The 115343-nt window shown below is 46.6% G+C and carries 92 protein-coding genes and 1 pseudogene (1 of these 93 running past the window's edge); 78 read left to right on the forward strand and 15 right to left on the reverse strand.

The genetic code is table 11. From position 1 onward, the window contains the following. The first annotated feature begins 343 nt into the window (after window positions 1-343). The 3 genes from NSB25_RS04530 to NSB25_RS04540 all read left to right on the forward strand — a co-directional run bounded on the left by NSB25_RS04530 (window position 344) and on the right by NSB25_RS04540 (window position 5227). Window positions 344-1552 carry an ArsR/SmtB family transcription factor gene (locus tag NSB25_RS04530; protein WP_103238259.1) on the forward strand — a complete coding sequence of 403 codons (1209 nt, stop codon included), beginning with the start codon at window positions 344-346 and terminating at the stop codon, window positions 1550-1552. Window positions 1553-1614: 62 nt separating this feature from the next. Further along, complete coding sequence (locus tag NSB25_RS04535) at window positions 1615-3456, forward strand: ABC transporter ATP-binding protein (protein WP_172454951.1); 1842 nt, start codon at window positions 1615-1617, stop codon at window positions 3454-3456. Continuing rightward, window positions 3449-5227, forward strand: a complete 1779-nt coding sequence (locus tag NSB25_RS04540; protein WP_103238261.1) for an ABC transporter ATP-binding protein — start codon at window positions 3449-3451, stop codon at window positions 5225-5227. Before NSB25_RS04535 ends, NSB25_RS04540 begins: the two co-directional genes overlap by 8 nt. 92 nt (window positions 5228-5319) lie before the next feature. On the opposite strand, the gene NSB25_RS04545 is transcribed toward NSB25_RS04540, so the two are convergent. After that, window positions 5320-7320 carry a helicase-related protein gene (locus NSB25_RS04545; RefSeq protein WP_103238262.1) on the reverse strand — a complete coding sequence of 667 codons (2001 nt, stop codon included), beginning with the start codon at window positions 7318-7320 and terminating at the stop codon, window positions 5320-5322. 293 nt (window positions 7321-7613) lie between these two features. Here NSB25_RS04545 and NSB25_RS04550 point away from each other — a divergent pair, with 293 nt between their 5' ends. Further along, window positions 7614-9884 (forward strand): extracellular solute-binding protein, encoded by a 2271-nt coding sequence (locus tag NSB25_RS04550; protein WP_103238263.1) that lies wholly within the window; start codon window positions 7614-7616, stop codon window positions 9882-9884. Between the two features lie 127 nt (window positions 9885-10011). Here the strand turns inward: NSB25_RS04550 and pepF are convergent, their stop codons facing one another. Then, window positions 10012-11808, reverse strand: coding sequence for an oligoendopeptidase F (gene pepF, locus NSB25_RS04555; RefSeq protein WP_103238264.1), 1797 nt, complete (start codon window positions 11806-11808; stop codon window positions 10012-10014). A 206-nt stretch (window positions 11809-12014) separates the two neighbouring features. On the opposite strand from pepF, the gene NSB25_RS04560 reads away from it, so the two are divergent. The 32 genes from NSB25_RS04560 to NSB25_RS04715 all read left to right on the forward strand — a co-directional run bounded on the left by NSB25_RS04560 (window position 12015) and on the right by NSB25_RS04715 (window position 44607). Further along, entirely contained in the window at window positions 12015-12386 is a 372-nt protein-coding gene (locus NSB25_RS04560; protein ID WP_103238265.1) for a hypothetical protein, read from the forward strand. After that, entirely contained in the window at window positions 12383-12952 is a 570-nt protein-coding gene (locus NSB25_RS04565; protein ID WP_103238266.1) for a DUF2087 domain-containing protein, read from the forward strand. Before NSB25_RS04560 ends, NSB25_RS04565 begins: the two co-directional genes overlap by 4 nt. A gap of 108 nt (window positions 12953-13060) precedes the next feature. Beyond that, window positions 13061-13678, forward strand: a complete 618-nt coding sequence (locus tag NSB25_RS04570; protein ID WP_103238267.1) for a helix-turn-helix domain-containing protein — start codon at window positions 13061-13063, stop codon at window positions 13676-13678. A 21-nt stretch (window positions 13679-13699) separates the two neighbouring features. After that, a complete protein-coding gene (locus NSB25_RS04575; protein ID WP_103238268.1) occupies window positions 13700-14260 on the forward strand; it encodes a Type 1 glutamine amidotransferase-like domain-containing protein in 561 nt (186 codons plus the stop codon). A gap of 517 nt (window positions 14261-14777) precedes the next feature. Next, a complete protein-coding gene (locus tag NSB25_RS04580; protein WP_103238269.1) occupies window positions 14778-15026 on the forward strand; it encodes a helix-turn-helix domain-containing protein in 249 nt (82 codons plus the stop codon). A 70-nt stretch (window positions 15027-15096) separates the two neighbouring features. After that, on the forward strand, window positions 15097-16179 hold the full coding sequence (locus NSB25_RS04585) for an LCP family protein (RefSeq protein ID WP_172454952.1): 1083 nt from the start codon (window positions 15097-15099) through the stop codon (window positions 16177-16179). 108 nt (window positions 16180-16287) lie between these two features. Next, a complete protein-coding gene (gene srtB / locus NSB25_RS04590; RefSeq protein ID WP_103238271.1) occupies window positions 16288-17202 on the forward strand; it encodes a class B sortase in 915 nt (304 codons plus the stop codon). 74 nt (window positions 17203-17276) lie between these two features. Beyond that, complete coding sequence (locus tag NSB25_RS04595) at window positions 17277-17861, forward strand: hypothetical protein (protein ID WP_103238272.1); 585 nt, start codon at window positions 17277-17279, stop codon at window positions 17859-17861. A 293-nt stretch (window positions 17862-18154) separates the two neighbouring features. Then, complete coding sequence (locus tag NSB25_RS04600) at window positions 18155-19657, forward strand: sugar transferase (protein WP_103238273.1); 1503 nt, start codon at window positions 18155-18157, stop codon at window positions 19655-19657. A 44-nt stretch (window positions 19658-19701) separates the two neighbouring features. Then, window positions 19702-20451: a hypothetical protein gene (locus tag NSB25_RS04605; RefSeq protein ID WP_103238274.1), complete on the forward strand. Its 750-nt coding sequence runs from the start codon at window positions 19702-19704 to the stop codon at window positions 20449-20451. Between the two features lie 26 nt (window positions 20452-20477). Further along, window positions 20478-21260 (forward strand): WecB/TagA/CpsF family glycosyltransferase, encoded by a 783-nt coding sequence (locus NSB25_RS04610; protein ID WP_242982293.1) that lies wholly within the window; start codon window positions 20478-20480, stop codon window positions 21258-21260. 41 nt (window positions 21261-21301) lie between these two features. After that, window positions 21302-22471 carry a hypothetical protein gene (locus NSB25_RS04615; RefSeq protein WP_146039975.1) on the forward strand — a complete coding sequence of 390 codons (1170 nt, stop codon included), beginning with the start codon at window positions 21302-21304 and terminating at the stop codon, window positions 22469-22471. Then, a complete protein-coding gene (rfaE2, locus tag NSB25_RS04620; protein ID WP_103238276.1) occupies window positions 22455-23888 on the forward strand; it encodes a D-glycero-beta-D-manno-heptose 1-phosphate adenylyltransferase in 1434 nt (477 codons plus the stop codon). Before NSB25_RS04615 ends, rfaE2 begins: the two co-directional genes overlap by 17 nt. A 15-nt stretch (window positions 23889-23903) precedes the next feature. Further along, window positions 23904-24482 (forward strand): D-sedoheptulose-7-phosphate isomerase, encoded by a 579-nt coding sequence (locus NSB25_RS04625; RefSeq protein ID WP_103238277.1) that lies wholly within the window; start codon window positions 23904-23906, stop codon window positions 24480-24482. Between the two features lie 19 nt (window positions 24483-24501). Next, window positions 24502-25095 carry a D-glycero-alpha-D-manno-heptose-1,7-bisphosphate 7-phosphatase gene (locus NSB25_RS04630; protein WP_103238467.1) on the forward strand — a complete coding sequence of 198 codons (594 nt, stop codon included), beginning with the start codon at window positions 24502-24504 and terminating at the stop codon, window positions 25093-25095. An 8-nt stretch (window positions 25096-25103) separates the two neighbouring features. Further along, a complete protein-coding gene (locus NSB25_RS04635; protein WP_103238278.1) occupies window positions 25104-26351 on the forward strand; it encodes a glycosyltransferase family 9 protein in 1248 nt (415 codons plus the stop codon). Then, complete coding sequence (locus NSB25_RS04640; protein WP_103238279.1) at window positions 26352-27314, forward strand: glycosyltransferase family protein; 963 nt, start codon at window positions 26352-26354, stop codon at window positions 27312-27314. A 58-nt stretch (window positions 27315-27372) separates the two neighbouring features. Next, complete coding sequence (locus tag NSB25_RS04645; RefSeq protein WP_103238280.1) at window positions 27373-28242, forward strand: alpha-1,2-fucosyltransferase; 870 nt, start codon at window positions 27373-27375, stop codon at window positions 28240-28242. A gap of 399 nt (window positions 28243-28641) precedes the next feature. Beyond that, window positions 28642-29751 (forward strand): DegT/DnrJ/EryC1/StrS family aminotransferase, encoded by a 1110-nt coding sequence (locus tag NSB25_RS04650; RefSeq protein WP_103238468.1) that lies wholly within the window; start codon window positions 28642-28644, stop codon window positions 29749-29751. A gap of 227 nt (window positions 29752-29978) precedes the next feature. Then, complete coding sequence (locus NSB25_RS04655) at window positions 29979-31247, forward strand: ATP-grasp domain-containing protein (RefSeq protein ID WP_103238281.1); 1269 nt, start codon at window positions 29979-29981, stop codon at window positions 31245-31247. Between the two features lie 6 nt (window positions 31248-31253). Further along, window positions 31254-31493 carry a hypothetical protein gene (locus NSB25_RS04660; protein WP_103238282.1) on the forward strand — a complete coding sequence of 80 codons (240 nt, stop codon included), beginning with the start codon at window positions 31254-31256 and terminating at the stop codon, window positions 31491-31493. Beyond that, window positions 31478-32605, forward strand: coding sequence for an MmgE/PrpD family protein (locus tag NSB25_RS04665; protein ID WP_103238283.1), 1128 nt, complete (start codon window positions 31478-31480; stop codon window positions 32603-32605). The genes NSB25_RS04660 and NSB25_RS04665 overlap by 16 nt, the downstream gene beginning before the upstream one ends. Window positions 32606-32719: 114 nt before the next feature. Next, window positions 32720-33709 (forward strand): aldo/keto reductase family protein, encoded by a 990-nt coding sequence (locus NSB25_RS04670; protein ID WP_207656133.1) that lies wholly within the window; start codon window positions 32720-32722, stop codon window positions 33707-33709. After that, window positions 33684-34835, forward strand: coding sequence for a phosphonopyruvate decarboxylase (gene aepY / locus NSB25_RS04675; protein WP_242982294.1), 1152 nt, complete (start codon window positions 33684-33686; stop codon window positions 34833-34835). Before NSB25_RS04670 ends, aepY begins: the two co-directional genes overlap by 26 nt. A 43-nt stretch (window positions 34836-34878) precedes the next feature. Beyond that, window positions 34879-35781, forward strand: a complete 903-nt coding sequence (locus NSB25_RS04680; RefSeq protein WP_103238284.1) for a peptidase — start codon at window positions 34879-34881, stop codon at window positions 35779-35781. 38 nt (window positions 35782-35819) lie between these two features. Continuing rightward, window positions 35820-36971 carry an HpcH/HpaI aldolase/citrate lyase family protein gene (locus tag NSB25_RS04685; RefSeq protein WP_103238285.1) on the forward strand — a complete coding sequence of 384 codons (1152 nt, stop codon included), beginning with the start codon at window positions 35820-35822 and terminating at the stop codon, window positions 36969-36971. A gap of 30 nt (window positions 36972-37001) precedes the next feature. Beyond that, window positions 37002-37511: a fumarate hydratase C-terminal domain-containing protein gene (locus tag NSB25_RS04690; protein WP_103238286.1), complete on the forward strand. Its 510-nt coding sequence runs from the start codon at window positions 37002-37004 to the stop codon at window positions 37509-37511. Further along, complete coding sequence (locus NSB25_RS04695) at window positions 37504-38358, forward strand: fumarate hydratase (RefSeq protein ID WP_103238287.1); 855 nt, start codon at window positions 37504-37506, stop codon at window positions 38356-38358. Before NSB25_RS04690 ends, NSB25_RS04695 begins: the two co-directional genes overlap by 8 nt. Before the next feature lie 145 nt (window positions 38359-38503). Further along, entirely contained in the window at window positions 38504-40330 is a 1827-nt protein-coding gene (gene asnB, locus NSB25_RS04700; RefSeq protein WP_103238288.1) for an asparagine synthase (glutamine-hydrolyzing), read from the forward strand. A 475-nt stretch (window positions 40331-40805) separates the two neighbouring features. Continuing rightward, window positions 40806-41858: a glycosyltransferase family 2 protein gene (locus NSB25_RS04705; RefSeq protein ID WP_103238289.1), complete on the forward strand. Its 1053-nt coding sequence runs from the start codon at window positions 40806-40808 to the stop codon at window positions 41856-41858. Between the two features lie 209 nt (window positions 41859-42067). Next, entirely contained in the window at window positions 42068-43612 is a 1545-nt protein-coding gene (locus NSB25_RS04710; protein ID WP_103238290.1) for a lipopolysaccharide biosynthesis protein, read from the forward strand. An 11-nt stretch (window positions 43613-43623) separates the two neighbouring features. Further along, window positions 43624-44607: an acyltransferase family protein gene (locus NSB25_RS04715; RefSeq protein ID WP_103238291.1), complete on the forward strand. Its 984-nt coding sequence runs from the start codon at window positions 43624-43626 to the stop codon at window positions 44605-44607. A gap of 210 nt (window positions 44608-44817) precedes the next feature. On the opposite strand, the gene NSB25_RS04720 is transcribed toward NSB25_RS04715, so the two are convergent. Then, window positions 44818-45192, reverse strand: a complete 375-nt coding sequence (locus tag NSB25_RS04720; protein ID WP_242982295.1) for a transposase — start codon at window positions 45190-45192, stop codon at window positions 44818-44820. After that, a complete protein-coding gene (locus tag NSB25_RS04725) occupies window positions 45149-45463 on the reverse strand; it encodes a transposase (protein WP_242982296.1) in 315 nt (104 codons plus the stop codon). Before NSB25_RS04725 ends, NSB25_RS04720 begins: the two co-directional genes overlap by 44 nt. A 109-nt stretch (window positions 45464-45572) precedes the next feature. Here NSB25_RS04725 and NSB25_RS04730 point away from each other — a divergent pair, with 109 nt between their 5' ends. From NSB25_RS04730 to NSB25_RS04760, 7 genes and pseudogenes are all read left to right on the forward strand, one after another. Further along, window positions 45573-47126 carry a glucosyltransferase domain-containing protein gene (locus NSB25_RS04730; protein WP_103238292.1) on the forward strand — a complete coding sequence of 518 codons (1554 nt, stop codon included), beginning with the start codon at window positions 45573-45575 and terminating at the stop codon, window positions 47124-47126. A gap of 92 nt (window positions 47127-47218) precedes the next feature. Next, window positions 47219-50212 (forward strand): fucose pyrophosphorylase domain-containing protein, encoded by a 2994-nt coding sequence (locus tag NSB25_RS04735; RefSeq protein ID WP_103238293.1) that lies wholly within the window; start codon window positions 47219-47221, stop codon window positions 50210-50212. A 546-nt stretch (window positions 50213-50758) separates the two neighbouring features. Continuing rightward, on the forward strand, window positions 50759-51493 hold the full coding sequence (locus NSB25_RS04740) for a radical SAM protein (protein ID WP_103238295.1): 735 nt from the start codon (window positions 50759-50761) through the stop codon (window positions 51491-51493). Then, entirely contained in the window at window positions 51483-52205 is a 723-nt protein-coding gene (locus NSB25_RS04745) for a queuosine precursor transporter (RefSeq protein WP_103238296.1), read from the forward strand. The genes NSB25_RS04740 and NSB25_RS04745 overlap by 11 nt, the downstream gene beginning before the upstream one ends. Window positions 52206-52595: 390 nt before the next feature. Then, complete coding sequence (locus tag NSB25_RS04750; protein WP_103238297.1) at window positions 52596-53363, forward strand: methyltransferase domain-containing protein; 768 nt, start codon at window positions 52596-52598, stop codon at window positions 53361-53363. A 30-nt stretch (window positions 53364-53393) separates the two neighbouring features. Further along, window positions 53394-53604, forward strand: a pseudogene (locus NSB25_RS29630) (hypothetical protein); the annotation flags it as partial. An 80-nt stretch (window positions 53605-53684) separates the two neighbouring features. Then, window positions 53685-54377 carry a DUF5714 domain-containing protein gene (locus NSB25_RS04760; RefSeq protein ID WP_103238298.1) on the forward strand — a complete coding sequence of 231 codons (693 nt, stop codon included), beginning with the start codon at window positions 53685-53687 and terminating at the stop codon, window positions 54375-54377. A 215-nt stretch (window positions 54378-54592) separates the two neighbouring features. Here NSB25_RS04760 and NSB25_RS04765 read toward each other — a convergent pair whose 3' ends face one another. The 3 genes from NSB25_RS04765 to NSB25_RS04775 form a co-directional block, all read right to left on the reverse strand. Further along, window positions 54593-55789: a serine hydrolase domain-containing protein gene (locus NSB25_RS04765; protein WP_103238471.1), complete on the reverse strand. Its 1197-nt coding sequence runs from the start codon at window positions 55787-55789 to the stop codon at window positions 54593-54595. 129 nt (window positions 55790-55918) lie between these two features. Further along, the gene (locus NSB25_RS04770) at window positions 55919-57079 is read right to left on the reverse strand and encodes a serine hydrolase domain-containing protein (protein WP_103238299.1); all 1161 of its coding nucleotides are present in this window, start codon (window positions 57077-57079) and stop codon (window positions 55919-55921) included. 396 nt (window positions 57080-57475) lie between these two features. Continuing rightward, window positions 57476-58954, reverse strand: coding sequence for an MATE family efflux transporter (locus tag NSB25_RS04775; RefSeq protein WP_103238300.1), 1479 nt, complete (start codon window positions 58952-58954; stop codon window positions 57476-57478). A 312-nt stretch (window positions 58955-59266) separates the two neighbouring features. Here NSB25_RS04775 and NSB25_RS04780 point away from each other — a divergent pair, with 312 nt between their 5' ends. The 14 genes from NSB25_RS04780 to NSB25_RS04845 all read left to right on the forward strand — a co-directional run bounded on the left by NSB25_RS04780 (window position 59267) and on the right by NSB25_RS04845 (window position 84758). Next, complete coding sequence (locus NSB25_RS04780) at window positions 59267-61072, forward strand: CE1 family esterase (protein WP_242982297.1); 1806 nt, start codon at window positions 59267-59269, stop codon at window positions 61070-61072. Window positions 61073-61225: 153 nt separating this feature from the next. Beyond that, window positions 61226-62140, forward strand: coding sequence for an ABC transporter permease subunit (locus tag NSB25_RS04785; protein WP_103238473.1), 915 nt, complete (start codon window positions 61226-61228; stop codon window positions 62138-62140). A 12-nt stretch (window positions 62141-62152) separates the two neighbouring features. Continuing rightward, window positions 62153-63076, forward strand: coding sequence for a carbohydrate ABC transporter permease (locus NSB25_RS04790; RefSeq protein WP_103238301.1), 924 nt, complete (start codon window positions 62153-62155; stop codon window positions 63074-63076). A gap of 54 nt (window positions 63077-63130) precedes the next feature. After that, on the forward strand, window positions 63131-64936 hold the full coding sequence (locus tag NSB25_RS04795) for a type 2 periplasmic-binding domain-containing protein (protein WP_103238302.1): 1806 nt from the start codon (window positions 63131-63133) through the stop codon (window positions 64934-64936). Window positions 64937-65118: 182 nt separating this feature from the next. After that, window positions 65119-66156 (forward strand): LacI family DNA-binding transcriptional regulator, encoded by a 1038-nt coding sequence (locus NSB25_RS04800; protein ID WP_103238303.1) that lies wholly within the window; start codon window positions 65119-65121, stop codon window positions 66154-66156. 265 nt (window positions 66157-66421) lie between these two features. Further along, complete coding sequence (locus NSB25_RS04805) at window positions 66422-67582, forward strand: serine hydrolase domain-containing protein (RefSeq protein ID WP_103238304.1); 1161 nt, start codon at window positions 66422-66424, stop codon at window positions 67580-67582. 272 nt (window positions 67583-67854) lie between these two features. Beyond that, complete coding sequence (locus NSB25_RS04810; protein ID WP_242982298.1) at window positions 67855-70872, forward strand: GH39 family glycosyl hydrolase; 3018 nt, start codon at window positions 67855-67857, stop codon at window positions 70870-70872. A gap of 260 nt (window positions 70873-71132) precedes the next feature. Then, window positions 71133-73457, forward strand: coding sequence for an alpha/beta hydrolase-fold protein (locus NSB25_RS04815; RefSeq protein WP_103238305.1), 2325 nt, complete (start codon window positions 71133-71135; stop codon window positions 73455-73457). A 99-nt stretch (window positions 73458-73556) separates the two neighbouring features. Further along, complete coding sequence (locus NSB25_RS04820) at window positions 73557-75158, forward strand: alpha-L-arabinofuranosidase C-terminal domain-containing protein (RefSeq protein ID WP_103238306.1); 1602 nt, start codon at window positions 73557-73559, stop codon at window positions 75156-75158. A 125-nt stretch (window positions 75159-75283) separates the two neighbouring features. Further along, window positions 75284-77296 (forward strand): right-handed parallel beta-helix repeat-containing protein, encoded by a 2013-nt coding sequence (locus tag NSB25_RS04825; RefSeq protein WP_242982299.1) that lies wholly within the window; start codon window positions 75284-75286, stop codon window positions 77294-77296. Window positions 77297-77690: 394 nt separating this feature from the next. Further along, window positions 77691-79217, forward strand: coding sequence for a carboxylesterase/lipase family protein (locus NSB25_RS04830; RefSeq protein ID WP_103238307.1), 1527 nt, complete (start codon window positions 77691-77693; stop codon window positions 79215-79217). Window positions 79218-79610: 393 nt separating this feature from the next. Continuing rightward, window positions 79611-80744 (forward strand): alpha/beta hydrolase-fold protein, encoded by a 1134-nt coding sequence (locus NSB25_RS04835; RefSeq protein ID WP_103238308.1) that lies wholly within the window; start codon window positions 79611-79613, stop codon window positions 80742-80744. Between the two features lie 138 nt (window positions 80745-80882). Continuing rightward, window positions 80883-82286 (forward strand): MATE family efflux transporter, encoded by a 1404-nt coding sequence (locus NSB25_RS04840; protein ID WP_103238476.1) that lies wholly within the window; start codon window positions 80883-80885, stop codon window positions 82284-82286. A 69-nt stretch (window positions 82287-82355) separates the two neighbouring features. Then, window positions 82356-84758, forward strand: coding sequence for a glycosyl hydrolase family 95 catalytic domain-containing protein (locus NSB25_RS04845; RefSeq protein ID WP_103238309.1), 2403 nt, complete (start codon window positions 82356-82358; stop codon window positions 84756-84758). A 330-nt stretch (window positions 84759-85088) separates the two neighbouring features. On the opposite strand, the gene NSB25_RS04850 is transcribed toward NSB25_RS04845, so the two are convergent. After that, window positions 85089-85445, reverse strand: coding sequence for a hypothetical protein (locus NSB25_RS04850; protein ID WP_103238310.1), 357 nt, complete (start codon window positions 85443-85445; stop codon window positions 85089-85091). 241 nt (window positions 85446-85686) lie between these two features. Here NSB25_RS04850 and NSB25_RS04855 point away from each other — a divergent pair, with 241 nt between their 5' ends. The 3 genes from NSB25_RS04855 to NSB25_RS04865 all read left to right on the forward strand — a co-directional run bounded on the left by NSB25_RS04855 (window position 85687) and on the right by NSB25_RS04865 (window position 87517). Continuing rightward, complete coding sequence (locus tag NSB25_RS04855; protein WP_103238477.1) at window positions 85687-86244, forward strand: RNA polymerase sigma factor; 558 nt, start codon at window positions 85687-85689, stop codon at window positions 86242-86244. Then, window positions 86241-87173, forward strand: a complete 933-nt coding sequence (locus NSB25_RS04860; protein WP_103238311.1) for a hypothetical protein — start codon at window positions 86241-86243, stop codon at window positions 87171-87173. Before NSB25_RS04855 ends, NSB25_RS04860 begins: the two co-directional genes overlap by 4 nt. A 92-nt stretch (window positions 87174-87265) precedes the next feature. Continuing rightward, a complete protein-coding gene (locus NSB25_RS04865) occupies window positions 87266-87517 on the forward strand; it encodes a hypothetical protein (RefSeq protein ID WP_146039977.1) in 252 nt (83 codons plus the stop codon). Here NSB25_RS04865 and NSB25_RS04870 read toward each other — a convergent pair. The 3 genes from NSB25_RS04870 to NSB25_RS04880 all read right to left on the reverse strand — a co-directional run bounded on the left by NSB25_RS04870 (window position 87507) and on the right by NSB25_RS04880 (window position 91245). Beyond that, entirely contained in the window at window positions 87507-89027 is a 1521-nt protein-coding gene (locus NSB25_RS04870) for an extracellular solute-binding protein (RefSeq protein ID WP_103238312.1), read from the reverse strand. The two genes, NSB25_RS04865 and NSB25_RS04870, sit on opposite strands and share 11 nt — an antisense overlap. Before the next feature lie 126 nt (window positions 89028-89153). Then, complete coding sequence (locus tag NSB25_RS04875) at window positions 89154-90182, reverse strand: helix-turn-helix domain-containing protein (RefSeq protein WP_172454954.1); 1029 nt, start codon at window positions 90180-90182, stop codon at window positions 89154-89156. Then, the gene (locus NSB25_RS04880) at window positions 90142-91245 is read right to left on the reverse strand and encodes a cache domain-containing protein (protein WP_103238314.1); all 1104 of its coding nucleotides are present in this window, start codon (window positions 91243-91245) and stop codon (window positions 90142-90144) included. The genes NSB25_RS04875 and NSB25_RS04880 overlap by 41 nt, the downstream gene beginning before the upstream one ends. Before the next feature lie 181 nt (window positions 91246-91426). Between NSB25_RS04880 and NSB25_RS04885 the strand changes: the two genes are divergently transcribed. The 6 genes from NSB25_RS04885 to NSB25_RS29635 all read left to right on the forward strand — a co-directional run bounded on the left by NSB25_RS04885 (window position 91427) and on the right by NSB25_RS29635 (window position 98904). Next, window positions 91427-92398 carry an ABC transporter permease gene (locus NSB25_RS04885; protein ID WP_242982300.1) on the forward strand — a complete coding sequence of 324 codons (972 nt, stop codon included), beginning with the start codon at window positions 91427-91429 and terminating at the stop codon, window positions 92396-92398. Window positions 92399-92454: 56 nt separating this feature from the next. Continuing rightward, window positions 92455-93372 (forward strand): carbohydrate ABC transporter permease, encoded by a 918-nt coding sequence (locus tag NSB25_RS04890; RefSeq protein ID WP_103238316.1) that lies wholly within the window; start codon window positions 92455-92457, stop codon window positions 93370-93372. 15 nt (window positions 93373-93387) lie between these two features. Next, window positions 93388-94221, forward strand: a complete 834-nt coding sequence (locus tag NSB25_RS04895; RefSeq protein WP_103238317.1) for an SGNH/GDSL hydrolase family protein — start codon at window positions 93388-93390, stop codon at window positions 94219-94221. A gap of 70 nt (window positions 94222-94291) precedes the next feature. Continuing rightward, a complete protein-coding gene (locus NSB25_RS04900; RefSeq protein ID WP_103238318.1) occupies window positions 94292-95296 on the forward strand; it encodes a glycoside hydrolase family 130 protein in 1005 nt (334 codons plus the stop codon). An 89-nt stretch (window positions 95297-95385) separates the two neighbouring features. Continuing rightward, window positions 95386-98439: a type 1 glutamine amidotransferase family protein gene (locus tag NSB25_RS04905; protein ID WP_242982301.1), complete on the forward strand. Its 3054-nt coding sequence runs from the start codon at window positions 95386-95388 to the stop codon at window positions 98437-98439. Between the two features lie 168 nt (window positions 98440-98607). Next, complete coding sequence (locus tag NSB25_RS29635) at window positions 98608-98904, forward strand: PadR family transcriptional regulator (protein ID WP_257479230.1); 297 nt, start codon at window positions 98608-98610, stop codon at window positions 98902-98904. On the opposite strand, the gene NSB25_RS04915 is transcribed toward NSB25_RS29635, so the two are convergent. Then, window positions 98849-99337: a hypothetical protein gene (locus tag NSB25_RS04915; protein ID WP_146039978.1), complete on the reverse strand. Its 489-nt coding sequence runs from the start codon at window positions 99335-99337 to the stop codon at window positions 98849-98851. The two genes, NSB25_RS29635 and NSB25_RS04915, sit on opposite strands and share 56 nt — an antisense overlap. Before the next feature lie 441 nt (window positions 99338-99778). Between NSB25_RS04915 and NSB25_RS04920 the strand changes: the two genes are divergently transcribed. Next, the gene (locus tag NSB25_RS04920; protein ID WP_103238322.1) at window positions 99779-100786 is read left to right on the forward strand and encodes an Rpn family recombination-promoting nuclease/putative transposase; all 1008 of its coding nucleotides are present in this window, start codon (window positions 99779-99781) and stop codon (window positions 100784-100786) included. Then, complete coding sequence (locus NSB25_RS04925) at window positions 100758-101531, forward strand: Rpn family recombination-promoting nuclease/putative transposase (protein WP_103238323.1); 774 nt, start codon at window positions 100758-100760, stop codon at window positions 101529-101531. Before NSB25_RS04920 ends, NSB25_RS04925 begins: the two co-directional genes overlap by 29 nt. A 31-nt stretch (window positions 101532-101562) precedes the next feature. Here NSB25_RS04925 and NSB25_RS04930 read toward each other — a convergent pair whose 3' ends face one another. The 3 genes from NSB25_RS04930 to NSB25_RS04940 form a co-directional block, all read right to left on the reverse strand. Beyond that, complete coding sequence (locus NSB25_RS04930; RefSeq protein WP_103238324.1) at window positions 101563-102033, reverse strand: MerR family transcriptional regulator; 471 nt, start codon at window positions 102031-102033, stop codon at window positions 101563-101565. A gap of 365 nt (window positions 102034-102398) precedes the next feature. Next, window positions 102399-104186 carry an ABC transporter ATP-binding protein gene (locus NSB25_RS04935; RefSeq protein WP_103238326.1) on the reverse strand — a complete coding sequence of 596 codons (1788 nt, stop codon included), beginning with the start codon at window positions 104184-104186 and terminating at the stop codon, window positions 102399-102401. Further along, complete coding sequence (locus tag NSB25_RS04940) at window positions 104183-105934, reverse strand: ABC transporter ATP-binding protein (RefSeq protein ID WP_257479231.1); 1752 nt, start codon at window positions 105932-105934, stop codon at window positions 104183-104185. Before NSB25_RS04940 ends, NSB25_RS04935 begins: the two co-directional genes overlap by 4 nt. A 330-nt stretch (window positions 105935-106264) precedes the next feature. On the opposite strand from NSB25_RS04940, the gene acpP reads away from it, so the two are divergent. From acpP to cls, 10 genes are all read left to right on the forward strand, one after another. Further along, a complete protein-coding gene (acpP, locus tag NSB25_RS04945; RefSeq protein ID WP_103238328.1) occupies window positions 106265-106498 on the forward strand; it encodes an acyl carrier protein in 234 nt (77 codons plus the stop codon). Between the two features lie 20 nt (window positions 106499-106518). After that, window positions 106519-107463, forward strand: coding sequence for an enoyl-[acyl-carrier-protein] reductase FabK (gene fabK / locus NSB25_RS04950; protein WP_103238329.1), 945 nt, complete (start codon window positions 106519-106521; stop codon window positions 107461-107463). A 30-nt stretch (window positions 107464-107493) separates the two neighbouring features. Continuing rightward, on the forward strand, window positions 107494-108408 hold the full coding sequence (gene fabD, locus NSB25_RS04955; RefSeq protein WP_103238330.1) for an ACP S-malonyltransferase: 915 nt from the start codon (window positions 107494-107496) through the stop codon (window positions 108406-108408). A gap of 140 nt (window positions 108409-108548) precedes the next feature. Then, window positions 108549-109304, forward strand: a complete 756-nt coding sequence (gene fabG / locus NSB25_RS04960) for a 3-oxoacyl-[acyl-carrier-protein] reductase (protein WP_103238478.1) — start codon at window positions 108549-108551, stop codon at window positions 109302-109304. A gap of 54 nt (window positions 109305-109358) precedes the next feature. Then, window positions 109359-110594, forward strand: coding sequence for a beta-ketoacyl-ACP synthase II (gene fabF / locus NSB25_RS04965; protein ID WP_103238479.1), 1236 nt, complete (start codon window positions 109359-109361; stop codon window positions 110592-110594). A 204-nt stretch (window positions 110595-110798) separates the two neighbouring features. Beyond that, entirely contained in the window at window positions 110799-111227 is a 429-nt protein-coding gene (gene fabZ / locus NSB25_RS04970; RefSeq protein ID WP_103238331.1) for a 3-hydroxyacyl-ACP dehydratase FabZ, read from the forward strand. A gap of 13 nt (window positions 111228-111240) precedes the next feature. After that, window positions 111241-113037 (forward strand): acetyl-CoA carboxylase carboxyltransferase subunit alpha, encoded by a 1797-nt coding sequence (locus tag NSB25_RS04975; protein WP_330406031.1) that lies wholly within the window; start codon window positions 111241-111243, stop codon window positions 113035-113037. 74 nt (window positions 113038-113111) lie between these two features. After that, window positions 113112-114077: a beta-ketoacyl-ACP synthase III gene (locus NSB25_RS04980; protein WP_103238332.1), complete on the forward strand. Its 966-nt coding sequence runs from the start codon at window positions 113112-113114 to the stop codon at window positions 114075-114077. Between the two features lie 168 nt (window positions 114078-114245). Then, complete coding sequence (locus tag NSB25_RS04985; protein WP_306817556.1) at window positions 114246-114593, forward strand: MarR family winged helix-turn-helix transcriptional regulator; 348 nt, start codon at window positions 114246-114248, stop codon at window positions 114591-114593. A 102-nt stretch (window positions 114594-114695) separates the two neighbouring features. Continuing rightward, window positions 114696-115343: the 5' portion of a cardiolipin synthase gene (gene cls / locus NSB25_RS04990; RefSeq protein ID WP_103238333.1), read on the forward strand. The gene runs 912 nt beyond the window's last position; only the first 648 of its 1560 coding nucleotides appear in the window; the start codon lies at window positions 114696-114698; the stop codon falls past the right edge of the window.

The following is a 115343-nucleotide window of genomic DNA, read 5'->3' on the forward strand; positions in this document are numbered from 1 at the left end:
TCATAGACTTACCTCCGTATAGCGGTATCAAAAGTTAAGGTTCAACTTTTAATACCTGTGATAGAAATATAGTCTATTGTCACATATTTTGCCTCCATAGTCGAGGTACGCACTATCTACCGTTTACGGGCTGCTGGTACGTCAGGAACAGTACCGGTAATGTAAAATATTATATTAGATAATTATAAAATATTATATAAATTACAAATATTTAAATAAGTGGAAAATACACTTGACTATAATAAAGTATTGTGATAAATATATTATATAGTGAAGGAGAGAAAATCAGTAGAAGTCAGGATGAAAGTAAAATGAAAAGTAAAATAAAACGAGGAGAACCCAAATGAGCGGACAATGGAATATGACGGTGCGGCCGGAACCGTTCTGGCTGGAGGAAGTATTTGCATGTATGAATTATGTGCATATGCTGGACAGCGAAGAATGGCTGAATGAGAACGGCAGCTGGAGCCGGAGACAGAAGGAAGAATTCCTGGTTCCTTATCGGAGCTACCGGGGAGCCATGCGAGCCAGGCTGCAGCCAATTCTGGAGCAGTATTCTCTGCTGGGGGGGTATGTGGATTCTGTGCCCAGGGAGAGGGAGAGTCTGCGGAGCTATGAGCCGCCGATGATGTCTTTTCTGAAACAGATGCAGTCCGTGCTGGAGGCGGAGGAGCACCCTTCAGAGGAGGAACTGGAGAAGACACTGAATGAAGCTTTTCAGCGGATGCTGGACAGTGATCTGCAGAAGTCTCCGGATGCGGGAGAGCCGGTGATCAGGGGACTGTCAGATGTGATGGCGGCGCTGGAAGGATGGGAAGGGTCGGATGCGGATAAGTTTAAGCTTCTGAGGCTGTATTCGGAGCGCCGGGAAGTGATGGAGCAGCTCTGGAGCCTGCAGGGACCTGCCGGGGAAATCGGGCGGGACTGCCTGAGATATGTGCAGGAACGGTATGATGCCTGTATGGAGAAATTGAGGAAACAGGAGGAAGTGGAGAGCCTGCTGAATGCAGTGGGGCTTAACTGCGGAGAGAACAGTATCGGCCAGATTACCCCTGCCGTCATGCTGTATGATCAGATTATGGTGCAGATAAGGGAATTTGATCGGAGTGCAGGAGCATTTCAGACGAATCTCCATCTGGGACTTGAGACGTTTTATCTGTATCAGTCCAGGCAGGAAGATTTATTCAACGATGAGCGTCTTCTGGCCGGACTGAAAGCATTAAGTGATCCAACCAGACTGAAAATCCTGCATCTGCTGGTGGAGCGTCCCTGTTATCTGCAGGAAATGGCAAAGGAACTGGAATTGACGCCTGCCACGGTTCTGCATCATCTGGGACTTCTGATGTCACAGGCTCTGATTGAGATACAGGTGACAACGGAAAAAAAGAAGGTCTATTATCGGGTAAACAGGCAGGGACTGGAAGAGGTGAGTCAGGGAATTCTGCAGCTTGAACTGACCCGGGAAGAGCGGGAGGAACAGGTGCAGGAAGAATTGCGGAAACAGTCTCGAAATGCCCATGCCGGGGAACATTTTCAGACCTGGACCATGTAGCTGAAAATGATTTCTCTGCAGAGGAAGGAGAATTTCGAGACGGAACAATAATGGAGGTTGAAATGGACCATTCAAAAGGAAAGACATCTTATCCGCTGAAGGCGACACTGAAGAGGATGCTGCGGAATGCAGCTGCGCAGAATCCGAAATTATTTCTGTTCTGCGGGATTTATACAGCGGCTGCGGCAGTTTACCCTTTTCTGGCCGTACTTCTGCCGAAGGCGGTTCTGGGAGAATTGCAGAAAGGAGCGCAGGCCAGGCCGGAAGTTGTGTTGCTGATTGCGGCAGGGTATTTTGTCCTGGCAGGAATCTTTGGATTTGTTCGCACTTTTTTACTGCGTATGCCTTATTCTCAGATTTCGCTGCTCAGGCTGGACTATGTAAAACTAACCTGTGTCAAAATCATGGAAATGGCGTATCCGCACTGTGAAGATGCCGCATTTAATGAAAAATATGAAAAGGCTTTTATCGCGACCCAAAGCAATGACAATGGAGTAGAGGGAATCTATCACAAGCTGTATGAAATGCCGGCGGTCATGCTGGTGATTCTGTGTCTGAGCGTTTTCATCGGCCGACTGAGCATACCGGTTCTGCTGGGGCTGGCCTTAAATCTTGCCGCCATTGTGTGGATTGGCCGCAGGAGCCATAATTTTCGGTATGGGAAAAAGGAGCAGGAAGCCAGGCAGAGACGCAGAGTGGGGTATTATAATCGGGTGACTGCCGATTTTTCCTATGGCAAGGACATTCGGATGTATGGAATGAAAGACAGGATTCTGGAGAATGCCTCCGAGGAAATCCGGGTATATCGTAAGCTGAACCGGCTGCTGGCGGGAAAGGAATATCATCTGGGATTTCTGGGGCTGGCTGTGGTGCTTTTGAGTGATATATTGACTTACGGCACATTGATCAACCGTACTGTAAACGGCATGTCGATTGCGGATTTCTCCATGTATCTCACGGCGGTACTCACACTGTCGGCCTACCTGAAGGAAGCAGCAGAGAAGCTGAGCTTTGTGGTGAACGAGGGACAGTATGTCCATGAGCTGTATCAGTTTCTGGATACGGATATGGGGGAGAAGGGCGGAAATCATCGGGCCATTCAGGGGGATACACTGGAAATTGTCTTTGATGATGTGAGCTTCCGTTATCCGGGGGCGGAGAAAGATATATTCCGGCATCTGAATCTGACCATTCATAAAGGAGAACGTCTGGCTGTGGTGGGCGTTAACGGCGCGGGCAAGACTACGCTGGTAAGCCTCATGATGGGGCTGTACGATGTGACGGAGGGAGAAATCCGTATCAACGGCATTCCCATAGCAGAATTTGACAAGAAGGAACTGTATTCCATGTTCTCCGCCGTGTTCCAGGATGTGAATATTCTGGCATTCACTCTGAGGGAAAATGTGGCGGGATGTCTGGAGGGCATTGACGACAATCGGGTGACTGCCGTACTGGAACAGGTGGGGCTGACGGAAGCGGTAAACGCCCTGCCGAAGAAGACGGAGCAGATGATGCTGAAGGTTATCGAAGAGGATGGCGTACTGCTGTCCGGCGGGCAGAACCAGAAGCTGTCCATAGCCAGGGCGCTTTATAAGGATGCGAACATGGTGATCATGGACGAGCCGACAGCTGCGCTGGACCCGCTGGCGGAGGCGGAAATTTATGAGAATTTCAGCGCGCTGGTAAAGGGGAAAACGGCGGTGTATATTTCCCACCGACTGGCCAGTACCCGATTCTGCGATCACATCGCCTTTTTTGACGGAGAGGGGTTGAAGGAATATGGAACCCACGAGGAACTGATGGCGCGCCGGGGCAGATATTACGAGATGTTTACCGTGCAGGGAAAGTATTATACCCAGGCGGCAGAGAGCGTATCCGAAGAGGAGGAAAGCAGTCATGAATAATGGAAAGAAACTGAAATTGTTTTTCCGCCTGTCCTGGAAGACGGCTCCTTCTTATATCCTGCTGCTGATTGTGCAGACGCTGATGAGCGGCGGACAGGTGGTAATGAATGTGGTACTGCCGAAGTTCCTTATCGACGAGCTGACGGGTGCCTGTGAAATGAAAAGGCTGGTCTTCTTCGGCGGTCTGGTAGTGGGGTCCAACCTGTTCTTTGCCTGGTTTGCAAAATTTATGAAGCGATATATGGATGTGCAGAATCCTTATGTGAGCCAGAAAATGGAGCTTCTGCTGGGAGAAAAGGTTATGAGTCTGCCCTATGCGAAGCTGGAAGACCCTTATTATCTGGATTTGAAAGAGAGGGCGGCATTTGCTTTTCTGAATCAGGAGGCTATGCTGAATATGATTACCGGCCTGGCAGATTTGCTGCAGAAGGGAAGTACTTTGCTGGGGCTGACGGTGATTATGGTGACTTTAAGTCCGGTGCTGGTGGGAATCCTGCTGGTTTTGATCGGGGTGATGCTTCTGCTGCAAAGGAGACTTTCTGTCCATATGCAGAAAATCCACCAGATGATTCTGCCCATAAACCGCCGGTACGGATATTATGTCAATACAGCCTTCGATGATAAGACGCAGAAGGATGTTCGACTGTACGATATGTCAAAAATGCTGGGGGACCGGGTGGCCTGGTACAACCGGGACATGACGGAGACTTTCGGCAGCTATCGCAGACAGGAAGGATTTTACATGGGGCTGTACAGTGTGATCAATGACCTGCAGGCGGCGATTTCCTATGGCTATGTGGGGCTGCGGGTGATTACGGACTGGTTCGGCGGACGCATCGGGCTGGGTTCCTTTACCATGTATGTCAATGCTGCCGTACAGTTTTCTTCCAATATTACCGGATTCGGTGAGGCGGTGATCAGGCTGAGTCAGCTGCTGGGGTATCTGGATCCGTTTATGGAACTGATGGAGCTGCCGGATGAGCAGGATTCCCTTCGGGGGATATCATTTTCAGGACCGGTGGAGAGTATTGCATTTGAGAATGTGGATTTCACCTATCCGGGCAGTGAGAAAAAGGTGTTGGATCAGGTGAGCTTTTCCGTGAAAAAGGGAGAGAAAATTGCCGTGGTGGGATTGAACGGCGCGGGCAAGACAACCCTCATTAAGCTGCTGTGTCGTCTGTATCAGCCCTGCGGCGGCAGGATTCTGGTAAACGGCCGGGAGATTCAGGAATACGATTATGCCTCCTATATGGCACAGATGGCAGCGGTATTTCAGGATTATCGCCTCTTTAATTTTACCCTGGAAGAAAATATCAGCTGTCGGGAAGCGGGACAGGACGGGAAAGTGGTGGAGAAGCTGGTGGAACAGGTGGGACTGTCAGAGAAAATAGAAGAACTGCCCAGGGGACTTCACACACTGCTGGGCAAGGCCTATGACGAGGAGGGCACGGAGCTGTCCGGCGGTCAGCAGCAGAAAATCGCCATTGCCAGAGCTCTGTATAAGGACGCCTCTCTGATTATTCTGGATGAACCTACCAGCGCACTGGACCCGCTGGCCGAAGCGGAAATCTATGAGAATTTCAATGAACTGGCGGGAGGAAAGACTGCTTTCTACATTTCTCACAGGATGTCGTCCAGCGTGTTCTGTGACAGGATTCTGGTGATTGACGGAGGACGGGTGGCGGAATTTGCGCCCCACGGGGAACTGATGAAAAAGGAGGGCAGCCTGTATCGAAAAATGTTCGAAGCACAGGCGGAGAATTATGTCTGAGGGCACAGGATATTCGGGAGCAGATGTTCTGCCGGGACGGAAGGACACCGGGGAATGGAATAGAATGTGGATTGAAATGCTTTGGAGGGCGGTTATCCCGCCCTCCGATTTGCCTTCTTTCTGATGCGGATGGGAGCATTGTCCTCCCCGCTCTGTCTCATCTGGCCATGACAGCTTTCACACACGCCGAAACTGGTCTCCAGAGGCAGAGGAATTCCGCAGTACTGACATTTTCGAATGTAGTTCTTCTTATCCTTTGTCAGGAAACGCATAATGGTATCTTCCGTTTTTTCCCGCTCTTTTTTCAGCTTTGCAAGATCTGTTTCCTTGCCGAGCCGGACGGAAAACTGATAATACAGATCCAGCAGCTTGTAAAAAGTCTCATAACGCATGAGACCTGAGTCAGAACACATCATCAGGGCCGGAAAATGAAGAGATACATCTGCCGTATAGGTTTTGCAGTAGTACAGCCAGAGGGCAACCACATCCCGGTTCCTGGTATCAATGGAGCAGGTCAGCATACGGTAAAGGATATGCTTGTCTTCAAATCCATCAATTTCTTTTCTGTCCCGATAAGCTCTTTCATAGAGAAACAATACATCCTCAATGCTGATTTTCTCAAAAGGCGGTTCGATCTCCACGGATTTCCAGATGGACATGACAGCATCCAGGGGCTCGTCCATATCCAGAAGTACCTGTGGGAAACCGAGGCTCACATGGTCCACCTCCGGCTCCTGCCCATGGAAATGTTCCCTGATAAAGCTTAAACCCTCCGGTCCCACGGCATTGACATATCCTGTATCGTAGAGTCCGAAGCGCCCTGCCCGTCCGGCAATCTGACGGATTTCCGAAGTGTTCAGGGGCCGGGTATGCTTCCCGTCAAATTTTTCAGTATGAACGAAGACAATCCGCCGTACAGGAAGGTTCAGGCCCATGCCGATAGCGTCTGTGGACACCACTATCTGGGTCTGACCCTCCGCGAAAATGCGTATCTGCCTGCGCCGGATCTCAGGGGGAAGACTTCCGTAGATGACGCTGACCTGAAGGCCGCGCCGTTCCAGGCGGGCTGCGATATCCAGCACCATTCGCTTCGTGAAGACGATCAGCGCATCGCCTTCCCGGACATCTTCCGGAAAGGAGAAAGGCTCTTCCTCGCAGATCAGCTGTGTCTTTCTCTCATATCTGTGCGTCTCGAAAGTGTCTCCGCACAGGGAGATCAGATGGGTGACGACCTTCTCGGCGGAGGGACTCATGCATACATGAATCTCGTGGGCCTGTGTGCCTAAAATGGCTCTGGTCCAGGAGTGACCTCTGTCGGAATCCGCAATCATCTGAGCTTCATCTATCACTGCCACGTCATATTTCTGATCCATGTCCAGCATTTCCACTGTGGAGGAAGTGATCCGGCTGTTCTCTTCATATATGCGCTCTTCGCCGGTGAGCATGGTACAGGGAATCCGGGCTTCTTTCATTCGCTCATACACCTCCAGCGCCAACAGCCGCAGGGGCCCCAGATAGACACCGTTCTTCGCCAGCTTCAGCCGCTCCAGGGCCTGATAGGTCTTCCCGCAGTTGGTGGGGCCGATATGAAGTATGAATCTCCGGGGCATTTCGAGAGCTTTGGGAAATTCTGTCTCGGGTCTGGTGGGAACCAGATCGATAATCTGATTCTTCAGCTCGCCGTTCATATATTGATTCAATGTGGAACGGAGGGTTTTCTGACAGATGTCGAAAGACTTCTCTTCCCGAAGAAATTCCAGAAATCTCGCGGTGACCAGTTCCTGCTCGTCTGATTTCAGACTGGCCACATCCAGCCGGACCAGCTCGTTGAGCATAAGATCTCTGATCTTCGCAATGGCAAACTGATTGTTCTCACGGAAAGCAAAATAGGACAGATTTCGAATCTGCCTGTGATATTCTTCCAGATGGGGCTGGGAGACATGACCGTTTTTCGTACGCCGCATTTCATCCAGCAGAATGTCGATTCTTTCCCTGTAAGTCTTTTTACCCGTATTGTTTTTCTTTTTTACCTTTTTGGCACAGTCTCTGTATTGATTAAAATAAAACTGCGATAATTTTTCCTTCTGTATCATCCGCAAACCTCGTGTCGGACAGACCGACTTTTCTCTGTCTATTGCACACACTTGTATCAGTATAGCATAAATTTTCCGTTTGCAAAAGCCTGTTTTCAATATTGGAGTTGAGAATTGTTTCCTGCATGTAACAGCTCAGACAGGAAGGATGACGATTTCACAGTTTGAACACAGATAAGACACAGTTCAAACACAGACTGTTGACATTTTTCTGTTAGGATTAAGGGCATACCGAAGGGGCTTCACCCTTTAGAGACATCGCGCAGGCGACTATATTTGGAGGTAACAGGAAAATGAAAAAGGGTAAATGGAAACGGGGAATGGCAGCCATGCTTGTGATAGCACTTTGCACAGGTGTGGCGGGAGGCTGCGGAAAGGAACAGCAGGAGAGCGGCAGTCAGGCGAAAACAGGAGACGTGGGAGCCGACAGGGGCAGATATGTGGAGCGGGAAGAGACATGGCCCGTGGAACTGGCGGACTGGACGGTTCTGCAGATTTTCACGTCGCAGGATAAACTGCATCTGCTGGCAGCGAAAGAGGAGGACGGGAAGACAGTTCTGCGGGAGTGGGAGAAGCAGGAGAGCGGCTATGCGGATGTGACACAGAACTGGCTGGCCTCCATGAAGCTGGGCAGCGGAGACTGGCTGGATGCGCGGCTGCTGGAGGCAGAGGACGGCACACAGTATCTCTATGCTCAATATATGGAAGAGGAGCAGGAGAATTTCCTGGGACATTTGTGGAGAGGAGAAGGGGATACCGCGGTGGAAATCACGCCGGAGAAATGGTCCGTTCCCAATGAAGAGTGGGGCGGCTATGAGATGATACAGGGGTTGGCGGCACTGAATAACGGGACATTGGCAGTTGTTTCCTATTCCTCCATGGATATCCTGTCAGGGGCGGACGGAAAGGTGCTGGAGAGTGAACAGGCTCCTGCAATCTATGAAGGTCGTATGGTGACAGAGGGAGAAAATGTATATCTGAGTACTTCAGACGGAAACGGCTACCAGATTGAAAAACGAAGAGAAGGCAAAAGCAGTGACGTGGAACAGATTTCGTTTATGCCGGATGGTGCCTCTGCCGCAGGCAGCGAAGAATCCGGTATGATATCGGTGGGCGGCGCGGGAGCTCTGGCCCTTTCTGTGCTAAAGGACGGTACACTGATTGCCGCGGGAGAAGAAGGGATTTTCCGGCTCACAGGCGGCAGCCCGGAAGGAGAATGGGAGAAACTGGCGGAGGGTGTGGATACAAATTTTGCCATGAAGGATTATGCCTGTCTTGACCTGGCGGCTCTGGAGGACGGCAGTATTTATGCATTGTTCCAGACAGAGGGGGAGGTAAAACTGTATCGCTATGAGTATGATCCCAATGCGGTTTCTCAGGTGACGCAGGTTTTAAAACTGTATACCGTTTACGAGAGCGATTTGCTCAAACAGGCGGCAGTGATGTATCATAAAGCGCATCCGGAGGTGATGATATCCATAGAAAATGAATATCCCATGTATCATTACGGCGATACGGACTATGATGCGGTCTATCAGAAGCTGAATACCATGTTGATGGGAGATGATGCGCCGGACATTCTGATGATGGATCATCTGAATGCGGACGACTATGCGCGGAAAGGACTGCTGGAAGATCTGGAGGATGTGGTGGGCCCCATGGAAGAGAGCGGAGAGCTGCTGTCTAATATTACAGGCAGCTATGTGCAGGAGGACGGGAAACGGTATGTGGTGCCTCTGCAGTTCGGGTTTACAATGACACTGGGCAGAGACCTTGCGCCGGAGAATATGGCGTCTATGGAAGCACTGGCGGAGTTCCTCTCCGGGACAGATTACAGTTACATGGGAAAACAGACCACGGCGAATCTGGTATATCAGTTTTACACCTTTTTCTGCAATGAAATCGTGGACGGAAAAGAGCTGAACAGAGAAAAGTTAAGTCAGTACATGAAGTATCTGAAGGCCATCGGAGACAACTGTGGAATCATTGATGCCTGGCCGGAAAATGAGAGGGCCGCCGATATGTGGAATCTGAGCGCAGAGGCGAAGCTGGCGTTTCAGAAGGCGAACGGATTTATGAACTGTATGACCCCCGTGGCCATGGCGGAGTATATCAAGGGAGATTTTACTGCCTTTGAGAACAGATTCATTCCGTCTCTGGAGGCCGGAATCTGTGCGAAGAGTCAGTATGTGGATACGGCGAAGGACTTTCTGCGTTTCGCGCTGTCAGCGGAATTCCAGAGCGCAGACGGCGACAGCGGCTTCCCGGTGAACAGGCAGGCGCTGAAGACACAGGCGGCGAAGGACCGTTCTGAATTCCAGATTTACACATCGATTCAGGCGGATGACGGAAGCTATGTGGGATTTGAAGCGAAAAGTTATTCTCAGGAGACGGCGGACCGACTGGCTGCCATGTGCGAAGGCCTGGATAAACCTGTAAAGGAAGATGCGAAAATCTGTCAGGTCCTGACAGAATGCCTGCCGGAATATCTGAAAGGCACACTGTCGGAAGAAGACACCATACATAAGATAGAGGAATCGCTGAAGATGTATCTGGCGGAATAAGGGGAAGAACCCGATTTTACTGTTGCATAAGGAGGTTGGATATGGCAGGATCAGCAGTCAGCCCCGTGAACGGGGCTGACTGCTTCCTTAAATACGAACAGAGTGATGACGGTTGTAGAAGCAATGTCTACACCAGTTTTTCCAGTTCGTCCAGCACCTGGCCGAAGACATCCAGTGCATCCTGAATAGGGCGGGGAGTTTCAAGATCGACACCGGCGATTTTCAACAGTTCCACAGGAGGCTGTGAGCAGCCGCCTGACAGGAATTCCTTATAACGTGCCACAGCGGGAGCGCCCTCCTGTAAAATATTCCGCGCAATGGCCACGGCTGCAGAGAAACCGGTAGCATACTGGTACACATAGAAATTATAGTAAAAATGTGGAATTCTGGCCCATTCTCTGGCGATTTCCGGATCGGAGACCATGTCCGGACCGAAATACCGGCTGTTCAGTTCATAATAGACATCATTTAACACCTGGGCTGTGAGGCTTTCACCGGCCTCTGCCATGGCATTGGTTTTCTTTTCAAATTCCGCGAACATCGTCTGACGGTATACCGTACCTTTAAAACTGTCGAGATAATGATTTAACAGATAGGCGCGTTCTTTGGTATCTGTGGTATTTTTCAGCAAATATTCCATCAGAAGGATTTCATTACAGGTGGAGGCTACCTCCGCCACAAAAATTTTATATCGTGAATAGAAATAGGGCTGCGCAGTATTGGAATAATGGGAATGCAGAGAATGTCCCATCTCATGTGCCAGAGTAAACATACTGTCAAGGCTGTCATCATAATTCATGAGAACATAGGGATGTCCGCCGTAAGCCCCGGCAGAATAGGCCCCGCTTCTTTTTCCCTCATTCTCGTAGACGTCGATCCAGCGATTGCTGAAGCCTTCCTCCAGCAGTCGGATATAATCTTCTCCCAGAGGTGCGAGCGCTTTCAGAATAGTCTTTTTCGCCTCCTCATAGGGAACTTTCCGGCTTGCATCGGGAATGATGGGTGTGTAGACATCGTACATATGTAACTCATCCACCTGGAGCAGACGTTTGCGAAGTCTGACATAGCGATACATTTTATCCAGATTGGCATTTACGGTGGCAACCAGATTGTCATATACCTCCGGAGAGACATTATTGCGATTGACTGCCGCCTGGAGCGTGGAAGGATATTTGCGGGCTTTGGCGTAAAACATCAGCTGCCTGATCTGACCGCTGTAGAGGCTGGCCAGAGTATTCTCAAACTGTTTATAGGTCTGGTACATTTTCTCAAAGGCTTCTCTGCGCACCCGCCGATCAGAGGACTCCATCAGGGGAAGATATCGGCCGTGGGTGATACGGATGGAGTCCCCATTCTCATCTGTCATTTCCGGAAGCTTCAGATCCGCATTATTGAATACCGCGAAGGTTTCCTCAGGAACATTGGACATTTCGCTGGCCATGGCCAGCAGTCGTTCCATTTCTGCGGGAAGATGGTGCGGCTTCAGGCGCTGAATTTCCTGGATATATTTCCGGTATCCCTCCAGCTTCGGCTGCTGTGTGAAATACTGCTCCAGAGTCTCCTGCTTCAGTTCCAGGATTTCCGGGTCGATAAAGGAAAGTCTGCTGGAAATGTCAGTATAAATGCTGCGAAGCTTTTGCGACATGGCCAGATGGGTCGTGTCGCCTGTATCCTGATCGCTCAGCCGTTCCGCATAGTTGAAAGCAGGATCCGTCTTCTTCCCCATTTCTTCCAGTTGGGAGAGCGTGGAATACAGGCTTTCCGCACTTTCCGTTACCTTTCCTTCCATTTGCTCCAACCGGGAGGCAATTTCCTGTATTTCCCGCACAGCGTTTTCCCAGGAGGGAATATCTGCGTAGAGGTCTTCCAGATTCCAGGTAAACTCTTTTTTTACCTCATTCCTTTTTAATAATTCCTTTGCCATAATATATTTCCTTTCTGCTGACTGGCCTGCATTCCGCATCAGCGGGATGATATGCCATATGCGCAATATTATTATAATATATTTTGGAAAATTTGGAAAGTTTTCAGGGAAAAATCATATGTTGACTTTTTGAAGAGGAATAGTAAAATCAATATAACATCAGGCCGGAGGGAAATACAAACAAAAAGAAAAACGGGGGTTAGCATATGATCGAACAGAAAATAACGAAGCTAAACAGCTATTTTGATAAACAGATTTCATTATGCGGGCAGTGTAATAAAAAAATGCTGGCAGAAGAGCGTGGGGACGAGGCTGACTTTGAAAAGGTAAAAGCAAACATCTATGATATTTTCCGCACAATATTTTCTGTTGCGGTTAAGGCAGGCAGAGGGGATGCTGAAGCAGTAAAACGCTTTTTCATACTTAAAATCGAGCAGATTCCTTCAAATTGGGTATCCGCTTACAATAAGGCCAGACAACATGACGATGCGGTCAAAATGCAGATTGAGCAGATCAAGCTTGACACTGCCCGTGAGATAAAGGAAACGTTTGAAATGATCTGGGAGGAAGAAGAATGACAGAGACAGAGGCAATACGCCTGTTCAAGTGCTTATCGGATAAGTCACGGCTGCAGATTTTGAAATCACTTGCAATCGAGGATATGTATGTAGAACGGCTGGCGGAAAGGTTGGGGATTACGGCACCGACGGTGTCTTTCCATCTCAAAAAGCTGGCAGATGCCGGTGCAGTTACTTCCTATAAAAGTCAGTATTATATGATGTACTCTCTCAAAAAGGAGATTTTTGATACAACCATATTGGAAATTCTGCAGGAGAAGTCCGACGAAGCAGAAGTTCAGGCCCGGCGGGATGAGGAATATCGCCAGAAGGTGATTAACACATTTTTTGAATATGGGAAACTGAAGTCCATTCCTGCCCAGCAGAAAAAGGAGCGCATCGTTCTGGAAGTCATTGCTCAGGCATTTGAATTCGACCGTATCTATTCCGAGCGGGAGGTAAATATCATGATTGCGGATTTTCATGATGATTTCTGTACGATCCGCAGGGATATGATCGGTGAACAGCTTTTGGCCCGGGATACAGATGGATACTGGCGTGTTAAGCCGGAGAATCAGGAGAGATAAATCTGGAAGTGCTGTTTGCAACCGGGGGTTGCCAAACAGCACTTTGACGTTGGTGGTAAATAGTATTGTCATCCTGTATAATACAGATGAATCAAAGGAGACACGACAATGAAATTATCGGAAAAAATTATAGAACTCAGAAAAGCAAACGGAATGACACAAGAAGAACTTGCATCCATATGTAATGTCAGCAGACAATCCATATCGAAATGGGAAGCAGACATTGCATTGCCGGAGACAGAAAAACTGTTGATGCTGGGAGAAACCTTTCAGGTATCCATGGATATCTTACTGAAGGATGAATTGACGTTAAGCGAGGTGAAAGAAGTTCATCTCTGCGGTAATAATGCCATTCAAAAAAAGAAACGAGAATTGTATGATGGAATATTAATCAAAGAAAGTATAGCGGATGACAGCATTATTGATTATCTTAACATTCATAAAGTCGAATTGTGGAATACCGGCGGGAAACCGAAATATTGGACCGCATTGTTTTTTACAAGTGACAGGAGAGATTTCCCGGAACTGATTTCAAAAGTCATGCTGTCTGAAACTGATACAAACAGGAATTGGTTTGTTGATTTTAAGGCAGGGAATGTAAAATACATTGTATTTAAGGACAGGATATTAAAATATCAAATTGGAAATCGGACGGAAAAAGAATATGTGTGCAATGAGTGCAGGAAATCAGGCATTTTAAATGAGCAGATGAACTGGCCGGAATGACTGGCCGGAATAGGAGGGAACATGAGAGTATTGTTGACGTCAGCGGGTTTGGAAACGGAAGAAATTAAAGGGTGCTTTGTGGATATGGCAGGGAAGGATATGTCTGATGTAAAAGCCTTATTCATCCCTACAGCGGCAATAGATCCGGACGCAATAGAAGTTTTGCCGAAATGTATGAACGATCTGTTAAAATGCGGTGTCTCAGGTGAAAATATTGACGTATTTGACCTGCATACCGGAATGGAGCCTGAGAAGCTGCAGCAATATGATGTGGTATATTTATGCGGCGGAAATACACGGTATTTGCTGGAAAGAATCAATGCCACAGGATTTCATGAATCTTTGATGGCGTATATCAATGACAATGGCCTGGTAATAGGGGTAAGTGCCGGAAGTATCATTTTTGCCAATAATTTAGAGAATAATCTGGGGCTGGCAGACACAAAATTAGACGTTCATTGTATCACGGGAGAAAGCAGAGGCAAAATGGCGTATCCGTTAAAAAAGAATGTTAAACTTACAAATACATGCGCGCTTGTCATACGGGATTTTCCGGATGGGGTGGAAATCATTGGAGAATAGGAAGAGGGCAATGAACAGCGCTACCCAATAAAAGCAAAATAAATCCCGGTTTTATGGAGGATTGAAAACAAGTGCAGTTGATTTGAAAAAAAGTTCGCCTTAGTGACATGTAAGGCGAACTTTTTTTCATAACTTTGTTTATTTTATACCTTTCAGCAGCACATTGCAAGCAAAATCTGATTTTTTTCTTTTTTTGGCAGTTTTTCTGTTTTTACAGAAGACGTATCATTTTTTACAGCATATCGCATAAACAGAGACTGTATACAATCATAAAGGCATCAGTAGTTCTGTCTGATGAATCTTTGAAATACATTTTTCGAGTATTTTATTCTGCTATATTCCAACCTCTTCGCAGGAATTCCAGGTTTTTTATAAGTTCAGATACTGTTTCCACAGCCAAATGTGCAGAAAAGTTCGCCTTACATGTCACTAAGGCGAACTCTTTGAACGCATAAAGAAGAAAAAAACTGCAAGTTTATGCAAGGCAGTTGTTGTACCATTTGAAAGGGGAAAGGCATTGATCGATTATCAGCCCTTCTGGGAGACACTGAAAAAATCAGAAGAATCTACATATACGCTGATAACCAGGCACAGAGTTTCCAGCGCCACAGTGGACAGGCTCAGGAAAAACAGGCCCATGAATACCACCACGCTGAACGATCTGTGCGGGATACTGAAGTGCGCTCTGGAGGATGTGGTGCGGTATGTGCCGGATGAAGAGGGAACGGAGAGAGGACTGACAGGAAAAAACGGAGGATACAGCTGACAGGGATACCAACCGATTCAGGAGGCAGGGAGTTACAGGCAGAATGACCGGGAAAAGGAGGCGAGTCCGGATGAGAGAAAAAGTAAAAAAAGAAAAACGGGTTCGGAACATCCTGGTGAAAGGAGCGCTGGGACTGGTAGTGTTTATCTTCACAGGAACAGTGCTGTTCCTGGCGTTGCAGATTTCCGGGAAAAACAGGCTCTACGGCAGTGCGGACAGCGGGGAGATGATTGCGGCCTTAAGTGTCATGGCAGAGGAGATGGGGGGCACGGCAGAGGAAGAAGGAGAAGCATGGCAGCAAGGAGACATCCGCTATAACGGAATTCATTACCGCTACAATGAAGACATCCTGACTTTTCTCTTTCTGGGAATTGACAAGATGGATGAGGTAAAGGAAGTAAAGAGCACATCGGACGGAGGACAGTCGGACGCCGTTTTTCTGTTGGTGCTTAATCCCCATAGCAGGGAGATTTCTGTGATCGGCATCCCACGGGATACCATGACGGAAGTAGAAATGTATGATGTAAACGGCGCATACTGGGGGACAGAGAAAGCCCAGCTGGCCATACAGCACGGCTATGGGGACGGAGCTCAGCTCAGCTGTGAGAGGAGTGTGAAGGCAGTGTCCCGCCTGTTCTATGGCCTGCCCATCCACGGGTACTGTGCCATAAACATGGGGGCAATTCCCCTGATCAACGACGCGGTGGGAGGAATCGAAGTGACTGCGTTGGAGCGCATGGATTTTAAGGGCTTCAGGGTCCGGGAAGGGGAGAAGATTCTTCTGATGGGAATGGATGCCTACTATTATTTACATAACAGAGATATAACCAGCTTCAACAGCGCGGGAAGGCGGCTGGAGCGGCAGAAGCAGTATCTGAAGGCTTACGCTTCGGCGGCCATAGATAGGGTGAAAGAGGACATTACCTTTCCGGTGACATTGTACAATACTCTGAGCAGATACATGGTAACGGACATTACGGTGGACGAGATCAGCTATCTGGCCATGCAGGCGTCAGGCTATGGATTTTCGGAAGAAAATCTGCATTCCCTGAGGGGAGCGACTGTGCAGGGAGAGGTGTATGAGGAGTTCTATCCGGACGAACAGGCATTGTATGAGCTGATCCTGGAGGTGTTTTACGAGGAAGTGGAATGAGAGATGCTGAGAAAAGCACCCGGGATAGACAGGGGATAAGAGAAATCCGGACTGTGCCTGCAGAGAAAAGGGCGGAAGCGGAAAGAAGAGACGGAGAATGTGAAGAATATGAAAATGAACAGGAAAGAGCTGATTATAAAGCTGATTTTAAGTCTGGCAGGCCTGGTGGCAGTGTTTTTGCTGGGGAAAGGAGTCAGCCGGCTGATGTACGGCAGCGCCGGGGAGTCCGGAGAAGTGCAGGGACAGACAGGCGAAGGTCTGCCGCCGGCGAAGGCGGCCCTGACAGAGGAGGAGCTGGAAGCGTTGTTCCGTTCCGCCAAAGAGAGCGCCACGGCATCCGCCGCAGAAGAAGGAAAAGAAGCAGAAGGCACAGGCAATAAGCCGGAGGAAGAAGGAGAAGGCGGAACGGATGCACAGAAGAAAGCGGAGGAAGATACTCCGGAGGGCGGGGAGATTGATTTTGATTACCTGAAGACACTGAATGAAGATATCTATGCCTGGATTACAGTTCCCGGTACCATTATTGATTATCCTGTATTGCAGCATCCCACAGATGATACCTATTACCTGCACCATAACCTGGACGGCTCCTACGGATATCCCGGCTGCATTTACACGGAAAGTCTGAATGCAAAGGATTTTACAGATCCGAACACGGTGATCTATGGGCATAACATGAAGGCGGGAACCATGTTTGCCCAGCTGCACGAATTTGAAGACAGGGACTTTTTTGATGCCAACAGGGAGGTGCTTGTTGTTCTGCCGGAAAAAACGCTGCGCTATAAGATTTTTGCGGCTTATGTGTATGACGACAGGCATCTTCTTTACAGCTTTGATTTTTCAGATAAGGAAGTTTACGCTTCTTATCTGAAGTCCATCTATGACATCCGGGACATGAGCGCAAATATTGATAAGGGCATTACAGTGACGGAGGAAAATAAGATCATCACCCTTGTGACCTGCATGGCAGGGGAGGCTAACGCGGAGAAGCGGCTGTTGGTGCAGGCAGTGCTGGAAGAATAAATGGTATTAATACCGGGAAACCGGTATCAATATATAGAAACCAAACAAAAACTTCAGAAGGAGGACAGTGTCCAATGAAAAAATTATATGCATTATTAGTGGCCGGCGTTATGACCGTGGCAATGGCCATGCCTGTGCTGGCCAGCGGCAGTGTGACAACGCCGTCGAAACCTGCAGGCCAGGTGCCGGTCAGCGAAAGCTATTCTTCCGACGCGAAGGGTGCCACGGATCTTGGCTCCACAATCGGATTGGGAGCGGCCAATACAAGCGCCAAAGCGATTGAGAACAAGGCTGTGGCAGAGGAAGTGGTGAATGTGACTTCCAACGCACAGGTTCTGAGAGATCTGGGTGTATCTGCAAACGCAAAGTTAAAGGCAATGATTGACGTAAGCTATTCCGGAACCATTCCGGCAGGCGGCGTACAGATTCCCTTTGACGTAAGCGGCATCGCAAAGAAAGGCGATCTGGTATATATTCTTCACAGAAAAGATTCCGTAGCCGGCAAGCCCTGGGAAGTAGTTGGCCAGGCTGTTCTGGGCGACAATCTGTCTGTAACCGGAACCTTTACTTCATTCTCCCCCGTGGCATTCATGGTGGTGGATTCTGCCCAGGCTGCTGCAGCAACCGGCGTAAAGGCTCCTAAGACCGGCGAGTTCTAAGAGCGGATAAAACCGGCAGAAAACGGATGCCGGTAAAAAAATTCAGTCATGCATGATCTGAAATCGTAATCTCCGTTTGGTTTCTATTTGAGGGGGATGCCAGTCATCCCCTTTCACAAAGGCTGTCTGTGGGGGAGTGTACAAAACAGAGGAAGTTGTGCATTGCCGCAGGGGCAGTGGGAAAGGCAGGCTGCAGGGGGCATTCGGAAAGCCGAAGCAGAGCAGAAGGATTCAGAGAGAAAAAGTGTCTGAAAGGTCAAAGCATGGGCAGAACAGACAAAGGGAGTTGAATTATGTACAGGAAGAGGGCGGGAGGATGGCTGAAACACTTTGATTTTATCCTGCTTGATGTGCTGTGCCTGCAGGCAGCCTTCATGCTGGCCTATGCGGTGCGGATGGGCCCGTCCAGTCCCTATGGGGACGGGGAATACAGAGGGATAGGGATTGTGCTTTTGCTGGCGGCGGTGGCAGCGGCCCTTTTATCAGGTACTTTCAGCGGGGTGCTGAGGAGGGGATTTTATGAGGAATTTACGATGACGCTGCGCCATGCCTGTCTGGTGGAAGTCATTGGGGTTCTGTACCTGTTTACGGCCCAGAAAAGCGTGGGCGGCGCCCGGTTTGTGATTTATCTCACAGGGATTCTCTATATATGCACGGGATACTTTTCCAGGCTTTTGTGGAAGGCGCTGCTGCTTAAGCGGAAGGCGGCGGAGGGAGAGAGACGTTCTCTGCTGGTGGTGACGGAATCCGGGATGGTGCAGGAGGTGCTGGCAGATCTGCGGTCTCAGGAGACGGAGCAATTTAACATCACAGGGATTGCACTTCTGGACAGGAAGAGGAAAGCAGATGCCGTGAGGGAGGCGAAAGAATGGATTTATGACCTGCCTGTGAAGAGAGAACAGGAAGACATAGAAGTGGTGGCAGGTGCAGAGGATATCATAGAGGCGGTATGCCGCAGCTGGGTGGATGAGGCGCTGATAGCGCTGCCCCGGAGCGTTCCCTATCCGGAGGAGCTGGTGGAAAAGCTGGCAGGAATGGGAGTAGTTGTTCATGTCAGCGTCTTCCGGGCGGGAAGTGAAACGGGGATGCGGCAGTTTGTGGATCATCTGGGAGAGTATACGGTACTGACCACCAGCATCAGTTATGCCACGCCGCTGCAGCAGTTCGTGAAGCGTGCCATGGATATCGCAGGAGGGATTGTGGGCTGTGTGATGACGGCGGTGCTGTTCCTTTTTCTGGCGCCGGCCATCCTGGCTGCATCTCCGGGTCCTGTGTTTTTTACCCAGGAAAGAGTGGGGAGAAATGGAAAGAAATTTAAGATCTATAAATTCCGCAGCATGTATGTAGATGCGGAGAAGCGCAAGAAGGAGCTGCTGGAGAAGAACCGTCACGGGGACGGGCTGATGTTCAAGCTGGAGGGGGATCCCCGGATTATCGGATGTAAGGTGCGTCCTGACGGCAGGGTGAAAAAGGGGCTGGGGAATTTTATGAGAGACTACAGCCTGGATGAGTTCCCGCAGTTTTTCAACGTATTAAAGGGGGATATGAGCCTGGTGGGGACCAGGCCTCCCACGGTGGACGAATGGGAGAGGTATGAGCCGCATCACAGGGCAAGGCTTGCGGTGCGGCCGGGAATTACGGGGTTGTGGCAGGTCAGCGGCCGGAGTAAGATCACGGACTTCGAGGAAGTGGTCAGGCTGGACACGAAGTACATCACAGAGTGGAGTATGGGGATGGATTTGCGGATTCTGTTTCGGACTGTGGGGGCAGTTCTGGGACGAGACGGAGCCATGTGAAAGGTCATTGTAAAGGTGAGTGCCGGCAGTAAAGGGAGATTAAAATGGAGTATTGTTACGGACATGAACGCGAAATCAGGACAAAGGATTTATTGATCTATATTCTATATAAATGGCGTTCTATTTTGTTGACAGCAATGGCAGGCTGTGTATTAGCCGGTATCTATACAGTGTGGAATATTTCAGCAACTGCTTCAAATGATACAGAGAATTTATGGCAAAAGCTGTGGAATGGACAAAATGCAGTCCTTAAAAAATGGGTGTTCATAGGTTTTGCAGCCGGTATTCTTGTAAGCATGTTTTACCATGCAATGGGTTATACAAGCAGTGATAAAATTCGTGGAGAGCGGGAACTTAAGGAGCGGTATGGGTATCATTTGCTGGGCGTATTCCACCACAGGAAAAAAAGGTGTTTCTTATCCTGTATTGATCGACAGCTGGAAAAATGGGAGGGATATTCAAAGGATATTTCAGAAGAAGAAACATATAGGATCATTGCTGCAAACATAACAAACCTGGCAGGAGACGGAGGTCTGCTTCTGGTGACGGGCACTGTCGATATTGAGAGATTACAGGAATTTTCAAGCATAATCTTAACACAGTTAAATGAAAATATTCTGCTGGTGACAGGATCTGATATGAGTGAAAATGCAGATACATTGGAGGCACTGGCGGAATGTGATGCTGTAATCTTAGTAGAGGAAAGAAATAAATCATCAAGGGTAAAAATTCAAAGAGAGCAGGACAGTATAGAAGCATTCGGCAAAAATGTAATGGGATACGTTCTGTTGTAAGGAATGCGGAGAAAGCAATAGATATTATGGAAAATATGTGCACACAGTCAATACATAAGATTGATAAATCTCTGATCCCTGTCTGCAATATCATGGGTGTGAACATAGCAGCGATAGATATGGAATGGCTGATTGATTTTACAATACAAAATATTAGAAATCTGGATGGAGATTATTGTTGTGTGGCAAATGTGCATACTACTGTGACAGCATGGAAAGATAAGGAATATTGTGAGATACAAAATAAGAGTGTCATAGCGATTCCTGATGGAGGCCCCCTTTCTTCCATAGGGAGGAAAAGAGGGTTCAGAAATATGAAGCGGACAACCGGGCCGGATTACATGGAAGAAATTTTTAAGATATCGGTTCAAGAGGGATACAGACATTTCTTTTACGGGGCAGAGGAGGAAACACTTAAAAAGCTGAGAGAGGAAATTGAGAATAAGTACCCGGGAATACAGATTGTCGGAACGTACAGCCCGCCTTTCCGGCCGCTGTCAAGGGAGGAAGATTTCGAGATTGTGAATAAAATAAATGACAGCTGTCCGGACTTTTTGTGGGTAGGATTGGGAGCACCAAAGCAGGAAAGATGGATGGCTGAACATAAAGGGAAAATACGGGGGTTTATGGTAGGCGTGGGGGCCGGATTTGATTACTTTGCGGGGAATATCAGAAGAGCTCCCATGTGGATGCAGAAACATAACATGGAATGGGCCTATCGGCTGATGCAGGAACCTGGGAGATTGTTTGGAAGGTACCTGCATACAAATATGAGCTTTATCTGGAATGCATGGTTGAAGGGAAGATAGGATATTCTGGAAGTAAGCTTTCTGAAGGGAAGATAGATTGTATGCCGGATATAAAAATGTGGAACGAAAAGGGAAGAGATGATTTTCAGAATAACAATTTCTTTTTTTGTGTTTTTTTCTTTCTGATGGTCTGTGCGAAAGGGACAGGCCTGGACAGCAGTGACTCTGTTTATTTTTTAATGGCTATTATTTCTATTCCCTTTTGGGTGCTATACGTTACTTCACTTAGCTGGAGTCCCGCCACACTGAGATATGCAATGACGATATTTGCCATTGCCTGTATTACGACTCTTATTACAAAAAAGACGGGGATCATGCTTTCTGTGATGGCAATGATTGCCGTGAAGGATATGGAACGTGAAAGGCTGATGCGGTGGATCCTGAAATTATGGGCCTGTTGTATGGCAATGGTATTTCTTTGTGTACGATGCGGAATCATTCCGGATAAAGTAGTAAGTGAAAACGGAAAAATCTGGCACGGGATGGGCTATGGGACAGGCAACATATTCCATGCTTCCGCAGTAATATTGATAATTCTGTATATGTATTATAGAAAAGAGAAAATATCATATGCTGAGCTTTTCCTGCTGTGCCTGACAAATCTGTTTGTATATCAATATTCTGCCAGCAGAACCGGCTTGATCATCGGAAGTTTTTCTGTTGTACTTGACACGGTATTAAAGCTTTTTCGAAAGAGAGAGGGCTTTATGAAATGGATGATGTTTGGGTTGACGGCAGGAATGATTTTAGTGTTTTCCTTCAGCTTTCTGCTGCCTGTAATGTACAACGGGGACTGGGGAAGCAATAGTTTGGCAAGTGTGCTGAATCGGGCGTTAACAGGAAGGATTCAACATGGGAAAACGGTTTTTCTGTCGGATCCGATTACTGTGTTTGGTAATCCCAATGAATTGAGTGCCTTTCTTGACAATTCCTATATGTTTTTATTAATGAAATATGGGATTGCTGTGACGCTTATGATTGGTACGATATATGTCCTGGCAGTCAAAAGCATGATTCATAGGAAAGATATTTATGGAATTTATGCAGTTTCGTTATTTGTTATTTATGGCTTTACGGAGCAGTTTTTTGTGAATAGTTTTATGAATTATTCTTTACTGCTTGTAGGAAACGAGATAATGAATATTGTATTGAGAGGGCAGGGGCAGGCATATAGTCTCCAGGAGAGAAGGACAGATGTACAATTTGAATAACATAGAAAAGAAAAGTATATTGGTCATCGGGGACGTTATGCTTGACGTTTACTACAATGGTGAGGTAAAGCGTATCTCTCCGGAAGCGCCGGTTCCTGTATTTCGAAAACATTCAGAGCGCTGCACGGCAGGCGGCGCTGCAAATGTGGCTGTGAATCTGGCGGCTGCGGATCAGAAGGTTTCCATATTGACAATCCTCGGAAAAGACAATGCAGGAGAAAAAATAAAAGAGCTTTTCAGTATAAATGGTATCAATACGGATCTGGTACTTGAATTCAATCGGGATACGACAGTGAAAACCAGATTTCTGGCAAGTAATAATCAGCAGGTCATGCGGCTTGATGTGGAAGATACAAAGCTGCTGAGTCATGAAGAAGCAGGAACAGTGCTGAATTTATTAAAAGAAAAAATACAGGCATATGAGCTGATAGTGGTATCGGATTATATGAAAGGTCTATTGAGCCGCCAGGTGATGCAGGGAATCCTGTCCATGGCAAGAGAGGTGGCAGTCCCTGTCATTGTGGATGTGAAGGATCCGGAGGCGGAAAAATATAAAGGTGCTTACCTGTTGAAGCCAAATCTGAATGAGCTGAAGCAAATGACAGGTATGAGGATAGAAAGTGAAGAAGAAATTGCAGAGGCTTCGGAGATTCTGCGGAGGAGATGCGGATGCGAATATGTGCTGACTACCTGTGGGGCAAAGGGCATGGTATTGGTGGGCGATGGGGAAGGACCGTATTTCGTTAAGGCCAGGGGCAGAGAAGTCTTCGATGTGACGGGAGCCGGAGATACTGCAATTGCTTATCTGGCTGCGTGTATGGCAAATAAGATGCATATCAGAGAGGCCGTTTCTATCGCAAACTGTGCTTCCGGACTGCAGGTTGCCAAAATCGGGACATCTTCCGTATGTTGGAGTGAAGTCCGGGCATATCTGACAGAAGATAAGGCGGGTACAACATATAAGAGAATAGAAGGAGCAACTGTCCGAAGTTTTCGCAGAAACCATCCTGACGAAAAAATTGTTTTTACAAATGGATGTTTTGATATCTTACATACAGGGCATATTCGGTATCTACGGGAGGCCGCAAAGCTGGGAGATATTCTGGTAGTGGGATTAAACAGTGATGCATCGGTAAAACGGCTGAAGGGACCGGACAGGCCTGTAAACCCACTTGAGGATCGAGAGGAGCTTCTCTGTGCGCTGGAATTCGTAGATTATGTTGTGGCTTTTGAGGAGGACACGCCATATCAGCTGATTGAAATGATTCAACCGGATATCCTGACAAAAGGCGGAGATTATGCACCGGATGAAGTAGTTGGAAAGGATATCGTGGAAGGGCGGGGAGGAAGACTGGTACTGATTCCTTTTGTGGATGGAAAGTCTACTTCCAATATGATTCAAAGGATTAGAAGTTGATGAGAGAGGGAAATTATGCATGAGCTGATTCGGAACCGGATACAGGACAGCATCAATATCAAAAGGGCTGTTTTATCGGATGACATTTTTCTGGAGACGATATCTGCGCTGGCGAATGAGATTATCTGCTCCATGAAAGAAGGAAGGAAACTGATTTTATGCGGGAATGGCGGTTCTGCATCTGATGCGCTGCATTTTGCAGGGGAAATCACAGGCCGTTTTCAAAGGGAGAGGCGTGCCTGGCCGGTAGTTGTACTGAACGCAGATGTGGCTACGATGACGGCTATTGCCAACGATTACGGTTATGAGAAAGTATTTGCAAGGCAGGCGGAAGGACACGTATCCAAAGGGGATGTATTCATTGGCATCAGTACGAGCGGGAATTCGGAAAATGTGTATCAGGCCGTTTTGACAGCAAAAAGACTGGGGGCGAAAACCGCGGCACTTCTGGGAGGTGATGGTGGGAAGACAGGAAAGGAAGTGGACTATCCTGCCATTGTTCCATGCGGAATTGCGGCAAGGGTTCAGGAAAGTCATATTATGCTGATTCATATTTTATGTGAGCTGATTGAGGATGGCCTTTTGGGAATATAGGCAGGTTATTGTGGAGAATATGGAGAAAGCTGTTTTTCTGGACAGGGATGGAACTATCAATGTGGAAAGGAATTATTTATACAGACAGGAAGATTTTGCATTTCTGCCGGGGGTACTGGAGGGGCTCAGGTTATTGCAGAAGGACGGATTCCGACTGATTATAGTAACGAACCAGTCGGGCATCGGCAGGGGGTATTACAGCGAAGCAGATTTTCTGAAACTTACAGATTGGATGGTAGAAGTGCTGGCGTCACAGGATATTACTATTTCCAGGGTATATTATTGTCCGCATCTTCCGGATGCGGAGAACATTCGATACCGAAAGGCGTGCAACTGCAGGAAACCGGCACTGGGAATGTTCCGGCAGGCAGTAACTGATTTCAATATTAATTTACATGCAAGCTATGCTGTAGGAGACCGGATGAGGGATTGCAGCATTTGTCTGGAGACGGATTGTAAGGGGTACCTGATCGGACAGTCGGAAGAGCAGGATATTGTGGAAAGGGTAAAGGCGGGTGAATATAAACGGATTGCCTATAAAGAAAATCTGTATGAATGTGCTCTGGATATTTGTATGAATACGCTGCAGATACCTGGAGGGGAGAGAAAGTAAAAAGGTGAATGGTTTCTGTTTACCTGGAATGGGGATATCTGATGATTGGAAAATTAAAAAGATGGTTTTCCATTTGGAAAGTGCAGTTTCAGCTGCAGAATATCGAAAATAGAAAATGTGGAGCGCAGGATGGAATCTTGCTTATCAAGCTGGATGCGATAGGGGATTTTATCATATGGCTGGATAGTGCAAAAGAGTATCGGAAATTGTTCCCCCAAAAAAAGATATCTTTGATGTGTAATGAGATTTGCAGACCGATTGCGGAAAATACCGGATATTTTGATAAGATTCTTGCTGTGGATATGAAAAAGCTGGAAACAGACAGGGGTTATTTCCAGCAAATGACAGACGGATTGAAGAAATTATCTTTTGATATGTTGATACAGACTGAGTATTCCCGCACTCTGCATATGGATATGCTTGCGGCTTCCATATCGGCGAGAGAAAAAGTCGGATATGAATGTGACGAATCCCGTTTAAATTTGAGCCGGCGTTTATTGTTTCACAGGAACAGGAAGAGAGTGGACAGCATCTATGACCGGATGATTCCGGCGGATAGTCTGACCAAAATGGAATTGAAGCGCAATGCAGATTTTTTACGGGGACTTGGCCTTACAGATTTCAAGTCAGCGACTCCGAGATTGCAGGTGATGGAAGAGAAGAGGGCACTTGTCCCAAAAGAACCTTATTTTGTGATTTTTCCTGGAGGAAGCTCGAGAATTAAGTCCTGGCGAACAGAGCGTTTTTCCGAAATTATAGACTATATCCTGGATAAGACGGAATGGAGTGCATATATTTGTGGCTCGCAGGGGGAAAAGGAACTGTATGAACAGATAGTACGACATGGCAACAGGAAAGAGAAAATCATAAATTATTGCGGGAAGACAGATTTGCCGGAGCTGGCAGAGGTAGTGCGGAATGCCAGGCTGGTAATCAGCAATGACACAAGCGGTATTCATTATGCCGCAGCCACAGGGACGAAAGCAGTCTGCATCATGGGTGATCAGTCATATGGAAGGTTTCTGCCGTACGATGCGGATGTCAACAACGATTGCATAGTGGCCTGTGATGCCGGATTGGGGTGCAGAGGATGTGTGCATAAAGGGATGACATTGAGATGTGTTTTGTATCTGCTGAGAAAGGGATGTTATCTGTGTGTGGATTCGGTGGATGTGGAGCGGGTGAAGCGTGCGGTGGATAAAATGATTAACAGGAAAATTTATACTATGAGTATATTCCCAGAAAGGAAAAACTGAATGGAGACACAAGTAGAGCCAGGCGTTCAGAATGTAATTTGTGCGCCTGTTGCTATTGCAACACTTAATAGATATTTGCATTTGAAAGCGTGTATAGATTCTTTAGCGGCAAATAAATTAGCCCCATATACTGAAATATTTATTTCATTAGATTTTCCTCCCACACCTAAATATGAATCAGGATATCGCCAGGTAAAGGCTTATCTTGAAGCAGGAATACAGGGATTTAAGCAGGTTCATGTTTTTTATCAAAATGAAAATCTAGGACCTGGCGGTAACGGAAGATTTCTTATGAGAAAGATTGAAGAAAGGTTTGACAAATATATTAGCACAGAAGATGATAATATTTTTTCTCAAAACTTTTTGGAATATATGAATTGGGCTTTGAAAAGATACGAAGATAATGAAGATATTATTGGTGTTACAGGATATTCACAAGATGTTTGTTGGCATCATACGGGATCGTCAGTTCAAATTTTAAATAATGAATATAATGCATGGGGCTCTGGTATATGGATTCATAAAAGAAATAAATTAATTTCAATATTTGAAGCGGGTTATATGGATAGTGCAGTTAGGAAAAAATCTTTTTTTATAAAACTTTTAACGAAACGACCGGATTTGATACCGGAGTGGTTGCGCCTAATAAGGGGAAAAGAGACTGTAACAAGAAGGAATGGGAAAATTATTCTATGCGATGTTACATTGACTATGTATATGTTGCTTGAAAACAAATATTCAATCATGCCTACTGTTACTAAGGTCAATAACAAGGGCTGGGATGGTTCCGGCCTCAATTGCAGTGAATTTGATTATGATCAACCTGAGATGGATAGTTCGAGAGATTGGCTTCCTTTAGAGAAAGATATTATTTTTGATGCCAGCTCCAATGCCAGGATATTAAAGAAGTATTTTTGTAAAATTAAAATAAAACGGCTGAAAAATAGAATCTGCAAAAAATAGTTTCTGTGGATGAACGGTAAACAATTACAATCTTTAAATATATGGAAGGGGGAATGAGATGGTAATTGTAAGAGTACAGGGTGGACTGGGAAATCAAATGTTTCAATATGGATTCGCAAAATACCAAGAGCTCAGCAATGAAGAAGTGTATTTGGATATAACTGATTATCAAACACATATTCACCATTATGGATTTGAACTGGAAAAGGTATTTTCTAATCTGACATATAAGACAATTGATGGAGAAAGGCTCAATAAAGTGAGAGCTAATCCTAATATGCTTTTGAATCGGATGTTGAATAAGGTCCTCAATATACAAATTGTGAGAGGCTCGGAATTTAGGGAGCAACCGGCTGTATCAGTCTCAAAGAGATACACTTACAACAAGGACATTTATTTTAATGGCTTTTGGGCTAATAATGAGTATGTAGATGCAGTAAAAGATACTCTCAAAAAAGATTTTACGTTTAAATATATTTTAGAGGGAAGAAACAGGGAACTGATGGATTTCCTGCAGGGAAAAATAAGCGTTGGTGTTCATGTGCGCAGAGGAGACTATTTGCAGGAAAAAGAGCTAAGAGATGTGTGTGATCCTGACTATTACAGAAAAGCCTTCGAGATTTTTATGAAAAGAGATGTGAAAACAGTTTTTATTATCTTTTCTGATGATATCCCATGGGTAAGGAAGAATTTTCATTTTTCAAAAAATATGGTCTTTGTGGACTGGAACAGTGGAGGGGAAAAAAGCCACGTCGATATGCAGATGATGAGTCTGTGCAATCACAATATTATTGCCAACAGTACTTTCAGTTGGTGGGGAGCATGGTTGAATGCAAACAAGGATAAGTGCGTAGTCGCACCGAGGTATTGGAGAAACAACAGTAAAAACGAAAGTCTGATATATCCTAAAAATTGGATGCTACTGTAATTATGGGTGAGACACATACGAGGAATTCTGCGAGAAACATAATATGCGGCGTTTAGATAAAGTCAGCGCAATTATATTCCCTTTATTGTAAGAACGATTAGGTCTCTATCAGTCCATATTACAGGGAATCAACCTTATTGAATTGGGCTTGCCAGTGCTATCTCTGTAGCATTATATCGACCGATTGCAGAAGATGGCTATACGCAGCCAGGGGTGATCTTGTTTCCGATTGTTTTAACTATTTCCATTGTGATTTGAATCACTGTATTTATATAGAACAGCTGAATGTGGAAGAGAGATTAAAGGCTTTAAGTATTGCTCTGCTGCATTGTATTTGTCAGGATTCTGGATGCAATATACGCGATTGATTCAGCAATGGAGTGGCTTGAAGGAGGTATTATGGAGGAAAGAATTTTGGTAACTCGTTCGTCTATGCCGAAATTAGAGGAATACATAAACGAGATAGAAGAACTTTGGGACTCACATTGGTTGACTAATATGGGAGTCAAGCACAAGGCATTTCAGCGGGAATTAAGGAAATATCTGGGTGTGGATGGAATCGAGTTGCTGACTAACGGCCACATGGCTTTAGAACTTACTCTGCAGGCCATGAATTTGCAGGGAGAGGTGATTACAACGCCGTTTACCTTTGCATCTACTACCCATGCCATTGTGCGTAACGGACTGGAGCCAGTATTCTGTGATATTGATCCTGTTACGTATACCATGGACGTAGAAAAGCTGGAGAGCCTTATCACGGACCGTACGTGCGCTATCATGCCGGTTCATGTATATGGTAATGTCTGTAATGTGGAGGAGATTGAGAGAATTGCTTGTAAATATGAACTGAAGGTGATATATGACGCGGCCCATGCTTTTGGTGAGATATACAAAGACCATGGGATTGGTAGTTTTGGCGATGCTTCCTGTTTTAGTTTTCATGCTACCAAAGTATTTAACAGTATTGAGGGAGGAGCGGTCTGTTTTCGGGATGGGCACCTGGGGAATGCACTGTACGAACTGAAAAATTTTGGCATTCATGGTCCGGAGGAAATCAGCGCAGTGGGGGCGAATGCGAAGATGAATGAATTCTGTGCCGCTATGGGGTTGTGTAATTTGAGGCATGTGAATGAGGAGATTGCCAAGAGAAAATTGATTGCAGAACGCTATCGAGAGCATTTGGAAGGGATAGAGGGCCTGCTGTTGAACAGGGAACAGATGAACGTGGTCTCTAACTATGCATATTTCCCTGTTGTGTTTGAAGAGAAGGCATTTGGAGCGAGTCGTGCAGAGGTATTTGACAGGTTGGCAGAACAAGGTATTGTGGCCAGGAAATACTTCTATCCTTTGACGAGTACCTTTTCCTGCTTCCATAAGAAATATGATGTGGACAGGACACCTGTGGCAATGCATATCAGTAAAAGAGTGCTGACATTGCCATTGTATGCGGACCTGAGTATGGAGGAAGCTGACAGGATATGCAGGATAGTTTTAAGCTGCAAAGTGTAGACAAAAAGATACTTTTGGATAGAGAAGATGACATATTGAGGAATTATTAGATAGAATTGAGCTTTCTTTAAGTTTGGTGGAAAACGGTTGGCAGCACATATCTCTATTGCTTAAACAAAATGGATTATCGAAATAGGCCAGTGGGTGATGGTCTGATAAAATACTTAGTGGTAAGCTTTTAGTGGTTGTGGTGTATACTGTTAAAATTAGTAAAAATGGTGTTAAATATGAAAAAATTTAATGGCAAAAAGTTGTTGGTTATAGGAGGTGCTTCACAGCATTGCAAAGTAGTGGAAGCTGCACATAGACTTGGTGTAACGGTTTATGTAGCTGATTACCTGGTAGATGCACCTGCAAAAAAAATTGCAGATAAAGCGATTCTTATGGACATTTATGATATAGATGGCTTAAGTGAATTGTGTAAGACAGAAGGAATGGATGGAGCCATTGCAACATCATTAGATGTATGTTCTATTCCGTATCAAAAGATATGTGAGCGTAGGGGATATCCTTGTTTCGGCACAAAAGAACAATTCGAAATTTTGACAAACAAGATTTGCTTTAAGAAGTATTGCACTCAATATGCTATAGATACCATTCCATCTTATACTAAAAAGGATATCGAACAAAATAATGGTGTGGAGTATCCAGTATTTGTAAAGCCCGCAGATAATAGGGGATCACGTGGACAGTGTATTTGTTTTAATAAAGAGGAAGCACTTTCGGCAATCAGACAGGCAGAGAGGGAGTCGATCAGTGGAGGGATTCTAATTGAAAAGCATATGAGTGGCTATCCTGACTTTACCATATCATATCTGGTCGTAAATGGCGAGCCGCTTTTGGTCAGGACGGGGGATCGATTTGAGGGGCCGAATGGATCTGGGCTTGAGAACCTTTGTATTGCGTCTGTTAGTCCTTCGAAGTATACAGATATATATTTAAAAACAACACATAAAAAGGTTGTTTCCATGTTGAAGAGCATTGGCCTAAAAAATGCCCCTGTTTTTTTTCAAGGGTTTATTGATGGTGAAAGATTCCGTTTTTATGATCCTGGTTTAAGGTTTGCTGGCGGCGAATATGAGAGGATTCAGCGTATAGCAACAGGGAAAGATACGATTCAGATGTTGGTGGAATTTGCATTATGTGGAGAAGCTTCTAATGAAGAAATTGATGATTCTCTATACATGCTGAATGGAAAAAAATCTATTCAGCTCGATCCTACATTACGGGCTGGGAGGATCGTAGATATTCAGGGGCTTAATATAATAAAAGCAAATCCGGATGTAATTGCAATTTCTCAAAGGTATATGTCTGGCGATTTTGTGCCGGACATGAATGATTTGAGGCGTAGGTTTGCTGAATTTGCAATTTTAAGCGACAATATCGAGAAAGTAATTGAAAATGTACATTTTGTGCAAAGCAATTTGAATATAATTGATTCAGAAAGCAAAAGCATGATTGTTTGTCCTTTTGATACAGGAAAACTTGTGAGATGACAAATTATGAATGAATCGAGACAATTAAGCAAAAGACTCTATGAAATCCAAACTCTTTCATTGGCTGATATAAAACAAATCAGAAGGCTGCTGATAGATTTTTTCGCTGCGGCATATGCTGGGGCTAAACAAAACAAGAAATTTAATAATAAAGTTGAAAAAGTGCTATTTGCCCAAGGAGGAAAAGGTGAAGCTTCAGTATTGTTCACAGAAAAAAATTGCCAGCAAATATGGCGGCATTTTTAAATTCCCTCTATGGACACGGCGCAGAATTAGATGACGGATGCCGTATGGCAATGGGGCATGTTGGTGTTCATGTGATTCCTGCAGTATTGGCTTTAGCAGAAGCAGAAGAAAAAACACAAGATGAAATCATGGTTGCAATTGCGGTCGGATATGAAACATATATCAGAATATCAGCTGCCGCACAGCCAGGAATGATCAAGCGAAGTTTTCATTCTACAGGTATGGCTGGTGGGATTGCATGTGCTGCTTCATGCGCGAAACTGTTAGGCCTTGATGCAGAGGGAATTGAAGATGCGATGTCATTAGCAAGTACAATGTCTAGTGGGTTGCTTACATATAGTGAATCCAGGCAAATGATTAAGCCAATTAATCCTGCAAGAGCAGCAGAAACGGGGGTCTTTGCAGCACGCCTTGCACAGTCGGGAATTAAAGGTCCATTGAACTTTCTGGAAGGGCCAAATGGTTGGTTTCATGCGGTTGCGGATTCAGTGAATAAACAAATGATATCAAAGGAATTTGGACATTTGCTCATTCATGACTGCTACTTCAAGCTATATCCATCCTGTAGGCATACACATTGTGGAATTGAAGCGGCAAGTAATATTCACAAAAAGGTTAATCCTGATGAAATCAATAAGGTATACTTGTATTTATATCCAAATGCTATTAAGCTAGCAGGACAAATTAAATTTCCTGTTGAACCAGATGAAACTAAATTCTCAATTCATTATTCTTGTGCTATTGCCCTTTTGTATGGGGAGTATGGTGTTGACTATATGAATCCACCGCTAGTCAATAATGCTATCAGAGATATGATTAATAAAATAGAACTTATTTCTGACGAAGAGATGGAGGATCGAGAAAAAGGCATTCGTGGGACAAAGATAGAAGTAATCATGAAAGATGGCAAAAAGGTCAATGATATTGTTATTGTGCCCAAAGGAGATCCGGAAAACCCCTTAAATGATAAGGATTTGTGGATGAAGTTGAAACTGTGTGCAAAGGATATTGTAAGTGAAAACATTGTTGAAAAATTAGTTATATATATATCTGAATTTGGTGGATCGAAGCTTCTCGATTCCAGAACGCTTTATGGAAGTCGAACTCAATGATGGAAGTTATCCCACGTTTTTTACATGGTCTGATGTACAAATGGAATGCTGAAGAAAGACTGTCAACAAAAATACATACCAACAAATAGAATAATGGAGATTGATATTTAAGCCATGAATTCAATTAACCTGATTTTAGGAACAATGACATTTGGAGAATCTGTTTTCAGCCCAGAAGTAAGCAGGTTTATAAATGCTTTTCTGGATGCAGGATATGCGGAACTGGATACGGCATATGTCTATAACGAAGGTTCCAGTGAAAAACTTATAGGAGAAGTAATAAAAGAAATTGACAAACCATATAAGATTTCAACTAAAGTCAATCCACGTGTTTTTGGAAAACTTGACAGTGACGCAGCCTACAAACAGATTAGGACATCCCTGTTACGGTTGTGCGTTGATTGTGTAGATACATTTTATCTTCATTTTCCGGATCCGGCCACACCGGTTAACTCAGTATTAGAGGCATGTGAGAATCTTTACAGTCAGGGAAAAATCAGGGAACTGGGACTTTCAAATTTCCCGGCATGGATGGTTGCAGACATCTGGCATATCTGTGACAAAAATGGCTGGATAAAGCCGACAGTTTATGAGGGTATTTATAATCCTCTGACAAGGAAAGCAGAAACTGAACTGAAGGACTGTTTGGGCTATTTTGGACTACGCTTTAATGCATACAATCCAATGGCAGGGGGATTATTGACGGGGAGATATGGGAAGGTTGAGGATGTTCCGACAGTGGGGCGCTTCACACATAGACCGAATTATCAGAACCGTTACTGGAAAAAAAGCTATTTTGAGGCAGTAGAAATCATTAAGGAAGCTGCATCCAATCATGGCATTACTTCTATCGAAGCTACATATCGTTGGCTTGCGTATCATTCCATGCTGAATGTGGAACAGGGAGATGGAATCATCCTGGGTGCATCGAAGGTTGAACATTTAATACAAAACATGGAAGCTGTTAAGGCGGGACCTTTACCTGAGGACATTTTAAAATCATTTGAACAGGCATGGGAAATTACAAAACAGGACAGCCCGGAATATTTCACATTATATAAAGGTGGAGGCTCTGTGGGTGGAAAAAGAGGTAGTGGAGGATAAGATGCTGGAGCAGAAAGAAGTATTTGACGAATTGGAAAGGATGGGGATTACCTTTTTTACAGGTGTTCCAGATTCCTATTTGAATGGTTTTTGCAATTATGCATTAAACAATCTGCATGAAAGGAACATCATTGCGGCCAACGAAGGGACTGCTATTGGAATAGCCGCGGGGCATTATCTTGCAAGCAGGAAAATTCCTCTTGTATATATGCAGAACAGCGGCTTGGGAAATGCTGTTAATCCGCTGGTTTCTCTTGTGGATGAACATGTATATTCGGTTCCGATGTTATTGCTGATCGGTTGGCGTGGGCAACCGGGAGCCGGGGATTGGCCACAGCATATACGTCAGGGAGAAATAACATTAAAGCAGCTGGAGATGATGCATATTCCTTATACAGTTCTTGAGGATGACATGGAAGCATTTAAGAAAACCATAACCACAGCAGTAACCTGTTGTAGAGAAAAGCGTCAACCATATGCATTGATTGCTCCTAAAGGTGTTATGGCCGGGGAGAAGGCCAACAATAAAGATACTGTATATCCCATGAGCCGGGAAGAAGCTATTGAAGTGATTTTGGATAACATGCCGAAGGACACTATTTATTCAGCCACAACCGGTCGGGCTACCCGTGAACTGTTCTTTCTGCGTGAAAGAAGAGAAGAAAGCCATATACATGATTTTTTAAACGTTGGTTCCATGGGACATGCATCTTCTGTAGCATTGGGGATAGCATTGGAAAAACCAAATCAAAAAGTGGTGGTTCTCGATGGTGATGCTGCAGCGATGATGCATATGGGAGCATTGACTATGGTCAGTAAGCTGGAAATACCAAACTACATGCATATTGTGTTGAATAATGGAGCCCATGAATCCGTTGGAGGACAGCCCTCCGCAGGCCATAGGGTCAATTTTACGGCAATTGCTGATGCCTGTGGTTATCAGACTGTGCATGAACCTGTAAAAAATAAGCAGGAGCTGACGGCCGCAATAAAGGGACTGGAAAATTGTGGAAAAGCATCCTTTATAGACGTTCGGATCCATAAGGGACTGAGCGGAAAACTGCCGCCGTTAGACTTCTCACACAGGGAAGTAATTGATGGATTGATAGAGAATCTACAGGACTGAGCTAACCCAATAAAATCAGGAAAAGAAAGAAGGACAACCAATTATGAACAGCATGGAGAAAACCAGAGAATTCTTAAAGACCATTGGACTTCCCGACGGAGATGCTTATGATCTTCCTGCCTCTGCGAAAAGATTTGCAGATGGGGGGCAGTATCGTTTTGAAGTACCCGGTATTCAGGGGCCTAAAGTTATGCAGGCACTTCTGGAGGCTATGGAAAGTTATGGTCTGTATCTTCATCGCGTTACTCAAACACAAGGGATTATGCGCCTGACTGATCAGGAAATTGCATCAATGGTTGAACTTGCGCATAAGTGGAAGACAGATTTGATCCTTGCCATTGGACCGAGAGCCACCACGGATACCTCGGCATCCGTCCATACTGAAGAAGGTGTTCGTATGGGATATCGTCTTCGCGGTCAGGAGCAGATTGTGAGGGCTGTTGAGGATGTGAAGAGGGCAGCCCGTCTTGGGTGCAGGGGATTTCTTGTCTATGATGAAGGGTGTCTGTGGTTATTAAATAAGATGCGCGAAGCAGGGGAGATCCCTGCAGACTGCCATTTCAAAGTTTCCGCACATGCAGGTCATGGTAATCCATGTTCTGCGAAGCTTCTTGAAAGTATTGGTGCCGACTCCATTAATCCGGTACGTGATATTCAGCTCCAAATGCTGGCTGCTATGCGTCAGGCCGTTGAATGCCCAATAGACATTCACACCGAAAATCCGAAGTCCACAGGTGGCTTTATCCGACACTATGAGGTACCGGATATGATTCGTGTCGCGGCTCCTATCTATTTGAAAACTGGCGGCTCTGTCGCGGCGACACATAGCTGGGACAGTACGGAGGAAGATGCAGGAAAGAGGGCAAAACAATGCTTTTTGGTCAAGAGAATGATCGATGAATATTATCCGGATGCAGTATGGTCTCCAAAGGGGAGTCTGCTGTAAATGAAATGCCAATATGACGATAGGAGAAGATTGAAAATATGAGACATCATCAGTATAATCCGGATTTTAAATTTGTCGTAAATCCTGAAAGCTTTGATAAGTATACAGATCGGGAAATATTACAATACTGCCTAGGTGCGACAATGTATATGCCTGGAACAAAGGATTTTGCACCTAAGATACTTGCCGGGGCCTATCCTGGTCTGACGACAGTTGTCTTCTGTTTTGAAGATGCCTGCCCGGAGGAGCAGGTGCCGGCTGCGGAAGAAAACGTGCATCATCTTCTTGATACTATTACCAATGCGGTGGAGGACGGTACATTACCGGCTGACAGAGTACCCCTTATATTTATAAGAATTCGCAACCTGGCGCAGTTGAAGCACTTTGGCGAAAAACTGACAAAACATCAGGTTCAATCCTTATGTGGCATTAACTTTCCTAAGTTTAACGCGGAAAACGGATATGAATATTTTGTGTATCTTCAGGATTTGAATGAGCGATTTGATGAGATTCTTTACGGGATGCCGATTATCGAGGATCCGGAGGTGGCTTACAAGGAGACGAGAACCCAGGAATTGATTGGTATCAAAAAGATATTGGACAAGTATCATGACTTAGTATTACAGGTACGAGTGGGAGGAACAGATTTTTCTTCGGTATTCGGAGTTCGTCGAGGTGTCGATTATTCGTTGTACGATATTATGACTGTACGAGAGTGCCTGTCTGATATTATTAATGTCTGTGGCAGGAACAATGAGTACGTGATTTCGGGACCTGTCTGGGAGTACTTCCGTGCACCGAAAGACTTGATGTTTGAGGAACTTCCGAAGCATGGATTGGAAGATTATCTAATCAGGAGACAGCCCCTTGTAAACAACGAAATCGACGGACTTCTTCGTGAAGTCATCCTTGATAAGGCCAATGGATTTGTAGGAAGAACAGTCATCCATCCGACCCATGTGAAATTTGTGAATGCACTCATGGCTGTTACGAATGAGGAATACAGTGACGCATGCATGATTCTGAATCACAGGCATGGTGGTGTTGTGAAAGGAACTGGATCAAATAAAATGAATGAAGTAAGTCCGCATACTAACTGGGCTAAAAAGATTTACAATCGGGCAAGGGCCTTCGGCGTGATTGAGAATGAAGGGGCATATGTAAAGCTTTTTGCTGTAAATGAACAATAAATACATAACCTGTAGCAGGAGAGATGCAAAATGACGATGGACATTCATACTCCAATAACAAATAAGGTGGCGGCAGATTTACATGCAGGTGATATTGTGACAATTACAGGATCTATTTTATGTGGACGTGATACCGTTCTTCCAAGGGTGGTTGGTCTTATAAACGAAGGAAAGAGTGAAACACTGGGGATTGACTTAACAGGAAATGTTATATTTCATAGTGCAGTCAGTCCTGCAGGCGTTGGTCCTACTTCCAGTAACAAACTGGAAATTGAAAGTAGTATAGAAACACTGTCGAAGGCAGGGATTAAGATGCACCTTGGGAAGGGACAAATTCATAGGGAGACCATAGAAGCGTTGGATAAGTATAATGCGGTTTATGCAGTTGTCCCTCCGGTGACGGCTTTATTGGGAGACAGGACCGTCGGGCAAAGGCTGGTCAGTTTCCCAGAACTTGGCATGGAGGCACTATATGAATTAAAAGTAGATCACTATCCGGCAATTATTGCAGCAGCGCATGGGAGGAGCATCTATGATTGACTATGAAAGAACTGTCGCCCTTGTCAGAGATGCTCTTGTTGAAGCAGGCTCGACATTTAGAGAAGATAAAAAAGTGATATATAAGAAGGCAATAGCTGCTGAAACCAATGAGAAGGCAAAGTGGGTTTTGGAGACTGTGTTGGAGAACGCGGAAGCGGCAGAGAAGAATCACAGCCCTCTGTGTGATGATACTGGAATTCCGCATTTGATTCTTGAAGTGGGCGAAGATGCGGTTATAACAGGACGTTTGCTCGATGCAATTAAGCAGGGAGTGCAAGAAGGACTTCGCAAATTACCAGGACGTCCTATGGGAATTATGGGGGATGACGCTCACAGAATTGATCAATCGGGAGGATTGAACCCAGATAGTGCGGGGGTTGAAGCAGCCCCAATTTTATTGAGAAGATGCGGAGATAATGTAATTCGTCTGCATATTTTAATGTTTGGCGGAGGTCCTGCCATACGAGCCAAAACGTATCGAATCTTCCACAGACACGATATGCAGGTGGTAGTAGATGAGATTGTAAACTGGGCAAGGGAAGGGGTTTCCCAGCTTGGATGCTCTCCCTGTACACTTGCTGTCGGAGTAGGCCGCAGCCATTTTGAGGCCACCGCTATGATGCTGGAGGCTCAAGTGGACGGCAGATATGAGATTCAAAGTGAATTGGAAAAAGAAATAACGCGAAGAGTAAATGAAGCTGATATTGGACCATTGGGACTTCACGGAAGGACAAGCGTTCTTGCCACATTTATGAAAGTCGGACCGCAGAGAGCAAGTGGTGTAAGGATTGTCTGCGTAAGGCCTGCTTGTTGCTTCGAGCCAAGAATAGCAAGCGTAGAATTGTAAGTGTAGAACACCTCTTATGAGGCAATTATAGAGAAATTTTGAGAAAGAGAAGGTTGAAGAATAGAATGTGTGGGATTTGCGGAGTCATTCAAAAAAAGGACATTAATTCAGGGGGGGTATTGCGCTTGAGGATTTTAAACGTGCAATGGAGGTTCAAAGGCATCGTGGACCTGATGATCAGGGAATTGTCGCATTTCGATATGACGGAACTGTAAAAGAAGCGGAAACTGCGGATAAATTATATGGAGAAGGTAATTTCGACGGTGGGTTCGGCTTTAACCGTCTCAGCATAAAGGATTTGAGCATTGAAGGACATCAGCCAATGCTTTCTGGTAATAAGAAAGTGATTCTTGTGTTCAATGGCGAAATATATAATGATGTAGAATTAAGAAAAGAATTAATAAATAAGGGATACAACTTTAGAAGTACAACCGATACGGAAGTCATTCTTAAAATGTATGAAGAGTATGGGTTTGAGCAAATGATTGGCAGATTGAATGGTATGTTCGCAATTGTCATTATGGATCTTAGGACAAATTTTCTTTATATGGCCAGAGATCGATTCGGCATCAAGCCATTATATTATTCTGATATAGATGGAAAGATATATTTTGCTTCCGAGTTAAAAAGTCTGATTCAGTTTAAAGGCTTTAAAAGAGAACTGGATTTTGATGCATTCAATGCAAGAATCATCTTTTCGAGACCAAGCGACAAAGTATTGCTCAAAAATGTAAATATGTTAGCCCCCGGATGGGCATTAATTGTTTCTCCAGATGGCAATGTCAGAAGATGGCAGTTCTGGAATATTGATCATTACGAAAGACAAAATAAATACAAAAATATTGACGATGCTATTGAAGCTCTAGATTGTATACTTGCTGATGCGGTTGAAAGACAATTGGTAAGTGACGTAAAAGTAGGATGTCAGGTGTCTGGGGGAATCGATTCTACACTTGTAAGTTATTATGCAAATAAGGCTGATGTGCCAAACTTAAATGCTGGTGTGTCAATCGTTGATAATACCCAGGCCGGTAGGATTGAAGAGCATTATATTGATATTGTCAGTAATACTCTGAATTTAGAAGAACATAAATTTAGAATGGATGAGGAATTTTTTATTAATAACTATGAAAGAGCCTCGTGGTGTAACGATGCTCCTATATATAAGCCGTTCTTTCTGTCGTTCTATTTACTGGCTAAACAGGCAAAGAACTATGTAACCGTATTGATGAGCGGAGAAGGTTCTGATGAAACCGCAGGGGGCTATGGAAGGTTTGCTGCTGGTGTTTTCCAGCCCTTTATGTCAAAGTTTAACTTAAGGTCTGGTTCTTTAAAAAGCTATGATAGCTATGCTGAATATGAAGTGATGTCTGATTCTACAATTTTAGGATTTACAGCCAAAGATTATGACAATACAGCAGAGCTTATCGAGAATGAGATAGATAGGTTTAATGAGTTCAAGGGCAGCAATTTTACGAAGCATCTAAAGTATGAAACTATGTATCGACTTCCGGAATCCTGTCTGCGACAGGACAAAATGACAATGGCTTCTTCCATAGAAAACAGAGTCCCGTTGCTTGATAATGATGTTGTTGATTTTATCATGGAATTGCCGGAAAGTATGCTTTTACATTTCAAGGAGGGATCTCCTTTGGAAATGGGAGATAACCCATTTGAGTGGATTGATGGAAAGTATATTTATAAAGAATTATTGGCACGGAAATTTGGGCATGATTTTGTATATAGAAAAAAAGGAATTATGGTTTTTGACGAAAAGACATTATTAGCATGTACAGGATTTAAAACACTGTTCTATAATAAAATTTTTCCTTCTATGAAAAGAAGAAATGTTATTGATTATGATCATATTGAAAAGCTTTATCGCAATTTGGCAGGCTTAAATAAAAATGAATTTAACTTGATGTGGAGAGTAATAGGTTTGGAGACATGGTGTCAGCAGTTTATTGATTAAGAATGGGTTCTTATGCGTAATGCGCAAAATTTTATTGGTACGGCTGTATCCTATGACACTTCATTTCGAACTGTCAGGAAGCAGGCGGGGGTGGTCGGAGCTTTATGAAGATAATCATGTTATTCGTAAACTTTAACAGCTGTCAGCTGAATTTGGGACAAAAGTAATTGCAGAGAAAAACGTTGGTGTAGCAATGCTGTAATCAATAATAATTATTCCAATGTTATAGAATGCAGAACGGTGATAATACACAGCGACAGAATAAAACGCACAATTGAGAATGGATTTGTGACACAAAGAGGTATGCAAATGGTAAAAAATTTGGTGACCAGATCGATATGATATTCCCATGTTTATACGGATTATTTCAGTATAACTAAAGTGCACTTTTTGCCAATCTGAGTACAGATTGGCATATAAAAACAATTAACTTCACGGATTTAGGTTTAAGATATCATACAAGGTGGTATAAAAAATGTTACGAAAGCAATATGTTAAAAATCAGCAAATTATAGATAATTATTATAAACAACCTATATTAATTTCGATTATTATACCAACTCATAATGTTGAAAAATATATTCTACATTGTCTAAGGTCTATTATTGAGCAATCATACTCTAATTTTGAAATAATAATAGTAGATGATTTTTCAACAGATGGAACTTTGACTATTGTTTCAGAAATGGCAAATGTATGTAATAAAATTGAGGTAATTCAACTATTAGAAAACAAGGGATCAGCTTTTGCGCGAGAAAAGGGGTTAGAGATATGTAGAGGAGAATTAATAACGTTTGTAGATGGTGATGACTGCTATTGTGATAATACTGCTCTGGAAAAAATTATTCAAACATATATCTGCCATCCTGTTGATTGTATTATGTGGGAATATCAAGCCCGTCATAAAGGGAATATACTTCGGAGGCATTATTATAAGGGGAAAACAGGTTATTATAATGTGCAAGATGTCGCTTTTATGAAGATTAAAAGACCATTACCGCATTGGCACTATTTATGGAATAAATGTTATCGGCATGATGTAATTAAAAAAAATGGAATTCATTTTATAAGTAAATTACGTAGAGCAGAAGATGTTCGTTTTAATGAAGATTTTATGAGTGTAGCACAAGATTATTACATTATACCCCAAATGTTATATGAATATAATTGTACGAATCCAAATCAGGTTACCAAAGAGAATGTTAATCAGACACTTAAAGTTGTTCAACAAAGTTTGAACAGATACAAAGAAACTTTAGATAATAATTTACAGTTATGTAGTGATCTAAATATTTTGGAAAAGGCTCAAAAATATGTATATAGAGATTTTTATATAAAAACAATCAAACTTTTATTGGCCTCAAGGAGATTCAGGTGGAATAAAGAATTTAGAAAAGCTATATTTTCTGATAGTATATATAAACGTAGCGCAGCTATGACACATGGGAAACAATGGATAATAATTGGATTATATCTGGAGAGTGTAAAGAATATTTTGAAAAGAAAAATTAAAAAATATTTAATCTGACTTTTTAAAGTTTGTTGTGAATATAAGATTTGAGGCAGGCTCTAGACTTTTTCTAGTATTGTCTTTTTGAAATTTATCTATAATAAGACAGAAGTTCTGTTATTTGATTGATAAAAAAATAGTATTAAAGAGCTATATAGTTTACGTTACTGTTTGGTTTAAGTAAAAAATAATTCATAATTGTACAAAAAATAATTTGGAGAATTAAGATGAATGGAAGAACAGAAAATTCCATTAGAAATATTTTTTGGGGAGCTGTAAACCGCATTGTAAGTATACTATTTCCTTTTGTTGTACGAACAATTTTTGTATGGAAGCTTGGTGAAGAATATTTAGGGTTGAACACATTGTTTAGCTCTGTTTTACAGGTTTTGAATCTGGCAGACTTAGGTTTTTCCAGTGCAATTGTGGCAGGAATGTATAAACCAATAGCTGAGAATGATACGGAGAAAATATCGGCATTGATGAATCTGTATCGTAGGATATATAGGAAGATAGGGTTGATAATTGGGGGAGTTGGTCTTGTATTAACCCCGTTCATTGAGCATTTTATCGAAGGAGATCCGCCTGCCAGGATAAATATATATTTTTTATGGCTGCTCTATTTAATTAATTCTGTTGTAGGATATTTAATGTTTGCTTATAGGATTTCCGTTTTAAATGCACATCAGAGAAGTGATATTACTGAAAAAGTAGGTGCATTATGCAGAATTGTTATCAGTATATTCCAAATATATGTTGTAGTATGTTGGAAAAGTTTTTACTTATATGCAGTTGGAGATATTATATGTGCTGTGATATATAATCTATGGAATGCAATGGAGTGCAAAAGGTACTATCCGGAATATTCTTGCAGTGGAGAGATAGACAAAGAAAGTCGGCATATAATTAATAAAAATATAAGTGCACTTGCCTTGCAAAAATTTGGTAATACTATATCTATTTCGTTAGACTCGATTGTAATATCAGCGTTTTTAGGACTAGCAACAGTAGGAATTTATGGGAATTACTATTATATTATTTCAGCTATATCAATTTTTATTACAATGATTTATAGGGTTGTTACAGCGGGTATTGGAAACAGTCTGGTAACAGAAACAGTAGAAAAAAATTATAAAGATTTTAGTATTTTCTTTTTTCTAAATACATGGTTGATTGGATGGTGTTGTATTTGTTTCATGTGTATTTTTCCGGATTTTATGACAGTTTGGATGGGGAAGAATAGACTGTTTTCAGATGTCATTGTGTTAACATTGGCACTAAGGTTCTTTTTTGAGCAATTAAGAAAGGTAGTATTGACTTATAAAGATGCAGCGGGTATGTGGTGGATAGATAGATGGAGGCCAGTTGCAGGTTGCAGTGTTAATTTGCTGCTAAATATTATTTTAGTGAGATATATTGGAGTTGCAGGAGTTGCATTATCAACTGTAATAAGTTATTTGGTGATTGAAATTCCGTGGGAAACTCGTGTTTTTTTCAGGTGCTTTTTTAAAAGAAGTGAAGCTAGATATTATTGCGAGATGGTAAAAAGTATTTTTACACTTGTGATATCCGGTGGACTTACATATTTTTTTTGCAGGATGTTACCTTTCAAAGAGATAGGTGGAGTTATTGTAAAACTTATTACATGTATATTTGTCCCCAATATAATTTTTGTATTATTGAATTTTAAAGATGCAAACTTTAGGAATAGTATACATTTTATTAAAAAAATATTTGCAATAATAAAAGTGAAAAAGTTAAATTTGAAATAAGGTTTGGGTATATGCAGAAAATAAATAGGGATTATAGTATAGATTGTTTTAGAATTTTGGCTCTACTTATGGTTTTATCTGTCCACTTTAGGGGGGGTATTGAGTTACCGATTATAGTGGATAAATTATTTGGATTTGGTGCCTATGGAGTGGCATTATATTTTTTGATTAGCGGATATTTGGTTGTGGAATCAGTGAACAGGCAAACGAGCTATGCGGCGTATGTTTTTCAAAAGGCTATGAATATATTGCCCATGTATTGGATGTCACTTATATTGACATTTGTTATTGCTGCACTGTGGTTGAAAAAGTATCCTGTCAGTTGGGAATGGATATATCATGTGTTTCTAATTAATATGTTTATTCCTGCGAAAGAGTGGATGTGGTGGAATTCAGTAAATTATTTTTGGACGATGCCAGCTTTTATGGGTTGGTATTTGTTGGCACCAATTTTACTTAAGTTTTTAAATACAGCAAGGGGGTGGGCTTTTGTGACATTTTTGACAGCGGTGTCAACACCGTTATTAAAACAGTGGATGAACACTATTGCGAACAGACAATTTGTCAATTGGAATTTTTTATGTCTTTTATATATTTTTTGCTTAGGATGTTTGGTATGGTTTGTTGTAAAAGAAAAGAGATATAAAGAGGGATTGGTATACGGTTTTGGTATTGGATCAATTGGATGGATTGCAGGAAATACAAGCGGGTTCCTTGTGTTTGGGGTTGGGTTTTATACGATTATTTTGCTGTTCAAAATATTAAAGATTCGGTTTGAGAATAAGAAAGTGCAGGTAGTTGTGTCTTTATTGTCAACATCGACATATGCTGTATATTTGATACATTATTTTGTATTACTTTTTTGGGAAAGTGGCTATCTGCCACATATGTCATGGTTTATCAGTTATATTTTGTTTTTGATGGCGTCGTGGGGAGTTGGAATCTTTTTTCAGAGGGTTATGAAATGGACGGGAAGGGTGAAGATTATAAGATAAAATGGTGGCAGTTAGCAAATGGCCAGTAGACCAACTTCTTTTATGTCCTTGTTGTTATGGCATTAATAAGTGTCTGCCATCGCCAGAACCGTACCTATCAGTAGCTTGATGATTGTAAAACGGATTTGAAAGCAGGTGGATTATGCCATTCGGAAGATGTGGACGGTACACCTTTAGACTAGAGCGTGTTTGAAAATTACCAACCTCTGGTCATTTTAACCAAATTAGGATTGAAACAAGGCATACAAATCCCATATAGGTGAACGCCAGCTTATCATAACGGGTGGCAATGCGGCGGAACCCCTTGAGTTTGAGAAAGTATTTCTCTACCAAATGGCGCTCTTTATACAGCCACCAGTCACAGTGGCGCTCAAATTTGGCTCCTTTTTTGGAAGGGATGGTTGTTTCCCCGCCGTTTTCATAAATATAATCGATTAGTTTATAACTGTCATAACCGCGGTCCGCAAGTATGTTGCTTCCTTCTATATTCACATGCTCCAGGACTGGGATGGCAAAATTAATGTCATTGCGCTGTCCTTCGCTAAGCATCAGGTAGACAGGATGTGGCATCCAGTGAAAGTTCATAAAGTTCGGCCTCAAGGCTGAGCACTCGGAAGATATTATCAAGGATTCCGTCATCAATCCACTTACGGAAACGGCTGTATACCGAATTCCAGGGGCCATAGCGTTCCGGAAGGTCACGCCACGGGGCTCCGCTGCGTGCAATCCAGACCATCCCGTTAAGCATGGTGTGGTTATCCGTGGAAGGCCGTCCTGGTTTTCCTGTTTTTTCCAAGGGAAGTAAAGATGCAACCTGTTCCCATTCCTGATCGGTAAGTTCGTAACGCCTCAACATAATATCGCTCCTTTTTTCTTTATTTTAGCATGGATTAGGGATGGAAACAAAGGTTTTGTGTACTTTTTAATTTTCAAACACGCTCTAGAAAAAACAAAGGAGTACAGAGATGTATCTTAAGAGATTGGCTGGATTTGAAAAAAACATATTGAAATGGATTCAGAAATACGACAGTGTTATTCTTATAAATTTGATATTCGGTGTGTTAGTCTATTTTACAATGATGTCAGAACATCTGGTAAACAGTATGGATGGATTGCTGCATACATCTAATTACATTGCAGGCAGAGTAGAGGTATCATCGGGAAGAGGATTGCTGCCATATTTTGATAAGTTAAGAGCTGGAGTTATGTCGGTTCCGCTGAACACTATTCTTTTGCTGGTTATTACATCAATTGCAGGTGTCCTGATTCTTGACTTGTTTGCAATTGAAAATAAGGTTTTGGGCATACTGTCGGTTATGGTTTTATCAGCGAATCCAATTATCTGTGCTACATTAGCGTATTCGTATACTGCAGTAAACTATAGTCTGGCATTTTTGTTTAGTGTTTTTTCAGTCTTTTGTATCTATCGCTGGCATAAAGTAATGGGAGTGTTGGCAGGGGGGGTATGTATTGCGATTTCTATGAGTTCTTATCAGGCTTATATCAGTGTTACCTGTTTACTGATCCTGATGCTGTTAATAAAGATGCTGCTGCTGAATGCGGACAAAAAGAACATTTTGGGGTTTTTGGTGAAAAGTACTGTATCTATTATTGCAGGTGGAATCATATATTTTATCCTTACCCAACTACTGCTGGCCAGATTCAATACAAAACTTTCCTCCTACAAAGGAGTTTCAGGAGTATCACTGAAAAATATAATTCTGAATTTCCCTCAGAATATTCGGCAGTGCTATCGAAATTGCACTTATTTTTTTTCAAGCCATCATATGTTCTTGAATCTTCATGAAATGTTTCGGGTTGTACTGATATGTCTTATCTGTATGACAGTTTTCTGTATCATTTATCAATTTCTTATTATATTACGGAAAAACTGGAGATATGCGGCACTGTTTCTTTTATGCATAGCTTTGATTCCGATAGCAGCAAGTGCAATAACGCTTATTGTGCCGGGAAGTAACTCCAGACTGATGTCAATGAGTATGATTGTATGTATTATATTGTTGTCAGTTCTTGTTCCTGTGAAGGGGAAACTTTCTTTCTTCGCCAAACGTGGATACTGTTTGTTTCTATTGGCATTTCTTTGGGTAAATATTCTGTCAGTTACAAATGAGCAGTTGGCGCTGAAGGAAGGAAAGACGGCGTCGGCAGGACTGGCAGAGGCGGTATTGGGCGAATTGGTCACAGGCGGATATTTGGAGGAGGACTATACAGTGGCATTGATTGGCGGAGGGCCGGCAAACCCGTTATTTGCCAGAAGAGAAGCGTGGAGTAAAGTGTGGGGGGAAGACAGATTTGGAGATAGCTGGCAAAACAATAATGAATTTTGGCGTTATCTTTTCAGGGAATATTGCGGCATACAATTACATTTTTGCACTAACGGACAATATAATGAGCTGTGCGAAAAAGAGGAGGTTATGAATATGTCGGAGTTTCCTCAAAAAGGTTCCATAATAGAAGTAGATGGAATAACTGTTGTAAAAATTTCCAATACATATTAGAAATTAATCTGTTTGGATGAGCTGAATATCAGATTAGGATAAAATTAGCTGCCCCAATAGCTTTCATGAAAAAACATACAGAGGAGAAAATCATGCCCAAAACAACCCACACCCACCCATCTCTGGAATCCCTCTTCCTTTCCCAGTACCTCCAGGACGCCTGGGACGACTATCTCCGCTCCCTGACCCGCGAAACCTTTCCCTGCTGGGATTACATTGTCCTCACTGCCTCTGATGAACACCAGGCAGAAGGCTTCCGGAAGCAGCTGAAACAGAGACAGGTCTCCGGCTTCCTGCCGGGACGCACCCATTTCCACGTCATTCCCGATCCGGAAGGAAGGCGGGTAGGAAGCGGCGGCGCCACCCTGAACGTTCTGCGCTCTCTGGTGGAAGAAACAAAAACGGAAGACTTTGGAAACCTGCGTATCCTGGTCATTCATTCCGGCGGGGACAGCAGGCGGGTTCCTCAGTACTCCGCCCTTGGCAAGCTGTTCTCCCCTGTGCCCCGCGTTCTTCCCAACGGCCGTCCTTCCACTCTTTTCGACGAATTTCTGGTGGCCATGTCCGGTGTGGCAGGACGTATCAGGGAGGGAATGCTGCTGCTTTCCGGAGATGTGCTCCTACTGTTCAATCCCCTCCAGATCGATTTTTCCGGGGAAGGTGCGGCAGTTTTGTCTTTCAAGGCGGATGTGGAAACGGGGAAAAATCACGGTGTCTATTTAAAGAACGATGATGATAATGTGGCAGAATTCCTTCATAAGCAGACAGTAGAGACCCTGAAAGAAAAGGGGGCGGTGAATAACCGCGGATGCGTGGATATTGATACGGGAGCTGTCATTTTTTCTCCGGGGATACTCCGGGCGCTGTACAGTCTGGTCAAAAAGGACCCGGAGCGTTTTGTTAACGAGAAAGTACGCCTGAATCTGTATGGGGATTTCCAGTATCCCATGGCCACAGGGGCAACCCTGGAAAGTTTTCTTCGGGAGAAGTCGGAAGGGGAATACTGCCGGGAACTGGAGGAGGCCAGACGGGCTGTATGGTATGCGCTGCATCCTTTCTGTATGAAACTCCTGCGCCTTGCGCCGGCCCAATTCATTCATTTCGGCACTACGGGTGAAGTCCTGGAGCTTATGGATACCGGTGTGGAAAGTTACGCAGGGTTAGGCTGGAGCAGGTGTGTCAGCAGTTCCATCAACGACGGTGCCGCTGCAGGTTATATGAGCATTCTTTCTTCCGGTGCGGAATGTGGTAAGGGGGTATATCTGGAGGTGAGCAGTGCGGGACCGGGAGCCAGGATCGGGAACCGTACTATTCTTTCCTTTGTGGACGTCGGTGATGAGGTGGTACCGGACGATGTGGTGCTTCATGCCCTGAAACGGCGGGACGGGAAATTTGTAGCGCGTATCTATGGGACACATGATAACCCAAAAGAGGGAAAGGAGGGCTCTTTCCTGGGGACAAGCCTGGAAGGGTTTGTGAAGGCAAACGCTCTGAAAGAGAGTGAAATCTGGGATTCTCAGGAACATACTCTGTGGACAGCCAGGCTCTATCCGGTCTGTGACACGATCCGGGAAGCGATAAAAGCATCCTTGAATGTACATGCCATGGCCTGGGGGCGAGGGGATGTGGCAGTATGGAGGAGCAGTGAGCGCACCAGTCTGCAGGCAGGTTTCTATGATGCGGATCCGGATGCCCTGATCGCATGGGAAAAGCGGATGGGGGAGCTGGTGCAGATGGATGCGCTGGAGAAGCTTATACAGGCAGGACGTCCGGTATCGGATGTTCAGGGACTTTTCCCTGAGGGACGATTGACTTTGATTCAGAGGCAATGGATGGAAGGCCGTCTTGCCTCCGCTGATTACCGGGACAGAATGCGGTTGAACTACTATATAGGAAAAGCTTTGGGAGGAGCCGAAGGAGAACGATATATCGCTCATTGCTTTCATGCGGTTCAGGAAGCCGTGTTGAACTCTGCGGCAGAGCAGTGGAAGGAAGAAGCCGTACGGCGGATTGTACATAAAGAATGCATTGTGGAACTGCCTTTGCGCCTGAACTGGGGAGGCGGCTGGAGCGACACGCCCCCTTACTGCTACGAGAACGGAGGGACCGTGCTGAATGCCGCGGTTTTATTGAACGGGAAGAAACCGGTGACCGTCAGGCTGACGGCGCTGGAAGAGAAGAAGATAGTCTTATCTTCCGGCGATATGGGAGTATACGGAGAATTTTGCCATATAGAGGAACTGCAGGATGCAGGAGATCCCTATGATCCGTATGTGCTTCAAAAGGCAGCGCTCATGGCCTGCGGTATCATCCCGAAGCATGGCGGCGACCTGGAGACGATACTGTGCCATATGGGGGCCGGTTTCCAGATGGATACGGAGGTAGTGGGTGTGCCAAAGGGCAGTGGTCTGGGGACATCCAGCATTTTGGCGGCGGCCTGTGTGAAGGCGCTTTGTGCTTTTACCGCAACACCCTGTACGCCGCAGGAAATCTACAGGCATGTGCTGGTAATGGAGCAGATCATGTCCACAGGCGGGGGCTGGCAGGATCAGGTGGGCGGTCTGACGCCCGGAATCAAATTCATCACCACCATGCCGGGGAGGTCGCAGGATATCCATGTGGAGTCTGTAAGAATGGCGGCGGAATCCCTGGAGGAACTGAACGCACGTTTAATTCTCATCTACACCGGACAGAGGAGGCTGGCGAGAAATCTGTTGCGGGACGTGGTCGGACGGTACATCGGAAATGAGCCGGAAACGGTAACGGCGCTCAACGAGATTCAGAGATTAGCCGCTCTGATGCGTTTTGAACTGGAGCGGGGACATATTGATGACTTTGCGCATCTGCTCTCACAGCATTGGGAGCTGTCAAAGAAGATCGACGGGGGCAGCAGCAACACCCTCATTGAACATATATTCAGTACGGTGGAAGACCTTATCGAGGGCCGGATGATCTGCGGGGCCGGCGGCGGAGGCTTTCTGCAGGCAATTGTGAAAAAGGGCGTTGGCAAAGACTCGGTCAGGGACAGACTTATGGATGTTTTCCAGGATGCAGGGATCGAAGTATGGGACTGCAGGCTGGTCTGAATGCCGGTGGACTGTGATAACCCGCTGCGAAAAGAACTGCTTACTTTAGACGAGATTGACACAATACGAAAACAGTATGGAATCAAAAGAAAAATTAATTTTCCCCTTGCAAATGAAGTTCCAATGTGGTAGAATGCTTTGCGTGCAGGCGCTTTGCCTGCATAGTATGGCAAGACAAAATTGCATAAGACAGTTCGTGACCATCCTGTCTTTAAACAAAACTAGGGATTTGAAAACGGAAGGATTCTGCACAGGTTCCCCCTGTGCCGGAAAAAACCGTTTTTCTGTATGGGCACGTTCTGCGTGCTTTTTTTTATGCGCAGGCCCATGCACAAAGTGCGACTCCCTGCACCTGGAAATCTGCCGCTAAAGCGGCGCACAGGCCGCGCGACGAGCAGGAAGAAAATCTTCCCTGCCCGATTTTCACGGGAAAGGCCGTGTTTACCAGGAAATGATGTTGGCTTGCCCGCTTTGTTCTTGCAACCAGAACTGATAAGACAATGAGATGCATTGTGCATATTTTTAGCTGCACAGAAAGGAAGCGCCATGGAAGATTTTAACCCAAACCGCTATGCGGTCATCAATGAAAAAAATCCCCGTGAAATCGTAATGCTGCGGGGCCTTGGCTGTTCTTGGAGACGGTGCCGCTTCTGCGACTACCATCTTGATTTTTCCCCGGACAGCAGTGCAAATTTTGCCCTGAACCGGGAACAGCTTGAAAAAGTCACTGGCATCCACCATAAGCTTGAGGTGATTAATTCCGGCAGCTTTGTGGATTTGGATGAGGAAACCCTCGCACTGATTGAAACAGTCTGCAAAGACTGCCATATCACCCAGGTACATTTTGAGTGCCACTGGCGGCACAGGGAGGCAATTCCCCCATTCCGCAAGCGTTTTGCAGCCCATGGGATTGAACTGAAGGTGAAAACCGGCGTGGAAACCTTCGATGCCCTATTCCGGGAAAGCTATCTGGATAAAGGCATTGACGCCCGTTCCCCAGAGGAACTGGCGGAATATTTTGACGAGATCTGCCTGCTGCAGGGCATCCCCGGCCAGACTGCGGAAAGCATGGACAGGGACATTCAAACCGGCCTTGCCTATTTTGAGCGGGTCTGCATCAACATTATGCAGGAAAACAAAAAGCCCATCAAGCCAGACCCCCGTGTCATTGCAAGTTTCACCAAGGAACTTTATCCAAAATACATAGAAAACAGCCGGGTAGATATTTTAATGGAAAATACTGCTTTCGGCGTAGGAGGAGTTGTAGAACATGCAGAATGAAATTCTTTTATTGGTATCCTTATTTCTTACTTTTTCCACAGTCGTATTCCTATTCTGGCTGTTTCAGGAGCAGGGGCTGTATTTGTGGACTGTGCTGGCTACCATTGCGGCAAATATTGAAGTTTTGATAATGGTAACTGCTTTCGGTATGGAAATGACGCTGGGCAATATCCTGTTTGCCTCAACTTTTCTGGTAACGGACATTTTGAGTGAGCTTTATGGGAAAAAAGCCGCCCAGACTGCGGTTTACCTTGGGATTGCCACTTCAGTCATTTTCATTTTCTTAAGCCAGTCCTGGATGCTGTATGTGCCAAATGAAAGTGATTTTGCAACCCCGGCCATCCGCACAGTCTTCTCCAATACCCCCCGCTTAATGGCGGTAGGCATTATTGTATACGTCATTGTCCAGCTTTTCGACGTATGGGCATATCATAAATGGTGGACGTTCACCAAAAGCAAATTCGGGGATTCCAAGAAATTCCTGTGGCTCCGGAACAATGGCTCCACGCTGGTATCCCAGCTTCTAAACACAGTCCTGTTCACATGGGGCGCATTTTTGGGCACCTATGACACAAAGACACTGGTTTCCATTGCTGTCGCCAGCTATATTATTTTTGTGGCCACAAGCATTGCGGACACGCCCTTCGTGTATGCGGCACGGTATCTGCACCAGAAAAAACAGGCGGTTTCCACTTACGCAAAAAGCCGCTGAGCTGTTACAAGTTGCAGTAGATGACTGGTACTTTCCACAGGATTTCATGGTTCCTCAGATAACCATGAAATCCTGAGAATATAGATTGAAAAATATCACATAAGTGAATGTTCTGCCCATAACAGGATATGATATGTAATCCTGAAATCTGCCATTTAGAATTCTATAACAGTTCAAGAGCTATCCCAATTCCAGCATCCGTTCCAATGGCTTATATGCGACAAGTAGTTTTCCTTCGTCCAGTTCAACCACATTTTCCATACGGCATCGCGCCGTCCGTCTATGGCAAATACAGCGGTTCCCTCAAGGGCAGATTGTTTTCCGTAATTGGGTATGGTATAATTTTTCCCGGTATAAATCGTTAATTCGAAATTATAAGGAGTAGGAAAAATGGCAGAATGGAATTCTGAGCAATACTTGAAATTCAAAAGTCAAAGAACACAGCCAGCTATTGATTTGGTGAGAAAAATAAGCGCTATTAATCCACAAAATATTATTGATATTGGCTGTGGACCAGGCAACAGCACCAATGTATTAAAAAAGTACTTTCCAAATGCTCATATAGTGGGTATTGATAATTCTGAAAATATGATTGAAAAGGCAGCGGCTACATATCCGGATTTGGAATTTAAGACGATGAGCGTTGATGAAATTTGTCACGACAATGCAAATTATGATGTCATATTTTCAAATGCCTGCCTGCAATGGGTGCCAGGTCATAGAGAAATAATACCTTTGCTATTTGATAGACTTAATGAGAATGGTGTTATGGCGGTTCAAATCCCAGTCAATACGCAAGAGCCGTTATTCAAGATAATAAAAGAAATCGTAAATGAAGATAAATGGGTCTTTTTATCTTCTCTAAATGAGCAGAACGCCACATTAAACGGCGATGAATACTTTGACATTCTTTCATCGCTAACAGATAATTTTGATATATGGGAAACGGTTTACTACCACAATTTGCCATCAATAAATGCAATGGTTGAATGGGTTAAGGGAACAAGGCTCTTACCGTATATTCAGGCGTTGAATAAGACAGAGGCTCAAAGTCTAATTGATGAGATTGCGGAAAGTGCAGCTGAGATTTATAACAAGCAAGAAAACGGTGAGATAATCTTTCGCTTCAGAAGACTGTTTTTTACTGCCATTCGCTAAATTCTTCAGGTTAGTACCGCTGATGGTGCATCTGTTGCGGTGAGCTTTTCGGTTTTCCCGAAGTGGCTGAAATTGCTGACGGGGTTTAAGCAGAGAGAAGATAGCGGTGGAGTATTTTGATACGGAGACATTGGAGATGAAGAAGGCGGAGATGCTTGTTGAGGGGGATAAGGCGGTGCTGGTGAAGGATACGTTCTATAAGGGGCTTTGGAAGGTGTCGTTTACATTGAAGGAGTTTTAGGAGAAATAACAGATGCTTTTTGGGGGGATGTCCTGTATAATGGGAAAAAGAAATTACGGTTAAGGGAGATGGGGTTACCTATGAAGGAAGAATGTTTGATATGTAAAGCACCGCTTGAATATCTGGAGACAGATGAGGTAATGGAGTGTGCCGTATGTCACAAGAAGGAGACAAGCAAGACCAGGTGTGTAAAGGGGCATTATGTATGTAATGAGTGCCATACTGCCGGTATGGATGTCATTATCGGGATGTGCCTGAAAGAAGTTTCAAAGAATCCGGTTGAGATCATGGAGAAGATGATGGAACAGCCATTCTGTCATATGCATGGGCCGGAACATCATGTAATGGTCGGTTCGGCTTTGCTGACGGCTTTTAAAAATGCCGGAGGAAACATTGATCTGCAGCAGGCGCTGATTGAAATGATGAACAGGGGGAAAAGTGTTCCCGGCGGGGCTTGTGGTTTTTGGGGTGCCTGCGGAGCCGGTATCAGTACCGGTATGTTTGTGTCGATTATTTCTAAATCCACGCCGCTGGCTGTTGAGCCCTTTGGTCTTTCCCATCTGATGACTTCAAAGGCTTTGGGAGAGATAGGGATGGTTGGCGGACCCCGCTGTTGTAAAAGGGATTCCTACTTGTCCATCTTTGCGGCTGTTGATTTTGTGAAAGATAATTTTGGGATTGAAATGGAAAAGCCGGAGGTAGTGTGCGGCTATTCCGCACAAAATAATCAATGTATTGGAAAACGCTGTCCATTTTCTAAAGTAAATCATTAGGACGGCACCCAGTATGATATTCATTATTTTCATAAAGACTCCGGGCTTGAAGTGGATTTCGTGATTCGATACAAAGGAGAATGCACCCTTGTGGGTCGCTGTATATGGCTTTTTTGCTGAGGACTTATTAAGGAATTTCCCATATGCCGGCCTGCATATAAAGGGGGGCGCCCCGTTGAAAGGACGCCCCAAAAGGAAAAAAAGATGTGGATGGCTTACAGACATCCGTAAGCGACAGCGCGCATACGGAGATGGTGGTACTCCTCCAGATTCGGCTGAAGGTTGTGCATATAGACGATGGAGACGCCTTCCTCGGGGGAAGCTTCCGCCCAGGTTCCGGAGCCGCCCGTCCATCCGAACTGGCCCGGGAATCCGTTGTGCTGACCGGCATATCTGTCCAGCAGCATACGCATTCCATAGCCATAGCCGTAACCGGCCAGGTAAGTATTGCTGAAATCTCCCTCCAGTACTTCGGGAGTCAGGGTATTGGTCCGCAGCAGGTCGATGGTCTTGCGGCCCATCAGCTTTACACCGTTGTAGGAACCGCCGTTTGCCAGCATCTGCATCAGCTTGGTATAATCCCGGCAGTTGGTGATAACCCGGGAGAAACCGGGAACGGTTCCCAGAGGGCCCACGAATTTAGCCTCACGCTCAGGCTCCGGCAGATAGAAAGGATCCGGATCAGCCAGGGATTTGCCGGGCTTTAAGTAGTAATCCTTTACCAGACGGCTCTCCAGATCGCCGAACAGGAAGTTGGCAGAACTGTCCATTCCCAGAGGCTCGAAGAGCATTTCTTTGATCACCAGCTCCGCCGCCTTGCCGCCGATGACTTCCAGCAGACCTGCTGTCAGCTCGCTGGCGAAGCCATACAGGAAGCGCGTCCCCGGCTCGAAGGCAAGGGGAACACGGGATGCGGCTCTGATCTGATCCCGAAGGGTAAAGTATCCATTTGCCCGCAGCTCCTTCATCTCTTTGGCCATGGCCAGAGCGGTAGGATGCCGGACGGGCATACCGCCGATAATCATCTCATAGGGAAGTCCGCAGGTCATATTGAAGATATGTTTGACCAGAATCGGCTTCTCCACAGGAACAACCTCCAGAGAGCCATTGGGCATGGTAACCAGCTTGGTAGAATTCTTAAATTCCGGGAAATACTCATACAGGGGATCTGTCATCAGAAATTTGCCCTGTTCATAGAGCATCATTGCCGTGGTGTACATGGCAATTTTCGTCAGAGAGGCCTGACGGAATACGTGGTCTGCGTTCAGCTTCACGTCGTTTTCCTTATCGGCCCATCCGGAGTAATTTTCATACAGGATTTCTCCTTTTCTGGCGATGACACAGCTGCAGTTGGGCAGCCCGTCATCTACATATTTCTGAAAAAGTCTGTCTAAATCTTTGAAATCAGCCATTTTATTTATTCCTTTCTGCAGTCTGAGAAAGTCTGTATAAGGTATCGTTTCCAAACACTTTCTCCTGCGGGTTCGTATGCGACATTCATGGTAACTGAAAATCTGCAAACACAACTTTATGTTACAAATTTACAGCAGCCCATAGGAAATCGTGCGCACCCGGGGATGGTAATACAGCTCACCGTTGGGTATCAGATTATGCATGTAAACAATGGAGAGACCTTCTTCCGGATCTGCCTCACACCAGGTTCCAAAACCGCCGGTCCAGCCGAAAGAACCGAAGGAACCGTTCAGATTTCCAGCCGCCTTGTCAATTAAGGTGCGTACACCATAACCATAACCGTAACCTGCCTCAGGAAAATCCTTCAGCTGAATTTCGTCCAGGCCGTTGGCGCGCATCAGATCGACAGTTCCTGCACTCATGAGACGAACGCCGTTGTACTCGCCGCCGCAGGCCAGCATCTGCATCAGATGGGAATAATCTTCCACATTGGAGAAGAGACGGGCCCAGCCAGCTTCATTTTCCACACCGGGAAGATGCTTTTTGTCAAAAAAGGCGGGACCCGGAACATATTCTCCCTTTTCGTTCAGAGCATACAATGAGACCATGCGCTCTTTTGCATCGCCGAAGAAGAGTGCAGCGGTATTCTTCATGCCCAGAGGATCAAACAACAGCTCTTTGAGAGCGTCATTGACCGGCTTGTCACAGACTTTCTCGATAATACCTGCAGCCAGTTCGCTGGAGAAACCATACATCCAGTGGGAGCCGGGTTCACAGGCAAGAGGCGCCTGGGAAATGGCAGAAAGCTGTTCCTGCAGGGTGTAATGTCCTTTTTCCCACAGCGGCTTCATGCAGTCCTGCATTCCCCTGAGGGTAATATCTTCCGTGGGAGCCGCAGAATTGCAGTAAGGGAGACCGCATTTCATGGAGAGTGTGTCACGAATGGTAATGACATTCTCGGTGGGGAGTATCTTCACATAACCATTGGGCTGACGCACATACTTTTTGCTGGTCTTCCACTCGGGAAGATAGTTGCCGATAGGATCACTCAACAGGAATTTCCCCCGCTCATAGAGCATCATCATCGCCGTATAAAGCGGAATTTTGGACATAGACGCCAGGCGGAAGAGAGAGTCCTTCGTCACAGGCGCTTTGGTATCCCGGTCAGCGACACCGAAATATCCCTCGTAAAGAGTGGTTCCTCTCTGCATGACCTTGAGGGAACAGCCAGGCAGTCCTTTTTCGACAAAACTTTCCAGAAGTCTGTCAATGTCTTTTACTGTTGCCATATATGTATACCTCCTAATTTAGTCGCTGCGCGACGGCTCTAAAGGGTTAAGTTCCTCGGTGCACATCTCAGGAGAGGAACTTTCACTCGAAAGTACGCTCATGAAAGTTCCTCTCGTGCACCTTCGCAACTTAACCGATTATCTTCGCGCCTGCCATCTGGTACCTGGGACGTCGGGTGGGTTGATACTGTTTTTAGTCGCTGCGCGACGGCTCTAAAGGGTTAAGTTCCTCGGTGCACATCTCAGGAGAGGAACTTTCACTCGAAAGTACGCTCATGAAAGTTCCTCTCGTGCACCTTCATAACCTAACCGATTATCTTCGCGCCTGCCATCCGGTACCTGGGACGTCGGGTGGGGTGATACTGTTTTTAGTCGCTGCGCGACGGCTCCATAACTTCAGGCCGCCTTACTCTTAGCCGCATGCAGCAGGGGCAGCTGCTTCCATTTCCCTGAACGGTAACGGAAGGCAATGAGCGCGGAGCGCAGAATCTGGTCCGTTGTAATGGCAAGCCATGCGCCGGGTAATCCCAGGTGGAAGCCATTGACTGCCAGGATAGCCAGGCCGGGTCGGAGCAGAAGCACTGTAAAGAAAGTCAGCTTTGCCACAAATTTCGTATCTCCGGCACCTCTCAGCGCGCCGGCCACAATAAACTGAGAAGACTGGAAGGGCTGGATAAAAGCCACAATCCAGAGAATTTCCACACAGATGGCAATACAGGCCACGTCTTCGGTATAAAGTCCGGAAAGCGGTGCACCGAAGATAACGAACGCAAGACCCATGAGAACGGCCACCGTCATGCCGCAGCGTCTGCAGCGTGTGGTGTAAGCCTGGGCCATGTCGGGCCTGCGTCTTCCCAGACTCTGTCCCATGAGAGAGGTGGCGGAGATGGAGAATACCTGTCCGTTCATCATGGTGAGAGACTGAATGTTCATACAGACCTGATGGGCGGCGAATTCCAGCGTTCCCAGAGATGCCACGGTTTTGGAGAAAATCAGAGAACCGATACGCATCATGAACTGTTCCAGTGCCGCCGGAAGGCCGATAGCGGCAATTTCCGATATTTCCTGGCGTGATGGCCGGAAATCGTCACGAAGACTCATATGTAGATAGCATTTCCTTTTGGACACAGCCAGAATGGCCAGTGCGCATGCTAGGATCTGGCTGATTGCCGTAGCCAGAGAGGCTCCGGCCACTTCCATCCGGGGAAAGCCATAATGTCCGTTGATCAGAAGATAATTCAGAACAATATTGCATAGATTGGCCGCGGAGTTATAGTACATGGCCGTTTTGGAATCTCCGATTCCCCGCAGCACGGCGGTCAGGGTGGAAGTCATGGAGAAGAAGAGGAAACTGGCCATCTGTATCTGAAGATAAGCGGTGCCTGCGTTCAGAATATCCGGAGTTTTCGCGCCCATGAAACTGACCAGAGGACGTGCGGTGAGCAATCCGATGAGAGAGAGCACGGCGCCCATGAGCAGATTTACTGTTACGGCCTGACGGGCATACTTTTTTGCCGCATCCTGCTTTCCGGCACCTTTTGACTGTGCGACCAGAGCAGTGGCGCCCACATTCATGGACATGACCATGGTCATCAGGAGAAACTTCGGCTGTGTGGTAAGGCCCACAGAAGTGATGGCCCAGGTACCCAGACCGCCAACCATCATCAGATCTACCATGGAGACCAGCGAAGAAAGCATCAGCTCCACACTGGCGGGAAGGGCGATCCGGAGAATGTCCTTATAGACATCCCGGGAAGAGATCCCCTCGGGAAGCGTGGAAGAGATTTTCTGAACCTTCAGGTCATCATCCGTACCCGGTTCCAGCTGTTCCAGTATGATCTTTTTTGCAGGTTTTCCTGTGTTTGTCTTATCCATAAGTAAAGTCCCTTCTGAGAAATAAAGCTCTGCCTTTCGATCATCAAAAAACTTCCTGTTGCCTTGTATCTTAACATGGGACAGCACATGTGTCAACAGAAAACTAAAACGAAATAGCAAAACAGAAGCATATTAAAGATATGGAAAAAAGAAATTATAATCAGAAAAAGTGCTGAAATATCAGGGTTCTGATTTGCACAAATTGCACATTGACAGATTTTGCCAAAAAGCTTACTCTTAAAATGCAAAAACGATTTAGCAAATTGATCAGACGTTGCCATATTGCCATATAATGAAATGGTGCAACAGAAAATGGAATGGAACTATAAAATGCTGCTGAGAAATGCTGTTATGACAGAAGACAGAGGAAGCAGCGGAAGACAGGAGGGAGTTAGTAGTATGGGACTTGTGTACAAGGAACTGAAAGACATCGGAAGAAGTATGTATCTGTATTTTCCCAATCAGGAAAAACGTACTGCTTTTAAGCGCAGCCTGATTACTGTGTTCAGAGACGGGGATGATGAGGCATCAGTGCAGGAACTTCTGGAGAAGCAGGGAATGCGGAAGCTGGCGGAGGAGAAGGAGGTTATTCTGTCCTTTCCCAATCCTGTGAACGGCAGCTGGAATGCGGCGATGGAGGAAGGGAAGGCCGACGATGTGACGGCGTTTCAGCGTTTTCAGGATGCCTGCGGCAGAGAGAGTGAGGAGCCGCTGAAGTGTCATCCCAATGGGATTCCCACCCACGAGGCTATGATGAGTGTCTGGCATCCCATGAACGACACCAGATATCTCATTGGTCTGGGCAGCGGCGCGTCCATGGTCTGTACACTGGCGGCCTGCGTGGCCAGGAGCATCGCCGGAATTCTGGCTGTTGGCGGTGATTTGAGCGAAACGGCCAGATACAGGGCGGTGGGCGCTCCCGTGGCGGCTTATCTGGTGAATGCCGGTTCCAGGGCGCTGAACTATTTCCGTGTGGCAAACGAGGCGGTTCCCGCCGATGCGGAAGAGACTGATACAGGAATAAGCCTGCAGATTTATGCCAATAAGAGGAATCCCGCCCGAAGGATTGTGGCGGAGAACGGTGACAGAGAGACGGGAGCGCTGATTGCGGATGCCTGGGATCGTGTCTTTGGCAGAGTGCGTCGTCCGGACACGGATACTTACGGGGATCTGGAACCCAGAATGGATTTGAAAAAGGCCGGTTTCGAGATATTCCTGGAAGATACCAGACTGGAGGAAAAGGTGAAAAAGCCCCATACCTGGTTTACCAGTGTACCGGAGCAGGTGAAGCTTCACCCGGAGAAAAAAGTTCCGTTGATGCTCTTCTTCCACGGCGCTTCGGATAATCCGGCTGAAGCGGCGGAAATGAGCAAATTCCATGAACTGGGAGAGCAGGAAGGATTTATTACGGTCTATCCCTGGGGAACCAACAGAACCCAGTGGAACAGTTCCCTGGACGATCCGGAGGCAGAGGACGATGTGGGATTTGCCATTGCCCTGATCGACTATATGACAGCCAATTATCCGGTGGATCCGGAGCGTGTCTACCTCTCCGGCTTCAGCAATGGTGCGGCCCATGCTCAGGTGGTGGCGATGCTGCATCCGGACAGAATAGCAGCAATCTGTCATATCGACTCCAACTGGCCCGGAAAGCGCAGTGAGCCCAGCGAAGTGAACTTCGAGGATGTGGTTCCCTTCCGTCTGGCCATGGAGAAGAAAAAGGAGTACGACTATCTGATTCCTGTATGGTACACCTATGGAACCAGGGAACCTTCCTACCCGGTATATGCCAAATGTACGCAGCAGTATCAGTATGATTTCTGGAAAATTTACAACCATATCGCGGTGGCGGAAACGCCTTCCAGGGAAAATCCGGATCCCTGCGGCTGCGGTGTGCCGGGTCAGGTACAGGAGAGACTGCGTCCCTCGGACAGACATCCGGCACATTATTATGACGTGCAGAGGTTTTACTCGGAGGACGACAGGCATCTGAATCTGTTCAATTATGTCGTTATGCACGAAAAAGGCCATGATGTGGCTCAGATGGACCCGGCCCTGGGATGGGAGTATGTGAAGCAGTTTAAGCGGAATCCGGACGGCAGTCTGGGATTTGTATAGAAGGAGACGGAACGAATGTTCTGTGCAAAATAACTGAAAAAAGAAAATAATCCAATTGGCTATTGACAGCTAAAACGGAATAGTAGTATGATAGCGGTAGAGAACTTATCAAAAACAGACAAAGATATGTTCGATTTCAGGAGGAATACAGATATGCTGAAAAACAAAAAGAAAATGAGGTCCTACAAAGAGTTCCTCTATATACTGCCTTTTATGTGTCTGGTGGCAGTATTCTCTTATTATCCCCTTTACGGCTGGATATATGCTTTCTTTGATTATCGGCCGCCGCGCCCTTTTTCCATGGATGATTTCCAGGGGCTGAAATGGTTCAAGTACCTGGTGGATAATCCAATCCGCTTAAAACAGACGCTGATTGTCATGCGGAATACCTTTGCCATGAGCGGATTGTCTCTTCTGACCTCCTGGCTGCCCATGATTTTCGCTATCTTCTTAAATGAGATTAAATGTATGCCCTTCCGGAAGACCGTGCAGACCATCACCACGCTGCCTAACTTCGTCAGCTGGGTACTGGTGTTCTCCGTGGCTTACAACCTGTTCTCCAGCAACGGTATGGCCAACAGTATGCTGCTGAAGGCAGGGGTTATAGACCAGCCGATTCTCTTCCTGCAGTCGTCGAAGCATGTGTGGAGCACCATGTGGCTCTGGGGTACCTGGAAGAGCCTGGGATGGTCAGCCATCATGTACATAGCCGCCATATCGGGTATCGACGAGGAACTTTACGAGGCGGCGAAGGTGGACGGCGCTACCAGGATGCAGCTGATCTGGCACATTACCATCCCAAGCATCCTGCCTACTTACACAGTGCTGCTGATGCTGAGTATCTCCAACTTCCTTTCCAACGGCATGGAACAGTACTTTGTATTCCAGAACTCTTTCAATAAGGAAGCGATACAGGTGCTTGATCTGTATGTGTATAATCTGGCCATGGGAAGCGGCAGCTATTCCGTTTCCACCGCGCTGAGTATGCTGAAGAGTGTGGTAAGTGTAATGCTTTTGGTTGTGGCTAACAAACTGGCGAAACTGGTTCGCGGCGACAGCTTTATGTAGGAGGAGACCGGGATGAAAGAAAAAAGCAAGAAAGTCAAGATGAAGCGCAGCGCGGGAGATTATATGATAAGCGTTGTCACCTATATCGTATATGCGCTGTTCGCTGTGGTTTGTGCCTATCCGTTTTATTATATCTTCATCAATACCATCAGCGCCAATGACCTGAGTGATAAGGGGAAGATCCTTTTCTGGCCCCAGGGTATTCACTTTTCCAATTATACCAATGCCATTCAGATTCCGGGACTGCTGCAGGCCGCCAAAATATCGGTGAGCAGGACGTTTATTGGAACCGTGATGACAGTGCTGATGGCAGCCTTCCTGGGCTATATGTTCACCAGGGAGACTATGTGGAAGAGGAAGCTGTGGTACCGCTTTGTTATTCTGACCATGTATTTTAACGCAGGTATTATTCCCTGGTATATCACCATGAAGAACCTGCATCTGACCAATAATTTCCTGGCTTATGTGCTTCCGGCGCTGGTGTCACCGTTTAATATCATTCTGGTGAAAACCTATGTGGAATCCACGCCGAAGGAGCTGCAGGATGCGGCGGAGATTGATGGTGCGGGAACGCTGAGGGTCTTTGCCTCTGTAGTCCTTCCCATTATCAAGCCGATTCTGGCCACGGTGGCAATCTTCACAGCTGTGGGACAGTGGAACTCCTTCCAGGACACTTTGCTTCTGATGACAGATACGAAGCTTCATACACTGCAGTTTGTATTGTACCAGTATATTAATCAGGCCAGTTCTCTGGCGTCGCTTCTGACTTCCAATGCGGGCAGCGAGGCCATACAGCAGGCTCTGTCTACGGCCCAGACGGCCACCTCCGTCCGGATGACCGTGACAATCATTGTAGTGACACCGATTCTGCTGGTGTATCCTTTCTTCCAGCGGTTCTTCGTCAAGGGAATTATGATCGGTGCGGTAAAAGGGTAGTAATGTAGCAAAAATAAAACTAAAACCACGAAAAAATATAAGGAGGATCCTATTATGAAGTGGAAAAAAGCAGTTGCACTAGGTCTTGCAGCCATGATGACTCTGGGAGTTGTCGGATGCGGAGACAAAGAGACGGGAGCACAGGGCAGTGAGCAGAGCAGCGCACAGCAAAGTTCTGAGAGCACTCCTGAGAATTCCGGCGCGGAGAGCTCGGGAGAAGATGCGTCGGGAGGCGGTGCTCCTGAAGGCGGATATGCGGCCGACGACGTGATTGAAATTGAAGTATATGATGTGGCGGCAAACTATCACGGTATTCAGAGCGGATGGTTCGCCAAGTTGGTGGCAGAGAAATTCGGCCTGAAACTGAGCATACTGGCTCCACAGGTATCCGGTGATCCGGCCGGTCTGTATCAGACAAGGTGCAGCGACGGGCATCTTGGCGATATCGTTCTGCTGGATAATGCGGATTTTATCGAATGTATTGACGCAGGGCTGATCAAGGACATTACAGATTCTGTTTACAGCTATGAGAATCTGGCTGTATTCAAGACCCAGATTGATACCTGGAATGGCATGATTGGTGACGGCTCCAAAATTTATGGTATCCCTACAGAGATGAGCAATACATCTCCGGAGACATATTCCGAGAATATTCCGTTTACATCGGTATGTCTGCCCTGGGATTATTACAAAGAGCTGGGTTCTCCGGAGATCAAGAATCTGGATGAACTGCTGGATGTACTGGAACAGATGCAGGAGAAGCATCCCACCAATAAGGATGGAGATCCCGCCTATGCCATCTCTCTCTGGAAGGATTGGGATGGTTTCGGAATGGAGAATATCCTTCAGACCTGTAAGTGGTATGGACAGGAAGGAAGAGACTCCGTGCTGCTGGGCAATGACAACACAATCATGTCCATTATTGATGAGAACGGCGCTTATTACAAGATGCTGAACTTCTTCTTTGAAGCGAATCAGAGAGGACTGATTGACCCTGATTCCAGTATTCAGGACTGGACCAAGACAGATACTGAAAAGCTTCGTACCTACAGAAAATATCTGCTATGGTACAACTGGGAAATGAGTCTGGCCAGCATTAATCTGACAGAGGAAGACAGAGCTAACGGCGTGGGCTTTGTGACTGTTCCTGTAAGTGATATGAACATTTATCAGGTGGCGGATTCCTATTATGGTTCCGGCCGTGTATGGGGTATCGGCTCCAAGGTGGAAGGTGAGACAGAGAAGAGAGTTATGGCATTCCTTGACTGGCTGGCAAGTGCGGAAGGCAGTTCCTATATGTGGTGCGGTATCGAAGGAATCAACTATGTATTGGAAGACGGACGTTATGTGCAGACAGAAGATTCTTCCAAGTATATGAACGGAGATATCGAGCTTCCTGCAGAGTGGGGGGGCGGAAAACAGGGCGACGGTGGCCAGAAGCTGAATCAGTATATTGTAGCGGCCATGGCTATCAATCCCATAACCAACGAGCCGTACAGCCTTGGCTATTGGTCTTCACAGCAGGAGAAGCCCAAGGATCAGAGATGGGTGGAATGGGCCGAGAAATATGGTACGGATAAGCAGACTGAGTATTATGCGGATAAGGGCCTGATGAAGGTCGTGGCCAATGTCAATGTGGTACTGGAGAGCGATAGTACAGATATGGCTCTGATCAGAAGCCAGTGTGCACAGGAGCTGAAGGATGCTTCCTGGAGAATGATTATGGCAAAGGACAGAGCGGAATTTGACCAGATGTGGAGTACTATGAAGGACACCATGAACGGAATTGGCTTCCAGGAATTGTATGACTTCGATTGCCAGAAATACCAGAAGGTAATTGACGTAAGAAAAGGAAATTAAGAGGTAAATGTATTGGGGACCGCCATAGATGAGCTGATGTCGGTCCCCGATGTCAAATACGGATTCCATTCACGAAGTCCGATAGTGAGCATAGCTAACATTGAAAGCATTGACAGAACAAAGGCAGCAGGTATACACTGGTAATAATGTAAGGTAGCTATATTGAATAAGGGGACTGTGATATGGAAGAAAAAAAGACTGCCGGTGCGCAGATTAAAGAGATTGCCGAGAGGCTGGGAGTGTCTCAGAGTACAGTATCAGTGGTATTGGGCGGAAGAGGAGACAGGATTCGCATCTCAAAGGAAACACAGAAAAAGGTTCGTGATATGGCCAGAGAGATGAATTACCGACCCAATATTTATGCCAGACGTCTTCGCCATGCCGAGGAGGAAGTCCCATATGTAGTTGTAGTATTTTGGAGGATTGACAGCCTGAATTCTCGAGTGGGGAGATTTATAAGGGGACTTTACGAGGCTTCGGAGAAGAGGGAATGCAGGGTGGAACTGATGATTCAGCCCTACAAGCCCGGCGAACTGATGTGTCACGCGGACATGCTTTCCAGCAATCGGGTCAGCGGAGCAATCATCAGCGGTCTGTCAACGGAAGATCAGACAGAGCTGGAGAAGCAGGAGTATTCGATTCCGATTGTTCTGATAGAGAGGGAGAGTACGAAATTCCATTGTATCACAATGGATACTTATCGAACGGGGGAGCAATGTATTGCATATATGTCTGCGCCGGAGATAAAGACAGCGGCTTTCATCGGGTTTGGCGGCAACAGCCGTTCTGAGAGGAAAATGGAAGCCGGATTTATGTTCGGCTGCAGAGATCGGAATATCAAGGTAAAAGAAGACTGGAATGTATATCTGGATTGCAGCGGTTATGAAAAGGGGTATGCGGCGGCAGAGAAGGTGCTTGCCAATATCGAATTACCATCAGCCTGGCTGGTGGCGGACGGCAGACTTGCAGGGGGAATCATAGATTGCTGTCAGGACAGGAATATACGTGTTCCGGAAGATGTCAGAATCATTTTCTTTGAGGAATCGGCAATTCTGAAGTATCATAAACCACCGCTTTCTTCGGTTGATGTCCCCGCCATGGAAATGGCGGAAACAGCGTTGGATATTGTACTTCTCGCCTGCAACAGGCAGATAGATATTCCAATCAGAAGAGAGCACTCGCCACTTTATTTTATTCGGGAAAGCAGTGGAAAACAGTAGATGAAAAATGGCGGCTTTCGGAAATTAATTCGGGAACCGCTGTTTTTATAACACAAGCTAAAACGAAATAGCTTGTATAGCGCGTTGAGAGACTAAAGCTTTAGAGCCGTCGCGCAGCGACTGGAACAGGAGTCACGAAATGTTCATGCCCGGGAGAAATTTCAGATGCGCACTATGCAGCTGAAAATTACTCCCCGGCAGGGGCATGGACGTTGAGAGACTAAAGCTTTAGAGCTGTCGCGCAGCGACTGGAATAGGAGGTAAAATGAGCAGGACAAAGGATCTGGATTTGTTTTTGAGTGAACTTGTAAAAACAGGACCTGCAGGATGCGGGTGTGCAGTGGCAAGAGATGGGGAAACACTGTATGAGAATTATTTCGGCTACGCGGATCTGGAGAGCGGTCGGAAGATCGACGCCGGAAGCGTTTACAGACAGTACTCTTCCACGAAAGTGGTGGTCTGCACGGCGGCCATGATGTTGTATGAGAGAGGAAAATTCCTGCTCAACGATCCCATTTCCGATTATTTCCCGGAGTGGAAGGATACTCTTGTGGCGGAAAAGCAGCCGGACGGAAGTGTGAAAGTGCGTGCGGCAAAGCGTCCTATCCAGGTGCGGGACTGCTTTTCCATGGCAATGGGGCTTGGATATGGGGGAGAGGATTACACCCATCAGAAGATGGAGGAGGTTCGCAAAGGACTGCGGGAAAAATATGGGGATTATACCCTGCAGCAGGATATCAGGGCCATGGCGCAGGTGCCCTTTGCATTTGACCCCGGTGAGCACTGGATGTACGGCTTCGGGCATGAGCTTGTGGCCGGCCTGATCGAGGTGACCTCAGGGAAGAAAGTCAGTGAATTTATCCGGGAAGAACTGACGGAGCCGCTGGAGATGAACAGCACGGGATATCACTTCTTCGGAGATACAAGGGAGCGGCTGGTGACGGCTTACGATATAAGCGGAGAGAAGAGAGTGGCGTTAGACAGCATTATGTTTGATGACAGATTCGAGCCGGAAGCAAAGTATGAGGCAGGCGGCGCAGGACTGTTTTCCACGGTACATGACTATCTGAACTTCTCGCAGATGCTGGCCTGCGGCGGAACCTTTAAGGGGAGGCGCATCATGGGACGCAAGACCATCGACGTCATGCGCAGTAATCAGCTGTCTCCGGCACAGATGCAGGATTTTGTGAATCCTTATCTGGAAGGATATGGCTATGGACTGGGTGTCCGCACCAGAGTGGACGACAGGAGAAATACTGCCAACACTTCCGTGGGAGAATTCGGCTGGACTGGTTTTATGGGGACTTATGTGGCAATCGATCCACAGGAGAAGACCAGTGTAGTGTATATGCACAACAGCATACCCAACAGGGAACAGTATATTCATCATCGCGTGAGAGATATGGCTTTCGGGCTGCTGGACTGAGGGTGTATCCCAGAGAAATTGCAGTCGCATGCTTTAAGCGGCCGGAAGTTCTCTGTCAGCGTCTTGGGCAGGGACATGGCTGTTGAGAGACTTAAGCTTTAGAGCCGTCGCGCAGCGACTGGAAACAGCGTCACGAAATGTACATGCCCGGGAGAAATTTCAGATGCGCACTATGCAGCTGAAAATTACTCCCCCGCAAGGGCATGTACGTTGAGAGACAAATCTTTAGAGCCGTCGCGCAGCGACTGGAATAGAAAGGCAGGATTATTTAAATGGAAGAAAAAAGGATTTTGCTGGCGCCGGAAGGGAATGCGGAATTCCACAATCAGGTGGACTACTGTGTGGGAACCGGCCGGATGGGTCTGGCGCTGCAGAAAGAGTATTTTGAACAGCTGAAGCTGGTACAGGAGGAGATCGGCTTTCAGCACATCAGAGGCCATGGACTGTTCTGTGATGACATGGCCATTTATCAGGTAAGCGACGACGGCACTGCCGAATACAATTATACCTATCTGGACAGAGTCATGGACAGCTACCTGGAGCTGGGAATCAAGCCGTTTCTGGAGCTGGGATTCATGCCGGAGAAGATGGCCAGCGGAAAGCAGACGATCTTCTATTGGAAGGGAAATACCACACCCCCTGCTTCCTACGAAGCGTGGACTGAGATGGTAAAAGCACTGCTGGTCCATTTGTGCGGACGCTATGGACGGGAGGAAGTGGTGACATGGCCCATCGAGGTATGGAATGAGCCGAATCTGCCGGGATTCTGGGAACATGCGGATATGCAGGAATATTTTAAGCTGTTTCACCGGACCTTCCTGGCCGTGAAGGAAGTGGATGAGCGTTTTCGGGTAGGCGGACCGGCGGTCTGCGGAGGCAGCGACGAAGTATGGATCAGGTCGTTCCTGGAGTACTGCCGTGACAACAGGCTGGCGCCGGATTTTGTCACAAGACATCATTATACCACAGAGCCTCCTGAGAGAGTGGGACATTACGGCTATCCGGAGCTGATGAAGGCAGAGGATGGCTTTGCTAATCTGCACACCACAAGAGAGATTATAGACAGTTTTGCGGAATATAAGGGACGGGAAATCCACATTACGGAATTTAATACTTCCTATATTCCCAATGCACCGCTGCATGACACCAATCAGAATGCCGCTTACATAGCCCACCAGCTGTCCAGACTGGGAGACGACAATGAATCCTATTCCTACTGGACTTTCGGGGATGTGTTCGAAGAGCAGGGTGTGCCCTTTACCCCATTCCACGGAGGCTTCGGCCTGGTGGCAAATGGATGTATTCCCAAACCCACCTTCTGGAGCTTTGCTTTCTTCAAAAAGCTGAAGGAAGGGAATGGACACTGCATCCTGAAAAATGAGAACTCAGTGGTCATGAGCATGGACGACGGCAGTTACCGTGGGGTGGTCTGGAATGTGGCTAACAGGCGGACCGGAGAAAAATATCTGCTGACACTGGAGATGAAGGAGCAGCAGGAAGGCTGCCTTCTGACCAAAATCGTAGATGAGACCCACTGCAATCCGCTGAAAGTATGGCATGACATGGGGGAACCGGCCAATCTTACGGCGGAAGAATGCAAGCTGCTGCAGAACGCGGCCCGTCCTTTTGTGGAGACAAGACGGGTGAAAGCGAAAAACGGCAAGATGGAGATTTCCCTGCCTGTGGAGCAGAACGGGGTGATTTACTTTGAGTGGAAGTCCGGGGAAATTGTGTCGGACAGAGGATATTCCTATGTGCGTACCACCCAGTATCCTGCAATCAATCCGATTACGAGACTGGATTATCCGGACCCCGATGCAATCCGGGTGGGAGATACCTATTATATGGTGAGCACTACCATGCACTTTATGCCGGGATGCGAGATATTGCGTTCTTATGACCTGAGAAACTGGGAGCACCTCTCCTATGTGTATGACAAGCTGGACAGCACACCGGGGCAGACCCTGGAAGGAGAGGAGAACATCTATGGCAAGGGCATGTGGGCGGCATCTCTGCGGTATCACAATGGCACCTATTATGTATGCTTTGTGGCCAATGATACCCACAAGACCTATCTCTATACGGCTTCTCAGCCGGAGGGGCCCTGGGAGAAGCATTACATAGAAGGATTCTTCCATGACTGTTCCCTGCTCTTCGATGATGACGGCAAGGTCTACATTGTCTACGGGAATAAGGAAATCTGGCTGACACAGCTGAAAGAGGATCTCAGTGCTCCTCTGGAGGGAGGACTGCACCGCCTCATTGTGAACGACAAGGACAATACACACCTGGGGTACGAGGGAAGTCATCTGTACAAGATAAACGGGAAATATTACCTCTTCCTGATTCATTCCAGACCGGATGTGTGGAGAAGGACTGAGGCCTGCTTCGTGGCGGACTCTCTGGAGGGAGAATTTACAGGCGGAGACGTGCTGGACGATGATCTGGGACTGCCCAACAGAGGCGTGGCCCAGGGACCCATCATAGATACGCCGGATGGAAAGTGGTATGCAATCCAGTTCCAGGACAGCGGAGCGGTGGGCAGGGTGCCCTATCTCATGCCTGTGACCTGGAAGGATGATTATCCTGTGTTCGGGGAAGACGGAAAGATTCCGGAGGATTTCCCCATTGAAAGCACGAGGCCGGGATATATTTACGCGCCGCTGGTGGGCAGTGAGGACTTTAAAGCGGAGCTGAAGACGCACTGGGAATTCAATCATGAGCCGGATCTGTCCCTGATCTGTCATGACAAAGAAGCCGGGACCTGGCAGGTGCGCACTGACAAGGTATGCACTTCCCTTCTGCAGGCAAGAAATACGCTGACCCAGAGAATGCTGATGCCCGGCTGTGCTGCAGAAGTCACCATAGACGGCAGCGGACTGAAGGAAGGAGACTTCGCGGGATTGTGTTCCCTGCAGTCATGCTTTGGATTCGTGGGTCTGACCCGCAGGAACGGAGAGCTGCTGATGGTGGTGCGGACTGTGGAACCGGGAGAATTCCGCAAGTTCCCTCCGGAGAATAAGCCGGAGGAGGAATGGGCTGCCGTGCCTGTGGAGGAGAAGCCTTTTGTCCTGAAGCTGGAAGCAGATTTCTCGAGAGGAAAGGATGTATGTTCCTTCTATTATAAGGACAAGAGCTTCTGGAGCCGCTGGCAGAAAATCGGACCGGAGCATCAGCTTCGATTCAGTATGGAACATTTCTGCGGCTGCCGCTTCGGCCTGACTGTGTACTCCACGAAAGAGCCTGGAGGAAGCGCCGTATTCAGCGAATTTGTATATCGGGAGAGGTAAAGAGTGCAGCCATTTATGTGGCAGCGGAACTGGAAACAGCAGTCCACATGAATGACACCCGGAAGGATTTACGGACGCATATTTTTGCGGCCGAAAATCCTTCCATGAGGGGGTGTCAGAATGTGGCAGCGGAACTGGAAACAGCCTGTGCTTAGATAGTACCCAGAGGATTTACGGACGCATGTACTTGCGTTCGGAAATCACTCTGCCGTATAAGGTACTGTCAAAGCACAGGCGGAACTGGAATAGGAGACTCTATCATGCAGACAAAACAAAATCAGGCATTGACAATGCATCCATTATTTTTTGATGCAATATACAGAACAGCTTACATGGAGAAGAAAGACGGAAAAGTTGCGCTGAAGTATAAAGATGATATCTGCGGTGTAAGACTGGAAGACAACAAAGATGTGACATTTACCATGCGTGCGCCTTCGGCGGAGACTGTGGAAGTGGCCGGCGTGGGAGGAAGTATGGGAAGGGACCGAATCCGGCTGGAGAGAGATGAGGAGGGTAATTTCTCGAAGACTGTATCCGGAATTGCCCCGGGATTCCATTATCATTTCTGGTATGTGGACGGAGTACAGGTGACGAATCCTGTGGCGCCTGTGGCTTATGGCTGCTTTGGAGCCACCAATTTCTTCGAAGTACCCAGAGAAGGCGAGGATTTCTGGTTCCTGAAGGATGTGCCCCACGGTGATGTGCAGGTGCGCACCTATGTGTCCAGTGTGAATGAGCATGTGAAGAAATGCTATGTGTACACGCCGCCTTCTTACGGCAGTGCGCCGGAGAAGAAATATCCGGTGCTCTATGTGCAGCACGGAGTGGGCGAGGATGAAACAGGCTGGATCTGGAACGGGAAGCTGAACTTTATCCTGGATAATCTGATTGCAGAGGGAAAATGTAAGGAAATGATCGTGGTGATGTGCAGCGGTTATGCTTTCCTGAAGGATGAAGATCCCGTATTTTATCCCGGCGATTTCGGACGGGAGATTACAGAAAATGTAATTCCGTTTATTGAGAGTAATTACCGCACGGCAAAGGGAAGAAGCAACAGGGCCATGGCGGGACTGTCTCTGGGGTCCGCACAGGCCACGCAGTTTGTGGCGCGGTTCCAGCACCTGTTCGCGCATCTGGGTGTGTTTTCCGGTATGCGGGACGGAGAGACAGAACAGATTTTAAGCCAGCATGAGAAATATCCCATGGAGACAGTGTTCATGACCGGCGGAATCGGAGAACAGGGTCTGGCCGAAAGACAGAAGGTATATACAGACCGTTTTCAGGCGCTTGGGGTGGCCGGAGGACAGAGAAGCTATCCCGGATATCATGAGTGGCATGTATGGAGAGCAAGTCTGAAGGATTTCGCAGAGCTGATTTTCCAGGGCGAGGACAGAGGAGATCAGGGAGAAGCGGATTTTACATATGAAGAGTGTACTCTTACAAAGGAGCAGCTGGATCGTCAGACTTTTGCAGAGCATATTCTGATGTTCGACCCTATCTACAAGGGACTGATCCGCGCTGTGGATGAAAAAGGAAGACCCGCAGGGAAATACAAGGACGAACACTGCGGAGCGGAAGTGACGGATGTGGCAGGCGGCAAAGCCAGATTCTGGATTCGTGCCCAGGGTGCGAAGACCGTGGAAGTAGACATCTGGGGAATGGGCTGTTTTGCCATGGAGAAAGCCGAGGAAGACTGGTGGAGCTGTGAAGTGACGGGAATCGAGAAAGGGTTCCATTACTATGGCATCAAAGTAAACGGCGTGGATGTACTGGACAGCAATGCGCCGGTAGGGTACGGCGGATTCCGGGCAATCAACTATCTGGAAATGCCCGAAGAGGACTTCGAGGAGTACAGAATCAGACAGACGCCTCACGGAACCGTACATCTGAATTACTATCCTTCGAAGGAGACAGGACGCACAAAACTCTGCTATGTATATACGCCGGCTTCTTACGAGAAGGAGCCTGAGCGCAGATATCCTGTGCTTTATCTGCAGCACGGCGGCGGAGAGAACGAGGCAGGATGGGTATGGCAGGGCAAGCTTGCCAATCTGGCGGACAATCTCATTGCCGCAGGCGAGATGGAAGAGATGATTGTGGTCATGAACACAGGGTATGCATTCCCGGAAAACGGCGCCTACCATCCGTCCATGAGTGCTTTCACGGAAGAACTGGTGAGTAGCGGCATTCCTTATATTGACAATACCTACAGGACGATTGCCGACAAGGCCCACAGAGCCATGGCGGGATTGTCCATGGGCGGCATGCAGACCCAGAAATGTGTCTATGCGCATCCGGAGCTGTTCGAGTGGGCCGGCATTTTCTCCGGTGGACTGATCATTCAGAATGAAGAGGTGGATTACAGTCACATTCTGCTGGATCCGGAGGAATTTGCAAAGCGGTTTAAACTGCTGTTCGTGGCCTGCGGAACGGAAGAGTCCAGCTTTGAAAGTACGAAGAAGAACGAGGAGACCGTTCTGGCGGCAGGTGTTCCCATTGTGCCTTTTGAGGGATACGGCTATCATGACTGGACGTTCTGGAGACATTGTGCAAATGATTTCCTGAGAAGACTTTTTAAGGCCTGATAATTCAGGTGAATGATTTAGTTGAGCTGAGCAGATTATGGCTCATTTAAAATAAAACTAAATACTGCAAAAAACGAATACAGAAAGAGAGGACAGAAAATGGCAAGAGAAGCAAAAATTACGGTTCACCCTTCCTACGAGACCGGAGAAATCTCTCCGAGATTGTTCAGTACTTTCCTGGAGCCCATCGGTTCCATGGTAAACGGTACCATGTTCAATCCCAAACACCCCACGGCTGACGAGCAGGGATTCCGGCGCGACTTTATCGACGCGCTGAAAGCGACGGATATGCCCGCAGTACGTCTGCCCGGCGGTAATTTCGTATCCGCATGGAGCTGGAAAGATTCCATAGGACCGAAGGAAGAGAGAAAAGTAAGACTTGACCCCGCATGGCATCAGTACATTACCAATGAAGTAGGGCATGACGAGTATCTGCAGTGGGCGGAGAAAGTGGAGGCAGAGCCTCTCTACACCATCAACCTGGGCACCGGCGACATGCGCGATGCCATGGATATCGTGGAATACACCAATCATGAAGGCGGAACCTGGTGGTCAGATCTGCGCCGGAAGAACGGACATGAGAAACCTTATGATGTAAAGACCTGGTATCTGGGCAATGAGATGGACGGCCCCTGGCAGCTGGGTTCCTGGGATAAAGATCCCAGAGGATACGGCGTGCGTGCAAACGAAGTGTCGAAGGCAATCAAGTGGATTGACGGACGGATTGAGACTGCAGTCTGCGCATCCTCGGCTTCCTTTATGGACCACTATCCTCAGTGGGAGGAAACCGTGCTTCAGGAATGCTATGATTCCGTGGATTATCTTTCCATGCATCATTATCACAGCGCACCTCCCGGAGATATAAAGGCTCTGTTGGGCGGTTCCGCTTACTATGAGGACTTTATCAATACGGAGGTAGCACTCTGCGACCTGATTGGTGCGAAATGCCGTTCCCCGAAGAAGATCATGCTTTCCTTCGACGAGTATGGAGCAATGATGCGCCCCAACACACCGCTGCATCCGGGATATGGCTATCACAATATGATTCGTGCCCATTACAGATTTGATCCGGAGAGGAAGTATATCCTGCATGATCCTGACAAGATGGAAGACCGTTTCAGACCGGGTGGAGATCTGCTGCAGATGCTGTCCATGCTGTCCATTCAGCTTGCATTCCTGCGTCATGCGGACAGAGTGAAGATCGGCTGTATGACAGGCGGACTTGGTGCGCTTTGCTCATCCAACCATGACCATGTCTGGAAGTCGGCTTCTCACTATGCTTACTGCCAGATGATGGAATATGCAAGAGGAACTTCCATGCGGACCGCAGTGGAAAGCGAAACCTTTGATATGCCCGGCTATGCCATCGACGATACTTCACAGTACACCGGCAAGGAAGGCATGAACTACATTGACGCCGCGTCCGCCTGGGATAAGGAGAAAGAGCAGCTGGCAGTGTTTGTCATCAACCGCAGCGAAGAGAATGAGTATCCTCTGACCCTGGATGTAAAGGGCTTTGAGAACTATACATTTGTGGGACATCAGGAAATGTGCACTACAGATCTGGATGTCCGGAATACCTTCGAGGAGCCGGATGTCATCAAACCTGTGGCCAATGAGGGCGGCGTATTTGAAAACGGCGTGCTGAAGACTCATGTGAAACCTCTGTCCTGGAATGTGCTGCTGTTAAAGAAGGCATAAAGAACGAAATGGAAGAAACAGAATCTGGAGTCAAAAAAGCTGACAGCAGATACGGCGGCATACAGGTACAGGATATCTGAAAGTACAGGAATGCCGGAAGGATATCTGCAGAACAGGAAAAAATTATGACAATGAAAGTGGATACCACAGCGTTGCTTCCGGACGGAACAGAATTTCCGTTCTGGGAGAAGGAAAATGATTTTGTAAGAGAAATTCATGTGGATGGTACCCGCGGGAAAAAGGAAGAAGGGGACGGCAGTGCTGCCTGTCCCTTTCTTTCCATCCAGGAAGCGGCGGAAGCGGCAGAACCCGGAACCCGCGTGTTGATTCACGGCGGTACCTACAGAGAATGGGTCAGACCCAGAAGGGGTGGAGAATCCCCTGACAAGATGATCAGCTACGAGGCGTTCGGCGACGGAGAAGTCATTGTAAAAGCCTCTGAACAGGTGCGGGATTTTACGGAAAGCAAGGGCTGGCGCATCGGCGGATTTCCCGGACAGCCTGTCGCTTCCGGAATGCGTATCTGGCAGCACAGGCTGGACCCGGATATGTTCCGGGGTTACAATCCCTTCTGTGCAGTGAACATTCTTCACGACAGACTGTTCATAGAATACGACAAGACTGACATGACCACCTACCTGAATCGGAGAGGGATGGTTTTCTGTGACGGGAAGCCTCTGCAGCAGGTGAGTCTGTACAATCATATGTCCCGTCAGGACGGAAGCTACTGGGTGGAGGCCAACGGCCAGACTGTTCATTTCAGGCTGCCCGGGGACGGCAACCCGGCGGACCATGTCATTGAGCTTACCTGCAGAGAACAGTGCTTTGCGCCGGAAGAGCCCTTTTTACCTTACATTAAGGTAAAGGGAATCACTTTCGCCCATGCGGCTACCGGAGCACCGGTGCCTCAGAGAGGGGCGTTGTCCTGTTACAGGGGACATCACTGGATTATCGAGGACTGTGTGATTGACTGGTCCAATGCGGTGGCCATTGACGTGGGGAACGAATGCTGGCATCATGATTTTAATCCGGAACAGATTGTGGGAAACAGCGTCATCCGCAGATGTACGATTAAGGATGCAGGAGTGTGCGGTATTGCGGGCCTGCACGCGGAGAATATGCTGGTGGAGGACAATCTGATTGTGGGAACCGGCTGGCAGCGCATGGAACTCTCCTGGGAGGCAGGCGGGATGAAGCTGCACAACAGCAGAAACGGCCTGTTTCGGCGTAACATTTTCCGGGACACTTTTCGTGCGGATCATATCTGGCTGGACTGCGGCAATGAGAATAATCGCCTCACCAGAAATCTGTTCCTGAATGGAATCGAACAGAGGGAAGCGGTGTTCATTGAGTGTACCAGAGAAGGCGTAAACCTGATCGACCATAATATCTTCTGGAATGTGGAGGGAAGATTCAATCCCAATGAGATTCCGGCGGAACCGGGGTCTTCGGGCTGGTATAAGCTGACGGAGAACAGCGTCGTCAACGGATATGCCGTTTACGGCGAAGGTACGGACCGGATGTGCGTGGTGAACAATCTCATCGGAAAATGCAGGAGTGCGGGATATTTTGCCAAACCGGTGGGCTTCCGCATGCACGGGCTGGAGCGGGGCGGAACCTCCAGAGATGCGGTTCTGGCCGGGAATATTTTCTATGACTGTAAAGAAGCGGCCATCAAATTCCCCACCAGGGACAATACATCCGAGGGCAATCTGTATGTGAAGCTGATGGGCGGTTATCTGAGAGTGATTTATCCGGAACCGGAAGTATGCCTGAATCTGCCGGCCTGGCAGGAATTTGAGGGATTTGACCTCACCGGGCAGGAGGGATGGTTTGACATCGAAGTTGATACGGAACAGTATACACTCACTTTCAGGGAAGCCGGGCAGGCACTGTTCGGAATGCCGGAAGAGCTGGAGCGGAGGAAATTTGTGAGACATGCCCAGGACGTGGGGACTGTGGATGTCACTGAACTGGAACAGAAGTCGAAAGTCGGCCGACAGGTGATCTGGACGGAGGACTTCCTGGGAACGGAAGCGGCGAAAGACAGCGGCAGAGTGCTTCCCGGCCCCTTCAGGGAACTGAAGGAGAACGAAATCTATCACATTGACCCGAGAAAGATGGGAAGTGAACAGTAACAGGAAACAGTATTTAGAGCTGTCGCGCAGCGACTATAACACAGTCTTAAAGATTCCATGCCCGGGAGAATATTCAGATGCGCTCTATGCAGCTGAATATTGCTCCCCTACAGGGGCATGTGATCTTTGGAGACGGAAGTAAAAATGAAGAAGGTAAAGAGTCGAAGGCGCACGAGAGAAACTTTCATGAGTGAACTTTCTCAGGAAAGTTTCTCTCCTGAGGTGTGTGCCGAAGAGACTTTACCCTTTAGAGCTGTGGCGCAGCGACTATAACACAGTCTTAAAGATTCCATGCCCGGGAGAATATTCAGATGCGCTCTATGCAGCTGAATATTGCTCCCCTACAGGGGCATGTGATCTTTGGAGACGGAACTATAATTCAGGAGGTATTTTCATGCTTAGAACAGTAAAGACAGAAAATGGAATGGTGCGGGGAATAGAGGCGGCGGATCCCAGAATCACGGCTTTCAAGGGAATTCCTTTCGCGGCTCCTCCCGTGGGAGAGAACAGATGGAGAGCGCCCCAGCCTGCGGCGGACTGGGAAGGCGTAAGAGAAGCCTATCGCTTTGCTCCTATTTCAATGCAGAGCATTCCGGGGCTGGGAGACGATATTTACTGCAGAGAATGGCATGTGGACCCGGAGATTGACATGGATGAAGACTGTCTGTACCTGAATGTGTGGACTGGTGCAAAAGCCGCGGATGAAAATCGTCCGGTGCTGGTATGGTTCTTCGGCGGAGGCCTTCAGTGCGGTTATCCTGCGGAGATGGAATTCGACGGAGAGCGTCTGGCCAGAAGAGGAATCGTGGTGGTGTCCATCAATTACCGTGTCAATGCCTTCGGCTACATTGCCCATCCTCAGCTGACAAAGGAACAGCCGGAAGCGCCCTCTAATTTCGGAAGTCTGGATCAGCAGGCGGGATTAAAGTGGGTAGTGCGCAATATTGCGGCCTTCGGCGGCGACCCGAAGAACATCACCATTGCGGGGCAGTCGGCAGGCGGCGGAAGTGTGCTGTCTCAGATGGCCTGCCGGGACAATGAAGGACTTTTCCAGAAGGCGATCATCATGAGCGCCATGATAAGGAGCCCCTACAGAAAGGGTGGAATCGGAAATCCGGAGAAGCTGGAGAGCGCGGAGAAGAACGGCGCGGCGTTCTTCGATTTCCTGGGCGTAAAGACGTTGGAGGAAGCTCGAAAACTGGACGCAGCCTTTATCCGTGACCGCTATGAAGAATACACCAGAGAGCATCCGGCCATGTTCACCGTGCTGGATAACTGCTTCTGTGTGGGAGATCCCCTTGTGCTGTATGCGGCGGGTAAATGTGTGGATGTAAGCGTGATGGCAGGACATACGGGAGATGAATTCCACAATGAGATTCCCGCGGCAAATGAAGAGGAAATGAAGAAAATGGCCGAAGAATTGCTGGGAGAGCGGGCGGAGAGATTCCTGGCCTGTCCGGAGGCACATGTGAAGACGGAAAGCGGATATGCACCGGTAAGCGGTATCAGCTGTACGGTGAGAAGCGAATTCCTGGCCAATGAAAAAGGCGACAAACCCAGAAAGAACTATTATTACAGCTTCCAGCCGGATATTCCGGGCTGGGACAATCCGGGTACCTTCCATTCGGTGGATTTGTGGTTCTTTTTTGAATCCCTGGCTAAATGCTGGAGACCTTTTGTGGGCAGACATTACGATCTGGCCAGACAGATGTGCAACTACTGGGCCAATTTCATCAGCACGGGAGATCCGAACGGGAAGGATGCGGACGGCACAGACATGCCGTACTGGGACAGCTATACCGAGGCGCACAGAACGGAAATGCTCTTCACCGGAGACGGCCCTGTGGTGCGCACCAACCAGGAATCCGACTTCATCAAGCTGATCATCGAGCAGATCGGGGAGATGATTGAGGGCAAGTAGGTTTCGCGCAGCGACAATAAAAACAGTCATAAAATGAACAAGCCCGGGAGGATTTTCAGATGCGAACTGTGCAGGTGAAAATTACTCCCCCTCAGGGGCAAGGGCATTTTATGACGGAACTAAAATAGAACAGTAAAGTCACGAAGGCGCACGAGAGAAACTTTCATGAGTGCTCTTTCGAGAGAAAGTTTCTCTCATAAGGTTGTGCGCAATGCGCGAAGGACATGCGCATAAAGGGACTTTACACTTTAGTGCCGTCGCGTAGCGACTAAAAACAGTCATAAAATGAACAAGCCCGGGAGAATTTTCAGATGCGAACTGTGCAGGTGAAAATTACTCCCCCTCAGGGGCATGGGCATTTTATGACGGAACTATAATCAGGAGAAATAATATATGCAAAATAAGAGAAACGAAGCACTGGAGAGCCATGCAGTCTTTTTTGACCCCGCATATCTGCAGATGCGGCTGCACAAGGGAACCGAGGGAATCGGGCCCAGGCATTTCGAAGAGGAACCGGGAGTCAGAGTAGAAGAGAACGGAGACGTGACATTCTGTTTTTATGCGCCGGAGGCGAAGACCATGGAAGTGGCCGGATTCGGCAACAGCGCCATGACGGGAGAACACCGTTCCATGGTGAAGGATGAAAAGGGATATTTCAGAGTTACGCTGTCCGGAATTCCGGCCGGATTTCATTATCATGAGTATTTTTGCGACGGAGTAAATGTGATAAATCCACAGGCGCCGGTGGGTTACGGTGCGCACAAGGCGGTAAATTTCTTTGAGAAAGAAGGGGACGAAGATTTCTATTTTCTGAAGGATGTGCCGCACGGAGAGGTGCGTCTGGAGTATTTTCCCAGCAGCGTCACCGGCCGCACCAGAGCCTGTTATGTCTATACACCGCCGGGATACGGGAAGGACGGGACGAAAAAGTATCCGGTGCTCTATCTGCAGCATGGCGGCGGAGAGAGCGAGAGCGGATGGGTATGGCAGGGAAAGGCTAATCTGATCGCGGATAACCTGATTGCCGCAGGAGAATGTCCGGAGTTGCTGATTGTCATGAACTGCCTGTATTGCCTGGCGCCGGAGCCGGAGGATTTTCTGGCCGGAGATTTTGACAGTATGCTGCTGCAGGACTGTATGCCCTTTATTGAGAAAAAATATTCTGTGGACCCTGAAAAACGCGGCATGGCCGGACTGTCCATGGGAAGCTACCAGACCGTGATGACCACATTGAACCACCTGGGAATGTTCCCCTATATCGGTATCTTCAGCGGCACGCCGGAGAGGCGCTGGTATGCGAAAGAGGATTACATGAAGGCTTTTGAGGACCCGGAGGCATTTAAGGAACGCGTAAAGCTGCTGTTTTTCGGTTACGGAGAGCAGGAAGAAAAGATTGTGACGACACTCGCGAAGCAGTTTGAGGAGTTTAAGGAAAAGGGAATCCCCTATGTATCCTACAGCTGTCCGGGGTATCATGAGTGGACCGTGTGGCGGAGATGCCTGCGGGAATTTCTGAAAATGTTTTAAAAGTGTATCGTAACAGTTCAGCGTTTTGTCTGAACTGTGATAAAATGATTCTGTGTTGGCAGAATAAAAGCCGGCGTGCACTGTCCTGCCGCCATTGTGTATTATATGTGGAAATTTAAGAAGAACGGAGTAAATGGAATGAAGATTATTAAGAAGCTGTTTTCCGGAGACAAAGCGTTTTATCTGAAGGTAGTGACGCTGGCATTGCCCATTGCCCTCCAGAGTCTGATTACCATCGGAGTGAATATGCTGGATACTATCATGGTGGGAACTTTGGGAGAGGTGGAGCTTTCCGCCACTTCACTGGCCAACCAGTTTATCAATATCTATCATATTTTCTGTATGGGTCTGGGAATGGGGGCATCGGTGATGGTGTCCAGATACTGGGGAATGAGGGAAAGCGAACCGGAGAAGTCGGCCCAGGCGCTGAAAAAGACTATCTGTATTATGGTGCGGCTTACACTGGGGCTGGCGTTTTTATTTGCCATTGCTACTATTGCAATACCCGATACCATCATGAGTATGTATACCACAGAAGAGTCGATTATCTCTCTGGGGGCGATTTATTTCAGATATTCCATTATTACTTATTTCTTCCTGGGCCTGTCCCTTGTCTGCACCATTGTCCTGCGCAGTGTGGGTCAGGTGCGGATGCCGCTGTATGTGTCCATTGGAGCGTTTTTTGTGAATATTGCTGCCAATTATGCCTTTATCTTCGGCAAGCTGGGAATGCCGCGGATGGGCATTGCGGGCGCAGCCCTGGGAACGCTGATCGCCAGGGTATTCGAGGCAGGCATGATCTGCGGTTATCTGTTCTTCAAGGACAAAGCCATCGGCTTCCGCATAAAACATCTGGGGATGAAGACAGGAGATCTGATAGGAGAGTACGTAAAAATCAGCATTCCGGTTCTTGTCAGCGATGGTATTCTCGCCATCGGCAACAACACAGTGGCCATGGTAGTGGGCCATCTGGGTGTGGCATTTGTGGCGGCCAATGCCATTACCAGCGTTACCCAGCAGATGAGCAATGTGCTGACCCAGGGTGTGGCCCAGGCAGGCGCCATTGTCACCGGGCAGACACTGGGAGAGGGAGAACGGGAGAAGGCGCTGAACCAGGGATATGCCTTTATGGGGCTTGGCCTGAGTCTGGGATTGTTTGCCGCTCTGGTGATTACCATTATCAGCGGGCCTGTGATCAGCGCTTACAATGTGTCCGCAGAGACGGCGGGAGTGGCCGCACAGCTGATGGAGGCCATCGGATTTATCATGATTTTCCAGTCCACTAACAGCATTATGACAAAGGGTGTGCTGAGAGGCGGCGGGGATACGAAGATGCTGATGCTGGCAGACAATATTTTTCTGTGGGTGCTGTCCATTCCCATGGGTCTTCTGGCCGGTTTTGTGCTGGGGCTGCCCGCTTTCTGGATCTATACCTGTCTGAAGTTCGACCAGATCGCCAAGACAGTGTGGTGCGTCTTCCGGCTCAGAGGCGGAAAGTGGATCAAGAAGATTTCGACCGGGAAAAATTCCGGGGCGGCATAAGCCATACGCTCACATACAGCAGTATGAGGATGCCGTCTTATAATAAATAATTTCAGTCAGGAGCAGAAAATGAAAACAATACCTTTTTCTTATGAATACGAATTTATGCCGGTTGAAAAGCGTTATGGGATACTTTCCGAGAGAAGCGTCTGCTCTATCAAGCCGGCAGCAGAAGAATCCGATTATTTTTATACCGGAAACGGGTCCCATCGCATGGACATTGCCGGAGGGCCTTACCATGACAAAATTGTGGTGACACAGGAGCTTCTGTATGAGCCCAAATGGGCAAAGACCCCTGATGTGCCGGACTTGCGGCCTTATATGGCAGATATACGCAGGTATGTGATGGAAGGCAAACCGGAGCTGGCTGACAGGCTGATAGATCAGGCCCAGAGAGAGGCGGGACATGATAAGTATATGAATCTGGATGCAAAGATTGTCTATCCCATGGCAAGTCTGCATGTACATAAGGCCTTTCACCTGATCCTCACACAGCCGGAGAGACCCGACACCCACAATTATCTGCGTTGGCTGGACCTGTTGTCGGGAAAGGTGACGGCCCACTGGGAGAATGCATGTGGAGTCTATGAGAGTGAATCTCTTGCTGTATACGACGGGGATTTTACCGCCACCAGGCTTACGGCCCCCGGAGGAATGCTGGATGTGAAGATTGATTTCCATTATCCGGAAAAGAAGGACCGCTTTGGCAATCCTGCCATGCAGGGGTCAACTGACATTCTGAAAAAAAGTGCAGACCTGTTTCAGCTGGCTTTTGCATACAATCCCGAGTATGGACAAAAGGGGTACGTTTCTGTGATTCGTTTTGTGCGGCAGGGAGGCAGCTGCGAAGTGATAGACAATGGAATCCGGGTGACGGGGGCGGACAGCCTTCTGATCTTAAGCAAAACCGTCCGGTTTGAGGAGAATTTCCAGTTTGCGTGCGCGGATTCGGTGACGGAAGATTTTCTGCAGGTTGTGCCGGATTTTGATTCCTTTGTGGAGTCCAATGGGGCAAGGCTGGGGGAGCGTATGCAGTTTTCCGGTCTGGAGCTGGGGGATCCGGAAAGTTATGTCCTTTCCGGAGAGGAACTGCTGAAACGCTGCCACAGTGTGAACGAACTGGATCCCATGCTGATGAACAAGCTTTTTGACATGGGCCGCTTCTACCAGATTATTGACACAGGCAAGCTTCCGCCCATGTGGGGACAGCACAATATCAACACCAATCTTCAGGTATGTGCGGGAAATAACACCGGTCTGTTTGAAGAGATGGATACTTATTTCCGCTATTACGAGACAAAGTTCGATGATTTCCGCACCAATGCGAAATTGCTCTTCGGAGCCAGGGGATTGCTTGCCAGCGTGCATTGTGATTATGATTCTGGATTGTATTATCATTTTTCCCGGACTTACCCCCATTACTGCTGGACCGGGTGCCTGGGCTGGATTTACAATGAATTCTGGGGCTATTATCTGTGTACGGATGACAGGGAGTTCCTGCGGACCCGGGTGGTGCCGGCTCTGAAGGAAATCGCCCTTTTCTTTGAGGATTATGCCTGCGACCGGGACGAGAGAGGAAAGGTAATCTTCTGTCCTTCCTTCTCACCGGAGGATCCCACCCCGAATCCGGACTATATGACGGTTACCTGCAGGAGCATCAACCCTACCAGAATCAACTCCGTGATGGATATCGCCATCTGCCGGGAGGTGCTGACCAATCTGATAGATGCCTGCGATGTGCTGGGCATAGAGCAGGAGAACATGGCTCACTGGCAGGAACAGCTGGAATCCCTTCCCGACTATGTGCTTGACGAGGAAGGCGGATTAAAGGAATGGGCCTGGCCTGCAATCGAGGAAAACTACAATCATCGCCATGTTTCCCATCATTATGATCTGTGGCCAGGCAGAGCGGTATTCCCCGACACAGAGCCTGAGATCGCGGAGGCCATCCGAATCTCCAACAGGAAACGGGGGCAGCAGGATGATTCCGCCCATGGCATCATTCACCGCGCGTTATGCGCCATACGACTGAAAGATATGGAGGAACTGGAGCAGAATCTGTCACAGCTGATCTGTCACGGGTTTGTCCGCTGTAATCTGTCCACCGCCCACTTCCCCTACAGAGGCCAGTTCCCGGATCTGCAGGGAGCCATGCCTGCGATTCTGCTGGAGATGTGCATCTTCTCCCGTCCCGGCGTGGTGGAATTCCTTCCGACGCTGCCGGAGTATTATCGGACCGGAAAAATATATGGAATCTGGCTGTACACCTGGGCAAAACTGAAGGAGATGGAGTGGACGGAAGAGGGCGTTACGGCGAAGCTGCTTTCCTTCCGGGAACAGAGCCTTACCCTGAGATGTCCTGAGAAAGCAAAGGTTTTTGAGATCAACGGCAGGTCTGTTCCAATGGAAAAGAACTCTGTCAGGTATCACTTTGCCAAAGGAGAGGAGATATCCATAACGATACGGTATTGAAGCCTTTTATGCGCAGGGCCGCAATGGAAAGTTTGCGGCATGCGGGCCGTGCCCGAGTAGTGTAATCCATAAAATTACAGTAAAATTCAAGGGTTTCGGAGATTTCTTCGGAACCCTTTTTGCGTGGAAAGCTACTTTAGAGGACCTGCAGGGTTTTGGCATCAAGATGGCTAATAAAACAGGCGGCCGAACGGTATGGACTTCCAAGTCCTGAGATTCAGATTTTTGACGATATGTTTCGTGTGAATCTTTATCGTAGACCACTATCGGAAATATCAGATGATAGTGGCAATGCATCGGAGAAGCATCGGAGAAGCCCATCCCTTCTTTCTAGGACAGGGGTACGACCTTTTGCAGGATGCATTTTGTATGGTCCCAAAGCCGGAGTTGTGTGTGATTGTTTTCGTAACAGAGCGCATCATTTTCCGGGCAGTTGATGACATGAATTCCATGGGAATTCAGATAGATTAAAGTCAGATATTTCGGGGTGTCACAGGCAGTGCTGCTGGGGAAATTTTCATGATTCACTTCTATTTTATCCCAGTTGAAGGAGATCCCGATAAAGGGTGGGTTCACATAAATATTCAGCCTGTTGTCACGGACCATATCGTTCACGAAACGTGTCACGGGAATATGGGTCAGCCCGTTCGTGTATACTGCTTCCAGGATAAAAAGTTCTCTGTTCATTCAGGTTTTCTTCAGGTTCATTTCCAGATCTTTCATAGTAAGTACCTCCATAATGTTATCAGCGCTGTAATTCTATTGTAGACAAGACAGTTCTGGTTTACAATACATTCAGGTTTAAGTTGAAAAGAAAAAATCAACCAGGATAAAAAATTTTAGAAGCGGACAGGAATATTTGTTCCGGAATCCTGTCTTTATAAATGAGGGACACGGAAAGGGCTCCCGTGAGGGAAGGAGGAGGGGAATGGAGGATATGCATATTCTGGAGCTGTATTTCCAGCGTGATGAAGCGGCAATTTCAGAAACGGCATTAAAATACGGCGCATTCTGCCACAAAATTGCACGAAATATACTGTCTGCAGACGCAGACGCGGAGGAATGTGTAAACGATACTTATCTGCAGGCATGGAACGCCATACCGCCCCAGAGACCGGACCGGTTCGGCGCCTGGCTGGGCAGAGTGGTGCGCAATATTGCAATTAATCTGTGGAATAAAAATCACCGGCAAAAGCGGTATCACGGAATGACACAGCTTCTGGGGGAGCTGGAGGACTGTATTCCGTCGCCCCGGACCGTAGAGCATGAAATAGAAGAAAAAGAACTGACGGAAATAATCAACGGGTGGCTGGATGATCTTGCTCAAACTGACCGCGTCCTTTTTATGAGGCGCTACTGGAACGGCGAAACCATAAAGGAGCTTGCAAAGGAATGGGGTGTGACCCGGGGAAAGCTTGCAAAGCAGATGTATCAGCTCAGGCTGAAGCTGAAATTCAGACTGGAACAGGAGGGCTACACATTATGAGAGAAGCAGGTGCAAAAAAGTTGTATGCCGCTATTACCAATGTGAGAGATGAATTTGTGGAAGAAGCGCAGGCGGTAAAGCTGAATCAAGGGCAGGAAGTAAGACCAAAGCAGACTTTAAAGTTGAATCGAGGGCAGACAGTAAGACGACATGGAGAGCAGACAGCAGGGCTGAATCAAGGACAGACAGTAACGCGGAATCGAAGAGAGGCGGCATGGCTGAAACGGTGTGTGCCGGTGCTTGTATCAGCACTTTGTCTGGTGCTGGCGCTGGGAACGGGAAGGAGGCTTCTTTCAGAGCAGGCGGACCGTAACGGCGGGCAGGGGAATGGCAGCTTTTGGGGAAGCGGGGATTCTTCGCTTCTGGAGGAGCGTCGGGAGGAATTTACGCCGGAATTTTCAGAGGAGGCGAAGTCCGTTTTTGACGGGGTACCCGGAGTGATGAAGGTATATAGAACACTTGACAACCAGTGGTTTCTGGCGGAGGATATGTCAGATTTCAGCCAGGTCCTGACGGAGGAAACGATATATGTGGTTCCCGGTTCTGGCAGGGGCATCGACGGCCCGAAAGAGGATGGCGCATATGCTGTCTATACACTGGATGAAAATGGTATGCCACAATGGGGAGCTTCCGTTTACGGGGGTGACATGGTTCCCAGTCAGTTCAACGGACTGACATATGATATCATTGAAGAGGACCTGGCGGGAATTGACTATGAAGATTATATCATTACGCAGTCTACCAGGTTATATACAGTGTTCGTCTGGGCCAGATGCAGAGAAGGGGGAGACATGTTTATAACGTATCCGGCCCGTCCGGAATTCCTGGGGCTGGAGAACAGGGGGCGGTATACTCTGGAAGAGCTGCGGTATATTTTGGCGGAGGCATACCGAGATTCGGAGGATGAACAGTGGGCTGGCCGATATTGAGCTGCCCCTCTCCCGCCTGTTTCTCTGCAAGTTTCAGGTGATAATGCCGCAGATCGGCTTATAATACTGCATAGTCGGAATCTTCACTAAACATGCTGCCATGGAAAATGTATCCGGCAAAGGTTGCCGGTGCCGTTACTTTTCATGGGCAATGTCAGTTAGTTAAGGACTTTGAAAATCGGTATGTAAAGCTGACTGGTACCTGGAACCTTTGCTGGCGGGCAAAGTTCCTGGAGGGCCTGACAGGAAGCGTGTGCTTTCTGGCCAGGCCCTCCACATTAGGCGGTGTTTCCCCTGAGTGCAGCCGCAGGAAATGGCGATTTCATCCGCATTTTAGTTTTTAGACTCATATTCTTCCAGCCACTGGATATATTCCGCCTCCATTGCTTCAACAGCAGGGAAATATTCATCCTCCAAAAATTGTGTAAATTCAGCTTCATCAATTTCTCCGACAACATATTTTACTTCATATTCTTCTCGTTTTGTGACCAGATCCGGGTTGTCTGTTGTAAAGGTGGTATACATGGAAGCTTTAACAGCAGGAACCCTTATAATAGTAGTGGATTCTTTCATGGCGTTGAAATCTTTGTAAAATTTATCAATACGCTCCGGTGTAGTTGCGTTTTCAATGAAGGGGGCAGTTCCATCCTTGGCATAAGCAAAGGTTAAATAACTACTGGTCACTTTAGCGGCATTTGCAGACTGTTCGGCTGTCTGATCGATCTGCCGGGATTCGAGATCGTAGGAATTGTAATATTCCTCAGTACCAACGCCCAGAAGCTGGAATCCTTCATCGGACATGGCATAATCAATGAGCTTTAGGCACTGATCCACATCTGCATCAGCAGAGATCATCCACATTCCCCAAAAGGAGGGAGTGACATAACAGACACTTTCTCCTCCTGGCTGCTTGAGCGGTCCAATATAGGTATATTTTTCACAGGCATCGGGATCCTTTGAAAGATAACTCAGTACGCCGTTCTGATGATCCAAAACAATACCGGCTTTTCCGGAGAAGAGTTTTTCCTGATCTGTGCCGCGTTCGTTGGTAATAAATTCCGGATCTATTACTCCATCTGCATATAACTCTCTTATATAGGTCAGATAAGGTATATAACCGCTTTTCTTTTGAGTGATTTTGTAATTTCCATCAAAATCCCGATTCTCGGAAAGCCCAAAAGTTGCCTGGAAAGCTGTCAGTGCCAGTCCCTTTTGAAATGATAATGCATAGGTATCATCTTTTCCGTTCCCATCCGGATCATCATAGGTAAATGCATGGCAGACGTCTTTGAACTCTTCTAGTGTAGTAGGAAGGCTGAGTCCAAGGTTGTCAAGCCATTCCTGGTTAATAATAATGCCCCAGTGGTTATCGACGTTTGGTTTGGGAATTGCATGCAGCTTGCCGGTATTGGTAGAACGAACGGCTTCCCAGCATTCATCTGAGACAGCAGCCATTATGTTAGGATAATTCTGTATCTTGTCGTCAAGCTCTGCCAGAAGTCCATCTTTAGCCCAGGACTCAAAGTAGCTGTCGGCGGCATGCCAGTTATAGATGATATCCGGCAATGTCTCAGAGGCCATAGTGATTTGCAGCTTTTCGTCATAATTGTTGATAGGTGGCGCATTATACTCAATTGTAACGCCAACCTTTTCTCCAAGAAGCTTTATAAGGGGGTTGTCTTCAATCACAACATCAGGATTCACACGATTAAATATTGTAATGACCGGCAGGTCACCACTTTTATTTTCACCTGCTGAACTCCCGCATCCGACAAGTGCCGATACCATGCCCATACACATACAAATAGCGGCAGTTATTCGTTTCCTGTGTTTTTGATTGTTTTGCTTTCTCATAGATTTTCACTCTCTTTCTGCTCAATGGCTTTGATGGCTCTATTATCCCCAGGGGTGACATGACTGTAAATACAAATAATGGGATGGGATAACAGGGATATTGCGCATTGCATATAGTTGTTATCATTATGCATTATTGCCACTGGAAAAGGTTTCTCTATATTGTCCTGGAGTGATACCCTCCCTGCTTTTGAATATCTTGATGAAGTAATGAGAGTAACTAAAGCCTGTACGGTGAGCGATTTCTTCTATATTAAGTTTTGTGGAAAGCAAAAGATCTTTTGCGATGGCAATTTTTTTCTGATTGACATATTCATTAAAGTTCTGTCCGGTCTTTTCCTTAATCAGTTTTGCCAGATAATTTCTGTTTAGATTAAACTGATACGAAATCTGATTGAGGTTAAAGTCTTCATACATGAGATGGGAATCAATATATTCCATGATGGACTGGTCAATTAAATTTTCAGCCTTTTCGTTTTTACGAGCTATCTTGTCGGACAAATAAGAGATGAATTCCATTAAAAAGTCTTTTATCTCATCCTTTGATGACTGTTCCCGCAATGTTGCCAGAGAAGTGGTATTTACAGATACAGGCAGGGAAGACATTCGCTTGAGGATTGCATTTTGCATCTGATAGACTGCGTTTGTAATCTGATTATCTGAAAAAATAGCATCATTATCCAAAACATATGCAATGAACTTTTCCATATATAGTATGCAGCCGTCCTGATTGCCTACCAGCAGGTTATTGATCAACTGTTTTTCTATTTCTGTCGGATAAGAGAAGGACATTCGTTTGTCAGTTAACTCTTTATAATGGAGGATGTGGTCTTTCATATATAATTTGTTGTTTTGGATCTCTTCACATTCTTTATATGCCAGAGGAAGCTGGCTTATATTTGTTTTTGGCAGACTGAGGGCCAGATAAGCTTCTTTTGGATATATGTTGCCTATGCCTGTCAGTATACGGTGGAGAAAAGTTTTTTCATCAATATTTTTGGGGTTACAATTGTATATCAGGGCAATACGGCTGCCGGTTATAGATGTGGGATATACTTTTATACCGGAGTTGCTTTTTACTTCTTCCACCACAGATAGGGCAGAGCGGGAGAAATCATTTAAATTGTGCAGACTGTCGATGACAATTACCTGCAAAAATGGCTCTGGAAAAAATATCAGTAAAGATCTGAAGGTCATTTGCGGCATCTGCATTTAGATAGGAATCCATTAATAACTCTTTCAAATGCTTTTCATTTAACTCCAGGGCGGCCTTTTGAAGGGGACGCATCATAAAGCGCAAAAGGATATATACCATAGAGGTGATGACTAATACTACAAGAAAGATCAACCAGAGAATAGCATAAGTATTAAATATTTTCGGGATTTTGATTTCATAGGGCATCTGTATATAAAAATGCCAGCTTAAGTTTTCAGACCATGCTCCTGCCCACATAATTCCTTTGCGTCCCAGGATCAAACTGAGAGGGGATGGTTCTGGAAACTGCTTTTCTAATTGTTCTATTTTTTCCCCGATGGCAGAACGGGTCAAAGCGGCAAGTACAATATTTTCATTATTGCAAATATACAATTCTATTCCGCTATTTTGTCCATTGTTTAAGATATCTGCACATAGCTTGTCCAGATTAACCTGGATGCAGAGAGAAAAGCCAGTGTGATTAGAGTAGTGCAACAACGGAACGATCAGGGTATAACACAGAATACTTTCTTCTGCTGTAGAAAATTGAACCAAATGGGGTGTAACAGATGTAATATGACGTGAGGAAGAGACGGCGTCATGAATCATAGGATCCAGAAAGTCTTCTGCCAGGTAGCTGCATCCCTTGTCTGCATCCAGAAATCGGTTCTCTTCCCGGGAATAGAGATAGACCGCTGTGATATAAGGACTTCCAAGCTTGATATTGCGCAGACGGCTGTAGACTTCCCGGGCACTTGTACTGTTTTCATAGCGCTGTGAGGCGAGCGTGGCTAATTCATCATCATAGATAGCTGTTTTGTCAATTTGTTCCCATATTTGTGTGATGGCGAAATCAAAGCCGTTGGCGGTCTGTATTGCAATACTGTTGCTTGCAGCCTGCAATTGTTGATAGGATGTGGAATTCATGATTGACATAATCAGAAGGGTTCCAATGGTTATAAGAACAGAAAACAATACAGATAAAATGATCATAAAGTCTTTCTTCACTTTTTTTATATTCATAGAGAAATACCCCCTAAGCCTTTTCATCCTTTTCATTATATTAAAGAAAGAGATTTGGATGCAATAACATTTTTTCCCAGGCATAACACAAATCATTTGCATCCAGTCCCATGCTATATAAAAGCATTATTTTTATTTACGATAAGCCAATCAGGATTACATAATAAGATTCATACTGTGATTGGCTATCACGGGAAAGGGTATTCAATCAGTAGAGAGGAGTAAATATATGAATACTAAAAGTAAGTTTCGAAATGGGTGGGAATATGTAAAGAAGAAAAAGAATTTTTACATTATGTTAATACCTGCCATACTGTATTTCCTGGTTTTTCATTATGCCCCTATGTATGGAATTCTCATTGCTTTTAAGGATTTCAGCTTTAAAAAAGGTATTTTGGGAAGCGATTGGATAGGCCTGGAAAACTTTATCTATATGTTCAGGCTTGAAAATTTTTATATGGTTTTCAAAAATTCCCTGACACTTAGTATTTTGCGTATTGCTTTTACATTTCCTATTCCAATCATTCTGGCACTTTTTCTGAATGATATTAAGAACGCAAGATATCAGAAGACGTTGCAAACACTGTTTTATTTGCCGCATTTCGTGTCCTGGGTGGTAATTGGTGGAATACTTGTGAATTTTCTTTCTCCTGTAGACGGAGTTCTAAACAACCTCATTACTATATTTGGTGGGGAACCTGTTTACTTTCTGGCAGAAAATAAGTACTTTTATCCCATCATCATTTTGAGTAGTATCTGGAAGGAATCAGGCTGGGGAACCATCATTTATCTTGCGGCAATTACAGGAATCTCTTCGGAGCTTTATGAGGCAGCCAGAATAGACGGAGCCAATAAATTTCAGTGCATGCGATATATTACTTTTCCTGGGATACGTTCAACAGTGGTGACTATGCTGATATTACGCCTTGGGAGTGTTATGAATAATGGGTTTGAACAAATATTTGTATTGCAGAATGCAAGGAACCTTACGGTATCAGAAGTGTTTGAGACCTACACATATCGATTAGGCCTGCTCAGCGGACGATATTCTTTTGCCACAACGGTGGGGCTTTTTACCGCAGTGATCAATATTATTTTACTGGTGGGAAGTAACTGGATATCCAAAAAACTTGGGGAGGAAGGGTTATTTTGACTCTTATTCTCCATAACGGCAGCCATTAATTCTATATTCAGAAAGGATGAAGAAAAATGTCTCTACTGTCAATAAAAAAAGAAAAAGCGTTAAGGCCTTACAGGAAGTCTTTGGTTGATACTGCTTATCACATATTTATTTATGTTTTGCTGACGTTGTTTGCCCTGATCTGCTTATACCCATTGCTATATGTGTTTATTTACTCTTTGACTCCTTATGCAGAATATATTGAGAATCCTATGAAAATGATTCCGAATACTCTGGATTTTTCCGCGTATAAAAAGCTTCTGAACTTTCCGCTGATATATTCGGGATATCGTATCACTTTGATTATTACCTGCATAGGAACGCTGTTAAATATTACGTTGCTGTGTCTTACAGCCTATCCCCTGACAAAGCATGATTTAAAGGGAAGAAGTATTATTTTAGGGGGAATTACTTTCACCATGTTCTTCAATGGCGGCATGATTCCTAATTTTTATCTGATTCAGAATCTAAAACTGTATGATTCAATCTGGGCATTAATTCTTCCGGGTTGTCTGGGAGCTTATAATCTTATTCTAATGAAGAACTTTATTGCCCAACTGCCAGCCAGTTTGGAGGAATCTGCTTATATAGATGGCGCCAATGAATTTCAGGTTTTATGGAAGATCATAATTCCTCTTTCCAAGCCCGCTATTGCGACATTTGTCATTTTTCATATGGTAGCCCAATGGAATTCTTACTTTAATGCAATTCTTTATACATCCAGCCGTAAACTTTGGCCGTTAATGCTTGTGTTGCGGGAAATGGTAGTGGAGGTCAGCGGTGCAGGGCTTTCCAATGAAGTTGCCGCGGCAGATATGGCTTATGTAAATACATTTACATTAAAGATGGCTACGATTATTATATGCGTTTTACCGATTCTGTGTGTGTATCCTTTTATGCAGAGATATTTTACAAAAGGAATACTTGTTGGATCAGTGAAAGGATAAGCGTGCCCTGGAAAAATGAAGACCAATTTTGAAATGCCGATAGAATGGGTAAATGAATTTTTAGAACTGACGCGAAATAGTACGATAGAAAGTGTATGCCGACCGGAACAGTTTATCAAAAAAATGAAAGAAAATACAGGAGTCATAGGAAAGCTCAACGCGTGGGGAAAGACTCCTGACAGTCTGGAGAAAAGGAACCCACTTATTGTAGCGCTTGGCGATAGTGTGACGGCAGGGCATTTTGAATGGTGCATGGAAGAGGAAAAGCTGGAGTTGTTTTTAAAAGGAGAGTGGCAGCCGAAAGCTGGAGAGATAATAGAAATCACAGATGCAAGAGAAGTTTATCATGAGCGCTTCCGTCGGAAACTGATTGACTTATTCGAACAGACAAGTGTGAGTGTGATCAATTCCGGAATCGCCGGAGATACCGTTATAGGAATGTGGAACAGGCTGGAGAGGGATGTGATCCGTTATCAGCCGGATTTGGTCTTGATTAATGGAGCTATCAACTGGGGCGGTGAGGGAACGACTGAAGAGTATAAAGAAATCCTGAGAAATATAATCAGGAAAATACTAAAAATGACAGAATCGGATATTATTTTGATGACGCCTAATATGGTATGCCCTAATCCGCTGTCCCGGGGGCCTGTCAGGCTGGAGGAGAGAGTAGAATGCATTCGTGAGCTGGCAAAGGAGGAACAGGTCTGTCTTGCAGACACCTATATGATCTGGGAAGCCTTTGTGAAACAGGGGCATATGCTCACAAAATTACTTGCCAATGGAATAAATCACCCAACGAAAGCGGGACATGAGGTCTATGCATTGGTACTGATGAAATTAATAGAATAACTATAGTTAAAGGATATTACGGAATGTATCAGCAGAATACAGAAATCAGTGAATACAGGAGGAAAAGTATATGGCTAAGATGTTGCCGGAATTGAAATCAAGTAAGGCGATAACCCGCTATAACAATGGCAAACCGGTGTTAAGCAAAAAGGATATTCCTTATGAGGCAGACTGCACTTTTAATGCAGGTGTCATTAAGTACCATGGAAGATATATAATGGCATTTCGGAACGACTATCAGTTTGATGGAGTGGGGGCATTCGGCAAATGTATAATAGGCATTGCTTTTTCGCAGGATGGGATCCGCTGGGAGGTGCAGGAGAAGCCATTCCTGACAGTAGAGGATATGGGTAATCCTGATGTTACGAGAGTGTATGACCCGCGTCTTACAGTGATCGAGGATAAATGCTATCTTTGTTTTGCAGTGGATACTACCCACGGGCTGCGCGGGGGCATTGCAGTGACAAATGATTTCAAGTCCGTTGAGGTATTATGCCTGACGGTGCCGGATAATCGGAATATGGTGTTGTTCCCTGAAAAGATCGGTGGGAAATATGTACGACTGGAGCGACCTTTTCCCGTGTATTCCAGAGGCGGAACTGACCGGTTTGATATCTGGATGTCAACATCACCAGACTTAAAATACTGGGGGGAGTCAAAACTGCTCCTGGGAGTGGAGGATATTCCTTTTGCCAATAATAAAATCGGACCGGGCGCACCTCCGGTAAAGACAGATGCAGGATGGCTTACATTATTCCATACGGTGGATATTGACAGGAAAAGAGGAAAAAACGGGTGGGAGGCCTGCTGGCAGAAACGGTACTGCGCAGGGATTATGCTGCTTGATTTGGAGGAACCATGTAAAATTGTGGGTATATATAAGGAACCACTTATTGCCCCGGAAACGGAATATGAGGTTGAAGAAGGTTTCAGAACCAATGTTATTTTTCCGGGAGGCCTTATTTTGGAGGATGATGGGACGGTAAAAATTTACTACGGAGCTTCTGATACCGTAGAATGTATGGCAACCGCCAGATTGGAGGATTTGATTCAGTTATGCAGGCCGATCGATTAAGTGATTTTGAGTTAGAGAATTTAGAGAGAGAGTTTCAAAATCCGTCTTCTCAATATAGGGGAACTCCTTTTTGGGCATGGAACTGTGATATGACAGAGGCGAAGGTGATACATACCCTGGCGGACTTTCAAAAAATGAGAATGGGAGGCGCATATCTGCACAGTAGGACAGGCATGAATATGCCTTATCTTGGGAAAAAGTTTATGGATATGGTACTTTTTGCCCATGAAAAAGCAATGGAGCTTGGATTGAAAATCTGTCTGTATGATGAAGATAGATGGCCTTCCGGATATGCCGGCGGGTTAGTAACAAAGAATGAAGCATATCGCAGCCGTTTTCTGCTATTTTCACCCAGCGAGCTTACACAGGACGAATTATGGGAAGAGCCGGTAAACAGAGCAAGTGCACAGGCTGCACCGGGTAAAAAGAGAAGATTAATTGCACGGTATCGAGTGAAGCTGACAGACGGCTGGTTGTCCGAATACAAAAGGATTAAGAGTGAAGAAAAGTTACAGGAAGAATGGAAGAAAGATGGCTGGAAAATTTGGTACGCTTATTTGGAAATCAGTGGAGACAGCCCCTGGTTCAATAACCAGTCCTATGTGGATACCTTGAATCCTCAGGCAATCCGTGAGTTTATTCATATCACCTATGAAACGTATGAAAAGGTGCTGGGAAAGGAGTTTGGAAAAAGTGTTCCAATGATTTTTACTGACGAGCCTCAATTTACTTTTAAGACTCAGCTGGGATATGCAGAGGAGGAAAAGTGTCAGACCATCCCATATACGGATGATTTTGAAGAAACTTACAAGGCAACCTACGGGGAGGGATTTTTGGATTATCTGCCGGAGATTTTCTGGGATTTGCCGAATAATCAGATATCTGTACATCGGTACCGTTATCATGACCATGTTTGCCAGCGCTTTACTGAAAGCTATGCGGATCAAATTGGCAGATGGTGTGAGGAACATGGTATTTTGCTGACCGGCCATATGATGCGGGAACCTTTTCTGGAATGCCAGACGATGGCATTAGGGGAGGCTATGCGTTCTTACCGTTCCTTTGGGATACCTGGAATGGATATTTTGTGTGACCGCAGAGAACTCACTACGGCAAAGCAGGTGCAGAGTGCTGTGCACCAGTTCAATGCACCGGGAATGACCAGTGAAATTTATGGAGTGACCAATTGGGATTTTGATTTTCGGGGGCATAAAATGGCAGGAGACTGGCAGGCGGCATTGGGGGTAACCTGCCGAGCCCATCATCTTACATGGACATCTATGAGTGGAGAGGCCAAAAGAGATTATCCGGCATCTATAGGACATCAGTCGCCCTGGTATGAGGAGTATTCTTATATAGAGGACTATTTTGCCAGATTGAATACTGTACTGACCAGGGGAAAGCCGTGTGTAAAAGTTGCTGTGATACATCCGATTGAATCTTACTGGCTCTACTGGGGTACCCGGGAGCACACGGATGAAATTCGCAGAGAGAGGGAAGAAAACTTTGTAAATCTGGTAAGATGGCTTCTTCTTGGCCTTATAGATTTTGATTTTCTTTCTGAATCCCTGCTGGAAGATTTTGTACAGGAGGATCAGGAAGGGTTCCAGGCCGGAGCCATGAAATATGATGTGGTATTAATACCTGATTGTATGACTCTGCGCAGAAGCACCCTGGAGAGACTTAGGGAATTTAGAAGCCGGGAAGGTAAAGTGATTTTTGCAGGGAGGATTCCGGAGCTTGTAGATGGCATGCCTGATGTGGAAGTGGTTGAGTTTGCTGGTCGCTGCTCTCAAATCCGATATTCCAGGCAGGCAATCCTGGAAGCTTTAGAGCCTTACCGGAGTTTGGATATTCGTGACAGTGCTGGGAAAAGAAGTGCAAATCTGTTATACCAGATGAGAGAAGAGGGAACAGAAAGATGGCTGTTCGTGGCCCATTGTGAAAAGCCGGAAAATCCTGATTTGGCGGAAGCGGAAGCACTACATTTTACCGTGCCGGGGAATTTTGAACTGGAAAAGTATGATGCACTTACTGGAAGTATAAAGAGACATCCTGCTAAATATGAAAAGGGGAAAACCCACTGGAAAGAAGTTTCTTATGAACATGATTCCTTTTTGTACCGTTTATTTCCCTGTGGTGAGCAGGTTCTGGCAGAAACGACGGAAAGCGGAAAAGGAGAAAGAGCAGAAAAAGTACAAAAGGTAAGGATACCCTGCTTAGTGCCGGTAACTGTCCATGAACCGAATGTTTTACTGCTGGACCGTGCGGAGTACGCCTTTGATGAAGAAAGCTGGAACGATGAGGAGGATATATTACGAATTGATAATAAGTTCCGGGAAAAATCAGGGATGCCTCTCCGTACAGAGGCTTTTGCCCAGCCCTGGGTGGAAACCGATGCCGAAAGTAAGGAGAGGGAGAAAGAGAAGCATATATTGCATTTAAGATTTCGGGTCGAGGCTATGCAGAAGATAGAGGAAGCTTTGCTGGCACTGGAGCAGCCTGAGCATACGAAAGTGCAGTGGAATGGAAAAGCTGTAGAGATAAATGTTTCGGGCTGGTATGTAGATGAGGATATCAAAACCATAAAGCTGGGTGAAGTAAAATCAGGTTTGAATATATTGGAGCTCGAAATAGTTTTTAATGGGAAGATTCCCGTTGAAAATGTATATTTATTAGGAGATTTTGGTGTTAATCTGCGTGGGAGACAAACATATATTACGGAACCGGTCAGGGAACTTGCTTTTGGTGATTTATGCGGTCAGGGCCTGCCTTTTTACGGGGGCAATATATCTTATCATGTAGATTTTGAACTGGAAAGCTCCGTAGAGGATATAGAAATTCAGATATCCAAATTCCGTGCGCCGGTAATCTGTGTAAAGATGGATGGAATAGATGTGGGAAGAATTGCTTTTTCACCTTATTGTTTAAGAACCGGGCGATTGGATAAGGGACAGCACCATTTGGAACTGATTGTTTATGGTAATCGTGTCAATACATTTGGGCCTGTTCATAACTGTAATCAAACGGAAATATGGATTGGACCGGATGCCTGGAGAACTGTTGGAACATCATGGTCATATGAGTATCAGTTAAAATCTACAGGTATTTTGATTAGTCCGGTGATAACAACATGGAACTGAATGAAGTACTGTGACAAGTTTGCTGGTTCGTTACATTGAGATGGCTTTAGAGAGAGGATGCGGTAGTATACATCAGAAATAATTGTGGCGCTGGTGAAGATGACATGGTTTAAGGATTGTGACAAGTGGTAGATTTTAGTTGTATGTCTGCCACTTTTTTATGTACTTTTGAATTATCAGGACATGACAGGCTATGAGATCAATACGGTTTTCCGGGATTCTCTGCATTACTTCTGGAACACGCGGACCAGCCAGATTTACCGCGAACTGCAGACTCTGGAACGGAATGCATGGGTCTCGAAAACCTATGTGCCCCAGCAGGGAAAGCCGGATAAAAATATATATACAATTACGGAAGCAGGCCGGAATGAGCTGTTGAAATGGCTTTCGGAGGGAGAAGCGGAGGTAGTCAACGCTTCGTTCCATGGGCCGGTATTTTGTCCACATGGTATTTCCTGCGCATAACCGATGGGATGATTTCTACACCGTTGCGGAAACAGGCATATTTCCTGAGTTCTTCCGTTTGCATGTATCTTACCTGCTTCGCACGGCCCACTGTTTTCCATGAAATTTCCTTCAGAGCGGTGTTTTTAAACATCCGGGGATTATAACTGCATTTCAACGGAACCTGGCCATGAATACATTTGAGAAGCCTGCCTTTTTCTCCTACGCCTTCCACCACATTTCCCACATACCCTATGTGCTTCCTTCCTCCCTTGTTCCGGAAGGTTGCTTCCGGATCGGATGGATTGGGCAGCGTTTTCGACGGTTCCTCTATTTCCTCTTTCCTGCGCAGCCTGCGTTTTCCGTCATCTTGCAGGATTGCTCTTTCTTTCATCAGACGGATGAGCAGCTGATATTCACTGGTATTGTCAAATGCTCCTGTGGTTATCATCATCTTTCTCCAGATAGTGCTGCAGGCCTTCCAGCAGCGGGACCTTACGACGGTCCATGATTTTCGCAAGGTTGGACGCACCTCAGGCCCTTCAAGGTCCTTGCAGGAATCCCAGCCCCGTGAACTAAACGCGAAGTTATCCGAATTACCGCCCCAAAATCAGGGGACAAAAATTGCGTATAAAAATCCACCTGAAAATCGGCCACAACCATCAAAAATCTGTTGCAATTTACCCTGAATTGTGTTAACCTGTTCTCAGGCAAAGAATTCTGAATTCTGTTATCTGTCTGAAGGCTGTCCAAAGCCTTTCATGTAAGTTCAAACTTCTTGCCGGGTGAAACCCAAATTCCAAATTAGAAACCATAGACCACGGCAGGAAGGAGGAAGTGCTTTCCTGCGTACCGCACAGAGAGAAGAACCTCTCTCAGAAAGGAAAGACTGCCCATGGGCGAAAGAAGCAGTTTACAGAAGATTGCAGTGGATATGCCCCACGATAAGGGATACCGTAAAAGACTGTCAAACCCAGAGGAATTCCTGCATTTTCTCAGGAAGTATGTGAGTGATGACTGGACGAAAGAGCTGGAGGTCTCAGACTTAAGCCTCTGCGACACCAGAATGCTGGAAAAGGATTATGAAGGCAGGGAGGCGGACCTGATTTACAAGGCCCATCTGCCGGGGGACAGGGACGTTTTTATCTTTATTCTGCAGGAGCTGCAGTCCACGGTGGACTACACCATGATTTTCAGAGTTCTGATGTATGTGGTAAACACACTGTTAAAGCATTTCCTGAACACATCGAAGAATGAACGGGAGAAAGCCGGATTTCGGCTGCCTGCCATGGTGCCGGTTATTTTCTATAACGGCCAGGAGAGCTGGACCGCGGTGAAAAGCCTGAAAGAATACCAGAACTGCGGGGACCTGTTCGGGAGTCGTATTCTTAATATGGAGTACTATCTGATTGATTTATCGAAGATTGAGGAGAACTATATTCTGTCTACCAATACGGTATTAGATAATATTATGTACTGTGATAAGTTCAGAAAAGGAACTGAGCTGGCGGAGGCTATCCGCACATCATACGAAAGAACAGAAGCTTTGGGGGCACAGGAGAAAGAAGAGTTCCGAAGCTGGGTGAAATACATTCTGCTGTCGGTCTGCGGGAATAAGGCGGCAGTGGTGGAGGAGATCCTGAGCTGGACGGGAAAGGGGAAGGATGATATGGCATTTAAGTATAACATCATCAAAGCATTTGAAGACGAGCGGGCCGAAGGCGAGGCGATCGGTGAACTTCGGAAAGTAATCAGTCTGGTTCGGAAGAAAGTCTCCAGGAATATGTCTGCGGAAGAGATTGCAGACATGCTGGAAGAAGACATTCATCTTGTGGTTCGGATATGTGATGCACTGAAAAAGCATCCGGACTGGGATGATGAAAAGATCGGCGAGTTATTGTAATTTTATCGATGCATACAGGGGTTATTATGAACGAAACATGCTGTTAAAGCATTTCCTGAATACACCGAAGGATGAGCGGGAGAGAGCCGGATTTCGGTTGCCAGCCATGGTGCCGATCATTTTCTATAACGGTCAGGAGAGCTGGACTGCAGTGAAAAGCCTGAAAGAATACCAGAACTGCGGCGACCTGTTCGGGGATCACGTCCTGAACCTGAAGTATTATCTGATAGATCTGTCGAAGCTTGAAGAGAAGTATATTCTTTCGACAAATACAGTACTGGATAATATTATGTACTGCGATAAATTCAGAAAGAGGGCGGAACTGACGGAGGCTATCCGTACAGCGTACCAGAGAATGGAATCTTTGGGGGCACAGGAGAAAGAGGAATTTCACAACTGGGTGAAATACATACTGCTGTCAGTCTGCGGGAACAGGGAGACAGTGATGGAGGAAATCCTGAGCTGGACAGAGAATGGAGAGTATGATATGGCGTTTAAGTATAATATCATCAGAATGTTTGAGGAGGAACGGGCCGAGGGTGAAGCAATTGGTGAGGCCCGAGGCCGGGCCGAAGCTGTCCTTGACCTGCTGACGGAAAAGGGACCGGTCCCAGAGGGACTGAGAGAGGAAATATCCGCGCAGAGAGATCTGAGCATTTTGAGGCAATGGCTTAAGCTGGCAGCCCGGGTCAGAACAACCGACGAATTTCAGGACCGAATGCAGTCTGTGGATACGGACTCGTGAAAGAAATGTGTGCTTTACACAGCCACAGATTTTATAACCACAAGGCTTCGCTTAGAACTTTCTGTGCTCTGACGTCTTCAAGGCATACCATCTTTACCAACAGCCACGCCCGTTCTTCTTCTGTCATTTCCGTAATCTTCTGCGCTGCGGGGGAGACCTGGAGATTTTTGATCATCTCGCCCAGGCATTCCTCTTTGTATCTGGCGCTGTTCATGGTTTCCAGCCAGGCCTGCCGCTTCTTTTCAAGCATTTCAAGCAATGTTGCTTTCTCTGCTTTTCCGTCGATAATCCTTTTGATTTCGTCCAAGGAAAAGCCCAATGCCTTTAGTTCCAACAGCGCATTTAACTGCTGCACCTGTGCGGCCGAGTAATAACGGTATCCGTTGGCGTCGTCCACTTTCACAGGCTGAATAATCCCTTTCTTTTCATATAAACGGATTGCCTTTCTGGAGATACCGAAAAAGTCCGCGATTTCTCCAATCATCATAAGGTCATTTTTCATAAATTTTTCTCCTGAATTAAGTCGCTGCGCGACGGCTCTAAAGGGTAAAGATTTGGTTTCAAACTCATCCCATGGGATACTGTCGCTTGGTCTGTACGTGGCTTTTTACTCCATTTCGCGGTAAGATTCGGGGTAAAACTGCAGGGAAAATCGATGCCCGGAAGCAGAACCCCTGCAATTATTTTATCATAAATATGCTGAAAAATCAGCAAAACTATATCAAAGTTCGCAGCATCAGAGGCTGCATCTGGTTCATCATGGATGCTGCCAAACGTTCTGTCATTGGCTATCGTATATCTTCCGAGCGTGATGTTGGCGCCTGCATTCCTGCAAAACAGCTGTTTTCTTCCTATTATACGTTCCTGTTAAGCATTCTGATTCTCATACCACTGTGCCTGTGACATGAACAAAACATAATATGTGCCTTTTTTATGAATCAGCTCATCATGGGTTCCGATTTCTGCAACACGGCCATTTTCCATAACAACGATTCTGTCTGCAATTCTGGCACTTCCGAGTCTGTGCGTTACAAGCACCGTTGTTCTTTCATCGGATATCTCTTTGAACTTCTTATATATCTTTGTCTCCTCAATGGGATCGATTGCTGCAGTAGGCTCGTCCAAAACGATTACCTTACTGTCTCTGTTGATGCCTCTTGCAATGGATACCCTCTGCCACTGTCCGCCTGAAAGGTCTACGCCGTCAAACTCACGGGAAAGCATTGTTTCCAAACCGTCGGGATAAGACTGTGATTCAATATCCACATCCGCTTTCTTTAAGGTTTCCAGCAGAGTTCCGTCTTCCCTTTCCGTATCAGGATCGCTGATCATAACATTTTCACGAAGAGTCATCTGATATTTCTGGAATTTCTGGAATACGCCGGACATAAGTCCGTAAAGGCTCGATGGCTTAATATCCTTTGTGGGTATACCGTCTAATGTCACACTGCCGCCGGTGGGCTGATATATCCCTGTAATCAGTCTCACGAGAGTTGATTTTCCGGCTCCGTTATGTCCCACAATTGCAATGGTCTCACCCTTGTCAATCGTCAGATTGACATCTGTCAGAGATTCCTCTTTTGCTCCCGGATATGTAAAGGAAACATTCTTAAGCTCAATCTTTTCACAGAAATCATTTACCTTTGTTTCACCGTCTGTTTCTGGCATATCTATGAAATCGAGAAGGTTGTTGATCGAACCGCTGTTCTTACCTATATCGCCCACAAGATGAATCATTTCTCCCACCATTTCCTGTATCTTTACGATTGCCGTGAATATTGCGGCAAATGTACCCGCCGTAATATCACCTGTAAGCAATGCTTTAACAAAAAGCAGAAGGACAGCCAGATAACCCGCAAGGCCTATGCCTTTTCCCGCAAGATCAAACAGACAGGCTCTCTTTGCCACCTTAAGGCTTTTCTTATTCAGAACAACCATTGTGTCATAATAAAGCCTCTTAAAATAGTTCGTTACGCCCAGGATTCTCGTTTCCTTGAAATATTCCTTGGAGCAGATGGTGCTCTCATAATAATCATAGGATCTTCTCAGCGGAGCAATCTCATCCTCAAGATTAGCGTACATACTTACCTGCACAAGCTTTGTCAGAAGACAGGGCATCATGGAAATAACAATTACGATTGCCAGAATCGGCTTAATAGTAAAAATCCATATTCCCATAAACAGCACATAGGGCAGAAAAAATGCCATCATCATGATAAATGAAAATACCATGTTGAAGATATTATTGATTCCCATCTCGGCCTTGTTGATGCTGTCCAGAGTTGACGCATTTTCATATTCGATGGCTCCAATTTTAGATATCTTAAGATGAACCTTCTGCATCAATTTTCCGATAACCTTCTGGTTAAATGGCAGATACAGGAAATTGTTAAGTGCGTTAACAAGCTCTGCCAGAATAATAACCACGCCGTACACAATAAGAGAAATGTATATGGTCTTTATGCTTCCGCCTGTATTTATTACTTCACTGGTGGTATTATAAAACTTCTGCAGAAACAAAATCTTTACTGCCCATGACAAGCCATGGAGTATTGTAACTACAATGAACAATCCAAAAAAGAAGGGTGTTGCCTTAAATACAAGAGGCGTTATTCTCTTAAGTATCTTAATGGGACTTATTTTCTTTTCACTCATTGATACCACCTCCTCTGACTGTCATACATCGTATAGTAAAGCTGCTTTGCAGCCATTAGCTCACTATGCGTTCCCTGTTCCTCTACATGTCCGTTATCAATTACGTAAATGTAGTCTGCCAGCTTAACCGAGCCCAGTCTGTGACTGAAGAACAATGTGGTTCTTCCTTCACAGAGCTTTGCAAATTCACTATAAAGGTTACTTTCCGCAATGGGATCCAAAGCGGCTGTGGGTTCATCCAGTACACGAATCGGTGCTTCACTTACAAAGCATCTTGCAAGGGCAATTCTCTGCCATTCACCGCCGGAAAGATCCTTGCCTTCTTGTGCCAGCTTACCCAGCAATGTATCCTTACCATCCTCAAGGCCTTCAATAACCGAGTCCAGTTTAAGGGCAGTTATGGCATTGCTGATTGCTTCATCATCCGCTCCGCCAACGCATCCTATGGCAATATTATCCCAGATTGAAATTGAATACCTTGCAAAGTCCTGATAAACAACTGAATAAAAGGCTTTAAGCTGAGCTGCCGTATATTCTCTAAGGTCTCTTCCGTTAATAAGTATCCTGCCCTCATAATCCTGATAAAGACCTGTCAGAAGTTTGGCAATGGTACTCTTTCCCGCTCCGTTTGCTCCAACGAAGGCATAATGCCTGCCGGCTTCTATCTTCATATTCATATCCTTAAGAATATAGGTTTCCGTACCGGGATATTTGAAGGTTACATTCCTGAATTCCAAAGACTTAAATTCTATACCGCCTTCAGGCACGGCATCCGCATTATCATACTGTTCAAATGCTGCAAACTTTGTAATCTCCTTAAGGTATTCGATATGTGTGGATACAGCCTCGATTAATCTTGTGAGTGACCATGACATGGTGTGTACAAGATCAAAGGTTGCATTTATCAGTGAAAAGAACATACCGATTGTAATAATTCCCGTTGCAACAGGGTTGATAAGCATTGCTGCAATAAAGGTACACAGAAATGCTGTTATCATACTTCCGGATTTAAGCTTTACAAACCATTTGGCACGTGTTCTTGTTTCCATTTTTCTGGAAATCTCATACTGCTCAAACCACTTGTCATTAAGCTTTTCGTTATATCCGAATACCGTTCTCTCATCAACATTTTCTCTTCCCGTCATTACGGTGGTGAGATATTTGTATTTTCTCTGATATTTGGTAATCTCTTTATTGGCCTCATAGGTTGCCTTTCCGCTTATGAACGAAAGATAGAGAAGCGGTACGGCAACAGCTATAATAATCAGTGCAACCCAGGCAATCTGTGTAATAAGGACAATAAGAAGTCCCGCAATTGTCATAAACAGCGATATCAGATTGACTACATTTGTAAAGCCGTCGATAAACTTATGCTCCATTGTGTCGGCAACACGGTTCATTAAATCCATACTGTCCGTATTTTCAATATACTTGAACTCAATCTTTGAACATTTTTCAACATATGCACCCTTAAGACTGACCCTCATATCCATCTCGATTTTGTTGGCAAGATATGCCTTTATGGGCCCAACAACCCATTGATATGCTATAATCCCGATAACAATCGCCAGTGAAATATATACCGCTCTTTTTGTTGCGGAGCCGTCTATAAGTCCCAGCGCATTATCAATAAATCTTGCATTAATAATAACCTGGTAGGTTGGCAGAATTGCAACAGCAAGAGACAGAATCAAATACAATATCGTACACACGGGTGAACTGATTATAGAAATTTTCAGGGAATCCAAATATGTATACTTTTTTTCTCAAAACGTACTTTCTTCATTTTCCTCTCCTAAATTAAGTGTCTGCTTTCTGTGGTATGGCAATGACTTTGCAGAATTCATTTCACAACCAGCATAAGCTATGTCCCAGGGACAAGGTCAAGCAGAAAAACAAGTTTCTCACCGCTGATATTTTTGCATAAATTTTTTATTCTCTATTGACATTTTCTTCAGTCGGGGTTATCATCTTTAAAAGTTTGAAAATCAAATAATTTGAAAATCAAATAAATTGAATTTCGAACTATCATACATAGAATTGAAAACCACATTTGAAAAGGTAAAAGGAGAGAAAAAATGTTCGAGAAATTAAAGGCTGTAATCGAAGAAAACTTAAGCGTGGAAGGAGCAGAGATTACGGAGAACACTGATTTTAAGGAAGATCTGGGGGCGGATTCTCTCGATTTGTTCGAGCTGGTGATGGCGCTGGAGGAGGAATTTGGCATTGACATTCCCTCCGAGGATCTGGAGAAACTGGCCACAGTGGGAGATGTGATGAAATATCTGGCAGACAAAGGTGTGGATCTGTAATCTGCGGACAGGGACAGAATATGAAGACAAGAATAACGAAACTTTTGGGAACAGAATATCCGGTGATTCAGGGGGGAATGGCCTGGGTGGCGGAATACCATCTGGCCGCGGCCGTCTCGGAAGCAGGGGGCTTCGGTATCATCGGCGCCGGCGGCGCGCCTGCAGAGTTTGTGCGGGAACAGATCAGAAAGTGCAGAGAGCTGACAGATAAACCTTTTGGTCTGAATATCATGCTGATGAATCCGGAGGCGGAGGCCATAGCACAGGTGGCCGCAGAAGAGAAAGTGTGCGCGGTGACCACCGGAGCAGGCAATCCGGGCAGATACATGACTCTGTGGAAGGAAAACGGAGTGAAAGTGATTCCGGTGGTGGCCAGTGTGGCCATGGCAAAGATGATGGAACGCGGAGGCGCAGACGCCGTGGTGGCAGAAGGAATGGAGTCCGGCGGACATATCGGGGCGGCAACCACTTTTACTCTGGTACCTCAGGTGGTGGATGCCGTGAGTATTCCTGTCATTGCGGCGGGCGGAATCGGGGACGGAAGAGGCCTGGCAGCAGCGTTTATGCTGGGAGCGGAAGCGGTTCAGCTGGGAACCCGCTTTGTGGTGGCAGAGGAATCCATAGTCCATGATAACTACAAGAAGAAGATTGTCGCCGCCAGGGATATTGATTCCGAGGTGACGGGAACAAGCCACGGACATCCGGTTCGTCAGCTCAGGAATCATATGACCCGGGAATATCTGAAGCTGGAAAAAGCCGGCGCGCCTTTTGAAGAGCTGGAACAGATGACTCTGGGGGCATTGAGAAAGGCAGTGGTGGAGGGCGACGTTGTAAACGGAACACTGATGGCGGGCCAGATTGCAGGCCTGATCAGGAAAGAGCAGACATGCGCCGAAATCATCAGTGAGCTGATGGAAGAGAGCAGAAAGCTTCTGGATAGTGCCGGTGAATTGCTGATGGATTGAGACAGGAAGAAAAAGGATAAAAAAGATAAGATGGGAAAGACAGCATTTATATTTCCGGGTCAGGGTGCCCAGTACTGCGGTATGGGAAAGGATTTTTACGATACTTTTGAGACGGCAGAAAATATATATGAAATGGCGGGAGCAGCCGCCGGCCTGGATGTGGGAGCGCTTTGCTTTACGGAAAATGACAGCCTGGATGTGACGAAGTACACACAGATTGCCATGCTGACCACAGAAGTGGCCATTCTGAAGGTACTGGAGGAAAAGGGGGTCAGAGCGGACTGCGCCGCGGGGCTGAGCCTGGGAGAATACGGCGCGCTGGCTGCGGCAAAGGTGATGGAGCTTCCGCAGCTGTTCCGTCTGATATATCTCCGGGGGACTTATATGCAGGAAGCATACCCTGTGGGCGGAGCGATGACTGCCGTGCTGGGACTGGATGCGGAAACAATTCGGAATATCTGCAGGGAGACACAGGGAACGGTGTCTGTGGCAAATGATAACTGTCCGGGACAGATTGTGATTTCCGGGGAAGCACAGGCGGTACAGGAGGCTTCGGCCAGAATGCAGCAGGCGGGGGCAAAGCGCTGTATTCCGCTGAAGGTCAGCGGGCCTTTTCACTCAGAACTGCTGAGAGGAGCAGGGGAGAAGCTGGCGGCGCAGCTGGAGCAGGTTGGCGTGAACCGGCCGGAGATCCCGTATGTCTGCAATGTGGAAGCGGATTATGTCACAGAATGTGAGCCGATTAAGTCCCTTCTGGCAAGGCAGGTATCCTCAACCGTGAGATGGCGGGAGACAATGGAGAGAATGCTGGCCGACGGAGTGGATACTTTCCTTGAAATCGGACCGGGCAGAACGCTGGCAGGTTTCCTGAAAAAAATGAGCCGTGATGTGCGGGTAGTAAATATAGGGAAAGTGGAAGAGATGGAAGCATTTCTGAATTCCTGAGAGCTTGCAGCGGAAGCCGGAAGGGCCGGGGACTGGAGTTCGAAGAATGACAGAGGCGGAATCCACAGAGGAAAGCGTTAAAAGTGACAGAAACAGAAGGACAGAACAGGAAACAGGGACGAAAACAGGTGGAGACAAAAATGGAAGCGGAAAAAGAACTTGCAGGTAAGGTGGCGCTGGTAACCGGTGCCGGCCGGGGAATCGGCAGAGCCATCGCCGGTTTCCTTGCGGAAAAAGGTGCGGTGGTGCTGGTGAACTATAATGGTTCCAGAGAACGGGCATTGGAAGCGGTGAGAGAGATTGAAGAAAACGGAGGGCAGAGCGAGGCGCTTGGCTGCGACGTGTCCGATTTTCAGGCCTGCGGCAGCATGATAGAAGAAATCATCCGAAAATATGGTCGTGTGGACATTCTGGTGAATAATGCAGGGGTTACCAGGGACAATCTGATTGTGCGTATGACGGAGGAAGAGTACGACAGGGTGCTGAATACCAACCTGAAAGGGGCCTTCAATACCATTCGTCATCTGTCCAGACATTTTCTGAAGCAGCGCAGCGGTAAAATCATTAATATTTCTTCTGTGTCCGGTGTGACGGGAAATGCAGGGCAGGCCAATTATTCTGCCTCCAAGGCAGGGCTCATCGGCCTGACGAAAAGTGTTGCCAGAGAACTGGCCGGCAGAGGCATCTGCGCCAATGCTGTGGCGCCGGGATTTATCGACACGGAAATGACAGGTGCGATGCCGGAGAAAGCCAGGGATGCTGCAATTGCATCCATTCCCATGGGCAGACCGGGGAGTACGGCGGATGTGGCCGGACTGGTGGCATTTCTGGCCGGCAGAGGTGCAGATTATATCACAGGTCAGGTTTTCTGTGTGGACGGTGGAATGACAATGTAAACGCGGTCAAAAGCGGGAAAAGGTGCGGTGAACAGGAACCAGATGGGAGCAGAAATGAGAAGAAGAGTAGTCGTTACGGGTATGGGGGCGGTGACCCCCATCGGAATTGGCGTGGAGGAGTTCTGGGCCGGTATCAGACAGGGGAAAGTCGGTTTCGCACCTGTCACAAGGTTTGATACTTCTGATTACAAATGTAAGCTGGCTGCGGAGGTGAAAGACTTTCAGCCGGAAAACTATATGGACAAAAAAGCGGCCAGAAGGATGGAGCTTTTCTGTCAGTATGCGGTGGCAGCGGCGGGAGAGGCCCTTTCGGACGCGGCGCTGGATATGGAAAAGGAGGACGCTTACAGGGTGGGATGCTTTGTGGGCAGCGGTGTGGGCAGCCTCCAGGCAGCGGAGAGAGAGTATGCCCGGCTGACGGAAAAGGGCCCGGGCAGAGTGAATCCGCTGTTCGTGCCGCTGATGATTTCCAATATGGCTGCGGGGAATGTCAGCATTTTCTATGGGCTGAAGGGCAAGAGTCTGAATGTGGCCACAGCCTGTGCCACAGGCACCAATTCCATCGGAGAGGCATTCCGCTCCATTCAATATGGAGAGACGGATGTGTGCGTGGCAGGCGGCGCGGAGGCTGCTGTGACGCCCCTGGGGATTGCCGGCTTCTCCGCGCTGACAGCGCTTTCGGACAGTACCGATCCATACAGGTGCTCCATTCCTTTTGACAGGGAGCGGAGAGGATTTGTCATGGGGGAAGGCGCCGGGATAGTGATTCTGGAAGAGCTGGAACATGCAAGGATGCGCGGGGCGCACATATATGCGGAAGTACTTGGATACGGATGTACTTCCGATGCGTATCATATCACCTCTCCGGCGGAGGATGGTTCCGGCGCCGCCAGAGCCATGCTGAATGCGCTGGAGGACGGTGGTGTGAAGCCGCAGGAGCTGACCTGCATCAACGCCCACGGCACCGGTACGAAACACAATGATCTGGTGGAAACCAGAGCCATAAAGCTGGCGTTCGGCACACATGCCGATGCCCTTAGAATCAATTCCACCAAGTCCATGACGGGACACCTTCTGGGCGCCGCAGGCGCTGTGGAATTCATCGCCTGTGTGAAAGAGATTCAGGAAGGTTTTGTCCATAAAACGGCGGGGCTCAGAGAGACAGAGGAAGAAATGAATCTGGACTACTGCAGAGAAAGCCATGAAGAGGATGTACCTTTTGTACTCAGCAACTCTCTGGGATTCGGGGGACACAACGCCAGTATTCTGGCAGGTAAAATGAGAGACTGACTTTACCCTTTAGGGCTATTGTGTATGCCGAAGGGACTTTACCCTTTAGATCCATCGCGCAGCGATTAAACAGTAAAGTCACAAAGGCACACGAGAGAAAGATTCATGAGAGCACTTTCGAATGAAATCTTCTCTCAGAGGGGTGTGCCGAAGGGACTTTACCCTTTAGAGCCATCGCGCAGCGATTAATATGAGGAGGCACATATGTCATTGTATACAGCCAGGGAAATCATGGATATCATTCCGCATCGATATCCCTTCTTATTGATAGATACCATAGAAGAGCTGGAGCCCGGAGTGAGGGCTCTGGGAAAGAAATGTGTCAGTGTGAATGAACCTTATTTTCAGGGGCATTTTCCGGGGAATCCGGTTATGCCCGGAGTGCTGATTCTGGAGGCGCTGGCCCAGGTGGGAGCGGTGGCCTTTCTGTCTCTGCCGGAATGGAAAGGGCGCACTGCTTACTTTGCGGGAATCGACAGGGCAAAGTTCAGGAAAAAAGTAATTCCCGGAGACGAGCTTTTGCTGGAAACCACAATCATCAGGGTAAAAGGCCCCATGGGTGTGGGCAGGGCTGTTGCCTCTGTGGGGGGCAGAAAAGTGGCGGAAGCGGAACTGACTTTTGCCGTGGGATGAGGAGGCAGACAAAATGATGAGAAAGATCGGAAACGATAGGACATCTGGTAAGAGTCTGCAGAAGGAGAGAAGACTCTCCTTTTTTAAGAAGCGGACAGAAGAACTGCGGACAACGGAGCCTGGGGAAGAGAGCCCGGAAGAGGAAAAAAACATACCGTACCCGGAGAAGGAAGTATATTGGATCCGCTGTCCCAAATGCGGGAAGATGGTGGACCGGGAGAAGGTGGTGAAGCGAAAATATATCTGCTATGAATGCGGAGGCTATTTTCGGGTCAGACTGCAGAACCGGATCCGTATGGTGGCGGACCCGCATACTTTTGAAGAGTGGTTTCCGGAGATGCCTGTGCGGAATCCGCTGGCTTACGAGGGCTATGAGGAAAAGCTGGAGGAAGCCAGGGAGAAGACAGGAATGGAGGAAGCGGTCACGGTGGGACAGTGTAAGGTGTTCGGCGAGGACATTATGCTGGGAATCTGTGATTCCAGGTTTCTGATGGCCAGCATGGGACACAATGTGGGAGAAAAAATTGCTGCGGCCATAGAGCGGGCCATTGAGAAGCGACTGCCGGTATTTCTCTTCTGCTGTTCCGGCGGAGCCAGAATGCAGGAGGGGATTATCTCTCTGATGCAGATGGCGAAAACTGCCGCCGCCATTCAGAGACTGGGGGAAGCAGGGCTGCTCTATTGTACTGTACTCACAGACCCGACCATGGGAGGTGTCACTGCCAGCTTTGCCATGCTGGGAGATGTGATTATGGCGGAACCAGGCGCGCTGATTGGCTTTGCAGGTCCCAGGGTAATCCGGCAGACCATTGGGCAGGAATTGCCGGAGGGATTCCAGACCGCCGAGTTTCTGGTGGAGCATGGCATCGTTGACGGGATTGTGAAGAGAGAAAACCTGAAGAAAACCATCTATTTTCTGGTGAAAGCCCATCAGGGCAGGGAAGGCGAGTATGCCGACTTCACACCGAATATGGAATTTCAGTTTGACGTAAGCGAAATTGTGCGGGAACATATCTGGAAGACGAAGACGGAAAGCGTCTGGGAACGGGTAAAAGCTGCCCGGAGAATAGAACGTCCCTCCGCAGGTGACTATATGACGTACATTTTTGAACATTTTGTGGAAGCACACGGAGACAGGTGCTTTGGGGACGATCCGGCGGTGACGGGAGGAATCGGTTTTCTGGATGGTCAGCCGGTGACTGTGATTGCGGAGCAGAAGGGGAAGGATCTCAGAGAATGTCAGAGACGTAATTACGGTATGCCCAGACCGGAGGGATACCGCAAGGCATTGCGTCTGATGAAGCAGGCAGAGAAATTTCATCGTCCCATCGTCAGCTTTATCAATACTTCCGGCGCGTTCTGCGGCATAGAGGCGGAGGAAAGGGGACAGGGAGAGGCCATTGCCCGTAATCTGCGGGAAATGTCGGCGCTGAAGGTGCCTGTTCTGTGTATCTTTATCGGAGAGGGAGGCAGCGGCGGTGCACTGGCCACGGCGGTGGGCAATGAAGTATGGATGCTGGAAAACGCCACCTATTCCATTCTTTCGCCGGAAGGATTTGCCTCCATTCTGTGGAAAGACTCTTCCAGAGCCAGAGAAGCCAGCGAGATGATGCGGATTACGGCGCAGGATCTGAAGCAGCTGGACGTCATTGAGAAGATCATCCCTGAGTTCGGAGGCGCGGATGAGACCACGGTTCAGGCCATCGGGGAATACCTGAAAGTACAGATCAGGGACTTTCTGGAGCGCTGCAGAGGTCTGTCAGGACAGGAGCTTGCGGATCAGAGGTATGACAGATTTCGGAAATATTGATATCACACGGAAAATCACGATGCTTCGCCTGGATTAAGGGAAGCGGGATAAGACGGGAAAGGACGGACAGGAATATGTCAATCAGGATAACAGGGACGGGGAGCGCACTTCCCGGCAGATATGTGACGAACGAAGAGATTGCCGGTCTGGTGGATACTTCCGATGAGTGGATCAGGGAGCGGACCGGGATCGGCGGAAGATATGTGTCTGTGGGTGAAACCGTTGCGGAGCTTGCGGCCCGGGCCTGCGTTTCGGCCCTGGAGAATGCAGAGAAGGAGGCGGGGGAGGTGGAACTGCTGCTGGTTGCCACCTGCTCGCCGGAAGACACCACTCCCTGCATTGCCTGTCAGGTGCAGGATAAAATCGGAGCCGGCAATGCCGTGGCTTTTGATCTGAACGCGGCCTGTGCGGGCTTTTTGTTTGCCCTGCATACCGCATGGGCCTATGTGGAGGCGGGAATTTACAGAAACGCATTGATTGTGGGAAGTGAAGTACTGTCCAAAATTGTGGACTGGGAGGACAGAGGGACCTGCATTCTGTTCGGAGACGGCGCCGGGGCGGTGTATGTGGAAAAATGCGAATCAGGCGGTGTGCTTGGTTTTGTTCAGCATTCCGACGGGAGCCGGGGCGGCGTGCTGGCCTGTGGATGCAGACAGATCGTCAATCCGTATTTTTCAGGGAAGGCTCAAAACCCTTATATTCGAATGGACGGGCGGGAAATATTTACTTTTGCGGTGCGCCAGGTGCCCATGGCTGTGGAGGAAGCGCTGGACAGGGCGGGGCTGACTGTTCCGGAGGTGGAGCTTTTCGTACTCCATCAGGCTAACCGGCGCATTATAGAGGGAATTGCCAGAAGGCTTTCCGTGAGCCTGGAAAAATTTCCCATGAATCTTCAGAAGGTAGGAAATACTTCTTCCGCGGCGATTCCGCTTCTGCTGGATGAGCTGAACAGAGAAGGCAGACTCCGGGAAGGGATGAAACTGGTGCTTTCCGGATTCGGTGCCGGGCTGACTTACGGGGCCTGTGTGCTGGAGTGGTGATGGTAAGTTGCTATTGACTTTTGGCGGAAACTTGGTAAATTTATAGTATGGGAATTGGAGCAGGGCAGGCTGGACGGCTCTGCAGCCATATTCCTGTTATACGATCCGGCCTGAAATACAGTGAACAGTGCATTGCGGGGACGGACCGGGGAGGATATCGGTGACAAAATGGCACAGAACACAAAACGTTCCATCAACGAATTGCTGGTGAGCCTGTTTAACCATGTGATGGATATGGAGGCAAAGGCTGTGATCACTGTGGATTACAGCGACATCACCAACAACGATATGCATATCATAGAGGCAATCGGCGTGGAAGAACCCAGAAATATGTCCGAGATAGCGCACAGACTTTCCGTTACGGTCAGTACGCTGACCACCAATATGAACGGACTGGAGAGAAAGGGCTATATCAGAAGAGAGCGCAGCCAGAGGGACAAGCGTGTTGTGTATGTAATTCTCACGGAAAAAGGGAAAAAGGCTTTCTACCATCACAGAGATTTTCATAAAAAATGATAAAAGCCATTGCGAAGGATTTAAGTGAGGAAGAAATGGAAATACTGTGCCGGTGTCTTAAGAATCTCAATAAATTTTTTGAGCCGAAAGCAGGTGAAGCAAATGAGCATAGGCGAGAAGGTCAATACAAGACTCGGAGCGATTAAGACGGTAATATATGGCAGGACCGCCATGATTTTACTGGGGTTTCTGGCCCAGCTTATAATGCTGGCGCTGGGATATATTCTGCTGCGTAACTACAGCTATCTGTTTTATTTCCTTTTTCTGAGTATCAGCGCCGTTGCTGTGGTGTATATATTCAACGCGCCTGACAATCCCGACACGAAACTTTCCTGGATGCTTCCCATTGCCATTTTTCCTGTATTTGGTGCTATTTTCTATGTGACGATTGTAATTCAGCCGGGGACGAAGGTCCTGTATAACCGTCTGATGTACCAGGCGGAGCATACGAAGAAATATGTGCTGCCCAGGGCGGATACCAGAGACAGGCTCCGGACGGAAAGCCCTCATATGGGACAGCTGGCCCATTATCTTGAAAACTGTGACAACAGTCCCGTATACGACAATACCCAGGTGAAATATTACGCTTTGGGCGACAGTCAGTTTGTGGATATGGTGGAAGAACTGAAGAAAGCGGAAAAGTACATTTTTATGGAGTTTTTCATTGTGGCCGGCGGCAGGATGCTTGGGGCGATTCTGGATATTCTGTTGGAGAAAGCCAGGCAGGGGGTGGAAGTGCGCTTTATGTAT

The sequence above is a fragment of the Acetatifactor muris genome (assembly GCF_024623325.1).
GTDB lineage: Bacteria > Bacillota > Clostridia > Lachnospirales > Lachnospiraceae > Acetatifactor > Acetatifactor muris.

Coding starts and splice junctions, on each gene's coding strand:
- NSB25_RS04705 (WP_103238289.1), top strand. CDS start 40,806: ATGTTACGAAAGCAATATGTTAAAAATCAGCAAATTATAGATAATTAT.
- NSB25_RS04615 (WP_146039975.1), top strand. CDS start 21,302: ATGCCGGATATAAAAATGTGGAACGAAAAGGGAAGAGATGATTTTCAG.
- NSB25_RS04735 (WP_103238293.1), top strand. CDS start 47,219: ATGCCCAAAACAACCCACACCCACCCATCTCTGGAATCCCTCTTCCTT.
- NSB25_RS04630 (WP_103238467.1), top strand. CDS start 24,502: ATGGAGAAAGCTGTTTTTCTGGACAGGGATGGAACTATCAATGTGGAA.
- NSB25_RS04775 (WP_103238300.1), bottom strand. CDS start 58,954: ATGGATAAGACAAACACAGGAAAACCTGCAAAAAAGATCATACTGGAA.
- NSB25_RS04595 (WP_103238272.1), top strand. CDS start 17,277: ATGAAAAAATTATATGCATTATTAGTGGCCGGCGTTATGACCGTGGCA.
- NSB25_RS04730 (WP_103238292.1), top strand. CDS start 45,573: ATGTATCTTAAGAGATTGGCTGGATTTGAAAAAAACATATTGAAATGG.
- NSB25_RS04780 (WP_242982297.1), top strand. CDS start 59,267: ATGGAATGGAACTATAAAATGCTGCTGAGAAATGCTGTTATGACAGAA.
- NSB25_RS04530 (WP_103238259.1), top strand. CDS start 344: ATGAGCGGACAATGGAATATGACGGTGCGGCCGGAACCGTTCTGGCTG.
- NSB25_RS04900 (WP_103238318.1), top strand. CDS start 94,292: ATGGCTAAGATGTTGCCGGAATTGAAATCAAGTAAGGCGATAACCCGC.
- NSB25_RS04930 (WP_103238324.1), bottom strand. CDS start 102,033: ATGAAAAATGACCTTATGATGATTGGAGAAATCGCGGACTTTTTCGGT.
- NSB25_RS04550 (WP_103238263.1), top strand. CDS start 7,614: ATGAAAAAGGGTAAATGGAAACGGGGAATGGCAGCCATGCTTGTGATA.
- NSB25_RS04660 (WP_103238282.1), top strand. CDS start 31,254: ATGAATGAATCGAGACAATTAAGCAAAAGACTCTATGAAATCCAAACT.
- NSB25_RS04560 (WP_103238265.1), top strand. CDS start 12,015: ATGATCGAACAGAAAATAACGAAGCTAAACAGCTATTTTGATAAACAG.
- NSB25_RS04535 (WP_172454951.1), top strand. CDS start 1,615: ATGGACCATTCAAAAGGAAAGACATCTTATCCGCTGAAGGCGACACTG.
- NSB25_RS04725 (WP_242982296.1), bottom strand. CDS start 45,463: ATGTTGAGGCGTTACGAACTTACCGATCAGGAATGGGAACAGGTTGCA.
- NSB25_RS04795 (WP_103238302.1), top strand. CDS start 63,131: ATGAAGTGGAAAAAAGCAGTTGCACTAGGTCTTGCAGCCATGATGACT.
- NSB25_RS04880 (WP_103238314.1), bottom strand. CDS start 91,245: ATGAATATAAAAAAAGTGAAGAAAGACTTTATGATCATTTTATCTGTA.
- NSB25_RS04840 (WP_103238476.1), top strand. CDS start 80,883: ATGAAGATTATTAAGAAGCTGTTTTCCGGAGACAAAGCGTTTTATCTG.
- NSB25_RS04820 (WP_103238306.1), top strand. CDS start 73,557: ATGGCAAGAGAAGCAAAAATTACGGTTCACCCTTCCTACGAGACCGGA.
- NSB25_RS04715 (WP_103238291.1), top strand. CDS start 43,624: ATGCAGAAAATAAATAGGGATTATAGTATAGATTGTTTTAGAATTTTG.
- NSB25_RS04540 (WP_103238261.1), top strand. CDS start 3,449: ATGAATAATGGAAAGAAACTGAAATTGTTTTTCCGCCTGTCCTGGAAG.
- NSB25_RS04835 (WP_103238308.1), top strand. CDS start 79,611: ATGCAAAATAAGAGAAACGAAGCACTGGAGAGCCATGCAGTCTTTTTT.
- pepF (WP_103238264.1), bottom strand. CDS start 11,808: ATGGCAAAGGAATTATTAAAAAGGAATGAGGTAAAAAAAGAGTTTACC.
- NSB25_RS04670 (WP_207656133.1), top strand. CDS start 32,720: ATGAATTCAATTAACCTGATTTTAGGAACAATGACATTTGGAGAATCT.
- acpP (WP_103238328.1), top strand. CDS start 106,265: ATGTTCGAGAAATTAAAGGCTGTAATCGAAGAAAACTTAAGCGTGGAA.
- NSB25_RS04865 (WP_146039977.1), top strand. CDS start 87,266: ATGCTGCCATGGAAAATGTATCCGGCAAAGGTTGCCGGTGCCGTTACT.
- NSB25_RS04790 (WP_103238301.1), top strand. CDS start 62,153: ATGAAAGAAAAAAGCAAGAAAGTCAAGATGAAGCGCAGCGCGGGAGAT.
- NSB25_RS04575 (WP_103238268.1), top strand. CDS start 13,700: ATGAGAGTATTGTTGACGTCAGCGGGTTTGGAAACGGAAGAAATTAAA.
- NSB25_RS04845 (WP_103238309.1), top strand. CDS start 82,356: ATGAAAACAATACCTTTTTCTTATGAATACGAATTTATGCCGGTTGAA.
- NSB25_RS04810 (WP_242982298.1), top strand. CDS start 67,855: ATGGAAGAAAAAAGGATTTTGCTGGCGCCGGAAGGGAATGCGGAATTC.
- NSB25_RS04570 (WP_103238267.1), top strand. CDS start 13,061: ATGAAATTATCGGAAAAAATTATAGAACTCAGAAAAGCAAACGGAATG.
- NSB25_RS04745 (WP_103238296.1), top strand. CDS start 51,483: ATGCAGAATGAAATTCTTTTATTGGTATCCTTATTTCTTACTTTTTCC.
- NSB25_RS04770 (WP_103238299.1), bottom strand. CDS start 57,079: ATGGCAACAGTAAAAGACATTGACAGACTTCTGGAAAGTTTTGTCGAA.
- NSB25_RS04655 (WP_103238281.1), top strand. CDS start 29,979: ATGAAAAAATTTAATGGCAAAAAGTTGTTGGTTATAGGAGGTGCTTCA.
- NSB25_RS04985 (WP_306817556.1), top strand. CDS start 114,246: ATGGCACAGAACACAAAACGTTCCATCAACGAATTGCTGGTGAGCCTG.
- NSB25_RS04640 (WP_103238279.1), top strand. CDS start 26,352: ATGGAGACACAAGTAGAGCCAGGCGTTCAGAATGTAATTTGTGCGCCT.
- NSB25_RS04850 (WP_103238310.1), bottom strand. CDS start 85,445: ATGAACAGAGAACTTTTTATCCTGGAAGCAGTATACACGAACGGGCTG.
- NSB25_RS04905 (WP_242982301.1), top strand. CDS start 95,386: ATGACAGAGGCGAAGGTGATACATACCCTGGCGGACTTTCAAAAAATG.
- NSB25_RS04565 (WP_103238266.1), top strand. CDS start 12,383: ATGACAGAGACAGAGGCAATACGCCTGTTCAAGTGCTTATCGGATAAG.
- NSB25_RS04585 (WP_172454952.1), top strand. CDS start 15,097: ATGAGAGAAAAAGTAAAAAAAGAAAAACGGGTTCGGAACATCCTGGTG.
- NSB25_RS04980 (WP_103238332.1), top strand. CDS start 113,112: ATGTCAATCAGGATAACAGGGACGGGGAGCGCACTTCCCGGCAGATAT.
- NSB25_RS04800 (WP_103238303.1), top strand. CDS start 65,119: ATGGAAGAAAAAAAGACTGCCGGTGCGCAGATTAAAGAGATTGCCGAG.
- NSB25_RS04915 (WP_146039978.1), bottom strand. CDS start 99,337: ATGATGATAACCACAGGAGCATTTGACAATACCAGTGAATATCAGCTG.
- NSB25_RS04870 (WP_103238312.1), bottom strand. CDS start 89,027: ATGAGAAAGCAAAACAATCAAAAACACAGGAAACGAATAACTGCCGCT.
- fabG (WP_103238478.1), top strand. CDS start 108,549: ATGGAAGCGGAAAAAGAACTTGCAGGTAAGGTGGCGCTGGTAACCGGT.
- NSB25_RS04785 (WP_103238473.1), top strand. CDS start 61,226: ATGCTGAAAAACAAAAAGAAAATGAGGTCCTACAAAGAGTTCCTCTAT.
- NSB25_RS04895 (WP_103238317.1), top strand. CDS start 93,388: ATGAAGACCAATTTTGAAATGCCGATAGAATGGGTAAATGAATTTTTA.
- NSB25_RS04710 (WP_103238290.1), top strand. CDS start 42,068: ATGAATGGAAGAACAGAAAATTCCATTAGAAATATTTTTTGGGGAGCT.
- NSB25_RS04805 (WP_103238304.1), top strand. CDS start 66,422: ATGAGCAGGACAAAGGATCTGGATTTGTTTTTGAGTGAACTTGTAAAA.
- NSB25_RS04665 (WP_103238283.1), top strand. CDS start 31,478: ATGGCGGCATTTTTAAATTCCCTCTATGGACACGGCGCAGAATTAGAT.
- NSB25_RS04815 (WP_103238305.1), top strand. CDS start 71,133: ATGCAGACAAAACAAAATCAGGCATTGACAATGCATCCATTATTTTTT.
- NSB25_RS04635 (WP_103238278.1), top strand. CDS start 25,104: ATGGTTTCTGTTTACCTGGAATGGGGATATCTGATGATTGGAAAATTA.
- NSB25_RS04890 (WP_103238316.1), top strand. CDS start 92,455: ATGTCTCTACTGTCAATAAAAAAAGAAAAAGCGTTAAGGCCTTACAGG.
- NSB25_RS04625 (WP_103238277.1), top strand. CDS start 23,904: ATGCATGAGCTGATTCGGAACCGGATACAGGACAGCATCAATATCAAA.
- asnB (WP_103238288.1), top strand. CDS start 38,504: ATGGAGGTTCAAAGGCATCGTGGACCTGATGATCAGGGAATTGTCGCA.
- NSB25_RS04610 (WP_242982293.1), top strand. CDS start 20,478: ATGGAAAATATGTGCACACAGTCAATACATAAGATTGATAAATCTCTG.
- NSB25_RS04825 (WP_242982299.1), top strand. CDS start 75,284: ATGACAATGAAAGTGGATACCACAGCGTTGCTTCCGGACGGAACAGAA.
- NSB25_RS04740 (WP_103238295.1), top strand. CDS start 50,759: ATGGAAGATTTTAACCCAAACCGCTATGCGGTCATCAATGAAAAAAAT.
- NSB25_RS04695 (WP_103238287.1), top strand. CDS start 37,504: ATGATTGACTATGAAAGAACTGTCGCCCTTGTCAGAGATGCTCTTGTT.
- fabF (WP_103238479.1), top strand. CDS start 109,359: ATGAGAAGAAGAGTAGTCGTTACGGGTATGGGGGCGGTGACCCCCATC.
- fabZ (WP_103238331.1), top strand. CDS start 110,799: ATGTCATTGTATACAGCCAGGGAAATCATGGATATCATTCCGCATCGA.
- NSB25_RS04860 (WP_103238311.1), top strand. CDS start 86,241: ATGAGAGAAGCAGGTGCAAAAAAGTTGTATGCCGCTATTACCAATGTG.
- NSB25_RS04645 (WP_103238280.1), top strand. CDS start 27,373: ATGGTAATTGTAAGAGTACAGGGTGGACTGGGAAATCAAATGTTTCAA.
- srtB (WP_103238271.1), top strand. CDS start 16,288: ATGAAAATGAACAGGAAAGAGCTGATTATAAAGCTGATTTTAAGTCTG.
- NSB25_RS04760 (WP_103238298.1), top strand. CDS start 53,685: ATGAAGGAAGAATGTTTGATATGTAAAGCACCGCTTGAATATCTGGAG.
- NSB25_RS04830 (WP_103238307.1), top strand. CDS start 77,691: ATGCTTAGAACAGTAAAGACAGAAAATGGAATGGTGCGGGGAATAGAG.
- NSB25_RS04975 (WP_330406031.1), top strand. CDS start 111,241: ATGATGAGAAAGATCGGAAACGATAGGACATCTGGTAAGAGTCTGCAG.
- NSB25_RS04920 (WP_103238322.1), top strand. CDS start 99,779: ATGGGCGAAAGAAGCAGTTTACAGAAGATTGCAGTGGATATGCCCCAC.
- NSB25_RS04680 (WP_103238284.1), top strand. CDS start 34,879: ATGAACAGCATGGAGAAAACCAGAGAATTCTTAAAGACCATTGGACTT.
- fabK (WP_103238329.1), top strand. CDS start 106,519: ATGAAGACAAGAATAACGAAACTTTTGGGAACAGAATATCCGGTGATT.
- NSB25_RS04685 (WP_103238285.1), top strand. CDS start 35,820: ATGAGACATCATCAGTATAATCCGGATTTTAAATTTGTCGTAAATCCT.
- NSB25_RS04690 (WP_103238286.1), top strand. CDS start 37,002: ATGACGATGGACATTCATACTCCAATAACAAATAAGGTGGCGGCAGAT.
- NSB25_RS04750 (WP_103238297.1), top strand. CDS start 52,596: ATGGCAGAATGGAATTCTGAGCAATACTTGAAATTCAAAAGTCAAAGA.
- NSB25_RS04605 (WP_103238274.1), top strand. CDS start 19,702: ATGGAGTATTGTTACGGACATGAACGCGAAATCAGGACAAAGGATTTA.
- NSB25_RS04545 (WP_103238262.1), bottom strand. CDS start 7,320: ATGATACAGAAGGAAAAATTATCGCAGTTTTATTTTAATCAATACAGA.
- fabD (WP_103238330.1), top strand. CDS start 107,494: ATGGGAAAGACAGCATTTATATTTCCGGGTCAGGGTGCCCAGTACTGC.
- NSB25_RS04765 (WP_103238471.1), bottom strand. CDS start 55,789: ATGGCTGATTTCAAAGATTTAGACAGACTTTTTCAGAAATATGTAGAT.
- NSB25_RS04600 (WP_103238273.1), top strand. CDS start 18,155: ATGTACAGGAAGAGGGCGGGAGGATGGCTGAAACACTTTGATTTTATC.
- NSB25_RS04925 (WP_103238323.1), top strand. CDS start 100,758: ATGATGAAAAGATCGGCGAGTTATTGTAATTTTATCGATGCATACAGG.
- NSB25_RS04935 (WP_103238326.1), bottom strand. CDS start 104,186: ATGAGTGAAAAGAAAATAAGTCCCATTAAGATACTTAAGAGAATAACG.
- NSB25_RS04650 (WP_103238468.1), top strand. CDS start 28,642: ATGGAGGAAAGAATTTTGGTAACTCGTTCGTCTATGCCGAAATTAGAG.
- rfaE2 (WP_103238276.1), top strand. CDS start 22,455: ATGTACAATTTGAATAACATAGAAAAGAAAAGTATATTGGTCATCGGG.
- NSB25_RS04720 (WP_242982295.1), bottom strand. CDS start 45,192: ATGAACTTTCACTGGATGCCACATCCTGTCTACCTGATGCTTAGCGAA.
- NSB25_RS04855 (WP_103238477.1), top strand. CDS start 85,687: ATGGAGGATATGCATATTCTGGAGCTGTATTTCCAGCGTGATGAAGCG.